The sequence below is a fragment of the Flavobacterium sp. N2270 genome (assembly GCF_025947225.1).
Taxonomy (GTDB): Bacteria; Bacteroidota; Bacteroidia; order Flavobacteriales; family Flavobacteriaceae; genus Flavobacterium.
In genome coordinates this window covers 1,845,484-1,960,826 of the sequence record NZ_CP110005.1, presented here as the reverse complement: position 1 = coordinate 1,960,826, position 115,343 = coordinate 1,845,484, and the positions used below count along the sequence as shown (strand labels likewise).

96 protein-coding genes, 2 tRNA genes, 3 rRNA genes and 1 other RNA gene (2 of these 102 only partly in view) are annotated in these 115,343 nt (G+C 30.3%); 40 read left to right on the top strand and 62 right to left on the bottom strand.

Annotated features, from left to right (window positions below; all coding sequences use genetic code 11):
- The 5 genes from tilS to OLM55_RS09115 form a co-directional block, all read right to left on the bottom strand.
- Positions 1–530, bottom strand: partial view of a tRNA lysidine(34) synthetase TilS gene (gene tilS / locus OLM55_RS09135; protein WP_264558597.1) — the beginning only. The gene continues 775 nt to the left of window position 1, outside the view; the window shows 530 of its 1,305 coding nt (coding positions 1–530); its start codon is at positions 528–530; the stop codon falls past the left edge of the window.
- A gap of 17 nt (positions 531–547) precedes the next feature.
- Positions 548–1,840, bottom strand: coding sequence for an anthranilate synthase component I family protein (locus tag OLM55_RS09130; protein WP_264558596.1), 1,293 nt, complete (start codon positions 1,838–1,840; stop codon positions 548–550).
- 44 nt (positions 1,841–1,884) lie between these two features.
- Positions 1,885–3,363, bottom strand: coding sequence for a hypothetical protein (locus tag OLM55_RS09125; protein WP_264558595.1), 1,479 nt, complete (start codon positions 3,361–3,363; stop codon positions 1,885–1,887).
- 255 nt (positions 3,364–3,618) lie between these two features.
- Positions 3,619–5,022, bottom strand: a complete 1,404-nt coding sequence (gene lpdA, locus OLM55_RS09120) for a dihydrolipoyl dehydrogenase (protein ID WP_264558594.1) — start codon at positions 5,020–5,022, stop codon at positions 3,619–3,621.
- 90 nt (positions 5,023–5,112) lie between these two features.
- Entirely contained in the window at positions 5,113–5,574 is a 462-nt protein-coding gene (locus OLM55_RS09115; protein ID WP_264558593.1) for an Lrp/AsnC family transcriptional regulator, read from the bottom strand.
- Positions 5,575–5,742: 168 nt separating this feature from the next.
- On the opposite strand from OLM55_RS09115, the gene OLM55_RS09110 reads away from it, so the two are divergent.
- From OLM55_RS09110 to OLM55_RS09080, 7 genes are all read left to right on the top strand, one after another.
- Positions 5,743–6,945, top strand: coding sequence for an aminotransferase class I/II-fold pyridoxal phosphate-dependent enzyme (locus OLM55_RS09110; protein WP_264558592.1), 1,203 nt, complete (start codon positions 5,743–5,745; stop codon positions 6,943–6,945).
- Between the two features lie 82 nt (positions 6,946–7,027).
- Positions 7,028–8,485, top strand: a complete 1,458-nt coding sequence (gene nhaC, locus OLM55_RS09105; RefSeq protein ID WP_264558591.1) for a Na+/H+ antiporter NhaC — start codon at positions 7,028–7,030, stop codon at positions 8,483–8,485.
- A 119-nt stretch (positions 8,486–8,604) separates the two neighbouring features.
- Positions 8,605–10,791, top strand: coding sequence for a catalase/peroxidase HPI (gene katG / locus OLM55_RS09100; protein WP_264558590.1), 2,187 nt, complete (start codon positions 8,605–8,607; stop codon positions 10,789–10,791).
- A 229-nt stretch (positions 10,792–11,020) separates the two neighbouring features.
- Positions 11,021–11,656, top strand: coding sequence for a peroxiredoxin (locus OLM55_RS09095; RefSeq protein ID WP_264558589.1), 636 nt, complete (start codon positions 11,021–11,023; stop codon positions 11,654–11,656).
- Between the two features lie 90 nt (positions 11,657–11,746).
- Positions 11,747–12,055 carry a thioredoxin family protein gene (locus tag OLM55_RS09090; protein WP_264558588.1) on the top strand — a complete coding sequence of 103 codons (309 nt, stop codon included), beginning with the start codon at positions 11,747–11,749 and terminating at the stop codon, positions 12,053–12,055.
- Between the two features lie 87 nt (positions 12,056–12,142).
- Positions 12,143–12,400: a DUF6952 family protein gene (locus OLM55_RS09085; protein ID WP_264558587.1), complete on the top strand. Its 258-nt coding sequence runs from the start codon at positions 12,143–12,145 to the stop codon at positions 12,398–12,400.
- 95 nt (positions 12,401–12,495) lie between these two features.
- On the top strand, positions 12,496–14,229 hold the full coding sequence (locus OLM55_RS09080; RefSeq protein WP_264558586.1) for an alpha/beta fold hydrolase: 1,734 nt from the start codon (positions 12,496–12,498) through the stop codon (positions 14,227–14,229).
- Positions 14,230–14,277: 48 nt separating this feature from the next.
- On the opposite strand, the gene arsB is transcribed toward OLM55_RS09080, so the two are convergent.
- The 18 genes from arsB to OLM55_RS08990 form a co-directional block, all read right to left on the bottom strand.
- Positions 14,278–15,309 carry an ACR3 family arsenite efflux transporter gene (gene arsB / locus OLM55_RS09075; RefSeq protein WP_264558585.1) on the bottom strand — a complete coding sequence of 344 codons (1,032 nt, stop codon included), beginning with the start codon at positions 15,307–15,309 and terminating at the stop codon, positions 14,278–14,280.
- A 4-nt stretch (positions 15,310–15,313) separates the two neighbouring features.
- Positions 15,314–16,021 (bottom strand): aromatic aminobenezylarsenical efflux permease ArsG family transporter, encoded by a 708-nt coding sequence (locus tag OLM55_RS09070; RefSeq protein WP_264558584.1) that lies wholly within the window; start codon positions 16,019–16,021, stop codon positions 15,314–15,316.
- Positions 16,022–16,023: 2 nt separating this feature from the next.
- A complete protein-coding gene (locus OLM55_RS09065; RefSeq protein ID WP_264558583.1) occupies positions 16,024–16,428 on the bottom strand; it encodes a nitrophenyl compound nitroreductase subunit ArsF family protein in 405 nt (134 codons plus the stop codon).
- 4 nt (positions 16,429–16,432) lie between these two features.
- A complete protein-coding gene (locus tag OLM55_RS09060; protein WP_264558582.1) occupies positions 16,433–16,891 on the bottom strand; it encodes a DinB family protein in 459 nt (152 codons plus the stop codon).
- Positions 16,892–16,893: 2 nt separating this feature from the next.
- Positions 16,894–17,868 carry a permease gene (locus OLM55_RS09055; protein ID WP_264558581.1) on the bottom strand — a complete coding sequence of 325 codons (975 nt, stop codon included), beginning with the start codon at positions 17,866–17,868 and terminating at the stop codon, positions 16,894–16,896.
- A gap of 2 nt (positions 17,869–17,870) precedes the next feature.
- Positions 17,871–18,104 (bottom strand): thioredoxin family protein, encoded by a 234-nt coding sequence (locus OLM55_RS09050; RefSeq protein ID WP_264558580.1) that lies wholly within the window; start codon positions 18,102–18,104, stop codon positions 17,871–17,873.
- A gap of 2 nt (positions 18,105–18,106) precedes the next feature.
- Positions 18,107–18,718 (bottom strand): low molecular weight phosphatase family protein, encoded by a 612-nt coding sequence (locus tag OLM55_RS09045; protein ID WP_264558579.1) that lies wholly within the window; start codon positions 18,716–18,718, stop codon positions 18,107–18,109.
- Position 18,719: 1 nt separating this feature from the next.
- Complete coding sequence (locus OLM55_RS09040) at positions 18,720–19,337, bottom strand: class I SAM-dependent methyltransferase (protein WP_264558578.1); 618 nt, start codon at positions 19,335–19,337, stop codon at positions 18,720–18,722.
- A gap of 1 nt (position 19,338) precedes the next feature.
- The gene (locus OLM55_RS09035) at positions 19,339–19,812 is read right to left on the bottom strand and encodes a DUF6428 family protein (protein WP_264558577.1); all 474 of its coding nucleotides are present in this window, start codon (positions 19,810–19,812) and stop codon (positions 19,339–19,341) included.
- Between the two features lie 32 nt (positions 19,813–19,844).
- Entirely contained in the window at positions 19,845–20,168 is a 324-nt protein-coding gene (locus OLM55_RS09030; RefSeq protein ID WP_264558576.1) for an ArsR/SmtB family transcription factor, read from the bottom strand.
- 111 nt (positions 20,169–20,279) lie between these two features.
- Positions 20,280–23,012, bottom strand: a complete 2,733-nt coding sequence (locus OLM55_RS09025) for a T9SS type A sorting domain-containing protein (RefSeq protein WP_264558575.1) — start codon at positions 23,010–23,012, stop codon at positions 20,280–20,282.
- 137 nt (positions 23,013–23,149) lie between these two features.
- Positions 23,150–24,919, bottom strand: coding sequence for a 30S ribosomal protein S1 (rpsA, locus tag OLM55_RS09020; protein WP_264558574.1), 1,770 nt, complete (start codon positions 24,917–24,919; stop codon positions 23,150–23,152).
- A gap of 182 nt (positions 24,920–25,101) precedes the next feature.
- Positions 25,102–25,791, bottom strand: a complete 690-nt coding sequence (gene cmk, locus OLM55_RS09015; protein WP_264558573.1) for a (d)CMP kinase — start codon at positions 25,789–25,791, stop codon at positions 25,102–25,104.
- A 2-nt stretch (positions 25,792–25,793) separates the two neighbouring features.
- Complete coding sequence (porQ, locus tag OLM55_RS09010; protein WP_264558572.1) at positions 25,794–26,813, bottom strand: type IX secretion system protein PorQ; 1,020 nt, start codon at positions 26,811–26,813, stop codon at positions 25,794–25,796.
- A 119-nt stretch (positions 26,814–26,932) separates the two neighbouring features.
- The gene (lon, locus tag OLM55_RS09005) at positions 26,933–29,386 is read right to left on the bottom strand and encodes an endopeptidase La (protein ID WP_264558571.1); all 2,454 of its coding nucleotides are present in this window, start codon (positions 29,384–29,386) and stop codon (positions 26,933–26,935) included.
- A gap of 195 nt (positions 29,387–29,581) precedes the next feature.
- Entirely contained in the window at positions 29,582–30,139 is a 558-nt protein-coding gene (locus tag OLM55_RS09000; RefSeq protein WP_264558570.1) for a DUF6252 family protein, read from the bottom strand.
- A 38-nt stretch (positions 30,140–30,177) separates the two neighbouring features.
- On the bottom strand, positions 30,178–31,491 hold the full coding sequence (locus OLM55_RS08995) for an MFS transporter (RefSeq protein ID WP_264558569.1): 1,314 nt from the start codon (positions 31,489–31,491) through the stop codon (positions 30,178–30,180).
- 63 nt (positions 31,492–31,554) lie between these two features.
- Positions 31,555–32,373 (bottom strand): M48 family metallopeptidase, encoded by an 819-nt coding sequence (locus OLM55_RS08990; RefSeq protein ID WP_264558568.1) that lies wholly within the window; start codon positions 32,371–32,373, stop codon positions 31,555–31,557.
- 124 nt (positions 32,374–32,497) lie between these two features.
- Here OLM55_RS08990 and OLM55_RS08985 point away from each other — a divergent pair, with 124 nt between their 5' ends.
- A complete protein-coding gene (locus OLM55_RS08985) occupies positions 32,498–33,358 on the top strand; it encodes an alpha/beta hydrolase family protein (RefSeq protein ID WP_264558567.1) in 861 nt (286 codons plus the stop codon).
- Here OLM55_RS08985 and corA read toward each other — a convergent pair.
- Complete coding sequence (corA, locus tag OLM55_RS08980; RefSeq protein WP_264558566.1) at positions 33,355–34,425, bottom strand: magnesium/cobalt transporter CorA; 1,071 nt, start codon at positions 34,423–34,425, stop codon at positions 33,355–33,357. The two genes, OLM55_RS08985 and corA, sit on opposite strands and share 4 nt — an antisense overlap.
- A 73-nt stretch (positions 34,426–34,498) precedes the next feature.
- On the opposite strand from corA, the gene hutI reads away from it, so the two are divergent.
- Positions 34,499–35,737, top strand: coding sequence for an imidazolonepropionase (gene hutI, locus OLM55_RS08975; protein ID WP_264558565.1), 1,239 nt, complete (start codon positions 34,499–34,501; stop codon positions 35,735–35,737).
- A gap of 49 nt (positions 35,738–35,786) precedes the next feature.
- Here the strand turns inward: hutI and OLM55_RS08970 are convergent, their stop codons facing one another.
- Positions 35,787–36,668, bottom strand: a complete 882-nt coding sequence (locus OLM55_RS08970) for a hypothetical protein (RefSeq protein WP_264558564.1) — start codon at positions 36,666–36,668, stop codon at positions 35,787–35,789.
- A 114-nt stretch (positions 36,669–36,782) separates the two neighbouring features.
- Between OLM55_RS08970 and OLM55_RS08965 the strand changes: the two genes are divergently transcribed.
- From OLM55_RS08965 to OLM55_RS08950, 4 genes are all read left to right on the top strand, one after another.
- On the top strand, positions 36,783–37,805 hold the full coding sequence (locus OLM55_RS08965) for a formimidoylglutamase (protein WP_264558563.1): 1,023 nt from the start codon (positions 36,783–36,785) through the stop codon (positions 37,803–37,805).
- 97 nt (positions 37,806–37,902) lie between these two features.
- Entirely contained in the window at positions 37,903–39,147 is a 1,245-nt protein-coding gene (locus OLM55_RS08960) for a DEAD/DEAH box helicase (protein ID WP_264558562.1), read from the top strand.
- Between the two features lie 26 nt (positions 39,148–39,173).
- Complete coding sequence (locus OLM55_RS08955; RefSeq protein WP_264558561.1) at positions 39,174–39,761, top strand: hypothetical protein; 588 nt, start codon at positions 39,174–39,176, stop codon at positions 39,759–39,761.
- Positions 39,762–39,782: 21 nt separating this feature from the next.
- The gene (locus OLM55_RS08950) at positions 39,783–40,556 is read left to right on the top strand and encodes a sulfite exporter TauE/SafE family protein (RefSeq protein WP_264558560.1); all 774 of its coding nucleotides are present in this window, start codon (positions 39,783–39,785) and stop codon (positions 40,554–40,556) included.
- Here the strand turns inward: OLM55_RS08950 and OLM55_RS08945 are convergent.
- From OLM55_RS08945 to holA, 4 genes are all read right to left on the bottom strand, one after another.
- Positions 40,515–42,758, bottom strand: coding sequence for an ATP-binding protein (locus OLM55_RS08945; RefSeq protein WP_264558559.1), 2,244 nt, complete (start codon positions 42,756–42,758; stop codon positions 40,515–40,517). The genes OLM55_RS08950 and OLM55_RS08945 overlap by 42 nt on opposite strands.
- A gap of 78 nt (positions 42,759–42,836) precedes the next feature.
- Positions 42,837–44,531: an energy-dependent translational throttle protein EttA gene (gene ettA / locus OLM55_RS08940; protein ID WP_264558558.1), complete on the bottom strand. Its 1,695-nt coding sequence runs from the start codon at positions 44,529–44,531 to the stop codon at positions 42,837–42,839.
- Between the two features lie 56 nt (positions 44,532–44,587).
- Positions 44,588–44,770, bottom strand: a complete 183-nt coding sequence (locus tag OLM55_RS08935; RefSeq protein ID WP_264558557.1) for a CAL67264 family membrane protein — start codon at positions 44,768–44,770, stop codon at positions 44,588–44,590.
- Between the two features lie 66 nt (positions 44,771–44,836).
- The gene (gene holA, locus OLM55_RS08930) at positions 44,837–45,841 is read right to left on the bottom strand and encodes a DNA polymerase III subunit delta (RefSeq protein ID WP_264558556.1); all 1,005 of its coding nucleotides are present in this window, start codon (positions 45,839–45,841) and stop codon (positions 44,837–44,839) included.
- Positions 45,842–45,902: 61 nt separating this feature from the next.
- Here holA and OLM55_RS08925 point away from each other — a divergent pair, with 61 nt between their 5' ends.
- The 3 genes from OLM55_RS08925 (at position 45,903) to OLM55_RS08915 (ending at position 48,266) form a co-directional block, all read left to right on the top strand.
- On the top strand, positions 45,903–46,355 hold the full coding sequence (locus OLM55_RS08925) for a type I restriction enzyme HsdR N-terminal domain-containing protein (protein ID WP_264558555.1): 453 nt from the start codon (positions 45,903–45,905) through the stop codon (positions 46,353–46,355).
- A 7-nt stretch (positions 46,356–46,362) separates the two neighbouring features.
- Entirely contained in the window at positions 46,363–47,358 is a 996-nt protein-coding gene (locus OLM55_RS08920) for a glycosyltransferase family 2 protein (RefSeq protein WP_264558554.1), read from the top strand.
- 74 nt (positions 47,359–47,432) lie between these two features.
- Positions 47,433–48,266, top strand: a complete 834-nt coding sequence (locus OLM55_RS08915) for a flagellar motor protein MotB (protein ID WP_264558553.1) — start codon at positions 47,433–47,435, stop codon at positions 48,264–48,266.
- A gap of 68 nt (positions 48,267–48,334) precedes the next feature.
- Here OLM55_RS08915 and OLM55_RS08910 read toward each other — a convergent pair whose 3' ends face one another.
- Positions 48,335–49,954, bottom strand: a complete 1,620-nt coding sequence (locus OLM55_RS08910; RefSeq protein ID WP_264558552.1) for an ABC-F family ATP-binding cassette domain-containing protein — start codon at positions 49,952–49,954, stop codon at positions 48,335–48,337.
- 143 nt (positions 49,955–50,097) lie between these two features.
- Here OLM55_RS08910 and OLM55_RS08905 point away from each other — a divergent pair, with 143 nt between their 5' ends.
- Complete coding sequence (locus OLM55_RS08905; protein WP_264558551.1) at positions 50,098–51,495, top strand: TlpA family protein disulfide reductase; 1,398 nt, start codon at positions 50,098–50,100, stop codon at positions 51,493–51,495.
- 65 nt (positions 51,496–51,560) lie between these two features.
- On the opposite strand, the gene fsa is transcribed toward OLM55_RS08905, so the two are convergent.
- The 5 genes from fsa to ffs form a co-directional block, all read right to left on the bottom strand.
- Positions 51,561–52,217 carry a fructose-6-phosphate aldolase gene (gene fsa, locus OLM55_RS08900; protein WP_264558550.1) on the bottom strand — a complete coding sequence of 219 codons (657 nt, stop codon included), beginning with the start codon at positions 52,215–52,217 and terminating at the stop codon, positions 51,561–51,563.
- Positions 52,218–52,295: 78 nt separating this feature from the next.
- Positions 52,296–52,940, bottom strand: a complete 645-nt coding sequence (locus OLM55_RS08895; protein WP_264558549.1) for a hypothetical protein — start codon at positions 52,938–52,940, stop codon at positions 52,296–52,298.
- 4 nt (positions 52,941–52,944) lie between these two features.
- The gene (locus OLM55_RS08890) at positions 52,945–53,748 is read right to left on the bottom strand and encodes an SDR family oxidoreductase (protein WP_264558548.1); all 804 of its coding nucleotides are present in this window, start codon (positions 53,746–53,748) and stop codon (positions 52,945–52,947) included.
- A gap of 49 nt (positions 53,749–53,797) precedes the next feature.
- Positions 53,798–54,790 (bottom strand): enolase C-terminal domain-like protein, encoded by a 993-nt coding sequence (locus tag OLM55_RS08885; RefSeq protein ID WP_264558547.1) that lies wholly within the window; start codon positions 54,788–54,790, stop codon positions 53,798–53,800.
- Between the two features lie 60 nt (positions 54,791–54,850).
- Positions 54,851–54,949, bottom strand: an RNA gene (ffs, locus tag OLM55_RS08880) — signal recognition particle sRNA small type.
- Between the two features lie 88 nt (positions 54,950–55,037).
- Here ffs and OLM55_RS08875 point away from each other — a divergent pair.
- The gene (locus OLM55_RS08875; protein ID WP_264558546.1) at positions 55,038–56,111 is read left to right on the top strand and encodes a glutaminyl-peptide cyclotransferase; all 1,074 of its coding nucleotides are present in this window, start codon (positions 55,038–55,040) and stop codon (positions 56,109–56,111) included.
- Positions 56,112–56,114: 3 nt separating this feature from the next.
- Positions 56,115–56,819 carry a carboxypeptidase-like regulatory domain-containing protein gene (locus tag OLM55_RS08870; RefSeq protein WP_264558545.1) on the top strand — a complete coding sequence of 235 codons (705 nt, stop codon included), beginning with the start codon at positions 56,115–56,117 and terminating at the stop codon, positions 56,817–56,819.
- Between the two features lie 49 nt (positions 56,820–56,868).
- On the opposite strand, the gene OLM55_RS08865 is transcribed toward OLM55_RS08870, so the two are convergent.
- The 3 genes from OLM55_RS08865 to OLM55_RS08855 all read right to left on the bottom strand — a co-directional run bounded on the left by OLM55_RS08865 (position 56,869) and on the right by OLM55_RS08855 (position 61,180).
- Complete coding sequence (locus tag OLM55_RS08865) at positions 56,869–57,819, bottom strand: NAD(P)H-dependent flavin oxidoreductase (RefSeq protein WP_264558544.1); 951 nt, start codon at positions 57,817–57,819, stop codon at positions 56,869–56,871.
- Between the two features lie 109 nt (positions 57,820–57,928).
- The gene (locus OLM55_RS08860) at positions 57,929–58,969 is read right to left on the bottom strand and encodes a PLP-dependent cysteine synthase family protein (RefSeq protein ID WP_264558543.1); all 1,041 of its coding nucleotides are present in this window, start codon (positions 58,967–58,969) and stop codon (positions 57,929–57,931) included.
- A gap of 78 nt (positions 58,970–59,047) precedes the next feature.
- Positions 59,048–61,180, bottom strand: a complete 2,133-nt coding sequence (locus OLM55_RS08855) for a S9 family peptidase (RefSeq protein WP_264558542.1) — start codon at positions 61,178–61,180, stop codon at positions 59,048–59,050.
- 66 nt (positions 61,181–61,246) lie between these two features.
- Between OLM55_RS08855 and OLM55_RS08850 the strand changes: the two genes are divergently transcribed.
- Positions 61,247–61,570, top strand: a complete 324-nt coding sequence (locus tag OLM55_RS08850) for a YbaB/EbfC family nucleoid-associated protein (protein WP_264560616.1) — start codon at positions 61,247–61,249, stop codon at positions 61,568–61,570.
- 27 nt (positions 61,571–61,597) lie between these two features.
- Here OLM55_RS08850 and OLM55_RS08845 read toward each other — a convergent pair whose 3' ends face one another.
- Positions 61,598–62,623 (bottom strand): threonine aldolase family protein, encoded by a 1,026-nt coding sequence (locus OLM55_RS08845; protein ID WP_264558541.1) that lies wholly within the window; start codon positions 62,621–62,623, stop codon positions 61,598–61,600.
- Between the two features lie 49 nt (positions 62,624–62,672).
- On the opposite strand from OLM55_RS08845, the gene prfB reads away from it, so the two are divergent.
- The 5 genes from prfB (at position 62,673) to OLM55_RS08820 (ending at position 69,270) form a co-directional block, all read left to right on the top strand.
- Positions 62,673–63,771, top strand: a protein-coding gene (gene prfB, locus OLM55_RS08840) for a peptide chain release factor 2 (protein ID WP_264558540.1) whose coding sequence is annotated in 2 segments (ribosomal slippage) — positions 62,673–62,735 and positions 62,737–63,771 — 1,098 coding nt in all. Because the reading frame shifts where the segments join, the coding sequence is not laid out codon by codon here.
- A 67-nt stretch (positions 63,772–63,838) separates the two neighbouring features.
- Entirely contained in the window at positions 63,839–65,482 is a 1,644-nt protein-coding gene (locus tag OLM55_RS08835; RefSeq protein ID WP_264558539.1) for an acyl-CoA carboxylase subunit beta, read from the top strand.
- Between the two features lie 42 nt (positions 65,483–65,524).
- On the top strand, positions 65,525–65,869 hold the full coding sequence (locus OLM55_RS08830; protein WP_264558538.1) for a hypothetical protein: 345 nt from the start codon (positions 65,525–65,527) through the stop codon (positions 65,867–65,869).
- Positions 65,870–65,913: 44 nt separating this feature from the next.
- Positions 65,914–67,575, top strand: a complete 1,662-nt coding sequence (locus tag OLM55_RS08825) for an RluA family pseudouridine synthase (protein ID WP_264558537.1) — start codon at positions 65,914–65,916, stop codon at positions 67,573–67,575.
- Between the two features lie 66 nt (positions 67,576–67,641).
- Complete coding sequence (locus OLM55_RS08820; protein WP_264558536.1) at positions 67,642–69,270, top strand: M1 family metallopeptidase; 1,629 nt, start codon at positions 67,642–67,644, stop codon at positions 69,268–69,270.
- A 184-nt stretch (positions 69,271–69,454) separates the two neighbouring features.
- Here OLM55_RS08820 and OLM55_RS08815 read toward each other — a convergent pair whose 3' ends face one another.
- Both OLM55_RS08815 and OLM55_RS08810 read right to left on the bottom strand, forming a co-directional pair.
- Positions 69,455–70,519 (bottom strand): AMP-binding protein, encoded by a 1,065-nt coding sequence (locus OLM55_RS08815; RefSeq protein WP_264558535.1) that lies wholly within the window; start codon positions 70,517–70,519, stop codon positions 69,455–69,457.
- Positions 70,494–71,450: a CPBP family intramembrane glutamic endopeptidase gene (locus OLM55_RS08810; protein WP_319800091.1), complete on the bottom strand. Its 957-nt coding sequence runs from the start codon at positions 71,448–71,450 to the stop codon at positions 70,494–70,496. Before OLM55_RS08810 ends, OLM55_RS08815 begins: the two co-directional genes overlap by 26 nt.
- A 37-nt stretch (positions 71,451–71,487) precedes the next feature.
- On the opposite strand from OLM55_RS08810, the gene arsC reads away from it, so the two are divergent.
- Both arsC and OLM55_RS08800 read left to right on the top strand, forming a co-directional pair.
- Positions 71,488–71,829, top strand: a complete 342-nt coding sequence (gene arsC / locus OLM55_RS08805; protein ID WP_264558534.1) for an arsenate reductase (glutaredoxin) — start codon at positions 71,488–71,490, stop codon at positions 71,827–71,829.
- 83 nt (positions 71,830–71,912) lie between these two features.
- Entirely contained in the window at positions 71,913–74,357 is a 2,445-nt protein-coding gene (locus OLM55_RS08800) for a TonB-dependent receptor domain-containing protein (RefSeq protein WP_264558533.1), read from the top strand.
- A 52-nt stretch (positions 74,358–74,409) separates the two neighbouring features.
- Here the strand turns inward: OLM55_RS08800 and OLM55_RS08795 are convergent, their stop codons facing one another.
- Complete coding sequence (locus tag OLM55_RS08795) at positions 74,410–74,580, bottom strand: hypothetical protein (protein ID WP_264558532.1); 171 nt, start codon at positions 74,578–74,580, stop codon at positions 74,410–74,412.
- A 234-nt stretch (positions 74,581–74,814) separates the two neighbouring features.
- On the opposite strand from OLM55_RS08795, the gene OLM55_RS08790 reads away from it, so the two are divergent.
- Positions 74,815–75,705, top strand: coding sequence for a M91 family zinc metallopeptidase (locus tag OLM55_RS08790; RefSeq protein ID WP_264558531.1), 891 nt, complete (start codon positions 74,815–74,817; stop codon positions 75,703–75,705).
- A 2-nt stretch (positions 75,706–75,707) separates the two neighbouring features.
- Complete coding sequence (locus OLM55_RS08785) at positions 75,708–76,181, top strand: hypothetical protein (RefSeq protein ID WP_264558530.1); 474 nt, start codon at positions 75,708–75,710, stop codon at positions 76,179–76,181.
- A gap of 344 nt (positions 76,182–76,525) precedes the next feature.
- Here the strand turns inward: OLM55_RS08785 and rrf are convergent.
- From rrf to OLM55_RS08755, 6 genes are all read right to left on the bottom strand, one after another.
- Positions 76,526–76,635 (bottom strand): 5S ribosomal RNA (gene rrf / locus OLM55_RS08780).
- 149 nt (positions 76,636–76,784) lie between these two features.
- Positions 76,785–79,667, bottom strand: a 23S ribosomal RNA gene (locus OLM55_RS08775).
- Positions 79,668–79,815: 148 nt separating this feature from the next.
- A tRNA-Ala gene (locus OLM55_RS08770) sits at positions 79,816–79,889 on the bottom strand.
- An 80-nt stretch (positions 79,890–79,969) separates the two neighbouring features.
- Positions 79,970–80,043 (bottom strand) — tRNA-Ile (locus OLM55_RS08765).
- Between the two features lie 86 nt (positions 80,044–80,129).
- Positions 80,130–81,645: ribosomal RNA gene (locus OLM55_RS08760) — 16S ribosomal RNA — on the bottom strand.
- The 16S, 23S and 5S rRNA genes sit together here with 2 tRNA genes alongside, the layout of an rRNA operon.
- Positions 81,646–82,451: 806 nt before the next feature.
- Positions 82,452–83,129 (bottom strand): DUF4294 domain-containing protein, encoded by a 678-nt coding sequence (locus tag OLM55_RS08755; protein WP_264558529.1) that lies wholly within the window; start codon positions 83,127–83,129, stop codon positions 82,452–82,454.
- Between the two features lie 95 nt (positions 83,130–83,224).
- On the opposite strand from OLM55_RS08755, the gene OLM55_RS08750 reads away from it, so the two are divergent.
- Positions 83,225–84,313 carry a M42 family metallopeptidase gene (locus tag OLM55_RS08750; protein ID WP_264558528.1) on the top strand — a complete coding sequence of 363 codons (1,089 nt, stop codon included), beginning with the start codon at positions 83,225–83,227 and terminating at the stop codon, positions 84,311–84,313.
- Between the two features lie 57 nt (positions 84,314–84,370).
- On the opposite strand, the gene OLM55_RS08745 is transcribed toward OLM55_RS08750, so the two are convergent.
- Positions 84,371–86,368, bottom strand: a complete 1,998-nt coding sequence (locus OLM55_RS08745) for an endonuclease (RefSeq protein WP_264558527.1) — start codon at positions 86,366–86,368, stop codon at positions 84,371–84,373.
- 248 nt (positions 86,369–86,616) lie between these two features.
- Here OLM55_RS08745 and OLM55_RS08740 point away from each other — a divergent pair, with 248 nt between their 5' ends.
- Positions 86,617–89,361, top strand: a complete 2,745-nt coding sequence (locus OLM55_RS08740; RefSeq protein ID WP_264558526.1) for an aminopeptidase — start codon at positions 86,617–86,619, stop codon at positions 89,359–89,361.
- Positions 89,362–89,540: 179 nt separating this feature from the next.
- Positions 89,541–91,946 carry a thiamine pyrophosphate-dependent enzyme gene (locus OLM55_RS08735; protein WP_264558525.1) on the top strand — a complete coding sequence of 802 codons (2,406 nt, stop codon included), beginning with the start codon at positions 89,541–89,543 and terminating at the stop codon, positions 91,944–91,946.
- 50 nt (positions 91,947–91,996) lie between these two features.
- Here OLM55_RS08735 and OLM55_RS08730 read toward each other — a convergent pair whose 3' ends face one another.
- Both OLM55_RS08730 and OLM55_RS08725 read right to left on the bottom strand, forming a co-directional pair.
- Positions 91,997–93,118, bottom strand: coding sequence for a cysteine desulfurase family protein (locus tag OLM55_RS08730; RefSeq protein WP_264558524.1), 1,122 nt, complete (start codon positions 93,116–93,118; stop codon positions 91,997–91,999).
- A gap of 114 nt (positions 93,119–93,232) precedes the next feature.
- Entirely contained in the window at positions 93,233–95,023 is a 1,791-nt protein-coding gene (locus OLM55_RS08725) for an MFS transporter (RefSeq protein ID WP_264558523.1), read from the bottom strand.
- A 128-nt stretch (positions 95,024–95,151) separates the two neighbouring features.
- On the opposite strand from OLM55_RS08725, the gene OLM55_RS08720 reads away from it, so the two are divergent.
- Positions 95,152–95,655 carry a hypothetical protein gene (locus OLM55_RS08720; protein ID WP_264558522.1) on the top strand — a complete coding sequence of 168 codons (504 nt, stop codon included), beginning with the start codon at positions 95,152–95,154 and terminating at the stop codon, positions 95,653–95,655.
- A 50-nt stretch (positions 95,656–95,705) separates the two neighbouring features.
- Here the strand turns inward: OLM55_RS08720 and OLM55_RS08715 are convergent, their stop codons facing one another.
- Positions 95,706–96,266, bottom strand: a complete 561-nt coding sequence (locus OLM55_RS08715; protein WP_264558521.1) for a Smr/MutS family protein — start codon at positions 96,264–96,266, stop codon at positions 95,706–95,708.
- Positions 96,267–96,528: 262 nt separating this feature from the next.
- On the opposite strand from OLM55_RS08715, the gene OLM55_RS08710 reads away from it, so the two are divergent.
- Positions 96,529–97,200 (top strand): hypothetical protein, encoded by a 672-nt coding sequence (locus tag OLM55_RS08710; protein ID WP_264558520.1) that lies wholly within the window; start codon positions 96,529–96,531, stop codon positions 97,198–97,200.
- 78 nt (positions 97,201–97,278) lie between these two features.
- Here OLM55_RS08710 and OLM55_RS08705 read toward each other — a convergent pair whose 3' ends face one another.
- From OLM55_RS08705 to OLM55_RS08695, 3 genes are all read right to left on the bottom strand, one after another.
- Entirely contained in the window at positions 97,279–98,421 is a 1,143-nt protein-coding gene (locus OLM55_RS08705; RefSeq protein ID WP_264558519.1) for a glycosyltransferase, read from the bottom strand.
- Positions 98,422–98,576: 155 nt separating this feature from the next.
- Positions 98,577–101,054 carry a YfhO family protein gene (locus OLM55_RS08700; protein WP_264558518.1) on the bottom strand — a complete coding sequence of 826 codons (2,478 nt, stop codon included), beginning with the start codon at positions 101,052–101,054 and terminating at the stop codon, positions 98,577–98,579.
- Between the two features lie 85 nt (positions 101,055–101,139).
- On the bottom strand, positions 101,140–101,406 hold the full coding sequence (locus OLM55_RS08695; RefSeq protein ID WP_264558517.1) for a DUF4834 family protein: 267 nt from the start codon (positions 101,404–101,406) through the stop codon (positions 101,140–101,142).
- A gap of 107 nt (positions 101,407–101,513) precedes the next feature.
- On the opposite strand from OLM55_RS08695, the gene OLM55_RS08690 reads away from it, so the two are divergent.
- Together OLM55_RS08690 and OLM55_RS08685 are read left to right on the top strand one after the other, a co-directional pair.
- Positions 101,514–102,482: a transporter gene (locus OLM55_RS08690; protein WP_264558516.1), complete on the top strand. Its 969-nt coding sequence runs from the start codon at positions 101,514–101,516 to the stop codon at positions 102,480–102,482.
- Position 102,483: 1 nt separating this feature from the next.
- Complete coding sequence (locus tag OLM55_RS08685; RefSeq protein ID WP_264558515.1) at positions 102,484–103,605, top strand: GTP cyclohydrolase; 1,122 nt, start codon at positions 102,484–102,486, stop codon at positions 103,603–103,605.
- 57 nt (positions 103,606–103,662) lie between these two features.
- On the opposite strand, the gene OLM55_RS08680 is transcribed toward OLM55_RS08685, so the two are convergent.
- On the bottom strand, positions 103,663–104,922 hold the full coding sequence (locus OLM55_RS08680; RefSeq protein WP_264558514.1) for an aminotransferase class I/II-fold pyridoxal phosphate-dependent enzyme: 1,260 nt from the start codon (positions 104,920–104,922) through the stop codon (positions 103,663–103,665).
- Positions 104,923–105,249: 327 nt separating this feature from the next.
- Between OLM55_RS08680 and OLM55_RS08675 the strand changes: the two genes are divergently transcribed.
- Positions 105,250–105,825 carry a non-canonical purine NTP diphosphatase gene (locus OLM55_RS08675; RefSeq protein ID WP_264558513.1) on the top strand — a complete coding sequence of 192 codons (576 nt, stop codon included), beginning with the start codon at positions 105,250–105,252 and terminating at the stop codon, positions 105,823–105,825.
- A gap of 3 nt (positions 105,826–105,828) precedes the next feature.
- Here OLM55_RS08675 and OLM55_RS08670 read toward each other — a convergent pair whose 3' ends face one another.
- Positions 105,829–106,431 (bottom strand): trimeric intracellular cation channel family protein, encoded by a 603-nt coding sequence (locus OLM55_RS08670; protein ID WP_264558512.1) that lies wholly within the window; start codon positions 106,429–106,431, stop codon positions 105,829–105,831.
- A 168-nt stretch (positions 106,432–106,599) separates the two neighbouring features.
- Here OLM55_RS08670 and OLM55_RS08665 point away from each other — a divergent pair, with 168 nt between their 5' ends.
- From OLM55_RS08665 to OLM55_RS08655, 3 genes are all read left to right on the top strand, one after another.
- Positions 106,600–108,528, top strand: coding sequence for a DEAD/DEAH box helicase (locus OLM55_RS08665; protein ID WP_264558511.1), 1,929 nt, complete (start codon positions 106,600–106,602; stop codon positions 108,526–108,528).
- Between the two features lie 86 nt (positions 108,529–108,614).
- Positions 108,615–109,388 (top strand): carboxypeptidase-like regulatory domain-containing protein, encoded by a 774-nt coding sequence (locus OLM55_RS08660; RefSeq protein WP_264558510.1) that lies wholly within the window; start codon positions 108,615–108,617, stop codon positions 109,386–109,388.
- A gap of 44 nt (positions 109,389–109,432) precedes the next feature.
- Entirely contained in the window at positions 109,433–110,245 is an 813-nt protein-coding gene (locus tag OLM55_RS08655; RefSeq protein ID WP_264558509.1) for an alpha/beta hydrolase, read from the top strand.
- 11 nt (positions 110,246–110,256) lie between these two features.
- Here the strand turns inward: OLM55_RS08655 and OLM55_RS08650 are convergent, their stop codons facing one another.
- The 5 genes from OLM55_RS08650 to OLM55_RS08630 all read right to left on the bottom strand — a co-directional run.
- Positions 110,257–110,910 (bottom strand): TrmH family RNA methyltransferase, encoded by a 654-nt coding sequence (locus OLM55_RS08650; protein WP_264558508.1) that lies wholly within the window; start codon positions 110,908–110,910, stop codon positions 110,257–110,259.
- 28 nt (positions 110,911–110,938) lie between these two features.
- Positions 110,939–113,158, bottom strand: coding sequence for a TonB-dependent receptor (locus OLM55_RS08645; protein WP_264558507.1), 2,220 nt, complete (start codon positions 113,156–113,158; stop codon positions 110,939–110,941).
- A gap of 4 nt (positions 113,159–113,162) precedes the next feature.
- The gene (locus OLM55_RS08640) at positions 113,163–114,464 is read right to left on the bottom strand and encodes a tetratricopeptide repeat protein (RefSeq protein WP_264558506.1); all 1,302 of its coding nucleotides are present in this window, start codon (positions 114,462–114,464) and stop codon (positions 113,163–113,165) included.
- A 76-nt stretch (positions 114,465–114,540) separates the two neighbouring features.
- Positions 114,541–115,086 carry a DUF4331 domain-containing protein gene (locus tag OLM55_RS08635; RefSeq protein ID WP_264558505.1) on the bottom strand — a complete coding sequence of 182 codons (546 nt, stop codon included), beginning with the start codon at positions 115,084–115,086 and terminating at the stop codon, positions 114,541–114,543.
- A gap of 23 nt (positions 115,087–115,109) precedes the next feature.
- Positions 115,110–115,343: the end of a DUF4331 domain-containing protein gene (locus tag OLM55_RS08630; protein WP_264558504.1), read on the bottom strand. 414 nt of this gene lie beyond the right edge of the window; 234 of the gene's 648 nt are visible here — the last part of the coding sequence; the start codon falls outside the window, past its right edge; its stop codon occupies positions 115,110–115,112.

Sequence of the window (115,343 nt, the reverse complement as noted above, 5' to 3'; positions counted from 1 at the left end):
TTGATATGGTTTTCTTTCGCAAAAGTTTCAATTTGTTCTCTAGAAAATTGTAACAAAGGACGAATTATTTTATCATTTTGAAATGGAATTCCGGTTAAACCTTCTAAACCAGTTCCACGAGTTAGATTAATTAAAAACGTCTCAATTTCGTCATCCAAATGATGAGCCGTTAAAACATAATCTAATTTTTTATCGGTTAAAAGTTCAGAAAACCAATCATAACGTAATTTTCGAGCCGCTAATTGAATGGAAAGTTTATGATCTAATGCGTATTGATTTGTATCAAATTTTTGAATATAGTAAGGAATTTCTAATGCTTCACAAGTTGCTTTTACGAATGCTTCATCGGCATCACTTTCGGTATCACGCAAACTAAAGTTGCAATGTGCAACAGTAATATCCAATTTTAATTTATGAAATAAAGACAATAAAACCATACTATCAATTCCTCCGCTTGTTGCCAACAGTAATTTCTTTCCTTTTAAATGGGGAAAATTGATATTAATATGATTTTGTAATTTTTGTAGCATTTTCAAAAGTAAAATAATTATTTAGATTGCAGCACTTCAAACATCGCTTTAGCTTTCAACAAACATTCATCATATTCCATTTCTGGGTTTGATAATGATGTAATAGCACTTCCAACAGAAAATGATAAATATTGATTCTTTTCATTATATAAAATACTACGAATTACTACATTGAAATCGAAATCACCTTCTGGTGTAAAATAACCTACAGCTCCACTATATAGACCTCTTTTGGTTTCTTCTAGTTTTTCGATGATTTTCATTGCCGAAATCTTTGGTGCTCCTGTCATGCTTCCCATTGGAAAAGTGCTTCGCAAAATTTCAATTGGTGCTGTTGTAAAATCTACTTCAGAAACCACTGTAGAAATCATTTGATGAACCTGCTTAAAAGTATATAAACCGCAAAGCTCTTCTACTTTTACACTTCCTTTAGTTGCTGTTTGTGATAAATCATTTCGAACTAAATCTACAATCATAATGTTTTCTGAACGTTCTTTTTCATTCAAACCAAGTTCTTCTTTCAGTTTTTCATCTTCAATTGCATTTAAACTTCTTTTTGCAGTTCCTTTTATAGGTTGAGAAATCACTTTTGCGCTTTCTTTGCGCAAATAACGTTCTGGCGAAGCCGATAGCAAATACTGCTTATCATTTTTAAAATAAACAGCAAATGGTGGTTCTGAAATATTATTTAATTTAATGTACGTTTCTAATGGATTAATTTGTGTTTTGTTTGCAAAAAATTCCATGCAAAAATTAGCTTCATAAATATCACCTTTATGAATATGTTCTAACATTTTTGAAACTTTAGAAATATAGTTTTCTTTAGAAATACGTTGTTCTATTTTGATTTCTTGCAAAGTTGAAAAAGGTGAAAATTCTATTGAAGTAATCTCTTCAAAATCTTCATCAACCTCATCATCAACCATATTTAAGTATTGAATTTCTAATTGGTTTCCTTTTAAAAGAAATAGTTTTTTGGGCTGAAAAAAATATAAATCTGGAAATTCTAAACTATCAGAATTTTGAGATTTTAAATCTTCTATATCGTTTTTTAAATCATATGATAAATAGCCAAACAGCCAATCTTTTGCATTCGATTGATATTGCTTTAAATCTTCAAAAGCATTTATATAATCGGTTTTAATAGATGTAAAAGCATCTACAGCAACAATTAAATCATAGTTAGAATAATCTTGTTTGTAATTATTTGAATCTAAAAAAACAACTTCTCTAAATTGGTTAGACCAATGGAGAAGTTGTTTTTTAAATTTTTCTGTTGTATGAATATGCTTAATTATAGATGTTCTCAAAGAATTATAATTTTGAAATTCAAAAATACAATATTTAAAAGAATCTATTTTATGAACTCTACAACTAAATTACAACCAGATAATAAATTTGTATTTGAATCAGCTAGTGAAGAGTAAACCGAAACTGCCTGATATGCATTTAAATTAACCAATTTTACCATTGAAACAGTTCTTGTATCTCCATTAGTAAGTGTTGCATAAGTTCTTGTTCCAGGAATTTCCGTTCCATAATTAGTTAAGTAGAATTCAGGATTTATAGCAGTACCACCAGAAGTTTTCTTAATTGAAATTGTGTAAGAAACCCTATATAAACCTGTAGTTTTAACTTGAATATTTGGTGTACTCATACTGTTCATCTCATAATTTGCCCCTGTTGAATTAAAAGCTATTGCTCCAGATGTAAGGGCTGTACTAGAATTTCTATAAAGTTCTCCATAAGATTTTGTTGTATTACTATCTGCCCAACTTGCTTTACCATTAGCATCTGAAGTTAAAACTTTACCTACGCCTTGCGTTCCATCTACAATTTTTATAGAACCTGCAATATGCAATCTTTCGTCTGGAGTGTTTGTTCCAATTCCAACTTTATTATTGCTATTTGAAGAATTTCCTAATATAATTGAATTTGATTGTGTAGCAGTTGCTTGATAACCAATTGCAGTTGCATTTTGTCCTGAAGCAGTTGATTCTGTTCCTAAAGCAGTTGATTGTTGTCCGGTAGCAGTTGAATTGTTACCAACAGCTAGAGCATTATTGTTTGTAGAATTTGCCCCTGTACCAATACTAAATGATAAATAACCAGAAGACTTTGCGTCATTACCTATAGAAACATTACTATTATTAGTTGATGAAGCCTGGAAACCTAAAGCCATTGATTGATATCCAGAAGACTTTGAATCTTTTCCAATAGAAACAGTACTATTATTACTTGCTAATGCATTATAACCTAATGCAACCGATTGATAACCAGAAGAGTTAGCTGAATAACCTAGTGCAATAGCCTCATTACTTGTTAATGCAGAAGCATTACGACCTATTGCAATTGAACTATTATCATTTGCAACTGCACCTTGTCCTAATGAAATTCCTCCATTTGGATGAAATTTGCCAACTTGAATATTATTAACTTTAAATACTAAAGAATTAAAATTATTTGTACCTAAATATTCATTTCCCGTAGATAATGTATTTCCAGTTAAATTCCAGCTATTTGATGAATCAAACGAAGGAGCATTTTCTTTAAATGCTTTCCAATATGTATCCCAATAATAAAAACCAGGAGTTACATCTGAAACACTTGAGGTATTATAAACTAATAAACTCGTCGCTGGATTTGCAATTGTAATAACATCAGTAGTTGATCTTAGACTAACTCTTGGTATTAATAAACCAGCATTTGCGCTTTTTATATCTAGTATTGAAGAAGCATCAGGGCTTGTTGTACCAATACCAACTTGTGAGTACAATGAAGCAAAACTAAAAGCTACAATAACCGTAAATATATTTTTCTTTTTTAAATACATTTTTCTTTTTTTTGCAAAATTAAGAACTATTACAGAAAAAATGTATAGTGTGTTGTTTTTATGCTTTTTTTAACTTTAGTTAATAGCTTTTTAAAAAACAAAAAAGTGAAATTAATAATAAAATATAATCATAAAGTTAAATTTAAATGTTATTTTTTTATGTACTACATAGAAAATTTAAAAAAATAACTAGAATTAAATAAAAATAAAAAATCCCACCTAAGTGAGATTTTTTTTATACTATTTATCAAGTTTTTATACGTGTAAAGCTCTATTATCGGTTGCTGCTAAAGCCGCTTCTTTAATTGCTTCTGCAAACGTAGGGTGTGCGTGTGACATTCTTGAAATATCTTCAGCGCTAGCTCTAAATTCCATTGCTACGACAGCTTCTGCAATTAAATCGGCACAACGAGCACCAATCATATGCACTCCTAAAACTTCATCAGTCTTAGCATCTGCTAATATTTTTACAAAACCATCAATATCTCCACCTGCTCTTGCTCTACCTAAAGCTTTGAAAGGGAAACTTCCTGCTTTATATGCAACACCCGATTCTTTTAATTGCTCTTCTGTTTGCCCTACTGCAGCAACTTCTGGCCAAGTATACACAACACCTGGAATTAAATTATAATCGATATGAGGTTTTTGTCCAGCTATAATTTCAGCAACCATTGCTCCTTCTTCCTCCGCTTTGTGTGCTAACATCGCTCCACGAACAACATCTCCAATTGCATAAATATTTGGAATATTTGTTTGTAAATGATCGTTAACTTCAACCATTCCTCTATCAGTAATTTTAACTCCAGCTTTATCAGCATTTAATCCTGCAGTATAAGGACGACGACCAACAGAAACTAAAGCATAATCACCTTCTAAAGTAACTAACTCACCTTTTTTATCTTCTGCCTGAACAGTTACTGTGTTTCCTTTTCTTTCTACAGATTGTACTTTATGAGAAACATAGAATTTCATTCCTTGTTTCTTCAATACTTTTGTTAATTCTTTAGATAATGAACTATCCATTCCTGGAATAATTCTATCCATATATTCTACTACAGAAACTTGTGCTCCTAAACGTAAATAAACTTGTCCAAGTTCAATACCAATAACTCCGCCACCAATAATTACTAAATGCTTAGGGATTTCTGGTAATTTTAATGCTTCAGTAGAGGTAATTACTCTTTCTTTATCTAAAGTTATAAAAGGTAAATTAGAAGGTTTTGAACCTGTAGCTATAATGATGTTTTTAGATTCAATAATTTCAGATGAACCATCCTTTTTTGTTACTTTAACAGAAGTAGTGCTTTCAAATGAACCAACACCTTCAAAAACAGTAATTTTATTTTTATCCATTAAATATTTAACACCACCAGAAGTTTGATCAACAACAGTTTGTTTTCTATCAATCATTTTTTGAAGATTCACTTTTACATCACCAGAAACTTCAATTCCGTGATCTGCAAAATGTTTCATTTCATCATAATGATGAGAAGAAGCTAACATAGCTTTTGAAGGAATACATCCAACATTTAGACATGTTCCACCTAAAGTGGAATATTTTTCAATAATGGCAGTTTTTAATCCTAATTGTGCACAACGAATAGCTGAAACATATCCACCAGGACCAGAACCTATAATAGTAACATCAAATTGACTCATAATATATATTTTGTGTGTTTATTTTGCAGTTGCAAAAATAATGATTTTTGTTTAAACGAATTAGTAATATTTGTAAAAAAACAATTTGTACTAACTTAATTTAAATGCTGTTGTATTTTTCACTTCACCTATCATAAAAGTACTGTGTGTACTGCCTATGTCTTTAATAGTTGTTAATTTAGTCACCATAAATTCTCTGTAAGCTTCCATGTCTTCTACAAAGATTTTTAAAATATAGTCATAATCACCACTAACATGAAAACATTCTAAAACTTCATCTAACTTCATTATTTGCTTTTCAAAATGCTTGATTAAGTCAATATTGTGTTGCGAAAGCTTAACATGACAAAAAACAACAAAGTTTTTACTTACCTTTGACCTATCCAATAAAGCAATGTAATTTTTAATAACACCTTCTCGTTCTAATTTTTTCACCCTTTCATATACTGCTGTAACAGAAAGATTTAACTTATCAGAAAGTTCTTTTGTGGTTTTTTTAGTATCCTTTTGAAGCATTTCCAAAAGTTTCTTATCAATTGCATCTAATTTCATCTTGCAAATTTTTTTATTGAAGATCAAATTTAACAAATTACACAGACAAAAAAACTATTTTTATAATTTAATTTAGTTTTAAAAACTATAATACACAAATAAGATTGAAACTTAATTTAAATTTATTGATATTTGATGTAATTTAAACATTAAATAATACAACTTATTATGAGTAAATTCAATCCAGCTGACAATATCCAAGATTTACAATACTTTGGTGAATTTGGGGGAGTTAACCCTTCTATTTCAGATTCTTCAACTTACACATTTCTTTCTGCAAAAACAATGTTTGACACATTTGAAGGTAATGCAGAAGGTTGTTATTTATATTCACGTCATTCTTCACCAAGTAATTTATATTTAGATAAAGCACTTGCTGCAATGGAAGGAACAGAATCTGCAAATGTTGCCGCTTCAGGAATGGGAGCTATTACTCCTACTCTATTACAATTATGTGGAAATGGTGATCATATTGTTTCTAGTAGAACTATTTATGGAGGAACTTATGCTTTCTTGAAGAATTTTGCACCTAGAATGGGAGTTAAAACTACTTTTGTTGATATTACAAAGTTAGATATTGTTGAAGCTGCTATTACTCCTAACACTAAAGTTTTATATTGTGAAACTGTAAGTAATCCTCTTCTAGAAGTTGCTGATATCTCTAACCTTTCTAAAATTGCAAAAAAACACAATCTTAAATTAGTAGTTGACAATACATTCTCTCCATTATCAGTTTCTCCAATTAAATTAGGTGCAGATATCGTAATTCATTCCCTTACAAAATACATTAACGGAAGTAGTGATACTGTTGGAGGTGTAGTTTGTGCTTCTCAAGAATTTATTAACGATTTAAAAAATGTAAATTCAGGGGCAAGTATGTTATTAGGGCCAACTATGGACAGTATGCGTTCAGCTTCAGTAATGAAAAATTTAAGAACGTTACATTTACGTATCAAACAACACAGTAATAATGCAGCTTATTTAGCTGAAAAATTTGAAAAAGATGGCCTTAAAACAGTTTATCCTGGTTTAAAAAGTCATCCAAGTCATCAATTATATAAAAACATGATTAATCCAGAGTATGGTTTTGGAGGAATGATGACAATTGATGTAGGTTCGTTAGACAAAGCAAATGCATTAATGGAATTAATGCAAGAACGTAATTTAGGATACTTAGCAGTAAGCTTAGGTTTTTATAAAACATTGTTTAGTGCGCCAGGATCATCTACGTCATCTGAAATTCCAATGGAAGAACAAGCCGAAATGGGATTAACAGATGGTTTAATTCGTTTTTCAATTGGTTTAGATAATGATATTGAAAGAACCTATCAAATGATGAATCAATGCATGAAAGAATTAAATATTCTTTAATAAATAGTATAGTTATAAAGTCCGTTTAAGAAATTCTTAAGCGGATTTTTTTTTCTATATTGCATCTTCAAAAAAAAAATAAATGGATACTAAAATAAATTCAAATAAAGAGTTAAATATTTGGGAAGCATTAATTCCTGTTTTCGCGTTAATAACAATGTTAGGCTACAATGTTTACATCTTTGGCGACAGTGCGCTGGGCGGAAGTAACCAGTTCATTTTATTACTTGGCGCTGCTGTTGCTGCAATTATTGGCTTTTTTAACAAAGTTTCTTTTCAGAAAATGATGGATGAAGTCGCAGAAAACATTAAGTCTACAACTGGTGCAATTTTAATACTACTAATGGTAGGTGCACTTGCTGGTACCTGGTTAATTAGTGGTATAATTCCTTCTATGATTTATTACGGTTTACAAATTTTGAGTCCTGCAGTATTCTTACCAGCAACTTTAATTATTTGTGCAGTAATTTCAATTGCAACAGGTAGTTCTTGGACTACTTCAGCAACTGTTGGTATTGCATTAATTGGAATTGGAGGAGCCCTAGGATTTCCTCTTGGTATGGTAGCTGGTGCTGTAATATCAGGAGCTTATTTTGGAGATAAATTATCACCTATGTCTGACACAACAAATTTAGCCCCCGCAATGGCTGGTACTGATTTGTTTACTCATATCAAATATATGGCTCTAACAACAACTCCTACTTTTATTATTTCATTTATATTATTTATCATTTTAGGTTTAACTGTTGAAACTAAAGGTATAGCAGATTCTTCGAGCTTACTTATAGATATTGAAAAATCATTCAATATAACACCTTGGTTATTTTTAGTACCTATAATAGTTATAGGAATGATTGTTAAAAAAACAGAACCTTTAGTTGCTTTACTGATAGGAACTTTATTAGCTGGTATTTTTGCAATTATTTTTCAACCTGAAATTGTACTAATGCTATCAGGTGGTAAAAGTTTAAATTTTGCAAATGCATACAAAGGAGTTTTAAATGCCATTACAATAGATTCAGTAATACCAACTGAAAATGAAACTCTAAAAGAATTATTCAAATCTGGAGGAATGCAAAAAATGCTGGGTACAATTTGGTTAATTCTTTGTGCAATGGTTTTTGGAGGAATTATGGATGCAATTGGCGCATTGGCAAGGATTAGTCAAACTTTATTAAAAATGGCGAAATCAGTATTTGGTTTATTTGCAGCAACAGTAGGTAGCTGTCTAGCCTTAAATATTACTGCTTCTGATCAATATTTAGCAATTGTAGTTCCTGGAAAAATGTTTGCTAAAGCATATAAAGATAAAGGACTTGCCCCTGAAAATTTAAGTAGAACTTTAGAAGACTCAGGAACTGTAACATCAGTATTAATTCCATGGAATACTTGTGGTGCCTACCAATCAGGAACATTAGGTGTAGACACTTTTGACTACCTTCCATATGCATTCTTTAATTTATTAAGTCCAGTTATGACATTAATTTTTGCTGCATTTAATATTAAAATAAAACAATTAGTTTCAGGTATTGAAAATTAAAAAATAATAGATATTATCTATTTCAAGATAAAAATTAACCATTACTTAAATTAAGTAGTGGTTTTTTTTATTGTATTTTTGTATAACAATAAATTGATAATCAACAAAATACATAAATCATGGAACATTCTAACAGTAACGGAAAATGCCCTTTTCATCAAAAAGAAGATAATGTAAAACCAACTACAGTTAATCAGGATTGGTGGCCTGAAGCTTTAAATTTAGATATACTTCATCAACACGACACAAAAACAAATCCTTTAGGAGAAAAATTCAATTATGCTGAGGAATTTAAAAAATTAGATTTAGAAGCTTTAAAAGCAGACTTAAAAAAACTTATGACGGATAGTCAAGAATGGTGGCCAGCAGATTGGGGTCATTATGGTGGATTAATGATTCGTATGGCATGGCATTCAGCAGGAACATATAGAGTCTCTGATGGTCGTGGAGGAAGCAATACAGGCAATCAACGTTTTGCTCCTTTAAACAGTTGGCCTGACAATGTAAGTTTAGATAAAGCTAGAAGACTTTTATGGCCAATTAAAAAGAAATATGGTAATAAAATTTCATGGGCTGATTTAATGATTTTAGCTGGAAATATGGCTTATGAATCAATGGGTTTAAAAACATTTGGTTTTGCAGGTGGTCGTGAAGATATTTGGCATCCAGAAAAAGACATTTATTGGGGCTCAGAAAAAGAGTGGTTAGCGGAAACAAAAAACAGATACGATAGTGAAGAAAATAGAGAGTCTTTAGATAATCCATTAGCTGCTGTACAAATGGGATTAATTTATGTAAATCCTGAAGGAGTAGACGGAAAACCAGATCCATTAAAAACAGCTATTGATGTACGCACAACTTTTAAGCGTATGGCAATGAATGATGAAGAAACCGTTGCTTTAACAGCTGGTGGACACACGGTAGGAAAAGCGCATGGTAATGGTGATGCTTCAAAATTAGGTAAAGAACCAGAAGCTGCAAATGTTGAAGAGCAAGGTTTAGGTTGGCACAACCCAAAAGGAAACGGAAATGGACCTGATACTATTACTAGTGGAATAGAAGGTGCTTGGACAACAAATCCAACACGTTGGGATAACGAATACTTTTATTTATTGTTCACTTACGAATGGGAATTAAAGAAAAGTCCTGCTGGTGCTTGGCAATGGGAACCAATTAACATTAAAGAAGAAGATAAACCTATTGATGCATTTGATTCTAATAAAAGAAATAATCCAATCATGACCGATGCAGATATGGCTATGAAAATGGACCCTATCTACAGAGAAATTTCTGAAAAATTTTATAAAAATCCAGATTACTTTACAGAAGTTTTTGCAAAAGCTTGGTTTAAGTTAACACATCGTGATTTAGGTCCCAAAGAAAGGTATTTAGGAGCTGATGTACCTAAAGAAAATTTAATTTGGCAAGATCCAATTCCTAAAGTTGATTATAGTTTATCAGAGGCTGAAATTGAAGAATTAAAATCAAAATTATTAAATAGTGGCTTAACTAGTGCTGAATTAATAAACACAGCTTGGGATAGTGCTAGAACTTTTAGAGGTTCAGATTTTAGAGGTGGTGCAAATGGTGCTAGAATAAGATTAGCTCCTCAAAAAGACTGGACAGGTAATGAACCTGAACGTTTACAAAAAGTTTTAAATAAATTAACCGAAATTCAATCTCAATTAACTACAAAAGTTAGCTTGGCCGATTTGATTGTTCTTGGAGGAACTGCTGCGGTAGAAAAAGCAGCTCATAATGCTGGTATAAATATAAAAGTACCATTTTTACAAGGTCGTGGTGATGCAACTGAGGAAATGACAGATGCTGAATCATTTGCAGAATTAGAACCAACTAACGATGCTTTTAGAAACTTCATGAAAAAAGAATATGCTGTTAAACCAGAAGAGTTAATGCTTGACAAAGCTCAATTATTAGGATTAACTGCTCCTGAAATGACTGTTTTACTTGGTGGAATGAGAGTTTTAGGTACAAATTATAGTGGAACAAAGCATGGTGTTTTTACAGACAAAATTGGAACTCTAACAAACGATTTTTTTGTAAATTTAACTGACATGAATAACGTTTGGAAACCAATAGGACAAAACCTATACAATATCAATGATAGAAAGACAGGACAAACAAAATGGACAGCTACGCGTGTAGATTTAGTTTTTGGTTCAAATTCTATTTTGAGAGCTTATGCTGAAGTTTATGCGCAAGATGATTCTAAAGAAAAATTTGTAAAAGACTTTATAAAGGTTTGGACAAAAATTATGAATGCCGATCGATTTGATAAAAAATAATAAAACAAATATTTTTTTATATACAAAACCACCTTTTTGGTGGTTTTGTCGTTTTAGCACTAATATAAATGTATAAAATACAACACTACATTATATTCTTTTAACAAGAAATTTTATCATAACTATTATCTATATCTTAATAAAAAGAAAACATAACAGTATCTTTTTATTAATACTTGATTTTGTAATTTTGTAGTAGAACTTTAATAATTAATAAAAAATAAACACAATGGCATTAGTAGGAAAAAAATTCCCAAACATTACAGTTGACGCAATCTCTTCAATGGGAGATAATTTAAGAATTAACGTATTAGAAGAAGCAGTAAATAACAAAAAGAAAGTTGTTTTATTTTGGTATCCAAAAGATTTTACTTTTGTTTGTCCAACAGAATTACATGCTTTTCAAGCTGCTTTAGGTGAATTTGAAAAAAGAAATACTATGGTAATAGGTGCTTCTTGTGACACAAACGAAGTTCACTTTGCTTGGTTAAATACTGCAAAAGATAATGGTGGTATTGAAGGTGTAACATATCCTTTAATTGCTGATACAACTCGTAACTTAGCTGCTAACTTAGATATTTTAGAAGCTGAATGGGTTTTTGATGAAGAATTAAACGATGAAATTTTAGAAGGTTCAAATGTAACTTTTAGAGCTACTTATTTAATTGATGAAGAAGGAAAAATTTTCCACGAAAGTGTAAACGATATGCCATTAGGTAGAAATGTAAACGAATATTTACGTTTAATAGATGCTTATACACACGTTCAAACCAAAGGTGAAGTTTGTCCAGCAAACTGGGAAGAAGGAAAAGATGCAATGAGTGCTGACAGAAATAGTACTGCTGCTTATTTAGCTTCTCACTAATCAATAACAGAAATTAATATTAATTTCAATGGCAATTATAAATTTAAAATTGCCATTGATTTTTGATATTGAAATTGAAATTTTAAAACTATGTTTACAGAAATAGAACAAGATAATTTAGCAGAGGTTGTTGCTTCAAATGATACAGTAGTAGTACAATTTTCTGCAACTTGGTGTGGAAATTGTCGTATTATGAAACCAAAATTCAAAATGTTGGCTTCTCAAAACGAAAGTATTCCATTCTTAATGGTTGATGCTGAAAAATTTCCTGAATCAAGAAAGCTAGCAACAGTTGATAATTTACCAACTTTTGCAACATTCAAAAACGGAAAATTAGTAAATCAAACGCAAACTAATAAGTTAGAAATATTAACTGAATTAGTAAACGAAGTAATATAATAAAAGGGGTAAAAGTTTAAAAGGTTATGAGGTTAAATGTAACTCAAGCCTTTTAATCTTTTAAATGCATAAACTAATAACCTAAAAATGAAATTACCTGTAATAAAACAACTAACTCAATTTATTGAAGACAACGATCAAGATTATTTGATTGAAACCATAGAAGTTTTAGAAAACTTAACTGAAGTATCTTCTTTGAAAGATGAAGAATTAGATGTAATTGGTGAATTAATATCTAACATGTACGGAGCTCTTGAAGTACATAAAATGATAAAAGAAGGGAAAGATAAAAAAACAGCATTAAATGATTTTATGAAAAGAGTTTTAGGTTCTATAGATAAATAATCAATAAACGTCAATTTTATCTTCCATAATTAAGAAAATGTAAAAAAATTAACAATTTATTTATATATTGCGTAGTAATTTATAAATAAATTTTTATGAAAAAAACTACTTTTTACATTTTATCTTTTTTATTAGCCATAACTTTTGCAAATGCGCAAAATGATCAATTTAAACCTAGGAATCCTGTATTAGAGTTTTTAAATTTTTCAAATGATACGCTTATTGTAGCAATGAAAACTCCATTTAAAAACCAGAACGAAAGAGTAGTTTCTAGTAAAATACCCTATCCTATAATTTTTATTCATGGATTAAATTCAAGTTCAGAAACTTGGAATTCAACATCTAATTATTTGGATTCTCAATATGGCTTTACTTTTGGTGGAAGATTTGATTTTTGTTTAAGTGCAGACGGAAATCATAATTTAGCAAATAAAAACTTTTATCCAACTTCTGGTGCAGATATTGCAGCATTTGAAACCACTACATTACAGAATGGCGATTATTACTATGTAAATTTTGATGTAAATATTAATGGCTCAATAGGAACTTCAGTTTACAGTAATCAATCTGCTGTAACAAAACAAGGAGTAGCTGTTAAAAAAGCTGTAGAACGCGTTTTAGCACTAACAGGAAAAGATAAAGTAATTCTTGTTGGTCACAGTATGGGTGGCTTAGCTTCAAGAGAATATATTCAAAACTCAAATAATTGGCAACCTGACGGAATGCACCATGTTGCTAAATTTTTAACACTTGGAACACCACATGGAGGAAGTAACGCAAGTGATATTGGATTGGGTTGGATTATTGGAATGGAAACTCACGCAGAAGCTTTAAGAGATTTAAAAATTACCTATTACTATAGTGGTGAACCTAGTAGATATTTATTTGGAGGAATTGAAATAAATAACTCTAGTAATATGAATGAACACTTATTTGGTCAAGATTATTGGAATATAGATGTTAACTGCAATGGAACAATCGGAGATAATATTATTGGATTAAATCAAAAAACAATAGACCATTTAATTGATTTTTCAAGTGTCATAGGAAGAGTTAACGGTTCCTCATCTGATGGAGTTGTAACTGAAGCTGCTGCGAAAATGGATAATTATTTTACCGGAACAGGATTAACTTACCCTATAAAATATTTTTATTACACCTCGATTGGTGTTGAAAATCATACGGCGCTTCCAAGTCAATATTACTATGTAATGCAAGGTTTAGATGAACCAAATGTAAAAGAATTAGCTTATTCTATTGATACAAATACTGAATATAGAGGATTTACAACTGTACAAGCTACCGGAACAACTATAGATGATGATTTTTATAAATTTACTATAACTGATAACATGAATGCTGTAGTTTCTGTTAGTAATATTGTTACAGGCTCAATGAATACTACTATTTTAAATAGTTCAGGAACTCCTATTGGTACTTCTCAAAATAATACAGGATCTACATTAAATTTAACTAGATTACTTACACCTGGTGATTACTTTTTAAAAATTTCAAGTACAACACCTACAAATACAAACTACCAAACTCCTTATGTTTTTAATATTACAACTACATTGGGAACAAATGAAAATGTATTTAACTCTATTAGTTACTATCCTAATCCGGTTAGAGACATATTAACTATTGATAATTACAACTATTCTAAAATAAGTATTTATTCTGTTTTAGGTCAATTATTAGACGTAAAATTAAATGACAATAGTTCTAATACATCTCAAATTAACATGGAAAACTATTCTAATGGTTTGTATATTTTAGTTTTAGAAAATGAAAATGGGGCAAAAACAATAAAAGTAATTAAAGAGTAATTATTTACTAAATATGAAATAAAAAAGGCTCTTTTAAAAGAGCCTTTTTTATTTATAAAACTTTTTCTTCAACCAAAAAGCTACATTTACTAGTATAATCAAAGCAGGAACTTCTACTAACGGACCAACAACTCCAGCAAAAGCTTGTCCGCTATTAATTCCGAAAACACCAATTGCAACAGCAATCGCTAATTCGAAATTATTACCAGAAGCTGTGAATGATAACGCTACAGCATCACGATAATTTGCTCCATTTTTTTTCGCTACAAAAAACATTAAGAAAAACATTATTGTAAAGAAAATTACTAATGGAATTGCTATTCTAATAACATCAAAAGGTAAATCAACAATCATTTCTCCTTTTAAACTAAACATCACTACAATTGTAAACAATAAAGCAATCAATGTAATTGGAGAAACAAACGGAATAAATTTGTGATTAAACCATTTATCACCAACATATTTTTTAATAAAATAACGACTAGCAACAGCTAACGCAAACGGGAATCCTAAATAAATACCAACCGTTTTTGCTATTTCAGCTACTGTAATGTCTAATTCTAAACCTTGTATTCCAAATAAAGGCAACATTACTTCCAAATAAAAATAAGCGTAAATACTAAAAAAAAAAACTTGAAACAAACTGTTTAATCCAATTAACCCTGCTGTTAATTCACGGTTTCCTTCTGCTAATTCATTCCAAACAATAACCATGGCAATACAAGGAGCAATTCCGATGATGATTAAACCAGTCATGTATTCTGGATAATCTTTCAAGAAAAAAGTCGCCAATAAAAACATTAAAAACGGACCAACTATCCAAGTAATTATAAATGAAATCCCAAGTAACTTCGGTTTTTCGAACATCAATGGAACTTTTGAAAAATCAATTTTTGTTAATGGCGGATACATCATTAAAATTAATCCAATCGCTAGAGGAATATTGGTAGTTTCAGAAGAAAATGAATTAATAAAATTTGCTGAATTTGGAATAAAATAACCGATTCCTACACCAATTAACATGGCTAAAAATATCCAAAGCGTTAAATATTTATCTAAAAATCCTAATCTTTTTTTCATTCTTTTAAATTAATTTTAAGTAAATATTGATATAATATAATCCTGTAATGATAAATGTTAAAGCTGCAATAACTCGCATTATTTTTTCAATTTTGGTAATCATTTTAAAATAATTCCCTAGTTTTTCCATGCTGAATGCAATTACAAATGCAAAGAAAATTACCGGCAAACCTGTCCCGATAGAAAAAAATACCGGCAATAATAAACCTTCGCTTGAAGCTAATGTCATAGGAATTAACATTGCAAAAAACAAGGCTCCACTATAAGGACAAAATGCCATAGCAAACAAAGCTCCCAACAAAAACGAACCCAATAATCCTTTTGTTTTAAAGGTTTCTGATAATTTTTCAGTAAAATTAAATCCTTTTATAAAATTCAATTTAATTACATCTAATATTATCAAACCAATAATTATCAACACATAGCCAATGTATTTTTCACCATTTCCTTGAAATATTTTGGCCACTTGAAATTTACTTGCTCCAAAATAAATTAAAGCACCAATTGAAGTGTACGAAAACATTCTTCCTAATGTGTAAAGCAAACCACTCAAGACCACTTTTTTCTTTTTATTGATGGTTTTTGCAATAAAAGCAGTTGCAGTAATATTAGTTGCTAACGGACAAGGAGCAATGGCTGTGAGTAATCCCAAAGCAAAAGCGGCAAGAATTGGAAAATCTTTATTTTCGGCAAATGTTTGAATAAAATCCATACTTATTTAAACGCTATAATTTCTTTTTCAAGTTCACTTTTAAACTTGTTACCTTCATTTTTAGCATACATAAAAGCCATTTCGGTTAAGTCTTTCGTGTTTTTTGTAGTCGAATTATACAAGTATAAAGAAGTTCCTGTTGCTTGAAATTGTTCAGAAATTGCAACATTCTTTTCATCATCCAAATTATAAATCACGAAAGAAATTTTATCGTTTCCTTGAATCGTTTCCTTACTTAATTTTTCAATATTATTACAAGTTACACAACGATGTTCTGTGTGAAACTGAATCAATTGAATTTCTGTCGTTGCAGCATTTTCAGTTACCGTTTGAACTACTTCTGATGCTTCTTTTTTACAAGAAAATAAAGTAATTATTAATAAAAATAGTAATACATTTTTTTTCATTTATTTAATTTTTTCCATATTTAGTAATAATTGCCATTTGCCCAGCATGATAGGCTGTATGAGAAACAATTCTTCCAAAAGCTTCTGCTTTAGTTTTTGTTCCAAATTCATTTGTAGAAATAGTTGTTTCCCAATCTTTATCATTCTGCATTTCAACAATTGATTTTAAAGATTCAAAAGAATGAGCAACATAGTCTTTCAACTCTTGAAGATTAATCCATTCACCTGTATCTTTTTTATCGATAACTGTTTTTGCAATAACTTTAACTTCTTTTGCTCCAAAAACATTTTTAGCAAAAAGTAATTCTACATCACCAATATGACGAATAAGAAAACCAACACTATTTACTGAAGGATCTAACTTTTTGATTAAATCTTCTTGTTTTAAAGTTGCCAATTGATTCGTAAATCTAGTTCTAGATTCAATCCAAAGTTCTAAGAAAAGTTGTGTTTTTGAATTCATAACTATAAAATAATATTAAATAAATAACCCGAGATAATAATAAAAAACGCAATCACAGAAAAGAAAATAGCAATTAACTTCCAAGTCATTACTTTCTTAAGTAAAGTCGCTTCTGGTATTGATAAACCTACAACTGCCATCATAAACGCAATTGCAGTTCCAATAGGAATTCCTTTTTGTACAAACACTTGAATAATTGGTAAAACTCCTGCTGCATTACTATACATTGGAACTCCAAATAGTACAGCTAACGGAACAGCAAAAGGATTTTCTTTACTAATATAGTTTTCAAAAAAGCCTGTTGGTATAAATCCATGCATTAAAGCACCAATTCCGATTCCGATTACAACGTAAAGTAAAACGCTTCTTATGATTCCCATAGATTCTCTAAAAATCAATGGCAATCGTTGAACAAAAGATTGTTTTTCTATTTCTAAATCACTTTCTTTTTCAGCATTAAGCAAAACCTGTTGTACCCAAGGTGACAAATGTTTTTCGAGATTTAATTTCCCTAAAACAAAACCACCTATCGTTCCTAAAATAATTCCACTTGAAACATATAAAATTGTGGCTTTTAGTCCAAACATTCCAATAAAAAGTGCAATTGCCACTTCATTAACTAATGGAGAAGTGATTAAAAAAGCAAACGTGACTCCTAATGGAATTCCACCTTTTACAAATCCTATAAATAAAGGAACTGAGCTACAAGAACAAAAAGGAGTTATAGCCCCAAATGTAGAGGCAAAAAGATATTCTAATCCAAAAAGTTTATTTCGAGAAAGGTAATTTCTGATTTTATCCACTGGAAAATAAGAATTTACAATTCCCATTATAAAGGTAATAAGAAACAATAAGATTAAAATCTTAATCGTGTCATACACAAAAAAATTGAGTGCATCACCTAATTTACTTCCTTGAGCAATGTCAAAAAACGAATAAATTAACCAATCGGAAAAATTTTGCAACCAGTCAAACATAATTACTTAAGTGCTTCTAAAATTTCGGTTTCACTTGGAACTCTTCCTTTAATTTTAACAATTTCATCCACTACTACAGCTGGAGTTGACATGATGTTATATTCCATTATTTTTTGAATATCTTCCACTTTTTCAACGGTTGCATCAATATTATTTATTGCAATTACATTTCTTACAGCTTGTTCAGTTGCTTTACATTTTGCACAACCTGTTCCTAAAATTTTAATAGTTTTCATATTTATTTTTTTATTTGAGAAAAAACATAGAACATTTCTGAAGCAATTTCTAAACTTCTTTCAGCATATTTTTCATCCATTAAATTGGTTCCGTCAAAAGCTTTTGGATCTTCATAAGTAATAGGAATTCTTTTTTCTGCTCCAGCAATAAATGGACAACCACCATCTGCTTGCGAACAAGTCATGATAGCAGCAAAATTTGATTCTGGATTAAATACATCATCATATTTTTTTGAAAAACAGATGATAGGATGAGCGTTTTCGTTGTATTTTACAGCATAAACTGGATTTCCAGATTCACTCAACTTTTGAATTTGAAACCCTTGATTTTGTAATGTCTCAGCAACTTTTGGAAACATTGCAGTAGCTTCTGTTCCTCCGGAAAAGCAGAAAACATTTTTAATATTAAAATGCAAAGCCATTGCTTGCGCCCAAACTTGCGTTAAATGACTTCTTCTAGAATTATGAGTGCAAATAAAATTTAGTCGAATAGTAGCATTCTCTTTACTTTTTTGCTCTATAAAATCAACTAAAGGTTGTAAAACATCTTTTCGTTCTTGAGAAACTTCTATATTACTAATTTCTTCAATTGTTTCTTTTAATTTTGAATACATATTATATTTTTTTAAAGTGACTAAAAATAAAGTTTTGCGTAGTTTCAAAAGGAGTTTTATGATCTTCTGTAAAGCAGTTTTCCATTTCAAAAGTATCTTCAAAAAGATCTAATATTTTTTCAACAGAATATTGAGAAATATCTAATCCACTACATTTTAAAGGTCCTTCTGTAGAAAACGTTCCTAAAACAAAATTTGCATTAGAGTTTAAAGCATTAAAAACTATAGATTTATATTTCAAAATATCTTCTTTATTTGTTAAAAAATGAAACGAAGCTCTATCGTGCCAAGCATCAAATTTTTCTATTGGTTTGAAGTCTAAAACGTCTGACACAATAAAAGTTACTTTATCTTTATTAGCTCCTAGCCTTTTTTGAATGCGGTTAATTGCACTTTGAGAAATATCCAATAAATATAAATTAGTATAACCTAAAGCAATTAAATTGTCAATTAAATAACTATCACCTCCTCCAATATCAATTATTTTAGCCGTTTTTGGCAATTTACAAGCTTGAATTAATTGAATTGAAGTTTCTGGATTTTCTTGAAACCAGCTTACCTCGTTTTCAAGCTTTGTTGAAAAGACTTTTTCCCAATGCTCTTTTTTTATATTTTCCATATTAACAACAACCTGAGTTTGGATTACATGAAGTCTCTTTTTGTTTCCACTCACCTATTTTAACTTTTGTTTTTTCTGCTGGAATTCCGCATTTATCTTTTGCCAAACAATCGGTTAATTTTGAAATTAATAGAAAATTTGTTCCGTCAAAATCTAAATTAAATTTACCAATGGTATCTTTCATTTGGTATTCAACCTCAATTTCTAAATCTGGTATTTGTAGTTTTTCTTCTGACAATTTAATAATAGAAGCTAATTTCTCTGGATGTAGTCTGTGGTCATAATCATTTGCTTCCCACAATTGAAAATTAGCAACTTCTTCATTGCGAATCGTTCCACCACAATCGATAAAGTTTTTAGCTACTTTACCCACTTCGGTAACATGAAAATGATTGGAAACTAATTCGCCATTTGGTAATTGAAAAGCGATTGTTTCTAGCTTTTGCAGAGCTTTTTTTATTTCTGATAATTTCATTTTTTTAGTAATTAGTGATTATTAAAAAGTAATTAGCAACATTTATTTTGTAATTGTGATGAAATACTACCAAAATAGCTTTCAAACATAGAAATAGTTTCGGGATTTAAGCAATAACAAATAGCTGTCCCTTCAATAGTACCTTTTATAATGTTTGCGTTTTTTAATTCTTTTAAATGTTGGGAAATTGTAGGCTGAGCCAATGGCAATTCGTTTACAATATCACCACAAATGCATGAATCTACTTTTAAAAGATATTGAATAATAGCAATACGCGCAGGATGAGACAACGCTTTAAAGACATTTGCCATTGTATTTTGCTCATCTGTAAAAAAATCTGATTTTGAAGCTCCCATAATTAAATTATTATATTGCAATATTACGATATAATAATTAAACAACAAAATTTGGTATAAAAAAAGTCCTGATTTTCATCAGGACTTTTAAAATATTTTATAAAAATAAGTCTATTCTTTTACAAATCTCGTGTTTAAAGAACCATTTTCAGTATTAACCTTTATAAAGTAAGTACCAGATGTTAAACTAGAAACATCAATAGCATTTGTATTATTTGAAACAGCTAAAACAATTTGACCTAATATATTATAAATTTCAACTGATTGAATTTCTAAATTATTTTTAGATTGAATATTTAAAATAGAACTTGCTGGATTTGGGTAGATAGTAAATTCATTTTCACTAAAAGATTGATTTGCTAAAGCAGCTACAATTGTAGTTGTATAAGTATTTGTAATTATTGCAGGATTAGCATCAAAATAAATATTAGAACTGTTTGAAAAAGTATCACCAATAGTTAATGTTGGTAATAATTTAATTTTAAAAGCTATATAACCACCATTATTTGGAGCATTGTAATCTAGATTAATATTGTCAAAAACAAACTCAACAAGGTTTCCATTTATTTTTGTATAAAATGAATGACTTGCCTGTAACGGAATTAAAGTTGAAATATCAAACTTAGAAGTATCAATAATATCTTCGATACGAACAGTTTGAGCAGCAAAAGTACCTGTATTTTCAAAACGAATCATATAATGCACATATTCACCTACTATACTAACTTCTTCTGTTTCTCCTTGTAAACACGTTTTATCGTTTGGATCATAAGAACCTACAACAGTTTGATCTAATGTAAATGTATTGTCAGCCGGAGTATAATCAGTCCAATCATGAATTACATTTGCAGTAAAATGTAGTTCATCATCAATATTAACGGCTGGACTATCTGATGGGCTATTTAAATTAAAAACAACATCAAATTCTAAGGTTAAAAAAGGTAAGGAATAAAAATCCCAACTAATAGTATTTGTATTTGATGAATTAAAAACTGGAGCAGAAGAAACATAAGTTAAAATAGAATTATCATATGATAGTGTAACTGTACCATTTGTTTCATCAAAACCTTTATTTCTAACAATAACTTTATATTTTGCCTCAAACCCTGGTCTTGCTGGAGTTGTAGGCAAAATTGTAACTTCTAAATCATCGTAATATTCTAAACCATTCCAAGTTAAACATACATTTTGCTCAAAAGGACTTGCGTCTGTAGGAAAATTTACTGTAAAATTAGTTGGTGAAATAGTAAAGTAATTTGGGTTTTCTATTACCGGAGTAATAGTGTAATTTCCTGTTCCTAATGGTATATAATAATTTCCTAATTGATTACCTGAAGTTATAACAGTACTTGTACCATCAAATATTTCATACTTAACATTTGGAACAATTAAATCGTCAATATCACCATTACATCCATTTTCAAAATAATCATACTGAACATTACCCGAAACTTCATATAAAGTAGGATAATCACAACTTAAATTTGAAACTTGACATGTTGTATAACTATAATCTATAATTTTTTGTTGTACAATTGCTAAATCATCATCATCACAACAAACAAATTCTAAATTAGGATTGCCTGAAAAATTTAAATATGTCCAAGCTATTGCGTTATTATTTTTCATAAACAAAGTCTCCATTGGTGTGTTATCCATACAATTTAATGTTATTAAAGCACTATTAGCTGTTACATCTAATGTTGTTAATTCATTCTCGTTACACCACAAGTATTGTAAATTAGAATTTTGCGAAAAATCTAAATTTGAAAACTGATTAGTATTCCCTGAAAATGCTATTAAATTAAGGTTTTGTGTTAAGTTTATATTAGTTAATAAATTTTCAATTATAGAAAATTCTTCTAAAATAGTGTTTTGTGTAACATCAATATTTGCTATTTGATTAAATGATAAATACAAAAATCTTAATGCTACATTTTGAGTTACATCAATATTTGTTATTTGATTGCTATTTGCAGCTAAGTAATAAATATTAGTATTTTGTGATGTATTTAAACTTGTTAAGTTATTATCATTTACATATAAATATTCCAAATTTATATTTTGTGTTAAGTTTAGACTTGAAAGCTGATTCTGTTCTAAATCTAATCCTTTAAGCGCAGGTAGTTGAGTTAAGTCTATAAACGTTAACTGATTATAACCAAGACCCAATACTTCTAAAATATTATTAGAACCCAAGGTTACATTTACTAGTAGGTTATTCTGAGCTCTTAAATCTTTAAGACCCGTATTAAAACTAACATCTAAACTTGTTAAGTTATTATCATTTATATAAAATTTAAACAATAAAGGGTTTTGACTCAAATTTATAATTGACAATTGATTATTTCCCAAATCTAAATTTCTTAAATTAGAATAAAAACTTAAATCAATACTAGTTAATTGATTATCACTACAATAAAACGACTCTAAATTTGTTAAACTTGAAATATTTAAAGAATTAATATTATTAACCTTACAGTTTAAATATTTAGTATTAGAATTATTCAATAAATTTAAACTTGTCAATTGATTATAACCACACCATAATGCTTCAAGATTAACAAAAGCTTCAATTCCTGTTAAGTCTGAAATTGATAAAAACTCTACTTTTAACAATTTAATCACCTGTGCTTCAGTAACTTGAATTTCTCCATCACCATTTGTATCAATAGTATTAAATGAAGTTACTAATCCATTACTATTAGGAGTTTCTGTTGAAGCAATATTATTTGTATTTGCACTCAACAAAGCGGCTTTAAAATTAGCATCAGGTATATTAATAATCTGCGCATTAGCTATAAAACTAAAAACAAAAAGGAATAAAAAGTAAAGTTTTTTCATATCTAAAAAATTTATGTAAAGAAAAAAAAAAAACGTTTTAACAATTTTTTTTGCAATAAAAAATCCCGTTTCAATTAAGAAACAGGATTTTTTAGTATAGATTCTGAAACGAGTTCAAAATGAAAAGAATCTAGTGATTATTTTTCACCTTTTTCCATTTTCGCTTTTAATTCAGCTAATGCATCGATATCTCCTAAAGTAGATTTCTCTACATTATTGTTTGATGATGAAGAAGATTCAACAGCAGCTTTTACATGTTTTTCTTCTTCTTCACGGAAGATAGCAGTATGAGAAGCAACTACTCTTTTGAATTCTTTATTGAATTCAATAACTTTAAAGTCAGCAGACTCTCCTTTTTTCAATTTCTTACCATCTTCTTTTTCAAGGTGACGAGTAGGAATGAAAGCAACGATATCATCTCCAAATTCAACTGTAGCACCTTTGTCTACAATTTCAGAAATTTCTCCGTTATGAATAGTACCTTCAGCAAATGCATCTTCATACTTATCCCATGGGTTAGCAGTAGTTTGTTTGTGACCTAAAGATAATTTACGTCCTTCAACATCTAATTCTAATACCACAACATCCATTTTGTCTCCAACGTTTACAAATTCAGATGGATGCTTGATTTTCTTAGTCCAAGATAAATCAGAAATATAAACTAATCCGTCAATTCCTTCTTCTAATTCAACAAATACACCAAAGTTTGTAAAGTTTCTTACAATACCATTATGGTTAGAACCAACTGGGTATTTAGCTGTAATATCAGTCCAAGGATCTTGAGTTAATTGTTTGATACCTAATGACATTTTACGGTCATCTCTATCTAAAGTTAAAACAACTGCTTCAACCTCATCTCCAATTTTCATGAAATCTTGAGCTGAACGTAAATGAGTAGACCATGACATTTCAGAAACGTGAATTAAACCTTCAACACCTTCTGCAACTTCGATAAACGCACCATAATCAGCTAAAACAACTACTTTACCTTTTACTTTATCACCAATAGCTAAATTAGTATCTAAAGCATCCCATGGATGAGCATTTAATTGTTTTAAACCTAATTGAATTCTTGTTTTCTCATCATCGAAATCAAGGATTACTACGTTTAATTTTTGATCTAATTCAAGAACCTCACTTGGGTGATTGATTCTTGACCAAGATAAGTCTGTAATATGGATTAATCCATCTACACCACCTAAGTCAATAAACACACCATAAGAAGTAATGTTTTTAACAACACCTTCTAATACTTGTCCTTTTTCTAATTGACCAATGATTTCTTTTTTCTGGATTTCAATATCCGCTTCAATAAGCGCTTTATGAGAAACTACTACGTTTTTGAATTCGTGGTTGATTTTAACAACTTTAAACTCCATAGTTTTGTTTACATATTGATCGTAATCTCTAATTGGTTTAACGTCAATTTGAGAACCTGGTAAGAAAGCTTCAATACCAAATACATCAACGATCATTCCACCTTTAGTTCTACATTTAACGAAACCATTAACGATTTCTCCAGACTCATGAGCAGCAATAACTCTATCCCAAGCTTTAATAGTTCTCGCTTTTCTGTGAGATAATACTAATTGACCTGTTTTGTCTTCACGAACATCGATAAGCACTTCTACCTTATCTCCAACTTTTAAGTTTGGATTGTAACGGAATTCGTTTAAAGAAATTACACCTTCAGATTTAGCATTGATATCAACGATAGCATCTCTATCAGTGATTCTTACTACTACACCTTCTACTACTTCTGCATCATCAGTAGAGATAAAAGTTTTTGTTACTAAATCTTCAAATTCTTGTAAGTTTTTGTCATCTACAACATCAATACCTTCTTGGTAATTATGCCAGTTAAAATTTGCTAAAAACTCTTCTTGTTCTTTATTAATTTCAGACATGCTGATAAAAAATTTGTATTCTGTGTTATTCAATAGGTTTATATCGGTTTTGACAACAACAGAAGCGTTAAATTATATAGTTTAAACCTTATTGGAAACCCAATACCGCCAAAAGGTGCGCAAAGGTACTACTATATTTTTGATTTACAAAAACTTAAGTAAAGAAAAATTAGATGAAATTATTATAGGTTTAATTTCTCGTTTACCATTAATAAAACTAGGTTAAACTGTTCGTCTTTAGACATTGAAGAATTATCTATTTCTATTGCATCTGAAGCTTTAACTAATGGAGAATCGTCTCTGTGCGTATCTATATAATCTCTTTCTTGAACATTTTGCAAAACATCTTCGAAAGTAATCATTTGTCCCTTTTCTACTAATTCATCAAAACGGCGTTGCGCTCTTGTTTGTGCTGAAGCGGTCATGAATAATTTAAGTTCAGCATCTGGAAAAACAACGGTTCCAATATCTCTTCCGTCCATTACTACCGCTTTATTTTTACCCATTTGTTGTTGTTGCTTAACCAAGATTGTCCTAACTTCGGAAATTTCAGCTATTTTACTTACACATCTTGAAACTTCAATTGTACGGATTTCGTTTTCTACATTTACATTATTTAAAAACATCTCAGCAAAACCTAATTGCTCATTAAAACGAAATTCTAAATTTATATTTGATAAATTTTTAATTACTTCAATAGTATTTAGGTTAGTTTCAGAAACCCAATTATTTTTCATTGCAAAATAGGTTACAGCACGATACATTGCTCCTGTATCGACATATGCATAACCTAATTCCTTTGCCAACTGTTTAGCTAAAGTACTTTTTCCTGTTGACGAAAATCCGTCTATTGCAATTGTAATTTTTTTCAATTTTAATCTAAATTAATCATTATACCAAACAAACTTGTGTTTGCCGCAACTGTATATTTTGAATAAGAATAATCTATTCGTATTTTATTAAATCTTAATCCGAAACCAGCTGATATTCCAGAAAAATTTCTTTGATCTACTATTCTAAGCTCTTCGCCTCTTCTAAAATTATATCCAAGTCGAATATTAAACCCTTTTTCAGGGAAAAGCTCTGCTCCAACAATTACATGGCGTAATGCATTATTAAAAAAAGATACTTTCTCTTCTTTAGTTTCTCCATCTAAAGTAGATTCTCCTCTATTAGGGTTTGAAAAAGCAATATTCCATTGTTGTAAATTTTCTAATGTTAAGTGCCAACGAATAGGAACATTTTCCATTAACTGAGAAATTCCTGCATCAATAGATAAAGGTAATTTTTCATTTGTATCTGCATATGGTTTTATTTGAAATCCTAAATTTCGAACTGATAATCCATAATTAATATCATTTTTATAATCTACATAAAGAAAACCTAAGTCTACTGCAGTTCCCCATGAATTATACGTTTCTAAAGTTGAAGAAATTAGTTTTACATTAGCACCTATAAACATATCTGTCCAAGGAATATTATAAGCATAACCTAAAGAAAGAGCAGCTTCACTACCAGTAAAGTCAGAAGTTAAGTTACCTAATTCATCTCTTCCTTCAAAAGTTCCATAGTTTACATAACTAACACCTGCGTGAAAAGTTTGAAGATGTCTGTCCCAGGTATAAGCATAAGCAGCAGTACCGTAAGTTACTTCCCCATAGTAATTACTATAATTAACAGCTAATCTATTATGCATTTTACCATTAATAGTTGCTGGGTTATAGAATACTTGATTCACATCATAGTCTACCACTGTAACTGTTTTTCCTCCTAAAGCCGCTTGACGTGGAGATTGAACTAAATTTAAAAACTGATATACATACTTACCACCTATTTGCCCCATAATTGTGGAAGAAATAAGCAAAAGAGTAAACAGCAACAGTTTTTTGTTCATTTAAATGTAATTCTAAAAGCTATAACGCATGTGCGAAGATAAAATTATAAAGCAATATATAAAAAACAAATTCCAACTAAATATTTTAGTTGGAATTTTGAATATTATAAGTTTAATAATTAACTAAGTTTTTTAGCATTTTTTACTTTTTGATCTGTGATAGCAATATCAATAACTTCGCTCATTCTATTTACATAATGAAACGTAAGTCCTTTTAAATAATCGGGATTAATTTCCTCAATATCGCTTTTATTTTCTTCACAAAGAATAATTTCTTTAATGTTTGCTCTTTTTGCTGCTAGAATTTTTTCTTTAATTCCACCTACAGGCAATACTTTGCCTCTTAAAGTAATCTCACCAGTCATTGCCAACCCTTTTTTTACTTTTTTCTGAGTGAATGTAGATACCATAGAAGTTAACATTGCAATACCAGCACTTGGTCCGTCTTTTGGTGTAGCACCAGATGGAACGTGAATATGTATATTATTTGATGTTAAAACTTCTGGAGCTATTGAAAGTGAATCAGCATTCGAACGAATATATTCTAAAGCAATTGTAACCGATTCCTTCATTACAGTTCCTAAATTACCTGTCATACTCATTGTACCTTTACCTTTAGAAACAGAAGATTCTATAAATAAAATATCACCTCCTACAGAAGTCCATGCTAAACCAGTTACTACACCAGCAACATCATTATTCTCATACTTATCTCTTTCTAGTCGCGGAGCTTTAAGAACATTGATAATATCTTCATTTGTAACTTTTACATTATACTCCTCCTCCATTGCAATAGATTTAGCAGCGTGTCGAACCATTTGAGCAATTTTCTTTTCTAATCCTCTCACTCCAGATTCACGTGTATATCCTACTACAATTTTTTCTAATTGTTTTTTGTCAATTTGTAAGTCCGTAGGTTTTAAACCATGTTCTTTTAATTGCTTTGGTAACAAATGTTTTTTAGCAATTTCTACTTTTTCTTCAATAGTATAACCAGACATGTTAATAATTTCCATTCTGTCGCGTAAAGCAGGCTGAATGGTTGATAAACTATTTGATGTAGCAATAAACATTACTTTAGATAAATCATAACCCATTTCTAGGAAATTATCGTGAAAATCAGCATTTTGTTCTGGATCTAAAACTTCTAATAATGCAGAAGATGGATCTCCATTATGACTGGTTGATAATTTATCAATTTCATCTAAAACAAAAACCGGATTTGAAGTTTTTGCTTTCTTAATAGATTGAATAATTCTTCCTGGCATTGCACCAATGTATGTTTTTCTATGTCCTCTTATTTCTGCTTCATCACGTAAACCACCTAATGAAATTCTAACATATTCTCTACCTAATGCTTCTGCAATTGATTTTCCAATAGATGTTTTACCAACTCCTGGAGGACCATATAAACAAATAATAGGCGATTTCATATCGTTACGCAATTTAAGAACTGCTAAATGTTCTATAATACGTTTTTTAACATCATCTAAACCGTGATGATCTCTATCTAATATTTTTTGAGCGCGTTTTAAGTCAAAATTATCTTTTGAAAATTCATTCCAAGGTAATTCCAAGAACAATTCAAGATAATTACGTTGAATCCCAAAATCAGGCGAATTTGGGTTTGTTCGTTGTAATTTTGACAATTCTTTATTAAAATGTTCCCCCGTTTTTTTATCCCATTTTTTAGACTTTGCTTTCTCACGCATTTCATCTATTTCTGCATCATGAGAAACACCACCCAACTCTTCTTGGATAGTTTTCATTTGCTGTTGCAAGAAATATTCACGTTGTTGTTGATCTAAATCAAAACGAACTTTAGACTGAATATCGTTTTTAAGTTCTAATTTTTGTAATTCTAAATTCATGAAGCGCAACGTTTCCAATGCTCTTTCTTTTAAATTATGAATTGATAACAGATTTTGTTTATCAATAACAGAAAGGTTCATGTTTGAAGAAACAAAATTGATTAAAAACGGATTTGATTCGATATTTTTAATCGCAAATGTAGCTTCTGATGGGATATTTGGACTTTCCTTTATTATTTCTATTGCTAACTCTTTAATAGAATCGACAATAGAATTAAACTCAATATCATTATTTTCTGGTCTATCTTCGGCAACTTCTTTTATTGTTGCTTTCATATAAGGTTCTTCTTGGGTAAAAGTATCTATTTCAAACCTTTTTTTACCTTGAAGTATAACTGTTGTATTACCATCTGGCATTTTTAAAACACGAATAATACGTGCAACCGTTCCTATTTTATGAACATCGTTTGGTGTAGGCTCTTCAACACTTTCATCAATTTGAGCAACAACACCTATAACTTTACCACTTGCATTAGCGTCGTTTATTAATTTTATTGATTTATCTCTTCCAGCAGTAATAGGTATTACAACTCCAGGAAATAAAACCATATTTCTTAACGAAAGTATTGGTAAATCTAAAGGCAATTCTTCTTTATTCATTTCTTCCTCATCCTCTGGTGTTAAAAGAGGAATTAATTCAGCTTCTGAATTTATTTCTTGCAGTGACAAATTGTCAAGCGTAAGTATTTTTTGATTAGACATATCTATTTTAAAGTCATTTTGTCATTAAACATAATTTTTGTGAGAAATAAAATTTTTAATTGATTTACATAAATAACTGTCTATCAATGTCAAAACACATAAAAACATCAATTTCTACACATTATAAGGTCAAGTTTTATGCCATAAAAAATCCCGATATAAATATCGGGATATGATTTTAACATTAACTTAAAACTAGTTAACAGAATTATCAAATGAAATGTTGTTAAAAACACCATTAGTTATTGATCTAGTACTTGTATCTGTTGAATTATAAGCTGTAAAGCTAAATGTACCTGAAACTTTATTATTTACGGTATCAAAGTGAGTTATAGTTACTGTTCCTGTAGAAACATCGGTTGTTTGATTATACGAAGTAAAACCACCATTTGTACCCAAAGAAGAATCTAAATATTGTAATAAAGTTAAATTGTTAACATTAAAACTCGCAGGAAAAGTAGCTACAGCTGGATTAATAACAGTAATACTAATGTTTTTCCCAGTAGAAGTAGAACCAGATATTACTAGCTCATTACCAAAAGAAGAAGGTGAATAATCTCCAATGATTGATTCTGAACTTGCAACAAAATCAGCTCCATTTACTTTTGCAGTAAAACTTGTTACAACAGTTCCTGAACCACCTCCATTGTTAACATCTATTGCATTATCTAAAGGTTCAACATCACAAGAAGTAAGTATTGTAAAAGACAATGTTAAAACTAGTACTGAAAAAATTGATTTTATAGTTTTCATAAAGAAGTATTTTATTAGATTTCAAATATATAAATTATTTATATTTTATTTAATGTTTTTTGAACATTGAACAATAAAAATACACCCGCAATAAAAAACAAGGCTAAAAATACAATTGCATTTCTCATCGAACCAGATATTTGATCTATAGTTGCAAAAATTCCCATACCTATAACTATCCCAATTTTTTCGGCAACATCATAAAAACTAAAAAATGAAGTTGAATCTTTTGTTTCAGGCAATAATTTTGAATAAGTAGAGCGTGAAAGTGATTGAATTCCACCCATTACTAAACCAACAAAACCTGCGGTTATATAAAAATGAACAGGAAGAGTTACAAAGAATGCGCAAATACAAATTATAACCCAAATTGAATTAATAATTATTAGAGTTTTGATATTTCCTATTTTTTCAGATAATTTTGAAGTTAGTACAGCGCCAAGAACAGCAACTAATTGAATTACCAAAATACTAATTATTAACCCTGATGTTCGCTGACTATCAGACTCCCATAGAATTTCTTGTTCACCAAAATAAGTTGCAACCAACATAACCGTTTGAACAGCCATAGAATAAACAAAGAAACTCTTTAAATATTTTTTTAAAATAATATTCTCTTCTAATTGATGCCAAACTTTCTTTAACTCCTTATATCCATTAAAAACAACATTTTTAGTAACTTTATTTTTGACTGTGTTTTTAGGTAAATAATAGAATGTATATTGACTAAAAACTATCCACCAAATTCCAACAGAAACAAATGAATATTGCATAGCTTTCATTGCAGCATCTTCTCCTGTTATTCCAAACCATTCTGGTTTCATAACCATAGCTAAATTAAATAATAGTAAAATAACACTACCAATATAACCTAATGAATATCCTTTTGCACTTAATCTATCTTGATCATCAGTAAAAGCGATATCAGGTAAATAAGAATTATAAAACACTAAACTCCCCCAAAAACCTATTAAACCAAAAAAGAAACATAAAATTCCAAAATATAAATTCTCTAATGTAAAAAAGGACAATCCAATACATGATAATGCGCCCAAATAACAAAAAAACTGCATAAATCGCTTCTTATTTCCTGCAAAATCAGCAATTCCAGAAAGCAACGGAGACATGAAGGCTACAATTAAAAAAGCAAAAGCAGTAACAAAACTAATTAATGCCGTGTTTTTCACTTCAAAACCTAAAAAATGTACAGATGATATTCCTTTTATTTTGAATAAAGCTCCATAATAAATTGGAAAAATAGCTGATGAAATGACCAAGTTATATACTGAATTTGCCCAATCATAAAACGCCCATGCGTTACCTAATTTTTTATTTCCTTTTTCTAAATTCATAGTGTATTTAAATTAAAAAATCCCGCCATAGCGGGATTCAAATATAATATTTTAATATAAAACCTATTTAAAAGTTACACCAAATTTTGCAGCTTCAACTTTAGCCTGAGGAATTAAAGCAGTTAATTCTTTAATTCTTGTTTGATTACTTGGATGAGTACTTAAAATTTCTGGCGTAGATTGACCATTAGAAAGTGCCGACATTCTCTCCCATACTTTTACAGCATTAATTGGATCGTAACCTGCAATTGCCATTAACGTCAAACCTATTCTATCTGCTTCACTTTCATGACTTCTGCTAAATGGCAACATACCTCCTACTTGAGAACCAACACCATAGGCTTGCATAATTAAAGCTTGTGTTTGCGGATCCTTATTACCTACAGCAACTTGAGTACCAACAGCACCTAATTGTTGTAACATACCTGCACTCATTCTTTGCTGACCATGATTTGCTAATGCATGAGCAACTTCATGCCCCATTACAGCGGCAATACCAGCATCATCTTTACAAACTGGTAAAATTCCTGTATAAAAAACAATTTTCCCACCTGGCATACACCATGCATTTAATTCATCACTTTGAACTAAATTATATTCCCACTCATAACCGTCTAAATAATCAGCATGACCATTAGCATTTAACCATCTTTCTGAAGCTGTTTTGATTTTCATACCAATAAGCTCTATTCTTTTAGCATCTGAAGTTCCTTTTAATACTTTATTTTCAGATAAAAATTCTCCATATTGCTGAAAAGAGGAAGGAAAAATTTGACTATTAGGAACAAGTGCCATAGTACTTTTACCAGTAAAAGGGTTCTTAGCACACGAAAATACAATGGCTAAAAGAAATACAAGTAAAAATTTTAATTTAAGATTCATAGTTTAATGTTTTTTACAAAGTTAATTATATTTAAATTTATTGCAATAATGTTGCCAATATAAATTTAAGATAAGTTTAATAAACACAAGCAAATCATTTTATAAATTTGCAAAAAAAAAAGAAATGTCAAAAAGACAAAAGAATATTTCAAGTGATTCAATTCCTTCAATAGTATTATTTATTGCTCAATCTTTACAAAAAATTTCTACTTCATTAACTGTAAAGTTTGCAAAAAAATTGTTTGCCACTCCTATAAAATATAAAATTCCAAAAAGAGAATTTGAAATGGATACTAATTCCGAACAAGAGCTATTATTTATTCCTGAAATTTCTAAAAAAATAATGGTTTATAAATATGGAACTGGTAACAAAAAAGCATTACTAGTTCATGGTTGGTCAGGTAGAGGAACACAATTGGTAAAAATAGCAGATCAACTAACTGAAATGGGCTATACAACCATTAGTTTTGATGCTCCAGCACATGGAAAATCTCCTGGTTCAACAACTTTAATGATTGAATTTATTGCAAGTATATTAGAACTAGAAAGGATACACGGAAAATTTGATGTTGCAATAGGTCATTCACTTGGAGGAATGTCGGTTTTAAACTCTATCAAACAAGGTTTAAAAGTAGATAAAGCAATAGTTATAGGGAGTGGAGATAGTATTGATGATATTTTACACGATTTTGTTAATAAATTAGGTATAAAACCAAAAGTTGCAGAATTAATGAAAACTTCTTTTGAAGAAAATTTTCAAGAAAAAATGGAAGATTACTCAGGAAGTAATGCTGCAAAAGATGTTGATGTTCCTGTACTTGTAATTCATGACAAAGACGATGAAGATGTTCCTTATACAGCATCTGTAAATATTGATAAAACATTAAAAAACAGTGAATTACTACTTACTACTTCTTTAGGACATAGAAAAGTATTAGGAGATGAAAAAGTAATTTCAAAAATAAAAGATTTTATATTAAACTAAAACCAGTTCTTTTTTTTGAAATAATAAAGCATAGATAAAACAATAAAAAACATAACTCCTAACACAACAAAATAACCGTTTTTAGCATGGAGTTCAGGAATTCTATCAAAGTTCATTCCGTATATTCCTGCTATAAATGTAATAGGCATAAAAACTGCTGATACTATTGTTAAAGTTTTCATTACCTCATTCATTTTATGGCTTTGAGTAGTATAGAAAAAATTACTCGCACTGTCTAAAGTGTGTAAATCATAATCTACTTGATCTAATAATTCAATTGTCTTTTGGTGTAAACGTCCAAAAAACACAAAATTAGACGATTCTATACTATTAAACTCATCATCTTCATTTATAGTTTTTATAGTAAATAAAGCATCTCTTAGTGGTACAATTGCTCTTTTAAGAAAATGAAAAACTTCTCTATTTTTTTCAATTTCTTCCATTATAGAAGGATTAGAAGTTGTCTTTGATAATGCAACTAACTTTTCTATTTCAATTTCTTTATTATCAATAGTTATGTAGAAATTTTCAATAATTGCATCAAGCATAAGGTATAATAGATAATCTGTCTTTTTTTTACGAACCAAACCAGAATTTGTTCTTAAACGTTCTCGTATATGTGTAAAAAAATCACCTCTTTTTTCTTGAAATGAAACAATTAATCCTTCTTGTAAAACAAAACTAATTTGTTCTATAGAAATATTCGCTTTATCTTCAGTAGGAAGTATTGATTTAATACTAAAAAAAAGAGTATCATCTAGTTCTTCTAAGCGTGTTCCTCTTGAAATATTTAGAACATCAGATACAATAATACTATTGATATTTAAATGTTCTGACAAATCTCTAATTAACTCAACATCCTTTAAACCGTGTATATTTAACCAATTATTAGCTGTTGAAGATTTATTATTTAAAATATCTTCAATTGAAACATCCTGAAATTCTTCTACTTCATTTTCAGTATACACAAACAATTGCATTTCTGTATCTTTGTCCGTATATATACCCGTATATTCTAATGGAGTGGGCTGAACTCTTCTTCCTTTTTTATATTTTAATCGTCTCAAATCTGTAAAATTTACTATAAAGATAGGAGTTTTTAAAAATGGAACTTATTTTTACCAAAATATTTTATAAAATATGAAAACATTATTCACCAACATAAAAGAATTACTTCAAGTTAGAGAAACTTCAATTGATAAGGTTTCTGGAAAAGAAATGGCAACATTACCAATCATAAAAGATGCTTTTTTATTGGTTGAGAATGATATTATAATTGATTTTGGTTCAATGGATGTTTGTCCGAAAATTGAAAACGCTTCAATTATTGACGCTACTGGAAAAGTTATTTTACCCACTTGGATAGACAGTCACACTCATATTGTGTATGCTGGAAACAGAATTCAAGAATTTGTAGACCGAATTAACGGGTTATCCTATGAAGAAATATTTAATAGAGGTGGCGGGATTTTAAATTCGGCTAAGAAATTAAATGAAGCTTCTGAAGACGAAATTTACGAGCAATCTAAAATTCGTTTAGAAGAAGTAATGCAACAAGGAACTGGTGCTGTTGAAATAAAATCGGGTTACGGATTAACAGTTGAAGGTGAATTAAAAATGCTTCGCGTAATAAAACGTTTAAAAGAAAACTATACTTTACCTATAAAAGCTACTTTTCTTGGAGCTCATGCATTTCCTAGTGAGTACAAAGATAATCATGCTGCATATATTGATTTAATTATTAATGAAATGCTACCAAAAATAGCAGAAGAAAATCTTGCCGATTATATTGATGCATTTTTAGAAACTGGATATTTTTCTGTTGAAGAAACTATAAAAATTATGAAAGCTGGAAAAAAATACGGTTTAATTCCAAAAATACACGTTAATCAATTTACAGCAATTGAAGGTATTAAAGCTTGTGTAGAAAATGGAGCACTAAGTGTAGACCATTTAGAAATTGTTAACGATGAAGATATTGAAGTTTTAAAAAACAGCAACACCATGCCTGTTGCATTACCAAGTTGTTCTTATTTTATTAGCATTCCTTATACCCCAGCTAGAAAAATGATGAATGCAGGTTTACCCATTGCTTTAGCTACCGATTATAATCCGGGTACTACTCCATCTGGTAACATGAATTTTGTAGTAGCAACAGCTTGTATTAAAATGAAAATGACTCCTGAAGAAGCTATAAACGCAGCAACAATTAATGGTGCATACGCAATGGGAATTTCTAACACTCATGGAAGTATTACTAAAGGTAAAAAAGCCAATATTATTATCACAAAACCAATTACTACTTATTATCAACTACCTTATGAATTTGGTAGCAATTTAATTGAAAAAGTAATGATAAACGGAAAGTTAATATCATAAAAAAAGAGCGACAAATGTCGCTCTTTTTTATTCAATTATTTGTGAATTATTATCTTAAAGAAAAACTTGTTTTAGAAACCATTTCTCCTTTTGCATTAAATACATTTACAAAATAAGAACCCGGCTGAAAATCTTTTCCTGCAACTTCTTGTTTTACTTGCACTGTTTTGTTTTCATACTTAACTTTAGCAATAAAAGTATATGTTAAAGTTAAATCATCACTCATAGCAATTGTTTCTTTATCTCCTAAAATATTATTTTTAGCATCAATTACTTGAACATAGTACGTTCTATCTCCTGATTTAGCAATTTGATTTTCTGCAATTAAAAAACTAATTTTTAATTTATCTGCTCTACTTGCTTTGTCAGTTTCAATTTGTTTACCAGAACTTCTCTCCTTAACTGCTAAAACATTTAAGTTTAAAACAGAAAGTTTAGACCCTTTTTCAACAGTTTTAGATAAATTATCATTTTGAGAAACTAAAGTATCGTTGAATTTTTTAGCATCTGATAAAACAACATTAGTACTGTCTAAACTAGATGTTAAAACAACATTTTGTTCTTTTAACAACTTATTTTCAGCAACCAAGTTATCCATATCTCTTTTTAAACGAAAATATTCATTTTTATATTTAGCCATTGCTGCAGCATCTCCTTTAGACTTTTCTAAAGAAACCAAAAGTTTTTCCATTTCTTCTTTTTGAGCTTCAAAATCAGCTTTTAACGCATTATCTTCAGCAATCAAAGTTTCATATTCTGCAATTTTAGCTTTTAAATCATTTGCTAAAGTTTCTTTTTCTGAGGTTAAAGTTGTTACCGTTTCTTTATTATCTGAAGTCATTTTATAAATATAAGCTCCACTTCCTAATAATAATAATCCTAGAACTACTACTGCTGCTTTTAATCCTGAATTGTTTTGCTTGTTTTCCATTGAAAATATAGATATTTGGTTAAATTGATAACAAAAATACAATAAAAAACTATTTTTCCCATTTTGAACTAAAGTTATTTTAAAATAGTATTTTTGATTGCAATTTTTTAATCAATGGAAAGTATAAAATTATTCACAGCAAAAGAGCTTGCAAAAATAACTCAACACCGAAGCGGGGAAATAAAATTTGGCGAAAAAATTCAACTTATTCCACCAGATGTTGATGCTTTTAACTTCATTAAAGATTCTTCAGCTCAATATGTTTTATTAGGAATTCCTGAAGATATTGGCGTAAGAGCTAACAGAGGAAGAGCAGGAACATCAACTGCATTTGATTCAACTTTAAAAAGTTTAGTAAACATTCAACATAATAAATTTTGTAAAGGAAGTAATCTTATACTACTTGGCGAACTAAATGTTGAGAATGAAATGACTTTAGCTGAAAACTTAGATGCCTCAAATAAAGAGGAAAGAAAACAATTATTCAGTTTAGTTGAAAAAATTGACAAAGAAGTATCTCATGTCATTCATCAAATCATTAAAGCGGGAAAAAAACCAATAATTATAGGAGGCGGACATAATAATGCTTACGGAAATATTAAAGGCCTTGCTCTTGCAAAAGGAAAACCTGTAAATGCTGTAAATTTTGATCCTCATACCGATTTTAGAATTCTTGAAGGAAGACATTCTGGTAATGGATTTAGCTATGCGTATGAAGAAGGTTTTTTAAAGAAATATTTCATATTTGGATTACATGAAAGTTATATTTCTAAAGGAGTTCAGCATACAATTAAAGAAATTGCTTCAAGAGTTAAGTTTGCAACCTATGAAGAAATTGAAATTCGTAAAGAAAAAACATATGAAAACCAATTAGATGAAGCTTTACAGTTTGTTAAAAACGATCCATTTGGAATTGAAATAGACTTAGATGCAATTCCTGGAATTCATACCAGTGCTATGACTTTAAGCGGATTTAGCGTGCAACAAGCAAGACAATTTATTCATCATTTTGCTTCAAATAAAAATGCTTCATACATTCATATTTGTGAAGGTGCACCAACATTAGACGAAAGTAATAACAACCATTTAACAGGAAAACTGATAGCTTATATGATTACTGATTTTATGAAATCGTAATTAATATAAAGTCAACAAAACATCAATAAATAAAAAATACAAATATGAAAAGTTAATTTAAATTACTAACTTTCATTACTTTACAAAAATATACAAAATGACTTTTAACGAATTAAATTTAATAAACCCAATACAAGAAGCTTTAAATGATTTAGGTTATGCTGCTCCTACTTCAATACAGGAACAAGCCATTCCGGAAGTATTAAAAGGTCAGGATTTAGTTGCTTGTGCACAAACAGGAACTGGTAAAACAGGTGCTTTTGCTATTCCTATTATTAATTATATTCATAAAGTTGTAGGTTCTGCAAAAAAAGCGAAAAGAATTAGAACGCTTGTTGTTACTCCCACAAGAGAATTAGCCCATCAAATTTGCGATAGTTTTAATGATTACGGAAAATATACCAATATTAAATCGATGGTTATTTATGGAGGCGTTAATCAAAATCCACAAGTGGACCAATTAAAAAAAGGTGTTGATGTATTAATTGCTACACCGGGAAGATTATTAGATTTACACAAGCAAGGATTTGTAGATTTAAACCATTTACACCATTTGGTTTTAGACGAAGCAGATCAAATGCTAGATATGGGTTTTATTAATGATGTAAAGAAAATTATTAAATTAACTCCCGAAAACAGACAAACACTTATGTTTTCTGCAACTATGCCAATTGCAGTTAGAGAGCTTGCCGATGCATTTTTAACAAGACCAAAATATATTATAACTGATCCTGTTTCGAGTACAGCTGATAATGTAACTCAAAAAGTTTATTTTGTTGAAAAAGGAGATAAACGAAAGTTATTATACCACATTATTAGAAATGATGGAATTAAAAATGCACTTGTTTTTACCAGAACAAAACATGGTGCTGATAATGTTGTAAAAACATTAACAAAACAAGGTGTTACTTGCGCCGCAATTCATGGCGATAAATCTCAAACTTCTAGACAAGACGTTTTAGATCAATTTAAAAATCAAGAAATTTCTATATTAGTAGCTACTGATATTGCAGCAAGAGGAATTGATATTGATAATTTACCTTATGTGATTAATTTTGATTTACCTAATATATCTGAAACCTATGTTCATAGAATTGGAAGAACCGGTAGAGCTGGAAACTCAGGCATTGCACTTACTTTTTGCGGAAAAGACGAAAGAGTTTATCTAACAGAAATTGAGCGATTAATTAGAATGAAGGTTAAGGAAGTTAAAGATCATCCTTATCCATGGAACAATGAAGCTGCAAAAGAAGGTTCTAAACCTGATTTAAGAAATAAAAAGAAAAATAATAATTCAAGAAAATCAGAAGCTTCAAAGAAGAATAAAAAGCGTTGGTATTAGATAATTAGTTAGATTTTTAAAACTCAATGAAAAATATATTAATTTATTTTTTAATTATTAGTAATTCAATAATTGCACAAAAAGAGTCTAATTTTCGAAATCAGGGTGAGGTTGAAAACTACCAATCTATAAAGTTTTTTGACACAGCTTATGTGAAGAATACAATTCCACGATACAAAAAATCAATTGAAGTTTTGAATAAAAACAATTTTAAGTTTAACGACAAAATATTGACTATTTGGGGTACAAATTTAAACTTATATGGAATTTTCAGTGAAGGAATTGTATATCCTCAACTTTTTGTTGGTACAGAAAAATCCAATCCAAAGAAAACTAAAGAAGAAATAGTTAGTATGTCTGATATTGAAAGAATTAATTACAGAATGAACCAAAAGGACACTGTTAAAATATCAGACTTAGAAGAGTTAAAATTTTTATCGAAATCACATAAAATAAAAAGATTTAGGTTTTGGTATTATCTACCAGGGTTTATTAATCCTCAAGTCTATTTTATTGAGTTAACAAACAAAAAAGCAACACGAAAAATGAAAATTGATGATTTTATAAAAGGGTCAAAATTGACATTTATTAAAGGAGCTTGGTTAATAATTTAAACTAATATAATACTTCATTATATGGACTATTTAATCATTTGCTTTGTCTCATTATTAGCTTCAGGATTAACCTTATTTTCAGGATTTGGCCTTGGAACTATTTTACTTCCTTTTTTTGCTCTTTTTTTTCCTGTTGAAATTGCAATTACATTAACTGCAATTGTTCATTTTTTAAACAATTTATTCAAGTTGGCTTTACTAGGAAAATATGCCAATTATAAAGTTATTGTTTCATTCGGTATTCCAGCAATTCTGTTCGCTTTTTTAGGAGCTTATACTTTAAAACACTTAACTGGCCTTACTCCTCTTTTTGATTACATATTATTTGGTAAACAATTTTATATTGAACCTTTAAAAGTAGTTATTGGTTTATTGTTAATTTTCTTTGCCTTACTAGACATTATACCAAAATTAAAAAACTTACAATTCGACAGTAAATATTTGCCTTTTGGTGGCGTTTTAAGCGGTTATTTTGGTGGGCTTTCCGGACATCAAGGTGCTTTGAGAAGTGCATTCTTAATTAGAGCAAACCTTTCAAAAGAAGCTTTTATAGCAACTGGAGTTGTTATTGCGTGCATTATAGATATTTCAAGACTAAGTGTTTATGCAGATACTATTATTGAGCAAAAAGATATGTTAAATTATTTTCTTGTATTTGTAGCGACAATTTCAGCCTTTCTAGGAGCGTATTTTGGAAATAAATTAGTTAAAAAAGTAACGATTGATTCATTACAAAAATTGGTTGCTTTTTTATTAATCGTTTTCTCTATTTTTTTTATCCTTGGAATTATTTAAAGATTTATCATTGATAAGTCTATAAATCATTTGGAATAACTTAGCTGGCTCAAATGGTTTTACGATTACATCATTTATATCTGCATCTATCATTTTTTCTTCAATTTCCTGTCTATCAAATGCTGTAACGGCAATAATAGGAATTTTAATACCATTACTTCTAATAATTTTTGAAGTTTCGAATCCATTAATTTTTGGCATATTAATATCCATTAAAATGGCATCAAATTCTTCGGTTTTTAAAACTTCAATAGCACTAAAACCGTCTTCGACAATGGTACAAATAAATTTATGATTTTCAAGTAAGCGCTTTGTAACAACTTGATTGATTTTATTATCTTCAACAATTAATATCTTATAATTAGAATAATTAGACAAATCTACTTCTTGAGAATTTATCATCTCAATTGTTTTGTCTACTCCAGATTGAAATGGAAGGTTTAAGGTAAAAGTTGTACCAATACCTATTTCACTTTTAAGCTGAATTGTACCATTAAATAAATCTACCAGTTTTTTTACAATAGTTAAACCTAGTCCTGTACCTTGATAATCATCATTTCTTCGGTCAATTTGAACAAATTTTTCAAAAATTGTTTCATGAAACTCTTTTGGAATACCTATACCATTATCAATTACTTCTAAAATTAAATTTAAATTACTCTCATTATAATTTTCGGCTTTAGCTATAACTTTAATCTCGCCATTATTTGTAAACTTTAAAGAATTACTTAATAAGTTTATTAGAATTTGAGAAAGTCTAATTTTATCACCAAATAAAAATTCAGGAATACTTTTATCAATTTCAATCGTAATTTTGTTATTATTTGTTTTTGCGATAATATGTAATGAATTTACTATAGTTTCTAATTCATCTTCTAAATTAAACAAGGTGTTTTCTAATACTATTTTTTGTTCTTCAATTTTATATACTTTTAAAATATCATTTACTAAAGCTAGTAAATATTTTGCTGAAAACTTAAGTGATTTTAAATGCTGACTTTCTCTTAATTCTTTATGTTCTTCTTCAATAATTTCTGTCATTCCAATAACACCATATAAAGGTGTTCTTAACTCATGACTAATGTTAGAAATAAATTGGGTTTTAATATTTGAAGCTTCTTCAGCTCTTTCTTTTGCAAGTTTTAGTTCTTCATTAGCAAGTTTTAATCTTAAATTTGAATCTCTCTTATTCTTATTATTTTTGATTAAAATAAAAAGTAATAAAAAAAGAATGGTAAAAATGATGAAAAACAAAAAAAGTATAACTTTAGTGTTGAATAACTTTTCTTCTTGAATAACTTTTTCTGCTTCAATTTTTTCAATTATTCTTTTTGCTTCGTTTTTTTCTATTTCTTGTCCGGCTATTTTAACTTCTTTAGTTCTTTCTTCGCTATAAATAAGATCCTGCAGTGAATCATGTTTATGAAGAAAGTCATATGCTTTAACAAAGTCTTTTTTCTTAAAATAAAAATTAGAAATATCTTTAAAAGTATTTGAAACATGAGAATTAATAAACCCAACTTTATTTTGAAAGCAATATTCTAATGCTTTTAAATAGTATTGCTCTGCTTTAATGTCTTGGTTTAATTGATTGTAATAATCTGCATAAAGAGAGTTTAAAGTAATTTTAGCCTCTATATCTCCTTTGTTATCTACATATTTTTTTACTTCATTTAAATATACAATTCCGCTTTGATAATCACCCATTGAGAAATAAGCGGTTACCATATTTAACTTATTAAAAGTTATTTCATAAACATCATTCAACTTAACAGAATAATCAAGTCCTATTTTATAATACTTTATACTTTCTTTAAAATCAATTTTATGATAACTGTATAAATTAGCAATATTATTAGACAACCAACATTTTATAGTATCATTACTAGTTTTATTGGCATAATCTAAACCTTTTTTATAATATTCAATTGCTTTTTTTTCATCTGAAAAATCTGCAAAATTTAAACCTATTAGGTTATAAGATTTAGCGATTAATTCGTTTTCGTTTATTTGTATTGAATATTCTAGTGCTTTATTGGCATATTGTAATGACTTATCACTTTCCAGATTTAGAAAATGATTTCCAGATTTGGATAATAGTTCTTTAATATCTTTTGAAGTAAATTCTATTTCTTGTGAAAAAGAATTTATAGAAAAAATTAAACTTAAAATGAATAGTGTAAATAGCTTAGTTCTTGTCATTACTTATTCTCAAATATGATGTTTTTTTGAGAGAATTAAAAATAAAAAAAATCCTGATAAAATCAGGATTTTTTTTATTTAATTTCTAATTAATTTCTTGTATTTAATTCTTGTAGGAGTTACGTCTTTACCAAGTCTTTTTTTCTTATTTTCTTCATACTCAGAGAAACTTCCTTCAAAACAATAAACTTGAGAATCTCCTTCAAAGGCTAAAATATGAGTACAAACTCTATCTAAAAACCATCTATCATGGGAAATAATAACTGCACATCCTGCAAAATTTTCCAATCCTTCTTCTAAAGCTCTTAACGTATTAATATCTAAATCATTTGTTGGCTCATCTAGCAAAAGAACATTTCCTTCTTCTTTAAGTGTCATTGCCAAATGAAGTCGATTTCTTTCTCCACCTGATAAAGTAGATACTTTTTTATTTTGATCACTTCCACCAAAATTAAAACGTGAAAGATAAGCACGAGAATTTACTTGTCTTCCTCCCATCATCATTAATTCTTGTCCATCACAAAAATTATCATAAATTGATTTTTCAGGATCAATATTTGAATGCGTTTGGTCTACATAAGCTATTTTAACTGTTTCTCCAATAGAAAAAGTTCCACCATCTGGTTGTTGCTCGCCCATAATCATTTTAAAAATAGTTGATTTACCAGCACCATTAGGTCCAATAATTCCAACTATTCCTGCTTGTGGCAAAGTGAAATTCAAGTCATCATATAATAATTTATCTCCAAATGCTTTTGCAACATTTTTAGCTTCTATTACATTTGTACCTAAACGAGGCCCGTTTGGAATATAAATTTCTAATTTTTCGTCTAATGCCTTTTGATCTTCATTTAGAAGCTTGTCATAATTTTGAAGACGTGCTTTTTGTTTTGTTTGTCTACCTTTTGCTCCTTGACGAACCCAATCCAACTCACGTTCAAGTGTTTTTCTACGTTTTGAAGCCGTTTTTTCTTCTTGCTCCATTCGTTTAGATTTTTGGTCTAACCAAGAAGAATAATTTCCTTTCCAAGGAATACCTTCACCTCTATCTAACTCAAGAATCCAACCTGCTACATTATCTAAGAAATATCTATCGTGTGTTACAGCAATTACTGTTCCTGCGTATTGTTGTAAATGTTGTTCTAACCAAAGTACTGATTCTGCATCCAAGTGATTGGTTGGCTCATCAAGTAATAAAACATCAGGCTGTTGTAAAAGTAAACGACATAAGGCTACTCTACGTTTTTCTCCACCAGAAAGTACATTTATTGGAGTATCTGCTTCTGGAGTACGAAGTGCATCCATAGCAACTTCCAATTTATTATCTATTTCCCAAGCACCAGCTGCATCAATTTTATCTTGCAGTTCTGCTTGACGGTCCATAAGTTTTTGCATTTTATCTGCATCTTCATAAACTTCTGGAAGTCCAAAACTGTCATTAATTTTATTGAATTCGTCTAAAAGTGCATAAATTTCTGCAGCTCCTTCTTTTACAATGTCAATAACTGTTTTTGTTTCGTCTAATTGTGGTTCTTGTTCTAAATATCCTACGGTATAATTTGGTGCAAAAACAACATCTCCTTGATAGTTTTTATCTAAGCCAGCAATAATTTTTAATAATGAAGATTTACCAGAACCGTTTAAACCTAGAATACCAATTTTTGCTCCATAAAAAAAGCTTAAATAGATATCTTTTAAAACTTGTTTGTTTGTACTAGAGTAAATCTTGTTTACTTTAGACATTGAAAATATTACTTTTTTATCGTCTGACATTATTTTTTGTTGATTTGTTAAACTTATTATTTGTTAAAATATAATTGTTAATTTATTTAAACTCTTCCTTTTAATGCATTGAAAACCCATGCAATAGCAAAGAAACCAACTCCTACGGCCGAGAATCCCCAACCTGCCACATCTGCATATCTATATATTCCAAGTCCAATTAATAAAAATCCCATTAAAATCATTATAAAAGTAGCCCAAGCTAACACTGTATTTTTATTCATTCCCATTGTTTAAAAATTAAAATTTGAGGACAACAAATATACAAAAAGAATATCTTTTGTATTACAGAAGATTTAATTAAAAATCTTAACTAACATTTCCTGTAGTAAATCTCTCTGCGGGATAGAGTTAGAATTAACACCTTTACTTTTTAAGTCTACATCTCGTAAAGTGGTTATTATTGCGCTTACTTTTTTCATAGGATAATTACGAAAACCAACTTCAAAATCTTTTACAAAAAAAGGATTTACTCTTAAAACAGAAGCAACGTTTTGTTTAGATTTATCTTTTAATCCATGATATTGCAATAATTGAGAAAAGAATCCAAAAACCATTCCTGTAGTAACAACAATAGGATTGTCTTTTGGATTTTGAGAAAAATATTCAGCAATTTTATATGCTTTTATTTGGTCTTTCTCGCCTATAGCTTTTCGGAGTTCAAAATTATTATAATCTTTACTAATTCCTATATTTTCTTCAATATCATGCGGTGTAAACGTATGACCTTTGGGAAGGATAATTTTTAATTTATCTAATTCATTACTTATCTTTGACAAATCATTTCCTAAGAATTCTACCAACATCGCAGCTGCCTTTGGCTCAATACTATAACCTTTACCAGATAATGTTCTTTTAATCCAATCACCCACTTGATTTTCATAAAGTTTTTTACTTTCATAAACAACTCCTGCCTTAGCAAGTGTTTTAGTTATTTTTTTACGTTTATCTAATGTTTTGTATTTATATGCAAAAACTAAAACGGTAGTAGGTTGCGGATTTTCAATATATGAATCAATTTTATCAATAGTTCGAGATAATTCTTGAGCTTCTTTAACAATTACAACTTGTCTATCGGCCATCATTGGAAAACGCTTTGCTGTTGAAACTATATCTTCAATACTTGTGTCTCTTCCATAAATAACAGTCTGATTAAAATCGCGTTCATGCTCTTGCAATACATTATCTTCAATAAACTCTGTCAACTTATCTATATAATAAGGTTCTTCACCCATAAAAAAATAGATAGGCTTAATGTTTCCAGATTTTATATCTTTTGTAATTTGAATGACTTCGTCCATGATCAGTTTGCAGTGTTCAGTAATTAGTTGGCAGTTTGTAAATTTTGAGTAATTTTGGCTTATGCAACCATTAAATTTTCCAAAATATTCTTTCCGATTCAAAAATAGTGAAAATAAAGTGTCTATTTTTGATAAGATTAGAAAAAAATTTATTCTTCTTACTCCAGAAGAATGGGTTAGACAACATGTAGTTGAATTTTTAATTGATGAAAAAAAATATCCAAAATCATTAATAAACGTTGAAAAAATAGTCAAAGTTAGTGGAATGAATAAACGATATGATATTGTTGTGTTCAATTCTGATGGTTCTATTTTTTTATTAATTGAATGTAAAGCTCCAGAAATTAAAATTGACCAAAAAACTTTTGATCAAATTGCGCGTTATAATTTAATTTTAAATGCTCAATATTTAATGGTTACCAACGGACTAAATCATTACTTTTGCGAAATGGATTTTGAAAATGAAAAATATTCGTTTTTGAAAGAATTACCAGAAATTAGCATTAAGAATTAAAAGAAAAATGAAAAAAATAGCTGTAGTCATTTTAAATTGGAACGGAGAAAAACTTTTAAGAGAATTTCTTCCTTCAGTTATTCAATTTTCTGCTGAAGCAACCGTTTATGTTGCAGACAATGCTTCTACAGATGGCTCTATTGAAGTGCTTCAAAATGAATTTCCATCTGTGAAAATTATTCAGAACACAGGTAATTTTGGTTTTGCTAAAGGATATAATATTGCTCTTGAAAATGTAGAAGAACCTTATTATGCATTAGTAAATTCAGATATTGAAGTTACCGAAAATTGGTTACAACCTATTCTTTCTACTTTTAATAATGATTCTAAAGTGGGGATTATTCAACCAAAAATCTTAGCATATAACAATAAAGATTATTTTGAATATGCCGGAGCAGCAGGAGGATTTATTGATAAATACGGATTTCCGTTTTGTAGAGGACGAATTTTTGAAACAATTGAAAAAGACAACAGTCAATACAATGATACTACCGAAATATTTTGGGCAAGTGGTGCTTGCTTTTTCATTAGAAAAGAAGTGTTTCATAAATTAAATGGTTTTGATGCCGATTTTTTTGCCCATCAAGAAGAAATAGATTTGTGTTGGAGAGCTTTTAACGAAGGTTACAGAATAATATATAATTATAAATCAGTAGTTTATCACGTTGGTGGTGCAACTTTAAACGTAGGAAGTCCACAAAAGACCTTTTTAAATTTTAGGAATTCTTTATGGATGTTAACAAAAAACCTTCCAACAAATAAATTATTCCCTATTTTATTTTTTAGACTTATCTTGGACGGTATTGCTGGTATTCGATTTTTAATTCAAGGAAACTTTAAACACATATTTTCAATATTAAAAGCCCATTTTTACTTCTATAAACGTTTATTTTATTTCCTTAACAAAAGAAAAAACACTCAAAAAGAAAATTATTTTAAAACGAAATCAATTATTTTTCAGTACTTTATAAAAAAAAGAACACATTTTGATAAAATAATTTAACAATAGTTTGTGTTTTTATATTTTTTAGGCACGAATCTTGTTATTAATTTTGCTTAAAATAATAATTTTGATTTATGAAAAAAATCGTCCTATCCCTTTTGGTATTATCGTTTTCAATGACGTCTTGTGTTTCTAAGAAGAAATTTACAGATTTAGAAGCAAAACAAAAAGCTACTCAAGATTTATTAAACACTGCAACCGTTAAGTTAAACACTTGTTTAACCGAAAGAGAAGCTTTAGCCAATCAAATTGATTTCTTGAAAAAGAACAATTCTGATTTAATTAACAACATGGGGAATTTAACTACTCTTACTACTAAGGGTGCTGAAAACCTAGAAAAATCATTAGAAAGTCTTAAAGAAAAAGATCTTAAAATTTCAAGATTACAAGATGCTTTAACTAAAAAAGACAGTGTAACTTTAGCTTTAGTTACCAGTTTAAAGAAAGATGTTGGTATGGATGATCCAGACATTAACATTAATGTAGAAAAAGGAGTTATTATGATTTCTATTGCTGATAACTTATTATTTAAATCGGGAAGTTATGACGTTAGTGATAAAGCTAAAGGAGTTTTAGCTAAAGTTGCAAAAGTAATTAACAGTAAGCCTGATTTTGAATGTATGGTAGAAAGTCACACTGACAACGTACCATATAAAGGAGGGGTATTATTAGACAACTGGGATTTATCTGTTAAAAGAGCAACTTCAATTGTAAGAGTTTTACAATCTGATTTAGGTGTAAGCCCAAAACAATTAATTCCTGCAGGTAGAAGTTCTTATATTCCATTAGTAGACAATGATTCTCCAGCTAATAGAGCTAAAAACAGAAGAACAAAAATTATCATTATGCCTAAAATCGATCAGTTTTATGATATGATTGAAAAGGAAATGAAAAATATGAGCAAATAATTGTGAATAATAAATAAAAAAATCCCTGCAATGCAGGGATTTTTTTTATTTGTATTGTTTAGTATGATTTATACTGTATACATTTTCTTTCTTAATTCTTTTATTTTATCATCTTCTAGATATTCATCAAAAGTAGTATACCTATCAATAACACCATTTGGAGTAATTTCTAAAACTCTATTTGCAACAGTTTGAGCAAATTCATGGTCATGAGTTGTAAACAAAACAGATCCTTTAAAATTTTTCAAAGAATTATTAAATGCTGTAATTGACTCTAAGTCTAAGTGATTTGTTGGTTCGTCTAACATTAAAACATTAGCACGCATCATCATCATTCTAGATAACATGCAACGTACTTTTTCTCCACCAGATAAAACATTACACTTTTTTAATGCTTCTTCACCAGAAAATATCATCTTACCTAAAAATCCACGTACATAAACCTCATCACGCTCTTCTTCAGTTTTTACCCATTGGCGTAACCAATCTACTAGGTTTAAGTCCGATTTAAAGAAATCGTGATTTTCACTAGGCAAATAAGACTGTGTAGTTGTAATTCCCCAATCAAAAGTACCAGAATCTGCTTTCATGTTATTATTTAAAATTTCATAAAATGCAGTTGTAGCTCTTGAGTCTTTAGAAAAAACAACAACCTTATCACCTTTTGCCATATTTAGGTCTACATTTTTAAACAATGTTTCTCCTTCAATACTAGCACTTAAATTTTGTACATTTAAAATTTGATCACCCGCTTCTCTTTCAGTTTCAAAAATAATTGCAGGATATCTTCTACTTGATGGCTTAATTTCATCAAGATTTAGTTTTTCAATCATTTTTTTACGAGATGTTGCTTGTTTAGACTTTGCAACATTGGCACTAAAACGACGAATAAATTCTTCAAGTTCAGCTTTCTTTTCTTCCGCTTTCTTATTTTGTTGTGCTTTTTGTTTTGCAGCTAATTGACTAGATTCATACCAAAAAGTATAATTACCAGAGTAATGATTAATTTTACCAAAGTCAATATCTGAAACGTGTGTACAAACTGAATCTAAAAAGTGACGGTCATGAGAAACTACTAAAACCGTATTTTCATAATTTGCTAAGAAATTTTCTAACCAAGTAATTGTTTCAAAATCCAAATCATTGGTCGGCTCATCCATAATAAGAACATCTGGATTACCAAATAAAGCTTGTGCAAGTAAAACACGAACCTTCATTTTTCCTTCTAAATCTCCCATTAAAGTATAATGCATGTCTGCTGAAATACCTAAATTGGATAACATTGAACCCGCATCACTTTCTGCATTCCATCCGTTCATTTCATCAAACTGAAGTTGAAGCTCTCCAATTCTGTCTGCATTTTCATCAGTATAATCTAAATATAAAGCATCCATTTCTGTTTTAATAGCATGTAATACTTTGTTTCCCATTAAAACTGTGTCTAAAACTGTATGCTCATCAAACATATTATGGTTTTGATTTAAAACCGACATACGTTTTCCTGGTTCTAAGATTACTCTACCCGAAGTAGGATCAATATCTCCAGAAAGGATTTTTAAAAAAGTTGATTTTCCTGCACCATTTGCGCCAATTATTCCGTAGCAATTTCCTTGAGTAAAAGTAACATTTACTTCATCAAACAAAATTCGCTTACCAAACTGAACAGATAAATTTGAAACTGTTAACATTAATTTAGAATTTATTTTTAAATTGTTGCAAAAGTAGAAAAAATAGTGCAGTTTTGGGATTATTATTTACAATTAATTTAACGCTCCATTAACAAGCACTCTCATTATAAACTAATATTTTTGTTTTAGAAAAATAGCCCTACATGTTTAAAAAATACTTTTTAATTTCTTTACCGGTTTTCTTTTTATCATTAACGTCTTGTGAAAGAACTTTTGATGGAGATAATTTTGAGGCCTATTTTGGCGGTGAAATTATTAACCCTCAAAATAATTTTGTCTTATTTTTAAAAGATGATAAAGTCATAGACACAATTTTCTTAGATAAGGATAATCGTTTTTTACATAAATTTGATTCGCTTACACCAGGTCTATACACTTTTAAACATCTACCTGAATATCAATATGTTTATTTTGATAAGAATGATAGCATTATGGTTCGCTTAAACTCATTAGATTTTGATAATTCTATAGCTTTTTGCGGAAGAGGAGATGAAAAAAATAATTTTTTAATTGATTTATATTTAAAAAATGAACAAGAAAGATCTGAATTATATGATGTTTTAGATAGAGATTATAAATCTTTTACAAAAAATGTTGATTCTACATATAGAATTAGAAAGTCTAATTATTTAAAAAGAAAAACAGAAATTGGCTGGAGTGAAGGTTTTGACGTAATTGCAGAAGCGGGTATCGATTTTAATCATTATTACAAGAAAGAATTATATCCTTACGCTCATAAATTTAAAACTGGCGATGATGTTTCAAGTCTTTTACCAAAAGAATTTTATGATTACAGAAAAAAAATTGATTATAATAATATTCAGTTTACCAATTTTTCTCCTTTTATAAAATATGTAAACATAATGTTGAGTAATGTATCTTATGATAAAAACAAAGGTGCTTTTGATGAGATGTCTTTAGAGAATAATATCATTAAATTAAGCATTGCTGACACGCTTATAAAAAATCAAAAAACTAAAAATGCTGTTTTAAATAATATTGCATACATGTATTTATTAGAAGATCAAAACATGTACAATAACAAAACCTTTATTGATAAATATTTAAAATTATCTACCGATAAAGAGCAACAAAAAGAAGTTACAGAAATATATAACTCCGTTAAAAATTTAAATATTGGTAAAAAACTTCCGAATGTTGAATTAATTGATAAAGATTTAAAACCAATATTACTTGATGACTTAACTTCAAATAAAGAAACAGTCATTTTCTTTTGGACTTCGCATGCTGACTCCCATTTAAAGTCTGCTCACAAGCGAGTTAGAGAGTTTAAAAAGAAATTTCCTGAAGTAAATTTCATAGCTATAAATGTTGATGATACAAATGAAAATTGGAAGAAAACTTTAAAAAACAATAATTTAACTGATATTACTGAATTAAAATCAACAAATTTTCAAGATATTAAAAAACTTTGGGTTATAACAAAAATTCATAGAACTATCATTCTTGATAAAAATGGAACCATTAAAAAAGGTTTTTCAAATTTATTTGACGTAAATTTTGAAAATGATTTAAAATAATTATAAAGCATATAAAAAAAGAGCCATTTCAATGAAATGGCTCTTTTTTTATATGTAATTTGAAATTACTTATTTCCTTTTTCAAAATCAGCAATAAACTGAGCAATACCAATGTCTGTTAAAGGGTGTTTTAATAACCCTTGAATAGACGATAATGGGCCAGTCATAACATCTGCTCCAATTTTAGCACAATTAACTACGTGCATTGTATGACGAACAGAAGCAGCTAATATTTGAGTTTCAAAAGCATAGTTATCATAAATTTGACGAATTTCATCAATTAAGTTTAAACCATCAGTTGAAATATCATCTAACCTTCCTAAGAATGGTGAACAATAAGTTGCTCCTGCTTTTGCCGCTAATAAAGCTTGTCCTGCAGAAAAAATCAAGGTAACATTTGTTTTAATTCCTTTATCAGAAAAATATTTACAAGCCTTAATACCTTCAGCAGTCATTGGTAATTTTACTACAATTTGCTCGTGTAAATCTGCCAACTCCTCACCTTCTCTAATCATTCCTTCAAGATCCATAGCATTAACCTCAGCACTAACATCTCCATCTACAATGTTACAAATATCGACATAATGTTTTAATATGTTATTTTTACCTGTAATACCTTCTTTAGCCATTAATGATGGATTTGTAGTAACTCCGTCTAATACTCCTAAAGCTTGCGCTTCTTTAATTTGCTCTAAATTAGCTGTGTCAATAAAAAATTTCATTTTCTTTTATTTAAGTTTATGTGTGTTGTTTGTTTTGCAAAAATACAATTTCAAAAGTAATATTAATAATAAAAAGAATTATAAACTTATTCTTAATACCAATCCGAAATCAAAGTTAGAAACACTTTCTGAAACACCTTTAAGGTTTATAGATTGTGAACTATTTGTTTTATTCTCTACAGTAAAATCTTTAATACTACCAAATTGCAAACCTAATTTTGGACCAGAATATACACCTTCAGTAATTTTTAAAAGATAAGAAACACTTGATCTAACTCCAATATTTCCACCTTTTATCGTATATCCATCAAAAAAATATTCTTTATCTCTATAAGAAATGTAACCCAATGAGAAATCTAAATTAAAATTGTCTTTTGATTTAAATTCTTTAGAATACAAATAAGAAACTCCATAAAAAGAAATAGACAACTTATTTTGATTTATATAATCAAAAAAATTATTGTATTTAAAACCAAAATAATGTTCGGAATTTGGAGCTATTTGAAATAATAAAGAAGACTCTATAAAATAAGCATTTCTAGAAGCGTTAATCTTATTATCCAAAATAAAATCATTAGTCTTTTCAGCCTTTCCAATTCTACTAGAAAGACCTCCCGCAAAATCAAAAATAACTTTAGATTTAGAAATAGAATCATTTGGAGCTTCTTGAGCAAAAATGATACTTGAAATAAAAAACAAGGAATAAAGTAATCTTTTTTTCATTTTCTTACAACTTATAATGGTTCATTAGCATCTTTTCATAAACAGTATCAGGTAAAATTCTTTTTAATACAATAGAAAACTTTTGCATAAAAGCTCCTACTTTATAATGTATTTTAGGATTTTGAGCATTAATCACTTTAAAAATAGCTTCTGCCATGTCATTTGGATTACTTCCGCCATCTACATGTTCATCCATCATTTGTAAAGTAGTTCCATATGATTTTTCATAATCAGATCCTTTTACAAGTGGTGCATGATATCTTCCCGCAGCAATATTTGTTGCAAAATCTCCTGGAGCAACGTTTGTAATGTTTATTCCAAATTCTTTTACTTCCATGCTTAGTGCTTCTGTAATTAACTCTAAAGCTCCTTTTGAAGCAGAATAAACACTTCTATAAGGTAATCCCATATAGCCTGCAATAGAAGTAATATTAATAATTAAACCTTTTTTTTGCTTGCGCATTTGTGGTAAAACAGCTTTCATTACTTCAATAGGTCCAAAAAGATTGGTTTCGAAGTTATTTTTAATTTCTTCAGTTGGAATTTCTTCTAATGGTCCGGTTATCCCAACACCAGCATTATTAATCACAACGTCAATTCTATCTTCTTTAGATAAAATTTCGGCAACAGCCAATTGAATAGATTCAACATTTCGAACATCAAGCTTAACTAATGGAAAGAGTGAGTTTTCAATTCGTTCAGGGTTTCTACTCGTTCCATATACTTTAAAGTTCTTATGATGTAAAAACTCGCCAATTGCTTTTCCTATTCCAGAAGAAGCGCCTGTTATAAATATTACTTTGCTCATTAAAAAAAATTATGATGTAAAAATACAGTCTTTTAAAGACTTTATAAAACTATTTAATAGAAATTCCTAAGCCCGGTTTTTCTGAAATAATAACTTTTCCATTATTTATAAAACTTCCAAAAGCAATATCGTTAGAAATTAAATTAGCGCCATCTAAATCAACATAATCAACAAATGGAGTTAAAGCAATTCCAGCTGAAATTCCAACTGTAGATTCGGTCATACAGCCTATCATAATTTTAAAATCATTTACTTTGGCTGTCTTAATAAATTGTAATGCTGGAGTTAATCCGCCAATTTTAACCAATTTCAAATTTAAAGTACTGTAATGGTTTTTTAATTTTGAAATGGAAGTTTCGTCTTGACAATCTTCATCGGCCATCCAATTTGGATATGTATTCGCATTAAGAGTATTAAAACTATTGATTTCCAATGGTTGTTCTATATAAGTAAATTGACTTGAAAATTCACTCTTTTCAATAAAATGACAATCTTCAATTGAAAAACTACAATTTGCATCTAATGCAATGTTTTTGTCTAAACCAAGTAATGAACTTAATTCCAATTCATTAAAATGATTGCATTTTACTTTAAAATTGTTCCAGGTCGATTTTTCTATCTTTTTAATTTGATTTTCAATCGAATCTATACTTATTGTTATAGACGATTCAGGTAATTTATGATAAGAAATAGAATTCAGTTCTAAAAAACTTTTCTTTTCTAGTTTTCCAAATAAATCCCAATAGGCACAATCTAAAGCCGAACGCAAAAAAGAATGCAAGTTTAAAGATTCTAAGAAAAGATAAAATTCAGTAGGATGATTAATCGATTCTTGTTCTATTTTAGTTTGAATTTGTGTTAGCTTTTGAACAAAATCAGTAAGATTAATATTATAATAATCTATAGATGAACATTCACCATAACCTTTTTCATTATGAGAACTTAAGGAAACAATTAATGCTTCTCTAAAAGAATAATCTCCATAACTAATTGAAAATGTTTCTTTTAATTCTAAACGAACAATTTGCCAATGTAATTTCATAGAAAAGGAATTGGTATAAAAATAAAAAATCTCCGCAAAGGGAGATCAAATATTTAAAAAAAATGGCAAGCGACCTACATCGCACCGCTACAACCGCTTACCCTTGCTGCGTTCCCACCCTGGGGGATTCTGCAGGAGCTGGTCGTGTAGGACTTGCCGGTGCAAATATACAAACATTTTATATTTTTGCAAGGCAATTGTTTGTTTTAAAATTCGTTGTATATTGTGTTATCAAATTATAAAAAACATGTTACATATTAAGTCACTAACTATCATAACATTAAGTTTACTAATCGGTTCTTGTGAGGGCGATAAAAATGAAAAAAATAATTTATTTTCTATTGATACTTCTGTTTTAAAACAAGTTTATCAGCCAAATGAGTCAGCCGATTTTGTTTTAAAAAACGAAAAAGCAAAGAAAATAGATTCGGTAAACTATATTTTAAATAATAAATCTATTGGAACAAGCGTTGGAAACAACAAATTGCATTATAGTTTTGAAAACGAAAAATTAGGCTGGCATCTTATAAAAGCCAAAGTGTATTTTGAAAACGATACTGCTGAAATTGAAACAAATTTTACGGTTGTGGCTCAAGATGCTCCTAAATTATTGACTTATAAAATAATCAATACCTATCCTCACGATATTGCAGCCTACACACAAGGATTTGAATTTTATAGAGATACTTTAATTGAAGGAACAGGAAACGGTGCTGGAAGCGGAACTGGAAAAAGAGGAATTTCTAGTTTGCGTAAAACCAATTATAAAACAGGTGAAGTTTATAAAAAAGTAGAACTTGGTATGCAATATTTTGGTGAAGGAATTACTATTTTGAATAATAAAGTGTATCAGCTGACTTATAAAAACAACGAAGGTTATGTGTATAACGCTGATACTTTTGAAAAAACAAAGACATTCAAGTATTTTAAAAATATGGAAGGTTGGGGTTTAACTAATGATGGTAAAAACCTTTACATGAGTAATGGAACAGAAAAAATATACATTTTAGATCCAGAAACCTTAGAAGAAATTGATTATATAAATATTTATACCAATGCTAGTAAAATTGAAGCCGTAAACGAACTTGAATGGATTGACGGTAAAATATGGGCTAATGTTTACGGTCGTGATGCAATTGCAATAATCAATCCTAAAAATGGAGCTGTTGAAAACATCATCAACTTAAGTGATTTAAAAAGTAAAGTTACACAACATCCAGATATTGATGTTTTAAATGGAATAGCGTATAATCCTAAAACAAAAACGGTTTTTGTTACAGGTAAAAATTGGGATAAAGTTTTTGAAATAACTGTTGAGTAATTAATGTCTAAAAAAGTAAATATTTATATTCCAGAACCTTGCCATGAAAATTGGGAAGCAATGACTCCTGAAGAAAAAGGAAGATTTTGCGGTTCTTGTAAAAAAATTGTTTTTGACTTTACAAAAGCAACCGATAAAGAAATTATTCTGCATTTAAATAAAGAGAAAAATACATGCGGACGCTTTTTAAACACCCAATTAAATAGAAATTTAATTGTTCAAAATAAAAAATCATCTTATTGGTCTGTTATTTTCACAACTGCAATTAGTTTTATTGGAATAGGAACTCAAAATGCTTTTGCTCAAATCAAACAAGATACTATTCAAACTGATACTAAAAGTATTTCAGTTAACGATACAATCATAAAATCAAACTTACCACATAAAATAAAAGGTGTTGTTTATGATAAACTTGGTACATTACCTGGTGTTAATATTGTTTTAAAAGAAACTACTATCCGAACGACAAGTGATTTTGATGGAAATTTTGAAATAGAAATAGAAAACAACTTTACCTTGCAATTTCAATATGTTGGCTATGAAACTATTGAGAAAAAAATTACTCTTTCTGAAATTAAAAAAAATAATTTCAAAATTGAAATGATAGAAGCTGATTTAGGCGATTTATTATTTGGAATTGTTGTCTATGAAAAAAAACGTACTTTCTTTGGAAGACAAATTCAAAAAGTAAGAAACTGGTTTAGATAAATTTTTAAAGAAAAAGCCTCAATAAATATTGAGGCTTTTTTTGTGTCATTTATTTCACAAATTTCTCTACAATACTTTTTACAGTACCTATTTCTGTAGAATGTTGAATACTTGGTCCAGCAACCCAAACCGTTTTATAAGTGGCTTGCGTAGCAGCTTTTGTTACTGCACTAGTCCCAATCATAAAACGGATCATTTTAACCCATTTTTTTAAACTTTTATTCTTATTCAAAAGATTCTCTAACCATGTTTGTTTTGTTCCAATTTTTTGCACATAAGGTGTATTAATAACTGTACATGGTGTTCCCGAAATACGTTCGGTCATAACAATGTCTTTTGCACCATAATCAACACAAGCTTGTTTGTATTCGTCAGAAACTCCTGCCTCAACAGATGCTATGAATGGACTTCCAATAGAAACTCCAATTGCTCCATATGATAACATTTTTTCTAATTCTTGCTTATTTCCTACTCCACCTGCAGATATGACAGGTAAAGAGGTTCCTTCATTAAGTTGTTTAATTAATACTTCTGGAGCAATATTTCCTCTATGACCACCTGCTTCATTATTAACAGCAATAATTGCATCAGCACCTAATTCTTCCACTTTTTTAGCAAACTTTAAGTCGGTAACGTCACAAAACACTTTTATACCTGCTTTATGAGCTTCATTTATTGTTTCTTCAGGACTACCTAAGGAAGTAATGATAAAGTCAACACCTTCTTCACATAGAATTCGTAATTGTTCTTTATACTTAATATTTGATTTATTCACGATTAAATTAAAACCAAAACTTCCACCTGGAACCTTTGCTGCTTTTAGCTCATATATAGCTTCTTTTAGTTCTTCAAGAGTTCTATAATTCAATGCAGGAATACAAGCCGCAACACCACTTTTCATTCCTTCAATAACCATTTTAGTATTGGATACTAAAAACATAGGTGCAATTATTATTGGATAGGTTGTATTTAGCAGAGAATTTAAAGTTGGCTTTTCCATAATTTAAAATTTTGTTTGTCAAATATAGTAAAGAATTATCAAATAGTATGCGTGCATATAATTATTTTCCTATATAAAAAAAGGGATATTTTAAATATCCCTTTTTTTATTATTTTATAATTTCAATTTTTTGAGCTTCTTCTTTATTCTTAGTATCAAAGAATCCTTGTTCACTCATCCAATCGTCGCTGTAAATTTTACTCATGTATCTAGAACCATGATCAGGAAAAATAACAACAACATTACTATTTTCATTAAATGTACCTGCTTCTTCATATTGCTTTATAGCTTGGAAAGCTGCTCCAGATGTATAACCCACAAACAAGCCTTCTTTTTTTGCTAATTCTCTTGCAGTATGTGCACTATCTTCATCTGAGACTTTCATAAAGTTATCGATAATATCAAAATCAGTAGCAGTTGGAATTAAATTTTTACCTAATCCTTCAATACGATAAGGATAAATTTCTTCATTATCAAATTCCTTTGTTTCATGATATTTTTTCAAAACAGAACCAAATGCATCAACTCCCAAAATTTGAATATCTGGATTTTGTTCTTTTAAAAATCTAGCAGTCCCAGAAATAGTTCCTCCAGTTCCACTACAAGCTACTAAATGAGTAATTTTTCCATTTGTTTGTTCCCAAATTTCAGGACCTGTAGAGTTGTAATGAGCATCTACATTTAAATCGTTAAAGTATTGATTTATATATACTGATCCTTTAGTTTCTTCGTGCAATCTTTTAGCAACATTGTAGTATGAACGCTCATCATCTGCTGAAACATTAGCTGGGCAAACATAAACTTTAGCTCCCATTGTGCGAAGCATATCTATTTTATCTGCAGATGATTTTGAACTTACTGCTAAAATACAGTCATAACCTTTTATAATACTTACCATAGCTAAACTAAAACCAGTATTTCCTGATGTAGTTTCTATAATTGTATCTCCTGGTTTAAGAATTCCTCTTTTTTCAGCTTCTTCAATAATATATAATGCAATTCTATCTTTTGTTGAATGACCTGGATTAAAAGCTTCTACTTTTGCATAAAAATTACCAGATAAGCCTTGAGTAATATTATTAAGTTTAATAAGTGGTGTATTTCCTATTAACTCTAAAACATTATTGTAGGCTTTTATTTCTTCTTTCATAAAAACAATATTAATATGAGGCTTAGTGTTGGTTTTATTTTACCCCAAAACCTTGCAAATTTAACAAAAAAACTTTAACTATTTCTTAATTTTTTCTAAATCTAATAAAAAAGAAAATTCTTTAGCTACTTCTTTAAGTGCTTCAAACCTTCCAGAAGCACCACCATGACCAGCTTCCATGTTCGTATCTAAAAACAATAAATTTTTATCTGTTTTTTTTGCACGAAGTTTTGCAACCCATTTTGCTGGTTCCCAATATTGTACTTGAGAATCATGCAAACCAGTTGAAACGTACATGTTTGGATAAGCTTGTGCTTTTACATTATCATATGGTGAATAAGACAACATATAATCATAATATTCTTTATCATTAGGATTTCCCCATTCGTCATATTCTCCTGTTGTTAATGGAATTGAATCGTCCAACATAGTTGTAACAACATCAACAAAAGGAACTTGCGCAATAACTCCGTTATATAACTCTGGTGCCATATTAACTATTGCCCCCATTAATAAACCTCCAGCAGATCCTCCTTCGGCATATAAATGATTTTTTGAAGTATATTCTTTCCTAATTACATATTTTGAACAATCAATAAAATCAGTAAATGTATTTTTCTTTTTTAATAATTTTCCGTTTTCATACCATTCTCTTCCTAAATACTCTCCTCCTCTTACATGAGCAATCGCAAATATAAAACCTCTATCTAAAAGACTTAATCTTGTTGTTGAAAAATATGGGTCAATTGTTGATCCGTATGAGCCATAAGCATAAAGTAAAAATGGATTTGAACCGTTTTTCTTCATACCTTTTCTGTACACCATTGAAATTGGAATTTTTGTTCCATCTTCGGCTGTAGCCCAAATTCTTTCTTCTTTGTAATTGCTTTTATCAAATTTACCTCCTAAAACCTCTTGTTCTTTTAAAACAGTTTTTTCTTTAGTGACCATATTAAAATCAATTACAGAAGAAGGTGTCGCTAAAGATTGATAACCATATCGAAGAACATCTGTATCAAAATCAACATTCGAAGTTGTATAAGCTGTATAAGTTTCGCTTTCGAAAGGTAAATAGTAGGTTTCTGAATTATCCCATGGTCGAATTTGAATTTTATTTAAACCGTTTGAACGTTCTTCAACCACTAAGAATTTTTTAAAAATATCTATCCCTTCTAATAATACATCTTTTCTGTGCGGAATTAACTCAACCCAATTTTCCATTGATGTTGTCTTTTCAGACGTTTTCATCAATTTAAAATTAGTTGCTTTATCTTTATTTGTAACTACATAAAAACTGTCATTATAATGACTAATTGAGTACTCTAAACCTCTAACTCTTTTTTGAAAATACCTAAATTCTCCGTCTGGTTTATTTGATTCAAGAATTTGATATTCTGAAGTTAAGGTACTTGTAGATCCAATTACTAAATATTTTCTTGATTTTTCTTTATAAACAAAGGTGTAAAAAGTATCGTCTTTTTCATGATAAATTAATTTATCTTTAGAAGTTGAATCACCTAATTTATGTTTGTATATTTTATCAGATCGTAATGTTTTTGCATCTTTTAGCGTGTAAAACAATGTTTTATTATCACTCGCCCAAGTTGAACCTCCAGTTGTATTTTCAATTTTTTCAGATAAAATTTCACCAGTTTGAAGGTTTTTTATTTGAATTGTATATTGTCTTCTTGAAACTAAATCGACACCAAAAGCAGCATACTTATTATCTTCACTAACATTTATTCCGCTTAAATTAAAATACGATTGTCCTTTTGCCATTTCATTACAATCGAACATAATTTCTTCTTTTGCTTCTAAAGAACCTTTCTTTCTCGAATAAATAGGATAATCTTTCCCTGTTTCGAATCTCGTTATATAATAATACCCATTATAAAAATAAGGCACAGATGAATCATCTTCTTTAATACGAGCTTTCATTTCTTTAAACAAATCGTCTTGAAATTGTTTAGTATGAGCCGTCATTTTTTGATAATACTCATTCTCTTTATTCAAATAATCAATTACTTCTTTGTTTTCTCTATCATTTAACCAGTAGTAGTCGTCAACTCTAACTTCTCCGTGTTTTTCTAAATTATGAGGTTTTATTTGAGCAATTGGAGCTTTAATTTCTTCGTTCATTTTTACTTTTTTTTCTTTACAAGAGCTTGCAAAAATAAGAGAAATTAATGCGAAATAGGTATATTTTTTCATGAAGTTATCATTTGTATTTAAAAGCTAATTTAATATTTTTGCATGAATAAAAAAATTAAACAAAATATGTTTGGAGATATTATGGGTATGATGGGTAAAATTAAAGAAACCCAACAAAAAGTGGAAGAAACTAAAAAACGTTTAGATTCGGTACTTATAGATGAAAAAAGTAGCGATAATCTTATTGAAGTAACTTTAACGGCGAATAGAAAAATCACAAATATTTCAATTGATGATAGTTTATTAGAGGATAAAGAAATGTTGGAAGACTATTTAATTAACATCTTAAATAAAGCAATTGAAAAAGCGACTAATGTAAATGAGACAGAACTAGCGGCTGTTGCCAAAGAAGGTATGCCGAATATTCCTGGAATGGATATGTTTAAATAAAAAAAGCAACTCTATGAGTTGCTTTTTTTATATTTCAATTTTAGACAGAGCCTCTAGAACATAAGTATGCATCACTTCTTTATAATCTAAATGAGTTACCATCCTTAATTTACCTTGCCCCATTGAACTTATTAAAATATTTTTTTGCTTTAATAATTCCATGAATTTAGATTCGTCAACATTTTTTTTTAACTGAAAAATCAAAATATTCGTTTCAACATCTTCTACTTTATCAACCCATGATAAAGTTTTTAACAAGTCTCCAAGTTCTTTTGCTTTTCTATGGTCTTGTTCAAGTCGTTGAATATTATTGTCAAGTGCATAAATTCCGGCTGCAGCCAAATATCCAGCTTGACGCATATTTCCTCCAAAAAGTTTTCTAACTCTAATTGCTCTATTTATATGTGCTTTTGTACCAATTAATACCGAACCAACTGGTGCTCCTAGTCCTTTTGACAAACAAACCGAAATAGTATCAAAAATTTGTCCGTATTCTTTTGGATCTTGATTTTTAGCTACTAAAGCATTCCATAATCGAGCTCCATCTAAATGATAAATTAAGTTATTTTGAATACAAACTTCTTTAATTGCTTTTAAATTCTCCATTTCATAACAAGCACCTCCACCTTTATTAGTAGTATTTTCTATACTTACCATTTTTGTTAAAGGAGCATGATAAAAACCAGGATCGCTAATTACACTTTTTACTAATTCGGGCGTAATCATCCCTCTATCTCCATCAACTAAATGGCAAGAAACGCCACTATTTGCGGCTACTCCTCCACCTTCATATAAAAATATATGCGACCATTTATCACAAATTACTTCATCTCCAGGTCGTGTATGAACTCTAATTGCTGTTTGATTTGCCATGGTTCCCGAAGGGAAAAAAAGTGCTGCTTCCATACCAAACATTTCAGCAACTTTTGCTTCAAGTTCATTTACAGTTGGATCTTGCTTAAATACATCATCTCCTACTTTTGCATTAAACATTGTAGTAAGCATTTCTGGAGTTGGCTTTGTAACCGTATCACTTATTAAATTAATTTCCATAATATTAAAAGGAATGTCTATTTTTGTGGTGTAAAACTACAAAAATAATATGATTACTACAGAACAAGTAAAGGATATTATAGAGCGCCTTGGTGCGTTAAGGAGGTATCTTTGACATCGATAAAAAACTTATAGAAATATCAAACGAAGAAGAAAAAACGTTTGCACCTGACTTTTGGGATAATGCAAAAGAGGCAGAAATAATTATTAGGAATTTACGATCAAAGAAAAAATGGGTCGAAGATTTCAATAAAGCTAATGAATATGTTGAAGAACTTCAAATAATGATGGACTTTCTAAAAGAAGGTGAAATTAGTGAAGAAGAAGTTGAAGAGTTATTCAATAAAACTACTTTACATATTGAAGATATTGAGTTTCGTAACATGCTTTCTGATGAAGGAGACAGTTTAAGTGCTGTACTTCAAATTACTGCTGGTGCTGGCGGAACAGAAAGTTGTGATTGGGCTTCAATGCTAATGCGCATGTATTTAATGTGGGCTGAAAAACAAGGTTACAAAATCAAAGAATTGAATTACCAAGAAGGTGATGTTGCCGGAATTAAAACCGTTACTTTAGAAATAGAAGGCGATTTTGCTTTTGGATACCTAAAAGGCGAAAACGGTGTGCATCGATTGGTAAGAATTTCCCCTTTTGACAGTAATGCTAAACGTCATACTTCATTTGCTTCAGTTTATGTTTATCCTTTGGTTGATGATACTATTGAAATTGAAATTAATCCTGCCGATATTGAAATAACAACTGCACGATCAAGTGGTGCTGGTGGGCAAAATGTAAATAAGGTGGAAACCAAAGTGCAATTAGTTCACAAACCAACTGGAATTCAAATTCAATGCTCTGAAACCCGTTCACAACACGATAATCGTAACAGAGCTATGCAAATGCTAAAATCGCAATTGTATGAAATTGAATTAAAAAAACAATTAGCTCAAAGAGCAGATATTGAAGCAGGAAAAATGAAAATTGAATGGGGTTCTCAAATTCGTAATTATGTAATGCATCCTTATAAATTAATCAAAGATGTTCGTTCAGGCTATGAAACAAGTGATGTTGATGGAGTCATGAATGGAGAAATCGATCAATTTTTAAAAGCATATTTAATGCTCATGGGACAACGAGAAGAAGAATAAACTTCAACTTGAATATTGCAATTGAATATTGTATTTTAGCGAACAAAATTAATGACACAAACAACATATGGACTTAGAATTTAATAAAAACGAAGATTATAATAAATTATTAGTTTCCGATTTAAAACGTCGTTTTGCTCAAGTAAAATTGGGTGGCGGACAAAAACGTATCGATAAATTACATGCAGAAGGTAAAATGACGGCTCGTGAACGTATCGATTATTTATTAGATGAAAAATCTAAAAGTATAGAAATTGGTGCATTTGTTGGAGAAGGAATGTATAAAGAACATGGTGGTTGTCCGTCAGGAGGTGTTGTTGTTAAAATTGGATATGTTTCTGGAAAACAATGCATTGTAGTTGCTAATGATGCAACTGTTAAAGCGGGTGCTTGGTTTCCAATTACAGGAAAAAAAAATTTAAGAGCGCAAGAAATTGCTATTGAAAATAGATTACCAATCATTTATTTGGTAGATTCTGCAGGTGTTTATTTACCATTACAAGATGAAATTTTTCCAGATAAAGAACATTTCGGACGTATTTTTAGAAATAACGCTGTAATGAGTAGTATGGGAATTACCCAAATTGCTGCTGTAATGGGTAGTTGTGTTGCTGGTGGTGCTTATTTACCTATCATGAGTGATGAAGCAATGATTGTTGATAAAACTGGAAGTATTTTCCTTGCCGGAAGTTATTTAGTTAAAGCTGCCATTGGTGAAAGTATAGATAATGAAACTCTTGGTGGAGCAACTACGCATTGCGAAATTTCTGGAGTTACCGACTTTAAGGCGAAAGACGATGCAGCAGCTTTAGACCGAATTAAAAGTGTTGTAGGTAAAATTGGTGATTTCGATAAAGCAGGTTATAATCGAGTGAAAGCGGTGAAACCAAAATTAGATCCAAAAGAAATTTACGGAATTCTTCCAAAAGCGCGTAATGAACAATATGACATGATGGAAATCATTCATCGAATGGTTGACAATTCTGAATTTGAAGAATATAAAGCGGGTTACGGACAAACAATTATTACGGGTTACGCTCGTATAGACGGTTGGGCGGTTGGAATTGTAGCTAATCAAAGAAAAATCGTAAAAACAACGGCTGCAAAAACAAAACCAAGCGAAATGCAATTTGGTGGTGTTATTTATTCTGATTCTGCTGATAAAGCGACTCGTTTTATTGCCAATTGTAACCAAAAGAAAATTCCCTTGGTCTTTTTACAAGATGTAACTGGTTTTATGGTAGGTAGTAAATCAGAACATGGCGGAATCATAAAAGATGGTGCTAAAATGGTAAATGCTGTTTCTAATTCTGTTGTACCAAAATTCACAGTAATTATTGGAAATTCATACGGAGCAGGAAACTATGCAATGTGCGGAAAAGCATACGATCCAAGATTAATATTTGCTTGGCCAAGTGCAGAATTAGCAGTTATGAGTGGAAACTCAGCGGCTAAAGTACTGGTTCAAATTGAGGCTGCAACCTTAAAAAAACAAGGAAAAGTAGTTGATGAGCAAGTTGAAAAAGAATTATTTGACAAAATTAAAGCTCGTTATGATGAACAAGTTTCACCTTATTATGCAGCTTCGCGTTTATGGACGGATGGAATTATTGATCCGTTAGAAACAAGGACTTGGCTTTCAATGGGAATTGAAGCGGCCAACCACGCTCCTATTGAAAAGCCTTTTAATCTTGGGGTTATTCAAGTTTAAAATAATAAAAAACAAAATTTTTAAATCTTAAAATATCAAATTATGAAACTATTAAAAGGAATTTTAGCAATTGTATTATTTAGCATTTTTACAATTTCATGTAATGATGCAAAATCTACTCCATCTGAAGAAGTTGCAACAGAAATTGTTAAAGATTCAACTGAAAGTAAAAAAGCATGTTGTGCTGAAAAAGGTAAAGAGGCTAAAGAGTGCTCTGGAGAAAATAAAAAAGCATGTTCTGCTGATACTAAATCTTGCAAAGGAGATTGCAAAAAAGAAAATTGTACAGATAAAGAGGCGAAATCATGTGGAGCAGATTGCAAAAAAGAAGCTAAAAAAGCATGTTGCTCAGATAAAAAATCAGAAACAACTGAAAAAACAGAATAAATTAAATAGTATTTTATAAAAGATAAATAAGCTGTTCTATTAGAATGGCTTATTTTATTTATAATTCCATGAATGATTTTTTTCAACATTTTAAAACCAATATTTCAGGTATTAATTTACCAGAAAAATTTACATTTCCATTCTATTACGAACCCAATGAATTGAGTAAAATTGCTTCTCAAGAATTGCAAAATTACCTTGAAAATCAAACCGATTTTGAACATAATTTCGGGTTAGATGAAACTCAAAAAGGATTAGTAATTGGAAAAATGTTTGGTGTTTTAGTGTGCGAAAATTCAAAAGGAGAATTAGGTTATTTAGCTGCGTTTTCTGGAAAATTAGCAGATTCCAATCATCATAAAAAATTTGTTCCAACAGTTTATGACATGTTGGATGAAAACGGATTTTATAAAATTGGGGAAAATAAATTAAATCAAATTACCAAAGAAATTGAGGTTTTAGAACAAGATTTAAAATATTTAGAAGCACTTGAAACACTAAAAAACATTCAAAACGAAGCTGAAATTGACTTAAATCGTCAAAAAAAGGTGATGAAATTGCAAAAGGAACTTCGAACAGAAAAACGAACAAATCCGAATTGTAATATTGAAGAACTCAATAAAGAAAGCCAGTTAGAAAAGATTCTGTTTAAAAAAATGACAAAATATTGGGAATACAAAATTGCTGATGCTGAGAAAGAAGTAAACTTATTTACCAATGAAATAAATGCTAAAAAAGAAACTAGAAGAATCAAATCTGCTCAATTACAACAACAATTATTTGATAATTATGCTTTTTTGAATCAATATAAAAACTCAAAAAGTTTAGGTGAAATATTCGAGAACAATCCGCCAGCTGGTGCAGGAGAATGCGCTGCTCCTAAATTATTGCATTATGCGTTTCAAAATAATTTAAAACCAGTTGCAATGGCTGAATTTTGGTGGGGAGAATCTCCAAAATCAGAAATTAGAAAACATAAACAATTTTACCCTGCTTGTACTGGCAAATGTGAACCAATTTTGAAACACATGCTCTTGGATATTGAAATGGATGAAAATCCGTTTTTAAATAATACTGCAGAGCATCAAAATATAGAAATTGTATTTGAAGATAATTATTTAGCAGTAATTCATAAACCACATGAATTTTTATCTGTTCCTGGGAAAAATGTAAAAGATTCAGTTTACCAAAGAGTTAAAGAACTATATCCTAATGCAACCGGACCGTTAATTGTTCACCGATTAGACATGTCTACTTCAGGATTAATGCTCATTGCAAAATCGGAAGAAGTGTATAAAAACCTACAAAGTCAGTTTATAAAACGAACCGTTCAAAAAAGATATGTGGCAATTTTAGATGGAATTGTTCTTCAAAATGAAGGTTTTATTGATTTACCTTTACGAGTAGATTTAGACAATCGTCCTAATCAATTGGTTTGTTACGAACACGGAAAATCGGCAAGAACAAAATTTGAAGTAATTAGTAGAGAAAACAACAAAACACGCATTCACTTCTTTCCTATTACCGGCAGAACGCATCAATTACGAGTACATGCTTCACATAAATTAGGCTTAAATTGTCCAATAATTGGTGATGATTTGTACGGAACTAAAGCAGATAGATTACATCTTCATGCTGAAGAAATTACGTTTGAACATCCTATAAATAAAGAAAGAATTACTATTTTAAAAAAAGCTGAATTTTAGTTTTTTAACGAAATAGTAACAAAACATATAAATCAACTACTTATATTTACTTTAGAAAATATAAAAATGAAAAAACTACTTATTATCGGATTCCTTTTTTTGGGTATCGTCGAAATTACAGCACAAAAATTCACACGTAGAGATTCTCTTCAAGGTGGAATGCGTTTTGAGCGTACTTGCTTTGACGTACTTCGCTACGATTTAAATATCAAAATAAACCCAGAAGAAAGAACTATTGTTGGTTATAACGATATTAGTTTCAAAGTTGTAGAAAATACTTCAAAAATTCAATTGGATTTATTTGACAATATGAAAATAGATTCTATTATTTGGAACAAGCAAAAACTTACTTATAAAAGAGACTTTGATGCTGTATTTATCAGTTTTCCAAATGAATTAAAGCAAAATACTTCTGAAAAAGTGCGTTTTTATTATTCTGGTAAACCAAAAGTGGCTAAAAATGCACCTTGGGATGGCGGATTTGTATTTAAAAAAGACAGTAATAAAAACCATCATATTGCAGTTGCGGTTCAAGGAACTGGTGCTAGTTTGTGGTTTCCTGTTAAAGATTCTCAAACAGACGAACCAAATAATGGTGCTTCAGTAAGAGTTGCTGTACCAAACGGCTTAATGAATGTTTCTAACGGAAGATTTAAAGGTTCAGAAGATTTAGGAAACGGTTTTACACGTTGGGATTGGGAGGTTATTAATCCAATTAACAACTATACAATTACTGTAAATATTGCTGATTATGTACATATTCATGACAAACTAGACGATTTAGATTTAGATTATTATGTGCTTCGTGAAAATGAGGAAAAAGCACGTAAACATTTTGAGGAAGATGTAAAACCAATGATGAATTGCTTTCAAACAAAATTTGGAAAATATCCATTTTGGGAAGATGGTTATAAGCTTGTAGAAACACCTTATTTAGGTATGGAACACCAAAGTGCAGTTGCCTATGGTAATAAATATAAGAAAGGTTATATGGGCTTCGATTTATCAGGAACTGGAGTTGGAATGTTCTTCGATTATATAACGATTCATGAAACGGGTCACGAATGGTTTGGAAATAGTATTACAAGTAAAGATATTGCCGATATGTGGATTCATGAAGGATTTACAACTTATAGTGAAACTGTTTTTATTGAATGTATGAAAGGGTACGAACCTGCAATGAAATATATTAATGGTCAAGCCAAAAACGTAGCAAATGACCGACCAATTATTGGTCAATTTGGTGTTAATAATGAAGGAAGTGGCGATATGTATTACAAAGGTTCTCTTTTACTAAATACATTGCGTCATGTTGTAAACGATGATGAAAAATGGTGGAAAATAATTTTAAAGTATTCTGAAACTTTTAAAAAGCAAATTATCGATACCGATATGGTTATTGCTTTTTTTAATGAAGAAACAGGAATGAACCTTAAACCCGTTTTTAATCAGTATTTAAAAACAACAAAAATTCCAGAATTAACATATAAAATTAACGGAGATAATTTAACTTATTATTGGACCAATGTAAATGAAGACTTTAATATGCCAATTGATTTTGAATATGATAAAAAAACAATTCGTTTATTTCCTACAACAAGTCCGCAAGAAGTAAAATTAAAAAAGCTGAAAAAATCTAAAAGCTACCAAATTTATGACAACAAGTTTTATATAAGTATTAAAGAAGACATGTAGTCTTCTTTTTTATTACAATTTAATGTTAAAAAAAACTTTAATTAATTTATTTTTAATAACTTAGAGTATCAATAATTGAGGTTGTCTAAAAAGAATTTATTTTGGAAATCAAAATAATAAACCTATTTAAATTGAATTCATAAATAGGTTTATTGCACGTTTAGTTTAAAAGTTTCTGCACTTTTTAGACAACCTTTATTTTTTGTAAAGTAGCTTTTCTATTAATTTTATTAGTTGATGTTTCTATAAACTTATCAATATAATACACGTTTTTAGGAGTTTCATATTTTGATAAGTGTTCAAATATATTTGCGCTTAAATTTAAGTCAATATCCGATTCGATAACTAAAATTACTTTTTGTCCTAACTTTTTATCTTCTTGTGAACCTATAAAAAAGCGGTTTTTAATTTTTTCTTGCAATTTAAATTCTATTTCTTCTGGTGAAAATTTTATTCCTCCACTATTTATAATATTATCAAATCTTCCTTTCCAAATAAATTTCTTATCAGAAATTAATTCAACTAAATCGTTTGTAATGATAGTTTTTTTAGCAACTTTAGGCGCATCAACAATTAAACAATTTCTGTCATCTATTGAAAAAACGACATTTGGTAACGCTTCAAAACAATTATTTTCAATGCGTTTCATTGCCACATGAGATACGGTTTCGGTCATTCCATACGTTTCAAAAATAGTTGTTGTTGCATTTTTTAGTTTGTCTATTAAAACAGAGTTTACTTGAGCACCGCCAATAATTAATGTTTTAATTTGATGTAATTGAGCAATAGAATCTTCTACTTGCATAGGAACCATTGCTACAAAGTCATAATTTTTAGTAATAGATTTTAACGGAGTACTTGAAAGTTCAACTGCATCTAATTCTAATCCTAAAATTAAAGCTCTAACCAGCATTAATTTTCCTGCAATATAATCCGCAGATAAACACAATAATGCGGAATCACCTGGTTTCAAATTTAAAAAATCGCCAGTTGAAAGTGCAGAAGCAACAACGAATTGTTTTTCAATTTTAATTATTTTAGGTTTTCCTGTTGTTCCTGATGTTTGTACTTCAATATATGGTTTTTCGTCTAACCAATTTAAAAGAAACTTAAAAATAACTTTTTCATATTCATCACCTTCTTTAATATAACTAACAGCTACTCTTTTAATTTGTTTAAAATTTAAATGAACTCCATTAAATTTAAAGCGATTGTGAACGTTTTTATACGTTAGTGTTTTCTGTAACATTATCTATATTTAAATTTCCGGTTAACTTTTTACTCCAATTATTCCATTTATACTTTTTAGCAAATAGTAAAATCAATATTGGAAAAACTATAAAAACAGGTAAAATTATATCAAAACCTGCAGCGGGTTCAGCTATATCCTTAAAAATTGAATGCGTTTGAAAAGCAGTCCAATCAGCCGTTACCAATAAAGCGCCAATTAAATTATTTGCAGCATGAAAACCAAGAGCCAACTCTAAACCTTCATCCATAAGTGTAATAAGACCTAAAAAAAATCCGGTTCCTATGTAATAAACCATTATAATGTAACCCATTTTACCAACTTCTGGATTAGCAATATGCATAAGTCCAAACAAAACTGAAGTTACAATTAAAGGAATTAATCGGTTATTAGTTGCTAAACCAATTCCTTGCATCATATGGCCTCTAAATAAATATTCTTCAAAACTTGTTTGTAAAGGAATGAATATAATAGCAATTACTAAAAAAACTAAAAATTTATTCAGCCTAAAATTCAATACAAAATTCTCAGGATTCAGATAATAAGATCCTAAAACCATTATAATGCTTATTAAACTCCAAAGCGAAAATGAAAAGAAAATTCTTTTCCAATCAATTTTTTTTCTAGAAGTGGTTAACATAGTAATAGATTGATTTTGAACATATTTAACCCAAAACAACAAAAACAAACACGCAATTGACAATGGAGTAATTATCATTAAAAAAGTTCCATTAACACCAATCATTTGTATGGTTTGTTGAATCATAATTGCAGTATCAACTCCGTCTGATTCTATATAATTCCAAACCATTAAACCAATAAATGATAAAGGTAATGGCAAATACAGCCAAAGGTTTGGTTTTTTATTTTTTAATTGTTCAATAAACATAATAGTATATTTAGTTAGTACAAAGTTAATTCTTTTCTTCAATCTACTATTTTTTCTTTCTTTGTAAAAAATAAAAATTATGATCACAATTTATCACAACCCAAGATGTTCTAAATCAAGAGAAGGAGTTTCATTTTTAGATAGTTTAAACTTAGAATTTAAAACCATAAAATACCTCGATGAAACATTAACTAAAGAAGAGTTACAATCAATACTTAAAAAGTTAAATTATAAACCAATTGAATTAGTTCGAACTAAAGAAAAAATTTGGATTGAAAATTACAAAAACAAGCAATTAACTGATGATGAAATTATTAACGCAATGATTGAAAACCCAAAATTAATTGAAAGACCAATAATTATAAATGGAAATAAAGCTGTAGTTGCTAGACCAACTGATAAGATGAAGGAAATTTTATAACTCTTTTAACAAAGTATTGTGATTTCGTCATTAAACCAAAGGGTATTTTTGCAATCTAAATTGAAATCATATAAATAAGAATCATGTCAAACATTAAAAATTTTATTGCGTTAAGCTTACTAATCTTTACAAGTTTAAGTTTTGCACAACAAAGACCAGAAGTAAAAAAAGTGACTATCTCTGGTACAATTTTAGAAAAAGGTACAAATATTCCTTTAGAATATGCAACGGTTGTACTTCAAAATGCTAAAAAACCTGAAATACTTACGGGAGGAATTACAGATATTGACGGTAAATTTAGTTTTGAAGTTAATGCAGGTGAATATAATGTTAGATATGAATTTATTTCATTTAAAACTGTATCAGTAAAAAACAAAAAAATAACTAGTGATACTAACTTAGGAACAGTATTTTTAGAAGAAGATATTGCACAATTAAATGATGTTGTTGTTGTAGCAGAAAGATCAACTGTAGAAATTAAGCTAGATAAAAGAGTTTATAATGTTGGTAAAGACATGACAGTTAAAGGAGGAACCGTAAGTGATGTTTTAGATAATGTACCTTCGGTAACAGTTGACCCAGATGGAACCATTGCTCTTAGAGGAAATGAAAATGTTAGAATTTTAATTGACGGCAAACCTTCTGGTTTAGCAGGAATAAATATTGCCGATGCATTAAAACTTTTACCAGCAGATGCTGTAGAAAAAGTAGAAGTAATTACAAATCCATCAGCTCGTTATGATGCTGAAGGAAGTGGAGGAATTATAAATATTGTTTTAAGAAAAGGAAAAGCACAAGGTATAAATGGCTCTGTAGTACTTTCTGTAAGTGATCCAGAATCATATGGTGCAAGTACAAACTTAAACTATAGATCAGATAATTTTAATTTATTCTCAAACTTTGGATATAATTATAGAAATTCTCCAGGAAACTCATTAACAGATTCTGAATATTTTAATAATGATGGTACAACAAGTGCTTTCATTAATGAAAGAAGAACTAACGAAAGATTAAACGAAGGTTACAATGCTAATTTCGGAATTGATTTATTCTTAAACAAATCTACAACTTGGACAAATTCCTTAACTTTTACAGAAGGAAGAAGTAAAAATCCAGACGATGTTTACTTCTATAATTATGACAATACCTTTACTCCTACATTTGTAAGAAATAGATTTAACGACGAAAGAGGAAACGATTTCAGCTTTGAATATGCTACTAACTTTACAAAAAACTTCAAAAAAGAAGACCATAAATTAACAGTAGATATCGCAATATCTCAAAACAGAGATAACGAAAGCTCAATTATTACAGACCAAATTGTGGGAGACAATAGTTCCCTATTTACAGAAACTACATTAAACAATCAAAAACAGCAACGTAATCTATTTCAAGCTGATTATGTATTACCAATTGGCGAAAATGGTCGTTTTGAAGCAGGTTATAGAGGTAGTTTCCAAAAAAACTTAACCGTATTTGAAATTGAACCAAATACAGCTTATTCAAATACTCTAGAGTACAATGAAGACATTAATGCTTTATATGCACAATATGGAAATAAAATAAACAAGTTTTCTTATTTCTTAGGAATGCGCTTTGAAGATAGTAACATCGATGTTAATTCTTTAACAGCAAATGATTATAATAATAAAAAATACAATAACTTTTTCCCTTCAGCTACTATTAATTATGAAATTTCAGAATCTAATAGCTTAAGTTTAAGTTACAGTAAAAGAATTAACAGACCAAGAGGAAGATTCCTGAATCCATTCTCTTCTTACTCTAGTAATATTAACATATTTCAAGGAAATCCCGATTTAGATCCATCATATACAAATGCAATAGACTTAGGTTACCTTAAAAGATGGAGTAAATTAACTTTAAACTCATCTGTATACGTAAACATAACAGATCAATCGTTTGAATTTATTAAAAAAGAATCAGGGTTAGAAGTAGATGGTATTCCAGTAATTCTAAGTACACCTATTAACCTTTCAAAAGAATATAGAGCAGGTTTCGAATTCAATGTAAACTACTCACCTTATAAATGGTGGAAATTAAACGGAAACTTAAATGTTTTTAGAGTTGAAAACGATGGAGATTATTCATACACTGATTATTTAGGAAATAATGTAGTTCAAAATTTTGACAACGTAGCAACAACATGGTTTACAAGAGCCTCGTCAAAAATAACACTACCTTATGAAATAGATTGGCAAACAAATGTAACTTATAGAGCTCCTCAAACAACAGCTCAAGGTAAGCGTTTAGACATGACATCTGTAAACCTTGCATTTAGTAAAGACATCTTAAAAGACAAAGGATCAATTTCATTAAACGTAAGCGATTTATTCAATACAAGAAAAAGAAGATTCAATTCAGAACTTGATGCTGTAAACTCATACACAGAATTTCAATGGAGACAACGTCAAATAACATTAGCCTTTACGTACCGTTTTAACAAAAAGAAAAACGAAAGAGAAAATCAAAAAAGAGAAGATGCCGGCGGAGATGCTGAATTCATGTAAAACAAAAAAAGTCCCAATTTAAATTGGGACTTTTTTATTATAAAGAAAAAAATTATTCTTCTTTATCCTGTTGTCTTTTAGCTTTCTTCTCTTTAATTAACTCAATAATAGAACCGCCCAACCAATATTGAACAAACCCTACTAAAAATATCATCAACCAAAAACCTATTGTTAAAATGGTTAAGAAAAGTAAAAAACCTAAATACTGTTGAAATTCAAACATGTTTTCCGGAATTTTTGAATGTAAGCCAAAGATAATAGGAAATATCAACATCAACAATAATATTACACAATTTCTTTAAAAAAATATAGTTTATGCGGCGTGCCCTCCATTCCATTACGGTCGGGCTATGCGCTATATCTTTTATTCCATTACCATTTCATAAAAGGATGCCGCTGCTATCCCTCACGCAAAATCATTGCATCAAACAAAATTTTATTATAAATTAGCAATATAATGTTTGATTACAAGTATAAATACCAAGGTCAAGAGTTTGAAGAGGAATTAGGAAAGAATACTTATGCTTATGAATGGAGAGATTATGACCCTACAATCGGTCGTTTTAACAAAATCGATAGATTCTCTGAGAAATACTTAGGCGTAAGTACTTATGCTTTTTCTGCTAATAGTCCAATCCAGTATAGAGAAATAGCTGGAGATAGTATTCATGTCGTTTTAAGAAGTAGGGGGGTTAATAATTCAACTAATATTCAAAAACTGTATTGGGGACAGAACAATAATGGTAATTACTCATTTTTTGATTCAAGCAATGGTTCAGCATATCAAGGAGGAGACCAATTTGTAGCAGATTTAACTAATGCATTAAATAGTTTAATGAGTGGCGGAATTGTAGGAAATAACTTAGTAACTTCATTAGCTGGTGACCTAAACAACAATGTTGAAATTTTGTCTTCTAATGAAAATAAAGCTGGTTTTGATGGAAGTTTTGTAAAGTGGAATTCAAGTAATACCAATGGAGCTCCTGACAACCAACCTGGAAACAATAATCAAAGACCTACTTTTATTAGTTTAGGTCATGAATTAGCTCATATTAAGGATTCATGGAGTGGTACTTTAGACCAAAGCCGATGGTTTAGTGTACCAAATGCGAATGGAGGTTTTACCCCAATCCCTAAAGCAGAGATTTATTCTACCCATGTTGAAAATCAATTACGATCAGAAAACAATCTTCCTTTAAGAACAAGTTATGCTGCAGACCCAAATGGCAACCCTGCTGGACCTAGCATATTGTTTCCAGGTACTCGTGAAAGTAGGTTTTATGATTCAAATGGAAATTCAAATGGAAATTCAATTAATAGAAGAAGACAAACGCCTTATAAATATTAAAAATGAAAAATAAAATTATAATGTTATTAACTATTTTATTATTTAGTTGTTCTGTTACACAAAAAGTAACCAGTAATAATGATATATTTTTAGTAATAAAAAATAGTTCTAAAAAAAACAAATGTGGTGCATATCCAGATTTATTTTATCAGAATAAGAATAAGTTAACAACAAAGATAGATTTTTTTGATTTTCAAAAAGATACAATTTATTTTATACAAGAGTATAATATTCAAACTGGTGAGTTAAAAGAGAGTTTTTGGAATAAAATAGATAAAGTTGAATATAGAAGTCATATGAGAAAAATTGAATTGTCAGATATAAAAATATTTGATGACGAAGTTTATAGTATAGTAAACACATGGGATATTAAGTCTATAAATAGTGTTTCAGATAGTTTTGGAGCAAATGCTAAAACTGCATTTAAGGTTATTTTAGAGAATAATAAAGCAAAAGTAGAATGTGTTTCATGGTAAATCTTATAAACCCTGATTGTGAGGATTTGCAATCTGCACCCACAAAGTAAATAAAAAATCACAGGCGAGCAATTAAAACGGTTCGCCTTTTTCAATCCAACAAAACAAATACTAAATCCAATTATTAAATCATAACACCAAACCACAACACATTTAAAGCCTCTTAGAACGCAATATCTATTTCGTTTGGTATAATAATTAATGTGTTTCTTTGTCACCCTGACGCAAGGAAGGGTCACACCAGTAGCTAAACAGAATAAATTCAAGTAATTTAATGAGATTCCTCATTTCTAAACCCCATATAAAACAAAAAACCCCATCCGGTTAGGATAGGGTTTTTAAAAGAAAGGCGGTGTCATACTCTCCCACAGGATTGCAGTACCATCTGCGCAAGCGGGCTTAACTTCTCTGTTCGGAATGGGAAGAGGTGAGCCCCGCTGCAATAACCACCTTAAGAGGTTAAATTGCTTTAGGCAATTTTTTCAAGTTTAATTATCAATTATTAATTGTTAATTATCCATTGAATAATATCTTAACATACTGAGACAAGAAAATCATGTTTGTATAGAAAGTTTCTCCCTCCCACCGAAGTGGGAGGAAAATGTACATAAGCTTACGGGTTATTAGTACTACTTGACTATGACATTACTGCCTTTACATCTATAGCCTATCAACCTAGTCATCTTCTAGGACCCTTAAAAGAAATCTCATCTTGTGGTGGGTTTCGCGCTTATATGCTTTCAGCGCTTATCCCTTCCAAACGTAGCTACTCTGCAGTGCTCCTGGCGGAACAACAGATACACCAGCGGTTTGTCCAATTCGGTCCTCTCGTACTAGAATCAGATCCACTCAAATTTCTTGCGCCCACAGTAGATAGAGACCGAACTGTCTCACGACGTTCTGAACCCAGCTCGCGTGCCACTTTAATGGGCGAACAGCCCAACCCTTGGGACCTTCTCCAGCCCCAGGATGTGACGAGCCGACATCGAGGTGCCAAACCCCCCCGTCGATATGAGCTCTTGGGGGAGATCAGCCTGTTATCCCCGGCGTACCTTTTATCCTTTGAGCGATGGCCCTTCCATGCGGAACCACCGGATCACTATGCTCTACTTTCGTACCTGATCGACCTGTATGTCTCTCAGTCAAGCTCCCTTATACCATTGCACTCTACGCACGGTTACCAAGCGTGCTGAGGGAACCTTTAGAAGCCTCCGTTACTCTTTTGGAGGCGACCACCCCAGTCAAACTACCCACCAAGCAATGTCCCCCGAAAAACGGGGTTAGGCCCTAGATAAGCAAAGGGTTGTATTTCAACAATGACTCCACAACGCCTAGCGACGCCACTTCACAGTCTCCAACCTATCCTACACATCACTTATCCAAGGTCAATACTAAGCTATAGTAAAGGTGCACAGGGTCTTTTCGTCCCACTGCGGGTAAGCGGCATCTTCACCGCTACTACAATTTCACCGAGCTCATGGCTGAGACAGTATCCAGATCGTTACACCATTCGTGCAGGTCGGAACTTACCCGACAAGGAATTTCGCTACCTTAGGACCGTTATAGTTACGGCCGCCGTTTACTTGGGCTTCATTTCAATGCTTCTCCGAAGATAACATCTCCACTTAACCTTCAAGCACCGGGCAGGTGTCAGGCCCTATACTTCATCTTACGATTTTGCAGAGCCCTGTGTTTTTGATAAACAGTCGCCTGGATCTTTTCACTGCGGCCACGCATTTGCGTGGCGACCCTTCTCCCGAAGTTACGGGTCTATTTTGCCTAATTCCTTAGCCATGAATCTCTCGAGCACCTTAGGATTCTCTCCCCAACTACCTGTGTCGGTTTACGGTACTGGTACTTATAATCTAAGTTTAGAAACTTTTCTTGGAAGCCCTTAGGCACACTATCCCTTTGTCCGAAGACTCCGAGTACTATCGATCTTTGCCAGAATCTGCGGATTTGCCTACAGTCTCTATAGCTACAATCTTCAACGAACTATTCCGTCAGTTCGCGGTGCTTTCATCACTCCGTCATTCCATCACAATTATAAGTAGTACGGGAATATTAACCCGTTGGCCATCCACTACCCCTTTCGGGTTCGCGTTAGGACCAGACTAACCCACAGCTGATTAGCATAGCTGTGGAAACCTTAGTTTTTCGGTGTGCGGGTTTCTCGCCCGCATTATCGTTACTTATGCCTACATTTTCTTTTCTAAACAGTCCAGCATGACTCACATCACACCTTCGACCCAGTTTAGAATGCTCCCCTACCACTTGTAATAAATTACAAATCCATAGCTTCGGTAGTATACTTATGCCCGATTATTATCCATGCTCGTCCGCTCGACTAGTGAGCTGTTACGCACTCTTTAAATGAATGGCTGCTTCCAAGCCAACATCCTAGCTGTCTAAGCAGACAAACCGCGTTATTTCAACTTAGCATACATTTGGGGACCTTAGCTGATGGTCTGGGTTCTTTCCCTCTCGGACATGGACCTTAGCACCCATGCCCTCACTGATGAGGACCATTATATAGCATTCGGAGTTTGTCAGGAATTGGTAGGTGGTGAAACCCCCGCATCCAATCAGTAGCTCTACCTCTATATAACTATATTTCATCGCTGCACCTAAATGCATTTCGGGGAGTACGAGCTATTTCCGAGTTTGATTGGCCTTTCACCCCTACCCACAGGTCATCCCAAGACTTTTCAACGTCAACGGGTTCGGTCCTCCACTTTGGGTTAACAAAGCTTCAACCTGCCCATGGGTAGATCACACGGTTTCGCGTCTAACACTACTGACTAAAGCGCCCTATTCAGACTCGCTTTCGCTACGGATCCATGGCTTAACCACTTATCCTTGCCAGCAACGTTAACTCGTAGGCTCATTATGCAAAAGGCACGCCGTCACCCCACTTAAGGGCTCCGACCGCTTGTAAGCGTATGGTTTCAGGATCTATTTCACTCCGTTATTCACGGTTCTTTTCACCTTTCCCTCACGGTACTGGTTCACTATCGGTCTCTCAGGAGTATTTAGCCTTAGCGGATGGTCCCGCCAGATTCATACAGGGTTTCACGTGCCCCGCACTACTCAGGATACCACTATTCATATCTTCTCTTACTTATACGGGACTATCACCCTCTATGGTTAACCTTTCCAGGTTATTCTAATTCAATCCGCATGAAATGTCGTGGTCCTACAACCCCAATATTGCCGTAACAACATTGGTTTGGGCTAATCCGCGTTCGCTCGCCACTACTTACGGAATCACTTTTGTTTTCTTCTCCTCCGCCTACTTAGATGTTTCAGTTCAGCGGGTTTACTCTCCTATCGGAGTGACATGTCTTCAACATGCCGGGTTGCCCCATTCGGATATCTACGGATCAATTCGTGTGTGCCGATCCCCGTAGCTTTTCGCAGCTTATCACGTCCTTCATCGCCTCTGAGAGCCTAGGCATTCCCCATACGCCCTTATTTTGCTTATTGTACTTGTTTTATTAAATATCCTACATAAGTAGAATACCCAAAAATTTGTGCTTTCTATATATTTAATATATTTTCTTTTCTCAATATGTCAATGAACTTGTGGCGCGTCGCCACTGACAATAATGCCAGTTTTAACGTATAGCCGTTGTGGAGAATATCGGAGTCGAACCGATGACCTCTTGCGTGCAAGGCAAGCGCTCTAGCCAGCTGAGCTAATCCCCCAATTTTAAATCCAAAATTATGAATTCAGAATTATGAATTGTGAATCCCAACTTCTAGAATTTCCTTATAAGTTAAAAAAGTAGTCCCGGGCAGACTCGAACTGCCGACCCCTACATTATCAGTGTAGTACTCTAACCAGCTGAGCTACGAGACTCTGTTTTTTACTTATATTGTATTATTTGAACTAACAGCGAGAGTAATCCCCAATCAATAAAGAACCTATTCTTTATCTTTCTCTAGAAAGGAGGTGTTCCAGCCGCACCTTCCGGTACGGCTACCTTGTTACGACTTAGCCCTAGTTACCAGTTTTACCCTAGGCAGCTCCTTGCGGTCACCGACTTCAGGTACCCCCAGCTTCCATGGCTTGACGGGCGGTGTGTACAAGGCCCGGGAACGTATTCACCGGATCATGGCTGATATCCGATTACTAGCGATTCCAGCTTCACGAAGTCGAGTTGCAGACTTCGATCCGAACTGAGAACGGTTTTGAAGATTCGCATCTGGTCACCCAGTAGCTGCTCTCTGTACCGTCCATTGTAGCACGTGTGTGGCCCAAGGCGTAAGGGCCGTGATGATTTGACGTCATCCCCACCTTCCTCACAGTTTACACTGGCAGTCTCGTTAGAGTTCCCGACATGACTCGCTGGCAACTAACGACAGGGGTTGCGCTCGTTATAGGACTTAACCTGACACCTCACGGCACGAGCTGACGACAACCATGCAGCACCTTGAAAAACGTCCGAAGAAAAATCTGTTTCCAAATCTGTCGTTTCCCATTTAAGCCTTGGTAAGGTTCCTCGCGTATCATCGAATTAAACCACATGCTCCACCGCTTGTGCGGGCCCCCGTCAATTCCTTTGAGTTTCAAACTTGCGTTCGTACTCCCCAGGTGGGATACTTATCACTTTCGCTTAGCCACTCAGATTGCTCCGAACAGCTAGTATCCATCGTTTACGGCGTGGACTACCAGGGTATCTAATCCTGTTCGCTACCCACGCTTTCGTCCATCAGCGTCAATCAATTAGTAGTAACCTGCCTTCGCAATTGGTATTCCATGTAATATCTAAGCATTTCACCGCTACACTACATATTCTAGTTACTTCCTAATAATTCAAGCCCTACAGTATCAATGGCAGTTTCCTAGTTGAGCTAGGAGATTTCACCACTGACTTATAAGGCCGCCTACGGACCCTTTAAACCCAATGATTCCGGATAACGCTTGGATCCTCCGTATTACCGCGGCTGCTGGCACGGAGTTAGCCGATCCTTATTCTTACAGTACCGTCAAGCCTCTACACGTAGAGGTGTTTCTTCCTGTATAAAAGCAGTTTACAATCCATAGGACCGTCTTCCTGCACGCGGCATGGCTGGATCAGGCTTGCGCCCATTGTCCAATATTCCTCACTGCTGCCTCCCGTAGGAGTCTGGTCCGTGTCTCAGTACCAGTGTGGGGGATCTCCCTCTCAGGACCCCTACCCATCATAGTCTTGGTAAGCCGTTACCTTACCAACTAACTAATGGGACGCATGCTCATCTTATACCGTTGGAACTTTAATTATCAAATGATGCCATTCAATAATACTATGGGGCATTAATCCAAATTTCTCTGGGCTATTCCCCTGTATAAGGTAGATTGCATACGCGTTACGCACCCGTGCGCCGGTCTCAAGTTAGCAAGCTAACTCTACCCCTCGACTTGCATGTGTTAGGCCTGCCGCTAGCGTTCATCCTGAGCCAGGATCAAACTCTTCATCGTAGTGTTTTTAATATTGTACGATAAAGGCTAGGTTTATTTCTTAATCTCTTAAGTCTTACTCTCTTATTTTTTACAATCTAAATCCGAAGATCTAAATCGTGCTGTCAATCCAATATGTCTATGAACGTGTCATTCTTTTTATTATCGCTTGTTTCTCAAAGCGGGTGCAAAAGTACAACTTCTTTTTAATCTCACAAGTGTTTTTGAAAAAAAAATTAAATTTTTTATTTCTTATCCACTTACTCAATAATTCTCAGAACGTCGCCACAATTGCGGGCTGCAAAGGTAAAACCTTTTTTGACTCTGGCAAACTTTTTTTGAAAAAAAATTTTCTTTTTTACCAGCCGTTAACCCTAAGTTAACTTATCAATAAATGTAATGAACTTGCCTTTGAATGCGGGTGCAAAAGTAGCACCTTTTCTCATTCCCGCAAACCTTTTTTAATCTATTTTTTAAAGTATTTTTCTATCCTTTGATTACAAGATACTTACAAATCAAAAAAATCAATTTTAAATTTTAAGTGCAAGAACAAATACAAGTTTTAAATGCTAATCTCTAGTTTTAAATACAAGTTCAAGAAACAGATTCAAGAAGAAAATTCATGTTTCAAACACAAAAATTAAATGAAATTGTTTTAAAAAACAACTTTAATACTTTATATATAGTATACAAATAAACAATTTACAACTCAAACAAACCCGCCATAGCCCCGAGTGTAGCGGCATCCTTTTATTAATTTTCCCTGAAAATAATAAAAGATACAGCGGAAAGCGGGAATAAGCTACTAAATTATTTAAATCAGAATTCTATAATTCTTCTTTTTTAAGTTTTGCTTTTTCATTTTTTGCTCTCCATGTTGCAGCTAATTTCTTTAAATCGATTTCTTTTGCTGAAGGTTGTGGCGCAAGATGTCTTTCTTTAAAAGCTGTTACTAATATAGATTCTATGTAAAAATCTTCTGAAACTTCGAATGGTTCATACTTTGTTTTCAAATTAATATTGAAAAGTTTTGCCGTATTACTTGACCAAAATGCTTTCCAGCCACTTTTGTAATCTTTAATTAAATCAAAAGTAGTTGAACCAGTTTGCCTATTGATTAATTTAACTAAAATTTGTCCGTCTTTTCGGGACAACTTTTTAAGTTTTGGTTCAAATTCTTCTTGTAAATAATTTTCAACTAGCTTAAAGTATTTCTTTTTTTCTTTATTGGTTTTAAGCTTAGCCATAGTTTCATTAATCTGCATTAACTTTTCTGCTGTTAATTTCGCATATGGATAGACCTTATATACTCTCCTTTTTAAAATTAATACTTTTTTTTGCTCATCACTTAAAACTTTAACTCCATTTTTTGTAACGACGATTTCTTTAAGTTCTATTGAATATAAAACAGCTGAATCTTGGGCTGTTACTTTTAAAGTGTCTTGAACTTGTCCTTTTATAGATAATGAAAAAAGTAGTATTAAATATAAGGTATAATTTCTCATTTAAATCTTTAGTTAGATTAATTATAACTCAAAAATACTTAATTATTATATAAGTATAAATGCATTTTCATAATTTAGCAAAAATTTAAAATATTATGAGTTCAAAAACTATACTGAAAAAAGATTCTTTAACTTTTTTAGAAAAATATTTAAACAATGCATCTCCGACTGGATATGAAGCAGAAGGGCAAAAATTATGGATGGATTATTTAAAACCATATGTTGATACATTTATTACAGATACATATGGGACTGCTGTAGGAGTGATAAATCCTGACGCTCCTTTTAAAGTTGTTATTGAAGGCCATGCTGATGAAATTGCATGGTATGTAAATTACATTTCTGATGATGGTTTTATTTATGTTATTAGAAATGGAGGAAGTGACCATATGATTGCTCCTTCTAAAAGAGTTCATATTCATACTAAAAAAGGAATTGTAAAAGGAGTTTTTGGTTGGCCTGCCATTCATACCAGAAATAAATCTAAAGAAGAACCAGCTAGAATAGACAACATCTTTATTGACTGTGGATGTAACACTAAAGAGGAAGTTGAAAAAATGGGAGTTCATGTAGGTTGTGTTATAACTTATCCTGATACTTTTGAAATTTTAAACGAAAATAAATTCATTTGTAGAGCGATTGACAATAGAATGGGTGGATTTATGATTGCTGAAGTTGCTCGTTTATTAAAAGAAAACAAAAAGAAATTACCATTTGGTTTATACATTGTAAACTCAGTACAAGAAGAAATTGGTTTAAGAGGCGCAGAAATGATTACTCAAACTATTAAACCAAATGTTGCTATTGTTACAGATGTTTGCCATGATACCACTACTCCAATGATTGATAAAAAAATTGAAGGCGATTTAAAAATGGGGAACGGTCCTGTTATTGCATATGCTCCGGCCACTCAAAATAAATTACGTGAAATGATTGTAGACACAGCAGAAGAAAACAAAATTCCGTTTCAACGTAACGCATCTTCAAGAGCTACTGGTACAGATACTGATGCTTTTGCTTATAGTAATGGCGGTGTTGCTTCTGCATTAATTTCTTTACCACTTCGTTATATGCACACTACTGTGGAAATGGTTCACAGAGATGATGTTGAAAATGTAATTAAATTGATTTATGAAAGTTTGTTAAAAATTGAAAACAACGAAACCTTTTCATATTTTAAATAAAAACAAAAAAGCCGAGAAACTTAATTCTCGGCTTTTTTGTTTAATATCCTATTTTAATTATCTCACTATAATTTTCTTAGTTGTTCTGTTAGTGTCATTTGAGATTTCTATCAAATACATTCCTGATTGAAGCTCTAAAGGAATTCTAACTTCATTTTCAAAGTTAACTTCTTTTACTTTTTGACCAGTAATTGTGTAAATTTCTGCTTTAGCAGTACCGTTTATACCTGATAAAATTACATAATCAGATGTTGGGTTTGGATAAACCAATACAGATGCAGTAAAAACATCTTGATTTGATAATGTATTACAAGGGAAAGTTTGTCCAAAATTTGATCCAAAAATGATATCCACAAGACATGGATTATCAATAAAAGGGTTTCGGTTATTTTGCCAAGTATAAATATAATTGTTTCTATTCATTTCAAAATCATCTGGAGGATCTTGTTGATGCCATGATAATAAAGTTGCTAAATCTCCAATATTTCCAGAAGGCGTAAAACCATCTGATAGGTATTCACTCGGACTTCCATTAACTACATTTAGACCATTAAATCTAACCGCCATATAAAACAAAGCTCTTGCAACATCTCCTTTCCAAGAACCTAAAGTTCCTGTTGGTCCATTATAATCCGTTGCACTTGCAACATTAGAATAGTTTTTATTATTTCGAGATGAGTTTTCTTGACCATTTGCAACACGTATATGGTGTGCGTCTGAAACTCCGTCAACAGTTGTTACTGCACTAGTATTTGTATAAACACTTATTCCATCAGCAGTATCTCCCATAGCGGTTTCAAAACCACCACGAGATTGAGCAAAAATATGTTCACGATTCCATTTTCCTATAATACTACTTGAGTTTTGTTGGTCTAACTTAGCCATTGGCTCTTCTCTGTATAAAGCCCAAACTTGATTATTATTCTCAGGATTTCTATCGGCTGTGTTTAATATTTCCCATATATCCGCATAACTATGTAATCTAACTACTCCAAACTCAGCAATAATATCTTGAACGGCTTGCTTTAATGTGGAACCAGATAATCCATTTAATGAATCATAATATCCAACGGGAGCAGTACTTGAAACTATTCCATAAGTAGGAGTTGTAGGTTTTCCAAAGTTTTGGAATTGAAAATCATTATCATAAATCCTAACAATTATATTGTCATTATTTATGACATATTCAGATGGAACCGATTGTAAATCAATTAACATTTCTTCATCTCCCTCATCAGTACTGTCATCATTAAGTACTATTAAGGCAGATGCAGAATCAAAACCAACTGGGATTACAGCTGTTAAATCAGTAGCTGATGTGTAATCATTAACCATAAAATTACCATTAACAATAGAAAAGTTAATTACAAGGTTTGATCCAGTTACAACAGAGCTAGTATTAAATGTTACATAAAAACTCTCCCCTTCATTATAGGATACTTGTGGAACAGATACCGAAATATAATTTAAAACCACACCTGAACCATCATTGTTTGCGCCTGGAGTTGGAGTTTTAGATTCCCATGTGCCATCATTTTTACGCTGAGAAGAACGAGGATGTGTTGTTGTTTCATTAGTGAATTTAGTTGCTGGAATTCCTAAAGCAGCCATTAAAGTTGTAGGTTGTGTTGAACTTGTTGAATAAGCAATAGCATCAATTAAATTTGAGGTTGTTGCTGGAGTGTTTACAGGGAAATCAGTGTCATTTCCTAAATAAATTGCTACAACATCAGGTCCATTTTGAATTGTACTATTAGTAAATATAGCTGCTGATGAAGGAGGGGGAGAAACTGCTGAGTTTCCAAAATGAATAATTCCATTGATATCTGTAGTAAACCCATCTAAATCAATAGCAAAATAACTTAAATTATTTGTTTCATTATAAAAAACTAAAACATAACCGTCTAAGGGTAAATTAGCCGAGGTAGACTTTAATTCGACAAATTCTGTTGTATCAAAACCTGAATTATCTGCATCAATTTCATTTATATAAACTTGTGAAAAAGAAAAATTAAATAAAAGTAATGTTAATACTGAAAGTAATTTTTGGAGCATAATTTTCTTTTTTTATTCAAAAATACATAATTCATACGGAAAACCTCATTATTTAAGAGTAATTAACAAAAAAGGGGGAAATCTTTATTTATTTTTAAAATTTAACTTACAATTATGAATGGATTGACGCAACTTTTTCATAAAATTGTACTCTTAAGTAAAAACCCCATTTGAAACCAAATTATTATATATATCTACTCATTCTTGTACCAATAATTTGTTTGGCTCAACATAGTTCTGATTTTAAAATGAGAATTAATGTAGAAGAACATAAAGTTGATGTTCAGCAAAATTTAATTTATTTTAATTCATCAAAAGACACGATTTATACAATTGTTTTAAATGATTGGAATCATTCATTTTCTTCTAAAAATTCATTGTTAGGAAATAGGTTTTCTGATGAGTTCATAAGATCTTTTCACTTAGCAAGTGATGAAGACAGAGGGTTTACAGATATAAAAAATATAATTGATAATAATTTTAATACTCTTTATTGGAAAAGAAACGAAAAGCAAATAGATATTATTGAAATTGAGCTTGAAACTCCTATCCTTCCTAATTCTAGCCAAAAATTAAATTTATTATACAGTATAAAATTACCTAATGAAAAATTTTCAAGATATGGATTTAATAATGAAGGTAAACTTTATTTTAAGAATTGTTTTTTAAACCCTGCTATATATCAAAACGGAAAGTTTGTTAAACAAAGTAACGTTAATTTAGAAGATATTTTCAACGCCTCGTCAAACATTAGTGTTAGTTTAGATATTCCGTTAAAATATTCATTTGCATCAAATTTAAACACTATTGAAGAAACAAAATCTGATAAATATGCAACTTATAATTTAGTAGGTGAAAACAAAAAAGATTTAATCCTTATAATAAGCCCTGAGTCAGAATCAACAATCTATAAAAATGAATATATTGAAGTAAGTTCGAGCATTAACAAAACAAGACTTAATGATATTCAAAAAACCCTAATAATTGATAGAATAACCCGATTTGTTCATGAAAAAATTGGTCCCTCAAATTCTTCAAAAATTTTAGTTTCTCAAGAAGATTACAATAAAGAACCATTTTATGGTTTAAGCCAATTGCCTGCATTTTTAAGCCCTTTTTCAGATGAAAACTTATTTGAATTAATGTTTTTAAAAACATATATTAATGCTTATTTAAATGAAAACTTAAACTTAAATCACAGAAAAGAAAACTGGATTTATGATGGAATTCAAACCTTTCTAATGATGCAATATATTGATGAATATAATGCCGATTTAAAAATGATGGGAAGCTTGTCTAGATTTAAAATTTTAAAATCTTATAATTTAATTAATTTAGATTTTAACCAGCAGTACAACTATTTATACATGCTAATGGCAAGAAAAAATTTAGACCAACCATTAGCAGAAAGAAAAGATCGCCTTATTAAGTTTAATGAAAGAATTGCAAACAAATATAAAGCTGGTCTGTCTTTTAAATATTTAGATAGTTATTTAGAAAATGAAATTGTCCTACAGTCAATTAAAGAATTTGTAGCGTTAAACAACCATATTCAAACTAGTAAATATGATTTTGAATATATCTTAAACCAAAATTCCACAAAAAAAATTGATTGGTTTTTCGAAACACTTATAAACTCTAGGAAACTTATAGATTATAAATTTGGAAAAGTTTCAAAAACAAATGAAAAACTAACGGTTAATATTGTAAATAAAACCAAAACTAATGTTCCTATTTCATTATATCAATTAAAAAATGACAGTATCGTAGGTAAATTTTGGTTAGATAATATAAAAACCGACTCAACATTTGTTTTTGAAAGAAATGGTGCTGACAAAATTGCTTTAAATTATTTAAATGAAGTTCCAGAATATAATTTAAGAAATAATTGGAAATCACTAAAAGGCTTCTTTTTTAACAATAGACCTATAAAATTTAATTTTTACAAGGATTTAGAAGAACCATATTATAATCAGGTTTTTTATGTTCCTGAATTTGAATTTAATATTTATGATGGTTTAGCTTTTGGAATGCGATTAAACAATAAATCAATGTTAAACAAACCATTTACATTTAGTGTTACACCTTTTTATTCTCCAAAAACAGGAACATTGGTAGGAAAATTTAATGGTATAGTTGAACAAAATGTTAGAGATGAAGGAAGGTTATACAGAATAAGATATATCGTTTCTGGTAGTCAGTTTCATTATGCAGAAAATGCAGCCTATACTAATTTAAATCCAACAGTTCAATTACTCTTCAGAGATAAAGATTTTAGGACAAATAAAACTGAATTTGTTCAATTAAAGCAATTATATATAAACAGAGAAAAAACTGATTTTTTACTTGATAAAAACACTGAAAATTATAATCTATTTAATTTTAAATATGGAAATTTTCAATCAGAAGCCACAAAACATTATAGCTTAACAACTGATTTACAGGTCGCTAACTCTTTTGGTAAAATTTCAACCGAAATTCATTATCGAAAATTATTTGATAATAACAGAAGATTAAGTTTAAGATTATATGTAGGAACTTTTCTTTACAGAAGTACAACTTCAGAATTTTTTAGTTTTGGTTTAGATCGCCCTACTGATTACATGTTTGAACACAGCTATTTAGGTAGAAGTGAATCAACTGGTATTTTTAGTCAAGAATATGTTTACGCTGAAGGTGGATTTAAATCTAAATTAGATACCCGCTATGCTAATCAATGGATGACCACTTTTAATGCATCATTTAATGTTTGGAATTGGATTCAGGTTTATGGAGACATGGGCTTATTAAAAAACAAATTCGCACCAACAAAATTCGTATACGACTCCGGAATTCACTTAAATTTAGTACCTGATTATTTCGAATTATTCTTACCGGTGTATTCATCAAATGGATATGAATTAAATACTAATAATTATGGTGAAAAAATTCGTTTTATAGTTACATTAACCCCAAAAACATTAATTTCTCTATTCACAAGACGTTGGTTTTAAACAAGTAATTCCTTAAATAATTATATTTTTATCAACAAAACAAACAATTACAATGATTTAATTATCATATTCTTAATGTATTTAATGAACAAATGATAATTATTAATTAACCCAATTGTTTGATATTGCTTTATATCTACTAATTAATTACATTTGTAAAATATCAAATATTTCATACTATGAGCAAAACTGCGACTAAAGAAGTTTTATCTTTTGAAGATTTTAAAAAAGAAGTATTAAACGATTACAAAATTGCTACAATTAGTAGAGAATGTAGTCTTTTAGGACGTAGAGAAGTTTTAACTGGTAAAGCAAAATTTGGAATCTTTGGTGATGGAAAAGAAGTTCCACAACTTGCTTTAGCTAAAGCTTTTCAAAATGGCGATTTCCGTTCTGGTTATTACCGCGATCAAACTTTTATGATGGCAATTGGAGCCATGAATATTGAGCAATTTTTCGCAGGATTGTATGGTCATACTGATATTAATTTTGATCCAATGAGTGCTGGTAGACAAATGGGAGGACATTTTGCAACTCATAGTTTAGATGAAAAAGGAAATTGGAACAATTTAACGGCTCAAAAAAATTCAAGTGCCGACATTTCACCTACTGCTGGTCAAATGCCACGTTTATTAGGCTTAGCACAAGCTTCAAAAATATTTAGAAACGTAAAAGGGTTAGAAAAGCACACTCAATTTTCAAATGAAGGAAATGAAGTAGCTTGGGGAACAATTGGTAATGCTTCAACTTCTGAAGGGTTATTTTTTGAAACCATTAATGCTGCTGGAGTTTTACAAGTACCAATGGTAATGAGTGTTTGGGATGATGAATATGGTATTTCGGTTCATGCGCGTCATCAAACTACAAAAGAAAACATTTCTGAAATTTTAAAAGGTTTTCAACGTGAAGAAGGTACAAATGGATATGAAATTTTACGTGTTAAAGGTTGGGATTATCCAGCATTAGTAGAAACATACCAAAAAGCTTCTAAAATAGCACGTACAGAACATGTACCAGTTTTAATTCATGTCAATGAGTTAACACAACCACAAGGGCATTCTACTTCTGGAAGTCATGAAAGATATAAAGATACTGACCGTTTAGCATGGGAAGCAGAATATGACTGTTTAGCACAAATGCGACTTTGGATGATTGCTAATAATATTGCAACTGAAGAAGAAATAATTGAAATTGACAACGCATCTAAAAAAGAAGTTTTAGAAGGTAAAAAAGCAGCTTGGATTTCTTTTACAGCTCCTTTTAAAGCAGAACAACAAGAATTAGTTAGTCTTTTAAACACAATTGCTGCTTCAAGTCCAAATAAAATATTTATCGAAAAATACTCAAACGATTTAGCTTCAATCAAAGAGCCCATTCGTAAAGAAATCTTAACAACTGCTCGAAAAGTATTGCGCTTAATTGTAAAAGAAAGCGGAAAGACTCAATTGGCAGCTTGGATTACTACTTATACCAATAAGATCCAACCAAAATTCAGTTCACATTTATTTTCTCAATCTGATAAAAATGTAGCTTCAGTAAAAGAAGTTCAACCAACTTATGACGCAAGTGCAGAAGATGTAGATGCTCGTTTAGTTTTACGTGATAACTTTGACGCTATTTTTGAGAAACATCCTGAAACTTTAATTTTTGGAGAAGATGCCGGAACTATTGGTGATGTTAACCAAGGTTTGGAAGGAATGCAAGAAAAATACGGAGAATATCGTGTAGCAGATGCTGGAATACGTGAAGCTACAATTTTAGGTCAAGGAATTGGAATGGCAATGAGAGGTTTACGACCAATTGCTGAAATTCAATACTTAGATTATTTGTTGTACGCTATTCAAATCATGAGTGATGATTTAGCTACGTTACAATATAGAACAAACGGAAGACAAAAAGCTCCATTAATTATAAGAACTCGAGGACATCGTTTAGAAGGAGTTTGGCATTCTGGTTCACCAATGGGAATGATCATTAATGCAATTCGTGGAATTCATGTTTTAGTTCCTAGAAATATGACTAAAGCCGCAGGTTTTTACAATGCTTTATTAGAAACTGACGAACCCGCATTAGTAGTTGAGTGTTTAAATGGGTATCGTTTAAAAGAAAAAATGCCAACTAATTTAGGCGAATTCAAAACACCAATTGGTGTGGTTGAAACTATTAAACAAGGAACTGACATTACTTTAGTATCTTACGGATCAACTCTTCGTTTAGTAGAACAAGCTGCGAACGAATTAGAAAGTGTAGGAATTAGTGCTGAAATTATAGATATTCAATCGTTATTACCTTTTGACATTAATCATGATATTGTAAAAAGTATTGCTAAAACAAATCGATTATTAGTTATTGACGAAGATGTTCCTGGTGGAGCAAGTGCTTATATTTTACAACAAATTATCGAAAACCAAAAAGGATACAAACATTTAGATAGTGAGCCGCAAACGTTAGCTTCTCAAGCACACAGACCCGCTTATGGTACTGATGGAGATTACTTCTCTAAACCAAGTACAGAAGATATTTTTGAAAAGGTTTATGCTATTATGAATGAAGCAAATCCTACAAAATATCCAAGTTTATACTAATATTAACTTTATAAAATAAAAAAAGAGGCTAAAAAGCCTCTTTTTTTATTTTATATCTCTTTTAAAACTTCAATAAAGAAATCAATTTCTTCTCTAGTATTAAAATGACTGAATGAAATCCTTAAATTAGGAAATTTTTGTTCTTCTAAAGTTAAAAATTCTGCTAAAACATGAGAAGGTTTTATGCTTCCACTTTGGCAAGCACTTCCTCTAGAAACTGCAATTCCTTTCATATCTAAGGCAAAAAGTAACATAGACGATTTTGAAGCATCAATTGGCAACATTACATTTAAAATATTATATAAAGTATTATTTCCGTTTACTTTTAAATTAGGAAAAAGAGTCCGTAATTTAGACAAACAATACGATTGCAAATCTAATATTGTCTTTTTATTTGCTTCCAAATTATCAATAGACAAATCAAGTGCCTTTGCCATTCCTACCACTTGATGCACAGCTTCAGTTCCTGCACGAAGGCCTTTTTCTTGCTCTCCTCCATAAATCATTGGCTGAATAGTCAACCCTTTTTTAATGTAAGCAAAACCAATTCCTTTTGGACCGTGAAACTTATGAGCTGTTGCTACTGCAAAATCAATTGGTAATTCATGTAAGTTTAAATCAATTTTTCCAATAGATTGAACAGTATCACAATGAAACAAAGCTTTAGCTGCAATACACAACTTCCCTACTCTTTCAACATCTAAAATAGTTCCTATTTCATTATTTACATGCATTAACGAAACAAGAGTTGGTTTTACTTCATGAAGTAATTTTGCCAAATGCAAATAATCAATTTCTCCAGTAGGAAGTATGTCAATAAATGTAACTTCAATATTGTTTGTTTTATGTAAATGCTGAATGGTATGTAAAGTAGCGTGGTGTTCAATTTTTGAAGTAATGATTCTTTTAATCCCTAAATCTTGAACTGCACCTTGTAAAATTAGATTAGTCGCTTCCGTAGCATTTGCCGTAAAAATAAGTTCAGCAGCTTGTATGTGTAATTGTTTTGCAATGCTTTTACGAGAAGTTTCAAGCAGGTTTTTAGCAGTTCTACCAAAACTATGAGTTGATGATGGATTTCCAAAATTATTTTGTAAAACAGACATCATAGATTCAATTACCTCAGGATAAAGAGGTGTCGTTGCAGCATTGTCTAAATATATTTTTTTCATGTTATCATTTTCGAAAAGCAAAGATAAGAAAGTATGCTTTATCAAAAATTTAAAATCTGTTAAACAAAAAAGCGAGAAATTACCTTTCTCGCTTTTTTGCTTTTTATTATTGCATTAATGAGAAACTTCTGCTTCAATTGTATCAACATCTATTCCTTGTTTTTTAAGAATTCCTTTAACCATAAAGGCAAATAAAGTAAGATATCCAAAACAAACAACCGCAATAATATATGATTGATGAATTCCAATAATATCAGCTAATTTTCCTTGTATTGGAGGAATAATTCCACCTCCTAAAATCATCATAATTAAAAACGCAGAACCTTGTGATGTGTATTTTCCTAATCCTAAAATAGATAAACTAAAAATAGATGGCCACATAATACTACATGCCAAACCTCCCGATAAAAAGGCATAAATTGCAACTGTTCCTGTTGAAAACAAACCTATCATCATTGCAGCAATACCAAATAATCCAAATATAATTAAAGTACGAGCTGGTTTATCTTTCGTTAAAAAGAAAGCAATTATTTGTAAAACCACACAAACTACATAATAATACAAAGGTTTCATCTCCTTACCTGAAACAATATTTACAGATAAAATTACCGCAAAAGCAATTAACGGAACAACAACAAGTGCTAAAGTCTTTTTCATACCTGATAAGTTAAAAACACTAATAGCACCAGCCCAACGACCAATCATTAAACTTCCCCAATACATTGAAACATAAGGAGCAATTTCTGAAGATTGCAATCCACCAAAACTTTCTAATTTTAATAATTCACCTAAATTACTTCCTATTGCTACTTCTACTCCTACATAAGTGAATATAGCTAACATTCCTAATACCAATTGTGGATATTGCATTGCTCCCCAGCCTTCAGATTTTTTTCTTGCTGAAAAATAAGAAAAGAAAATACCGCCTAGAACAACAATAAGCGCTCCAAAAAGCCAATACATTCTCTTCATTTCTATTTCAGTCTTTAAAACAGATAATTTTGCTTCTTTACTTTTTAAATCACTTAAATAAGCTGAAATTTCATCTCCAGTAAATTTTTTTAATTTTACTTGATTAACGGGCGTTTTAGCAGTTTTTAACTCATACTCAATAGTCTGAATTACTTTGGCATCGTTACTTTTATAACTTTGAAATACTGGAACAAACATAATTCCTAATAAAATAGTCATCACAACAAGTGTTTTTAATGCTTTATTTGCTTTTTCCATTGGTTCTTTAGAAATTCCGTCAGGTACTTTTTTAGAAAAGTAAAACAAAGCCGCAGAAGCCAAAAATAACAACCCTACTCCAACATATAAATAAATAACTTTATTTAATTCTAAATTAGCAATTTGTTCATCCGTAACTGAAACTGCAGATCCAAATAAAGCAAAACCTACCAAAATTGGTCCAATCATAGTTCCAAAAGAGTTAATTCCTCCTCCAAGATTTACTCTACTTGCTCCAGTTTTTGGATCACCTAATAAAATTGCAAATGGATTTGCAGCTGTTTGTTGTAACGAAAAACCTAATGCAACAATAAATAAACCGGATAACATTCCAATATATAAGTTAGCTTCAACAGCAATAATCATTGCCCCTGCTCCAAGCGCAGAAAATAATAATCCATATACGATACTTTTCTTATAACCCCACGAACTAACAATATCGCTACTTCTTGCTGTTCCCATTATAAACAATATCAATGCGCCTAAATAATAAGCTGTATAGAAAGCAAAATCAATCAACTGTGATTGAAACTGATCTAAACTGAAGTAATGTTTACAAAAAGGGATAAAAATACTATTACCTGCGGCAATAAAACCCCAGAAAAAGAAAACTGTTATTAAAGTATATAATGCAGAATAATTGGTCTGTATTGATTTGGTATTTACTGAATTCATAATTAAATTATAATAAATCTTATTTATATATTTTTGAAGACCTAAAGATAATATTTTTAGCTTTTAACAAACATTTTAGTCTAAATAAAATTATTCGATTAAATTTGCTTCAAATAAGAATAAAAAATATGAAAAAAATTTTTGCTTTATTATTAACAGGTATAATGATTTCATGTGATGACGGCGACATTACTCTACAATCTTTTGATTTTGAATCACAAACAATTCAAAAATGTTCAGAAAATAATTTAATTTTTAAAATTAAAGACGATGAATTATTACTAATTGATATTCCTGAAAGTAGTTTTGTTAATACTGTTACTCCTGATGGAGAGCCTAGAGAAATAACAATTAGCTCATCTAATCAAATCTACTACAGAAAATACTCAGGAAATTTAAGCTCTACTTCAATTTGTTCTACTATTCCACCAGCAAATCCTGTAGTACAAAATGAATGGATTGCAACCGGCGGAACCATTTTGATTGAAACAGACGAACTTTATGATACCGATGAAATAACCGTTATTGGATACACTCATAATATTACTTTTGAAAATGTTAGTTTTTCTAACTCCGACAATACTTTTAGTTTCACCACTTATATTTTTGGAGATTACGAAACTGATCTTTAATTACTATTTAAATTATTAAAAAAAGCTCCAAGATAATCTTGGAGCTTTTTTTATCTATCTACATTTTGTTTGATATAAACTTCAGTTGCGCCAATTCCATATTTTTGATAACTGGCTTCTTTAAAAGTTATACCATCATACTTAGAAAGTAAAAATTCCAACTCCGATTTTAAAACTCCTTCGCCAACTCCGTGTATAAAAACAAGTCTTGGCATACGCTTTCTAATTGCAAAATCTAACTGACCTTTTGCATTATCCATTTGGATATTTAAGATTTCAAAATTAGATAAACCACGGAAGTTTTTTACTAATTTTTCAATGTGTAAATCTACTTCTAAAACAAAATCATCCTTCTTGCTTTTCTTTTCTTTTACAAAAGAGCGCTTTTTTTCTTCCGTTTTATCTTGTAAAACAGAAGTTAAACTTTTAGAAGAGAATACATTATTTAACTCATTGATATTATTAGTTTTAATCAATTCGTTGACAAAATATGTCATCGTAAATCCATCACTTGTTTCAATGGTAATCGATGTGTTTTCAACCTTTACAACAACTCCATCAAAATCATCATCTAATACCGAAACCTTATCTCCTATTTCTAAATTTTGCATACTTCTATTTTTTACTAAAAAACATTATTATATAACTTTATCAAAGATAAAAAAGTTAAAATAAGAACTTGATTTTTGTTTCTTTATTTTAAAAATACTATCCTGTTTTTTACTTCTACTCTAACACTTTTTTACTGTATTTTTTAATCCAAAAAAAATATTTATTTGTTACTCATTTTATTTTTGGCACGCATATTGGATATATCAAAACAAAGAACTCTAAAATAATGGAGTTAATGTTTAACCTTTAAATTATTGTATCATGAAAAAAATTACATTTTTAGTTGCAGGAATATTATTCTTAGGAATCAATGTTGCAAAAGCATCAGATAAAAAGGTTTTAACTGATGACGAAGGAAAAAGTAGATACCATGTAGACTACAGAAATGCTGAACCAATTGTGTTCTTAGAAAGAGGAGTTGAATTTTATATTTTTCCAAACGGAGAGTTTGATTTTAATACAGCTTCAAATTATTATGGAACAAACCCAAGACCAAGAAGTGGAGGAATTAATACTACTTATGGAGCACCTGGAGTTCGTTCAAATTACGGACCTAGAGATAGAGGAATCATAATTGAACATGATTATATGGGAAGAGTAAGACGAGTAGGAAATACATTTATTAACTATGACGCTTATGGAAGAGTAAAAAGAATTGGTAACGTATATATGAAATACAACAGCTTTGCCTTGACTCAAGTTGGTGGATTAAGAATTATTTACGACAGAAGAGGTCGAATCATTGATATTGTAGGATATGTTAACTATAACAATTCTCATTATAACTACAATCCTGGAAACGGAAATGGTTATGGTAACAATGATCATGATTATGGAAATGACGATAATGACGACGATTACTACTACTATAAAAAAGACGGTACGAAAGCTAAAATGTCTAAAGACGATATAGTAGAAATAAAAAAGAAATAAAAATTACTACATAATGTTAGTAAAGTTGGTTGGTTAGTTTTAAAAGTCCTGTGGAACTGAAAAGTGAAACAGGATTTTTTATGCAATAGAATCTAGCAATTGAACCAAATCTTCTGTAAGCGATTTTCTACTGTATTTTTGTAAACCTACAGCATGAACATTTAAGTTTTTATTCAAAAAAGCTTCAAAATACATAGAAATTTGGCATTTTAAAGCTTCTTTTTCCTCATAAGTAAAGAAAGTCCCTGTATTTGTAGATTTAATAATTTGTTCAAAATCGGCACCAACCGGACCTAAAGCTAAAATTGGTCTATCAGAAACCATATATTCAAACAACTTTCCTGGAATAATACATTTGGTTTCGGGTGAATTTATTTCAATCAATACTAAAACTTGTGAAGATTTTTGTTCTTGTAAAGCTTTTTCGTGTGAAACATAACCTAATAAATTCATGTATTGTTCTAAATTATGCTCTTTTATTGCCAAAATAACTTCATTACTAACTGCTCCAATTAATTTAAGTTCGAAATAAGAAGCAAATAAGGCGTTTTCAGAGACTAACTCACTTAAAACTTCCCACAACACTATTGGATTTCTTTCGGAAAGCAGCGATCCTATATGCGCTAATGTGAATTTTTCATCTTTAGCTTTTGGAATTGATTTCTCAACATCATATCCATTTGTAATAACAGAAATAGGTTTTGAAGTAATTGCATCAAACTCTTTTTTAGTAGTTGGAGAAGTGACAATAATTGAATTGCATGAATTTAAAACCTCTTTTTCAAATGATTTATGCTTTTTTGCAGCCCAATTACTCAATTTTAATTCTTTATGATAACCAATTGTTGTCCACGGATCTCTAAAGTCAGTTATCCAATTAATTTGCATTTCTTTTTTTAGTTGTAAACCAATTAAATGCAAACTATGAGGCGGTCCAGTTGTAATTACAGTATCAATATTATTTTCAACTAAATACTTTTTCAAGTAATTTACCGATGGTTTTACCCAAAAAACTCTTGCATCAGGAATAAAAACGTTTCCACGAATCCAAAGCATTGCTTTTTCAACAAATGATTGTTTCTTTTTATTTGGAATAATCCCTGAACTGATGTCCTTTGTTTTCTTTTTTGAAAAAACAGAAGCAAAAGCGTAAGGTTCAAATATTTTATTTTTTACAATAATTGCATTTTCAGAAACTTCACTCAATAATTTTTCATCCATTAACGGATACGTTGGGTTTTCTGGAATATAAACATGTGGCTCGTAACCAAAATCAGGTAAATATTTTACAAATTTTAACCAACGCTGTACTCCTGGTCCACCTGCTGGCGGCCAATAATAGGAAACAATGAGTATTTTTTTTGAAGAACTAATGATTATTTGTTTTTCTTATTTTCAAAATACAATCCACCAATTATTATTAAAATCATTCCTATTGAACTTATTAAAGCAATTGTACTTCCTGTTTTCACTACTTCAGGCTCAAATTTAAATTCAATTGTATGTTTTCCGGCAGGAATTTGCAATGCTCTTAAAACATAATTTACATTTAAAATCTCTGCTTCATTACCATCAATTGTAGCTATCCATCCGTTTTTATAATACATCTCAGAAAACACAGCTAAACCTTCATTTGAATTATTAGAAGTATATTTTAAATGATTTGGTTTATTAACATTTAACTTTATAATTGCTGTAGTATCTTTCGCAAATGAAGTTTTTTCAATTTTAAAGTCTTTTTTATTTACAACTGCAACATTTTTAGAATCCAAACCATTCAAAGCTTTCATTTCTTCGTCTGGAGAATTTACCGTTATCACTTTTTCAACAAACCAAGCACTTCCGTTAGCAAAAGGATTAGTAACAGCTAAACTACCTTGACCTGTAGGAATTACTAAATACTTTACATTTAAGAAATCTAAAACCGGATTACTCTTCGTTATATTTAAAGTCGAATCTATAGAATTACCAACTTCATTTAAATTTTGCTCTACATTATATTCAAATAATTCATCCATTCTTCTTGGTCGAACCGCGCTATAACCTCCTACTGATTTATGAAAATAAGAAGTCTGTCCTTGTAAACGACCTTGCACATCGTACACTCTATAATTTGAAGTATCTTTTAATATTTGTGTGTCAATTTCTGAAGCTATGAATGGAACATCAACTTCTCTTGCATCTCTAAAATCTTTGGCTCCCACATAATTTTTATCAATAAAAAACAAATCGGAAATCATAAAAATACCAATTATAATCACAGCTGTTTGAGTGGCTAATTTATTTTTAAGATACATCCACATCGTCAAAGCAGCAACTGCAATAAAAAACGCAGATCGAAGTAAATCAGCAACGTACATGCTTTTTCTATCTTCTTTTAAAGCATCAATAAATCCAATACCGAATGAATTGTCTTGACTTTCGCTAAACATTCTTAGCAACTGCCCGTCAACCGAACCCGAAAAATCGAACAATCCTTTTGCCAAAAATAGAACAACTATCAACCCTAAACTTGTTGCAGTAGCTTTAATTAAACTGTCTTTTTGAAGCTCTTGATCTTTAGTAAAAAACGATTGTAAACCCATTATGGCTAATACTGGTAAACATAATTCTAGAACCACTTGTATAGATGAAACTGCTCTAAACTTATCGTACATAGGAACATAATCAATAAAAAAACGAGTTAAAACATCGAAATTTTTACCCCATGATAATAATAATGAAATAATTGCACTTATAAGAAATACATATTTTACTTTACGCTTATCGTGATACATTGCCAATACAGCCAAGAAAAAAACAATAGCACCAATATAAGCCGGAGCAGCAACAATAGGTTGTTCTCCCCAATACGTTCTTCCGTAATAATTTGCAGTTTGTAAAGCTTCATTTGGAGCCGCTCCATAACCAATTAAAAATTCATATACATTTGATTTTTCGCCTAATTCTTCACTATTTCCACCTCCAAAAAGTCTTGGAGCGATTAAGTTAAAACTTTCTGCAATTCCATAACTATATTCGGTTATATAGTCATATTTCATTGAAGAGCTTGTTTGGTTTTGAGAACCATCTGCATTAAAAGTTAGTTCACTTTTTCCTCTAATACTATGGTTTGCATATTCAGAAGTAGCCAATAAACCAGTAGCATTAGCACCAATTGATAAAATAGCCGCACCTAATAATACTCCAATAGTTTTAGCTAAAACATTATATTCTTTATTTTTTACAAAATTAAAACAGTAGTAAATTCCAAGTGAAATTAAAATAATCAATAAATAATAGGTCATTTGAAAGTGATTTGCCTGAATTTCTAAAGCAGCTGCAATCATCGTTAAAATTCCACCCACAATATATTTTCGTTGAAAAACCAACAAAACACCAGCCACAACCATTGGCATATAAGCTATAGCATGTGCTTTTGCATTATGTCCAACGCCCAAAATAATGATTAAATAGGTTGAAAAACCAAAAGCCACCGCGCCAAAAAAGGCTTTTAGCGGATCAACTTTTAAAACCATTAATAAAATATAAAAACCTAAAAAGTATAAAAACAAGTAATCAGCGGGTCTTGGTAAAAAACGCAAAACCGAATCTAGTTTTTTAATATAATTGTGAGGGTAATTTGCACCTAATTGATAAGTTGGCATTCCACCAAATGCGCTATTGGTCCAAAACGGTTCAGAATCGGTTTCTTGTCTAAAATCATTTTGCTCTTTTGCCATTCCGGTATATTGAGCAATATCTGACTGATATATTTTTTCTCCTTTTAAAACAGGATAAAAATAAAAAATAGAAACTAAAACAAATCCTATAATTGCAGCTAAATGCGGCAATAATGCTTGGAATTTTTTCATTAAAAAAGGTGTTTTTATTAAAATGCTAAGGTAAATAAAAAAAGGATATTGTTTCAATATCCTTTTTTTATGATAATTAAATTTTTTACTCTACTTCTTCATAATCCACATACTCTCCTACTTTTTTCTTTTCACGTGGCATTTCTGCTCTTTGAGTTTGTTGTTGAGATTGCTGGTTTGTATAATTTTGTTGCTGCTGTTGAGCTTGTTCTTGCATTTTCTGTTGCACTTTACTCATAGCTTTTTGCATTAATATTGGTGCAAAAATTCGAGCTAAGAACTTAAACAGATAATAGAATAATATTATGTAAACTAAGGTTTTAATAAAACCTGCAAATGATGCCATTTCCATATTTGTAATTTTAAAATTCAAATTTATACATATATGTCGAGATTTAAGTAGTAATGTTTCTTAAAATTATTATAAAAATGTATTTTTGGAAGATAAATTAGACACGTATGAAATATTCTAAATTAATTGCTTTCTTATTTTTATTAAGTTATCAAGTTCAATTTGCTCAATTTACAGATGAAATTAATTCAAACAGACCAGGTAGATCTATGATGGCTTTTTCTGTAGGTAAAAAAATTATTCAGGCTGAAACTGGATTCACTTATGTTTCTGAAAATCATAATAATTTAAACTATAGCGCAAAAGGTTTTATAGGAGAACTTGGTGTTCGTTATGGTGTTTGGAAAGAAGAGCTTGAAGCAATTTTAGAAGTTCAATATCAAAACGACAAGTTTAGCTCTTCTTATTTAAATGAAAACAGAAGTGGTATTAAACAATTAACCCTTGGTGCAAAATATTTAGTTTACGATCCTTTTAAAAATTATGAAGAAAAACCAAACTTATATAGTTGGAAAGCCAATCATAGTTTTAAATGGAGACAACTATATCCTGCTGTAGCAGTTTATGCAGGTGCAAACTTCAGTTTAGGGAAAAATCCTTTTAATTATGCTCCTTCAAATATTGAAGAACCATCATTTAGCCCTAAAGTTAGTGTTATTGCACAAAATCACTTTGGAAGCAGATGGGTTTTGGTAACTAATATTACTTATGATAAAATTACTTCAGATTTTAAAAGTTTGAATTATGTTTTAACTTTAACTAGAGGATTTAATGCTGAATGGTCTGGTTTTATTGAAAATCAAGGTTATAGTGGAGATTATTATTCAGACGGAATTGTTAGAGCTGGAGCAGCTTATCTAATTGGAAAAGACATGCAAGTTGATGCTTCATTAGGTAAAAACTTCAAAGGTACTCCTGAAATTTTAACTGTTGGAGTTGGTTTTTCTTGGCGATTTTCTGCTACTTATGAAGAGGTGAAGTTAGAAAAGGATAATGGTAGTAAAATGGATAAGAAAATGAAGAAAAAAGGAGAAAAAGAAGCTAAGAAAAGAAAAGACGCAGTAGATTTAGAATAAGATGATTACAATAAAAGAAGCTAAAACTAAAAAAGAATTAAAAGAATTCATCATGTTTTCTTTTGATTTATATAAAGACAACCCATATTGGGTTCCGCCCATAATTTCTGATGAACTGGAAACTTTTGATAAAAATAAAAACCCTGCATTTAAAAGCGCAGAAGTACATTTTTATATTGCTTATAAACAAAATAAAATTGTTGGAAAATTAGCTGCAATTGTAAACTGGGATGAAGTAAATATCCTTAAAAAAAACAAAGTCCGTTTTGGCTGGTTTGATGTTATTGATGATATCAAAGTAACTGAAGCTTTATTAGAAAAAGTATACGAGTTAGGTAAAAAACATCAACTAGAAATGGTTGAAGGACCAATAGGGTTTTCAAATTTAGACAAAGTAGGAATACTTACTGAAGGTTTTGATCAAATGGGAAATATGATTACTTGGTACAGTATGCCTTATTATATAGAACATTTTGAAAAATTAGGCCTAACTAAGGAAAAAGAGTATATAGAAAGTTACTTTCCTTTTTCAAATATTAACCCAGCTTCTTTTGAAAAAGCAAGTGGATTAATAAAACAACGTTATGGATTAAAATCTTTAAGTTTTACAAAAACAAAAGATGTTATGCCTTATGTTGACAAAATGTTTGATTTGTTTAATGATACATATTCGGTTCTTCAATCATTTGTTCCTATTAATGATATCCAAAAGGAATATTTTAAAAAGAAATACATAAGTTTTATAAACCCTGAATATATTAAGTTTGTACTTGATAAAGACAATAATATGGTTGCTTTTGCTATCATGATGCCTGGTTATGCTCAAGCACTACAAAAAGCAAAAGGAAAATTATTTCCATTTGGCTTTTATCATTTACTAAAAGCAAGAAATAATTCTAAAGAAGTTGTTTTTTACTTAATTGGAGTTTCCCCAGAATACCAAAGTAAAGGTGTAACTGCACTTATCTTTGAAGAATGCTACATTACTTGTGTTGCAAAAGGAATTGAAATGTGCATTAGAACTCCTGAATTAGATGAAAATCACGCCATCCATAATTTATGGAAAAACTTTAATCCAACAATAAATAAAAGAAGGCGAACTTATAGCAAAAAACTTATTTAATATTAAAAAAGCCTTCATAAAGAAGGCTTTTTTTATTTATATATTTGTTTCTTTCTTTTATGAAACATCTACTGTAGTTTCAGCAGCAATTTTCTTATAAGTTCCATTTACTAATTTTTCTCTAATAGCTTCAAAAGCTGAAAGAGTATCTTCAATATCTTTCATAGTATGAGATGCAGTAGGAATCATTCTTAATAAAATTATTCCTTTTGGAATTACAGGGTAAACAACAATTGACAAGAAAATACCATAATTTTCTCTTAAATCATTTACCATAATCATTGCCTCAGGAATTGAACCTTCTAAATAAACAGGTGTAATACAAGTATTTGTATCACCAATATTAAATCCTCTAGAAGTTAACCCTGATTGAAGTGCATTTACATTTTCCCAAAGTTTGTCCTTAATTTCAGAAGAATTACGCAACAATTCTAATCTTTTTAATGCTCCAATTGTCATTACCATAGGTAATGATTTAGCAAACATTTGAGAACGTAAATTATATTTTAAATAATCAATTATGTCTTTATCAGCAGCTACAAAAGCACCAATACTTGCCATTGATTTTGCAAAAGTTGAAAAGTAAACATCAATACCATCTTGACAACCTTGCTCCTCACCTGCTCCAGCTCCTGTTTTACCAAGAGTTCCAAAACCATGCGCATCATCAACTAACAAACGGAAATTGTATTTTTTCTTCATCTCAACAATTTCTTTTAACTTTCCTTGTTGACCTCGCATTCCAAAAACACCTTCAGTAATAAATAAAATACCTCCGCCAGTTTCTTGAGCTAATTTTGTAGCACGTTGAAGATTCTTCTCCATGCTCTCAATATCATTGTGTTTGTAAGTAAAGCGTTTTCCCATATGCAAACGAACTCCATCAATAATACAAGCATGACCATCTACATCATAAACAATAACATCATTTTTAGTTACTAAGGCATCAATAATTGACACCATTCCTTGATAACCAAAATTTAATAAATAAGCGGCATCTTTTTGTACAAAAGCCGCTAATTCTTTTTCTAATTGTTCGTGAATATCTGTATGACCACTCATCATACGTGCTCCCATAGGATAAGCAGCACCATATTGCGCAGCAGCCTCAGCATCAACCTTGCGTACTTCTGGGTGATTTGCTAAACCTAGATAATCATTAATACTCCAGTTTAAAACTTCTTTTCCATGAAATTTCATTCTAGGACCAAGTTCACCTTCTAGTTTTGGGAAAACAAAATATCCTTCTGCTTGTGAAGCCCATTTACCTAATGGACCTTTATTTTGTTGAATTCTTTCAAATAAATCTTTTACCATAATATAGAATATGTTTTAAAAAACTTGGCAAAAGTAAGAATAAAAAAGGGTTTTTAATAATTTATTTTTATATGAAATAAGCAAATGAACTTAACTCAAGGAATCTTTTTATACACATATTCAAGTAACAATTATTTATTTTTTAAAAATAAAAATAAAAAAACATAAAAATATAAATAGTTTAATTACTTTTGCATCGAACGACACAGAAATGTGGTTACACGTTCACCATAAAAGTCGACCGCTCCAGGTTGGCTTTTATATTTTTATAGTGTTTCTATTTCTAAAAAAACTTTGTATTTTTGACTTTCATTCTAAGTAAATAAAATGCAACTCGTTTTCGCTTCAAACAACAAAAATAAAATTCAAGAAATTCAGCAACTACTTCCAAGCTCAATAAAAATATTAAGCCTTGAAGATATTGGCTGTTTTGAAGATATTCCAGAGACTTCAACTACTATTGAAGGAAATGCAATTTTAAAAGCAAATTATGTAACTAAAAAATTCGGTTATAATTGTTTTGCAGATGATACAGGTTTAGAAGTTGAAGTTTTAAATGGTGAGCCAGGAGTTTATTCAGCACGTTATGCCGGAGAACAAAAAAATGCAGAAGATAACATGAACAAACTTTTGTTTGAGCTTAATGATAAGTCAAACAGAAATGCTCATTTTAAAACTGTAATTGCTTTAAATATAAACGGAGAACAGCACTTATTTGAAGGAATTGCAAAAGGAACAATTACTTTTGAAAAAAAAGGTGTTGATGGTTTTGGTTACGATCCTATATTTCAACCCCAAGGGCATTCTTCTACATTTGCACAAATTTCAATGATTGAAAAAGCAAAAATTAGCCATAGAGGAATTGCTACAAGATCTTTAATAGATTTTTTAAGTAAAGAATAATTTTTATTCTTTATATGGTGAAGGTAAATACCATTTGTTTTTTACTGCTAATAATCTAAAAACAATCATAAATGACGATGTTACAAGATACAATATATCTTTATTCAGTTGAAATTCATTTAAAGAAAAAAACAAAACTCCACCACTTATACTTATAGTTGCATAGATTTCTTTTCTAAATATAACCGGGATTTCATTACACAATATATCACGAATAACACCTCCAAAACTAGCAGTCATTGTCCCTAAAGCAATACAAATAATTGGATGTAATCCAATCTCAATTCCTTTCTCTAAACCTATTATAGTAAAAATCCCTAAACCAATTGTATCAAATAAAAACAAGGAAATTCTCAGTTTCTCTAATCTAGTTTTCAAAATAATTGTAGCTATAAAACCTAAAATTATCATGTAAACATAGGTTAAATCCAACATCCACCCTACTGGAGTCCGTCCAATTAATATATCACGTAAAGTTCCTCCGCCAAGAGCAGTCACAAAAGCAATAATAAAAACACCAAAAGGATCGAGCTTCTTATGCCAACCAGTTAATGCTCCAGAAATTGCAAAAGCCAATGTACCTATAATGTCTAAAAACTGAAACATTTTGTATTAATTTTTATTTTTTTGTGCAAAAGTAGCCATTATTACAGAACAATAAAATCAAAAATTGTGATTGTTTTTAGCATTAAAGCATCTGAAAGTGAACAATTTAGAAATAATTAGTATATCTCACTAATAATCAGTACTTTTGCACCCAATTTAAAAATACACATGAATAAATTTGAACAATTAGGATTAAACGAATCGCTACTGCTGGCGATTAAAGATCTAGGATTTGAAAATCCGTCAGAAGTACAGGAAAAAGCGATTCCCCTATTATTGGAAAAAGACACAGACATTGTAGCGTTAGCGCAGACCGGAACGGGTAAGACTGCAGCGTTTGGTTTTCCAGTTATCCAAAAAATTGATGCAGAAAACAGAGACACTCAAGCATTAATTTTATCGCCTACAAGAGAGTTATGTCTTCAAATTACTAACGAAATTAAGTTATACTCAAAATACGTAAAAGGACTGAACACAGTTGCGGTTTACGGTGGGGCAAGTATAACAGAACAAGCAAAAGACATACGTAGAGGAGCACAAATAATTGTGGCAACTCCTGGTAGAATGCAAGATATGATTAACCGCGGAATGGTTAACATAAAAAACATTGACTATTGTATATTAGATGAAGCGGATGAAATGTTAAACATGGGATTCTATGAAGACATTACAGCTATTTTATCTGATACACCAAAAGAAAAAAGCACTTGGTTATTTTCTGCAACAATGCCGCAAGAGGTAGCAAGAATAGCTAAAGAGTTTATGAACAGTCCGCAAGAAATTACTGTTGGACACAAAAATTCTGGAAATGAAAATGTATCACATGAGTTTTACTTAGTAAGTGCTCGTGATAGATATCCAGCTCTTAAAAGATTAGCAGATGCAAATCCGGATATTTTCTCAGTAATTTTCTGTAGAACAAAACGTGATACTCAAGCTGTTGCTGAAAAATTAATTGAAGATGGATATAATGCTGCTGCATTGCATGGAGATTTATCTCAAGCGCAACGTGACGGAGTTATGAAATCGTTTAGAGGAAGACAAATTCAAATGCTTGTTGCAACTGATGTTGCTGCTCGTGGAATTGATGTTGACGATATTACACACGTAATAAACTACCAATTACCTGATGAAATTGAAACTTATACGCACCGTTCTGGTAGAACTGGTCGTGCGGGTAAATCAGGTACTTCATTAGTAATTATTACAAAAAGTGAATTGCGTAAAATTTCTCAAATTGAGAGAATCATTAAAATGAAATTTGAAGAAAAGCCAATTCCTTCAGGAGAAGAAATTTGTCAAATTCAATTATTTCATTTAGCAAATAGAATCAAAGATGTTGAAATCGATCACGAAATCGACAAATATTTACCTGCTATTGAAGAGGTTTTACAAGATCTTCCAAAAGACGAACTAATTAAGAGAATGGTGTCTGTTGAATTTAATAGATTTATCGCATACTATAAAAAATCTAGAGATATTTCTCAAGGAACCAATGAACGTCGTGAACCTGGAGTTATTCCATCTAACGGTGCGGTTCGTTTCTTTATAAACATTGGATCAAGAGATAATTTTGATTGGATGACTTTAAAAGATTATTTAAGAGATACTCTAGAATTAGGTCAAGACGACTTATTTAAAGTAGATGTTAAAGAAGGATTCTCTTTCTTTAATACTGATGCTGAACATGCAACCAAAGTGATGGAAACATTAAATGCTGTTAACATTGATGGTAGAAAAATTAATGTTGAGATTTCTAATAACGACGGTGGAGGAAATAGCAGAAGAAGAGATCATGGTGGAAGAAATTCTGGTGGAAGAAGCGGAGGAAGAAGCAGCGGAAGAAATTCTGGTGGTTTTAGAGAACGTAATTCTAGTCCTAGAGGAGAAAGAAGTTCAAACTCTAGAAGCGGTAGCGACAGAAATTTTGCTCCAAGAGAAAGAAGTTCAAACAAAGACGATAGAGGTTTTTCATCAAGAAGTGAAAGGCCAAGAAGAGAATCTAGCTCTAATAGCGAAAGACCATCTAGAAGAAGTTCTTCTAATGATTCTAACGGTGGATTCTTTGATAAAGCAAAAAGATCTAGAAGAGATTAAGCGTTTTTCGTTAATTTTCTGATAAATATTTAAGAAACTATAAAATATCTCCAATTGATTTGTATTTTTGAATCAATAATTAAAAGATGAGATATTTTATAGTTTTTTTGTTTTCAATATTTACAATAAGTTCTTTTAGTCAAAAAGACACAATTGTAAGTAAACTTTCAGGTAGCGTTTATAACAGCGAAACGAGACTTCCTATGTCAAACGTGCATGTCATTAATACCACCAAAATTAAAGGAACCACAACAGACGGAAATGGTTTATTTGAAATTACAGCGAAAGTAAATGATACTTTACTAATCTCTTATTTAGGATTTGAGACTATTAAAGTTAAAGTTTCAAATGATTGGGTAAAAAATAAATCTTCTAAAATTTATCTTACCGAAAAAGCATATGCTCTTGAAGAAATAGTAGTAACTCAATACAATTTAACAGGCTATATACAAGTTGATACAGAATTAATATATGTAGATGAAAGCAACTACAGATATAGTATTTCTGGTTTAAATGAAGGCTACGAAGTAGGCGATAAATCTCCTGGGGCTGTTACTAAAGTATTAGGAGCTATTTTTAATCCGGCTGATTTCTTATATAGTGCTTTTGGAAAACGTCCAAAAGAAATGAAGAAACTAAAGGAAATGAAGAAAGATGATACTGTGCGTAATCTTTTAGCTTCAAAATACGATAGAGAAACACTAGCTGCATTACTTGAAATTGACAAAGATGATATTCCTTTAATTCTTCAAAACTGTAATTATTCTGAATATTTTATCAAAACGGCTAATGACCTTCAAATTATGGATGCCATTAATTCATGTTATGAAGAATATAAAATTCTAAATAAGAATAAGTAGTTTTTACTTTGTTAACTAACTGTAACTATCTAAAAACCTAACTAATGAAAAAAAATATTTTATTTCTATTCATTGTAACATTTCTATTTAGTTGTAAAAACGCAGCCGTTGTTTATAACGATCCTATTCCTAAACACGACAGTTTAAAAATAGCTTCAAAGTTTACAAATGATAATCGAGTAATTAACATTTGGACTCCAAAAAATTACGAACAATCAATTGATAGTTTACCTGTTTTATATATGCCTGATGGCGGAATTAAAGAAGATTTTCCGCATATTGCAAATACGTTAGAAAAATTAATTGCTGAAAACAAAGTTCCAGCTTGTATATTGGTAGGAATTGAAAATACTATACGCGGTAGAGATTTAACTGGACCAACAAAAATTGAGTACGATTTGGAATATATTCCTAAAGCTGGTGGTGCTGATAATTTTAGAAAGTTCATAAAAAATGAATTGTTTCCTGTAATAAATGAAAAATACAGAACAACTAACAAGAAATTTATCATTGGTGAATCGCTTGCTGGTTTATTTGTAGTTGAAACCTTTTTATTAGACAATGAAATGTTTGACAACTATATTGCAATTGATCCTTCATTATGGTTTAATGAGCAATATTTAGTGCAAAATTTTGAAAGCTTAGTAAAAACCAAAAACTACACAAATAAAAAGATTTGGTTTGCCGGGTCTGATGCGGAAGATATTTCTAAATATACTAAAGAATTAGAAAAAAAATTCAACAATTCTAAAGGCAACTTCACTTGGTTGTATTCAGACGAACCAAATGAACAACACAATACTATTTTTAGAGCGACTAAAGAAAAAGCGTTGATTTGGAGTTTAGGACAGAAATAAAAAACAATAATCTACTTCTCATAAAACTTACTTTCTACAAAAGCAGCATCTTTTATGGTTTTTCGTGTCCAATCTAATCTTTTTTCAAAAATTTCTTCTTCAGATAATTGCCAATCAATTTTTGAGTTTCTGAGTCGGTTTGTAATGTCTTGAATAATAATTGCTGCTGAAACCGATATGTTTAAACTTTCGGTAAAACCAACCATTGGAATTTTTAAATATCCATCGGCGTTATTCATTATTTCTTCTGAAAGTCCTTCTTTCTCCGTTCCAAAAAATAAAGCCGATGGTTTTGTAATATCAAATTCGTGAATTAAACACGATTCGTTATGTGGTGTGGTTGCAATAATTTGATAACCTTGAGCTCTTAAACTCTTTAAACAAGAAGCAGCATCTTCATGTTCTTTTATATCGACCCATTTTTGAGCACCCATGGCAATTTGCTTGTCAATAGATTTACCATACTTTTGCTCAATAACATTTAGTTCTTGAATACCAAAAACTTCACAACTGCGCATTACAGCACTTGTATTATGCATTTGATACACATCTTCCATAGCAATGGTAAAATGTTTGGTTCTGTTTTTTAAAACGTCTAAAAAGCGTTGTTTACGATTTTCCGAAATAAAACCTTCTAAATATTCTAGTAAAGCTTCTTGTCTCATGGTTTCAAAAATATAAAACCTTTTGAACTTAGAAACTATATGTCAATTTAATTTTTGCAAAAAACGGCGTTCCTGGCGTAAAATGAATTTCTTCTACACTTTGAGATTCGGTTTGTAATTGCGATTCGGTTAAAAATTGCGTTTCATTCCACTCTGTATTAAAAAGATTGTTTACCACTACTCCAACTTCAAAAGTTTTACTTAATTTATAGTTTACCGATAAATCAGATACCAAATAACCTTTTGCAATTACCGAATCATCTTCATTTGCCGCACGATCTCCCATAAAACGGTAATTTAAATTCCCTGAAAATCGTTTGAAATTTTTAAAACTAATTCCTCCTGTTGAAGTAAATTCTGGAGCTAAAGGAATATAATCTTGTCCACTCGGTTCGTCTACACTTCGTGCAAAAGCATAATTTGCATCAAAATCTAAAAATAAATAATCGTTTAATTGATATCTTACACCTAAATCTACACCTAAACGTTTAGATTTTCCAGAAGGTTCTACAATTCCAGCATCGCCAACATATACAAACTCTTGATTTGAAAATAAAGTCCAAAGTGCAGCGTTAACAATTAAATTTTTTGTTGGTTTTAAAGTTGTACCTAAATCGGCACCAAAAACAGTGGGTAAAATTTCTTTATCTTCTTGTAAAACAACTCTGGTATCGTTGGAATGAAACCCGAAACCAGATTTTAAAAAGTAAGCGACTTTATCGTTTTGAACATAATTAAAATTTAATTTGGGTAACACTTTAAATTTAGTATTTGAAAGCGTTTCATAACTCGCAGCCAATTTATCTTGGTAATTGAATTTAAAGTAATCCATTCGTAAAGAAGGATTTATAGTTAATTTATTAAACTGAAATTCAACATTTGTATAAGCTGAAAAGTTAGATTCATCAATATCACCAAGTTGAATATAATTTAGAACTGTATTTCTATTTAACGTGTGCGAAAGTTCAGAATCTTTAGTAGCATTTACTTTTAAACCAATTCCTGTTTGCCATTTTAATTTGAAAGTATCATATGTTTTTTTCGTGGTATATTCGGAATTAAAACCATACAATTTTCTATTTTCATATTGTCTAATTTGGTCGCCGTTTACAGGATCTTCTAAGAAAAAAGTAAAGTTTGAAAACAGCGTAAAGTCGTATTTTGAAAAATACACATTGGTTTTTAAATAACTGTTTTCATCAATGATTTTATCTATTGCTACAGCTAAATTAGTTCTAGAAGTAAATCCGCCTTCGGTATCATCTACAGCTCCAAAACGAGAAATAGTTCCGTTGTTCACTAATCGGTTTGGGATTTGGCCTGAAGCATCCCATTTACTTGTAAAATGAGAACCTATAAAACTCAACTTGGTTTGATTTTCTAAAATGGTTGAATATTTTCCAAAAATATTAAATCGATTGAAATTTTGAGGAGAATCAAAAGGTCCATCTGTTTCAATATATTCAGTTGCCAAATAAGCATTTGATTTTGTTTTATTTCCTAATAAATCGAATAAACCAACAGTTCTAACAGTGTTAAATTGGCCAACCTCAACACTTAACTTACTTTCTTCTAACTTATCTTTTGTTTTAAAATCTACATAACCTGCAGTAGCAAAATTACCTTTTGCAGCATTATAAGGACCTTTTCCAAAATCGATAATATTTATCGTTTCTGGAATAATAAAATGCAAATCGGAATAACCTTGTCCGTGCGCATGAGAAACCATATTTACTGGAATTCCGTCGGCAGTTATTGCAACATCGGTTCCATGATCGATATCAAAACCTCTTAAAAAGAGTTGTTCTGCTTTACCTCCACCAGCATGCTGACCAATAAATAAACCTGGAACTTTTCTAAGAATTTCTTGAGAAGAATTTACTGGATTTGTATTTAAATCCAATTTCATGATTGTTGAGTTTATATTTACATTTGGAGAAATAGTAACTTCAGAAAGTTTAAAAACTTCTTCTTCTAAAATAATTTTTACTCTTTCATTTAGTTGATTTACTTTAAATTCAATAGCTATATAACCAAGTTTTGAAATTTTATAGCTTTCATTTAATTTAACCTTAGTTAATACAAAATTTCCAAACTCATTTGTATGCGTGTGTACATCGCTACTTTCATTATAGACATAAACATCTGCAATTGGGTTTCCATATACATCTTCAACTTTTCCATTTAAATTTTGTCCATAGGAAGTTAAAGACAGTAATGAAACTATCAATAAATAAAAATATTTCATTGGATTATAATCTTTTAATTGAAGCCTCTAAATTAGGACCTAATTCGTAAATACTGGCTAATAAATCGGTTTTATTTGTGTTTTCTTTGGTCAACTTATTATTTGCTTTCAAAATAGTTTCATTATGAAAAACAATTAAAGGTTCGTGAGATTTTCCAATTGTGTGATTCTCAATTATTTTTAAAGCTTTATCAAAATCGCCGTTATTATAATACGCCCAAGCCAATAAATCATACGATTCTGGTGTTGGTCTATTTTCAATTTCTTTTTTTGCAATTTCAATCGCTTTGTTTGCTTCACCAGAAGTTTCAGCATAAAGTAAAGCATTGTATTTGTTATACATATCTCCATAATTATTCTTTTCTAAAGAAGCATAATATTCATTCATTGCATTTCTCTTTTCAGATACATTTCCCGTAAAATCATGAATATCTGCTTTAAGAAGATGCAAATCAGGAACTGGATGATGATTTGAAATATAATCTACAATTTGTAATGCTTCTTGAGGATTTCTTTCGTGAGAGAAAACAATCCAAGCAATTCCTTTTAGAGCGTACATATTATTAGAATCTATTTCTAATGTTTTTAAATAGAAGCTGTATGAATCTTCAATTCTTCCGGCGTGACCGTAAAAATCGGCAATATTAGAATAAACCCATATTTTTAAATCTTTGTTTTTAGATTGTTCTGCAATTGTTTTAGCATTTTCCATTAATTGAATTGCTTTATCTAAATCGCCAATATGATCATTCCATTTTGCAGCTCTAATTAAATAATCAAAATCTTTGAAATCTAAAATAGTGGTTAATTTTTGTTTTGCTTCTTCATAATTTCCTAATTCCATTTGAACATCAAAAAGCATTTTATTGGTAGCAATCTTATTTTCGCCAAGTTCAAAAGCTTGGTTTAAATGACTTAAAGCTTCTTTAAAACGATGCTGAGAAATATAGTTTTTTGCAATTGCTCTATGAATTCCGGCTTTTTCGCCTTTTACTCTATTATTACAGTCTATTAATAACTTTTCAGCCAAATATAGTTCTTGAATATTGCCAGTAATTTCAAATTTCTGACTGTATAATGAAGCTAGAGAAATTAAATAAGTATATTGATTAGGAGCATTATCGTATTTCTTTTGCCAAAAATCAATTTCATTATTTATCTTTTTTAAAGATGTATTTTCTTTTTCAATAAGAAACGATTGGTAATCTTCTTTGTTCGTTATTTGTTTTTCAGATTTTGAAGAACAGCTAAGTACAACAAAGGAAATTAACAAAAGTATAATTGGTTTTATAAAATAGTTTTTCATAATTTGTTTGTTTAGTATAAAAGAAATTAAAACAATGAGCATCAAATTGATACTCATTGTTTTAAAAGCTATATTTCTACCAAGGAGAAGCTAAATAAGGAAAAGATGATAAAAATGCTTTATCATTTGCACTTACATTATCTGAAGTTAATGCTGCATTATCTCCACCAGTTGGTCCTCCAAAAATTAAAAGTAATTCTACATCAATTACATCATCAGCAAGAGCTCTTCCAGTTAACACATTTGTACCGTCAAAAAAAGTTGTAGTACCAGTTGTAGAAACGCCTAAAACATCGGTAGCTAAAACACTTGTAAAAGTTGCCGCATCTAAACCTAATGCATTAGTAGTGTAACCAGGGTTTAAAGCTAATAATTGGGTTTGAAATGCCGATTGAAAATTTGATCCCATAACTGATGGAATAGTTGTATTGAAACGATCTTTATTTCCTGAAGTTACAAAAACCGTATTTATAGCTGGTCTTCCCATTTGATCTTGTTGTACATAAGTTCCGCTAAAATCTGATGTATTTCCATTATCATTAGAATCATCATTACTACATCCTACCGCAAATAAAGCAATAACTAAGGATGCAAATAAACTTTTATATTGAATTGATTTCATAATATTTCTTTTTTAAAATTTAATTATTTTCTTTTTGTTTCTACCCAAGTATTCAATGTACCAGAACCACCAAGCATAGTTTTTGGTAATTCAACCACTACTGACATTACATTTGTTCCAGCAAAAGTATCTGTTCCTGGATTGTTAAAACTTCCTGCATTACCAGCTATAATTTCAGAATATTGTCCAAAGTCAAAAAAGAAAGGATCATCTCTTGGTCCTGCAAATAAACTAACACCATCGTTTGAATAAATAAC

Bases quoted from the DNA above. Each gene is read 5' to 3' on its own strand.
- OLM55_RS09085 (WP_264558587.1), top strand. From the start codon at position 12,143: ATGAAATTACCTGTAATAAAACAACTAACTCAATTTATTGAAGACAAC.
- OLM55_RS08745 (WP_264558527.1), bottom strand. From the start codon at position 86,368: ATGCTCCAAAAATTACTTTCAGTATTAACATTACTTTTATTTAATTTT.
- lon (WP_264558571.1), bottom strand. From the start codon at position 29,386: ATGTCTAATCAAAAAATACTTACGCTTGACAATTTGTCACTGCAAGAA.
- porQ (WP_264558572.1), bottom strand. From the start codon at position 26,813: ATGAACAAAAAACTGTTGCTGTTTACTCTTTTGCTTATTTCTTCCACA.
- OLM55_RS08725 (WP_264558523.1), bottom strand. From the start codon at position 95,023: ATGAATTCAGTAAATACCAAATCAATACAGACCAATTATTCTGCATTA.
- OLM55_RS08820 (WP_264558536.1), top strand. From the start codon at position 67,642: ATGAAAAAACTACTTATTATCGGATTCCTTTTTTTGGGTATCGTCGAA.
- OLM55_RS08960 (WP_264558562.1), top strand. From the start codon at position 37,903: ATGACTTTTAACGAATTAAATTTAATAAACCCAATACAAGAAGCTTTA.
- OLM55_RS08990 (WP_264558568.1), bottom strand. From the start codon at position 32,373: ATGAATCTTAAATTAAAATTTTTACTTGTATTTCTTTTAGCCATTGTA.
- OLM55_RS08815 (WP_264558535.1), bottom strand. From the start codon at position 70,519: ATGTTACAGAAAACACTAACGTATAAAAACGTTCACAATCGCTTTAAA.
- OLM55_RS08875 (WP_264558546.1), top strand. From the start codon at position 55,038: ATGTTACATATTAAGTCACTAACTATCATAACATTAAGTTTACTAATC.
- OLM55_RS08705 (WP_264558519.1), bottom strand. From the start codon at position 98,421: ATGGATGAAAAATTATTGAGTGAAGTTTCTGAAAATGCAATTATTGTA.
- OLM55_RS08920 (WP_264558554.1), top strand. From the start codon at position 46,363: ATGAAAAAAATAGCTGTAGTCATTTTAAATTGGAACGGAGAAAAACTT.
- OLM55_RS08755 (WP_264558529.1), bottom strand. From the start codon at position 83,129: ATGAGAAATTATACCTTATATTTAATACTACTTTTTTCATTATCTATA.
- OLM55_RS08970 (WP_264558564.1), bottom strand. From the start codon at position 36,668: ATGGAAAACAAGCAAAACAATTCAGGATTAAAAGCAGCAGTAGTAGTT.
- fsa (WP_264558550.1), bottom strand. From the start codon at position 52,217: ATGAAATTTTTTATTGACACAGCTAATTTAGAGCAAATTAAAGAAGCG.
- OLM55_RS08665 (WP_264558511.1), top strand. From the start codon at position 106,600: ATGAATAAATTTGAACAATTAGGATTAAACGAATCGCTACTGCTGGCG.
- OLM55_RS08635 (WP_264558505.1), bottom strand. From the start codon at position 115,086: ATGAAATCAATTCAATATAAAAGTTTATTTGCATCCTTAGTTATTGCT.
- OLM55_RS08905 (WP_264558551.1), top strand. From the start codon at position 50,098: ATGTTTAAAAAATACTTTTTAATTTCTTTACCGGTTTTCTTTTTATCA.
- OLM55_RS08750 (WP_264558528.1), top strand. From the start codon at position 83,225: ATGAGTTCAAAAACTATACTGAAAAAAGATTCTTTAACTTTTTTAGAA.
- arsC (WP_264558534.1), top strand. From the start codon at position 71,488: ATGATCACAATTTATCACAACCCAAGATGTTCTAAATCAAGAGAAGGA.
- OLM55_RS08935 (WP_264558557.1), bottom strand. From the start codon at position 44,770: ATGGGAATGAATAAAAATACAGTGTTAGCTTGGGCTACTTTTATAATG.
- OLM55_RS09080 (WP_264558586.1), top strand. From the start codon at position 12,496: ATGAAAAAAACTACTTTTTACATTTTATCTTTTTTATTAGCCATAACT.
- katG (WP_264558590.1), top strand. From the start codon at position 8,605: ATGGAACATTCTAACAGTAACGGAAAATGCCCTTTTCATCAAAAAGAA.
- OLM55_RS08685 (WP_264558515.1), top strand. From the start codon at position 102,484: ATGATTACAATAAAAGAAGCTAAAACTAAAAAAGAATTAAAAGAATTC.
- OLM55_RS09000 (WP_264558570.1), bottom strand. From the start codon at position 30,139: ATGAAAACTATAAAATCAATTTTTTCAGTACTAGTTTTAACATTGTCT.
- OLM55_RS08675 (WP_264558513.1), top strand. From the start codon at position 105,250: ATGCAACTCGTTTTCGCTTCAAACAACAAAAATAAAATTCAAGAAATT.
- OLM55_RS09115 (WP_264558593.1), bottom strand. From the start codon at position 5,574: ATGAAATTAGATGCAATTGATAAGAAACTTTTGGAAATGCTTCAAAAG.
- OLM55_RS08915 (WP_264558553.1), top strand. From the start codon at position 47,433: ATGAAAAAAATCGTCCTATCCCTTTTGGTATTATCGTTTTCAATGACG.
- ettA (WP_264558558.1), bottom strand. From the start codon at position 44,531: ATGTCAGACGATAAAAAAGTAATATTTTCAATGTCTAAAGTAAACAAG.
- OLM55_RS08650 (WP_264558508.1), bottom strand. From the start codon at position 110,910: ATGAGACAAGAAGCTTTACTAGAATATTTAGAAGGTTTTATTTCGGAA.
- OLM55_RS08910 (WP_264558552.1), bottom strand. From the start codon at position 49,954: ATGTTAACAGTTTCAAATTTATCTGTTCAGTTTGGTAAGCGAATTTTG.
- OLM55_RS08995 (WP_264558569.1), bottom strand. From the start codon at position 31,491: ATGAATTTAGAAAAAGGAAATAAAAAATTAGGTAACGCATGGGCGTTT.
- OLM55_RS08855 (WP_264558542.1), bottom strand. From the start codon at position 61,180: ATGAAAAAATATACCTATTTCGCATTAATTTCTCTTATTTTTGCAAGC.
- OLM55_RS08690 (WP_264558516.1), top strand. From the start codon at position 101,514: ATGAAATATTCTAAATTAATTGCTTTCTTATTTTTATTAAGTTATCAA.
- OLM55_RS08655 (WP_264558509.1), top strand. From the start codon at position 109,433: ATGAAAAAAAATATTTTATTTCTATTCATTGTAACATTTCTATTTAGT.
- OLM55_RS09025 (WP_264558575.1), bottom strand. From the start codon at position 23,012: ATGAAAAAACTTTACTTTTTATTCCTTTTTGTTTTTAGTTTTATAGCT.
- hutI (WP_264558565.1), top strand. From the start codon at position 34,499: ATGAAAACATTATTCACCAACATAAAAGAATTACTTCAAGTTAGAGAA.
- OLM55_RS09110 (WP_264558592.1), top strand. From the start codon at position 5,743: ATGAGTAAATTCAATCCAGCTGACAATATCCAAGATTTACAATACTTT.
- OLM55_RS08885 (WP_264558547.1), bottom strand. From the start codon at position 54,790: ATGAAATTACATTGGCAAATTGTTCGTTTAGAATTAAAAGAAACATTT.
- OLM55_RS09090 (WP_264558588.1), top strand. From the start codon at position 11,747: ATGTTTACAGAAATAGAACAAGATAATTTAGCAGAGGTTGTTGCTTCA.
- OLM55_RS08835 (WP_264558539.1), top strand. From the start codon at position 63,839: ATGGACTTAGAATTTAATAAAAACGAAGATTATAATAAATTATTAGTT.
- OLM55_RS08965 (WP_264558563.1), top strand. From the start codon at position 36,783: ATGGAAAGTATAAAATTATTCACAGCAAAAGAGCTTGCAAAAATAACT.
- OLM55_RS08660 (WP_264558510.1), top strand. From the start codon at position 108,615: ATGAGATATTTTATAGTTTTTTTGTTTTCAATATTTACAATAAGTTCT.
- arsB (WP_264558585.1), bottom strand. From the start codon at position 15,309: ATGAAAAAAAGATTAGGATTTTTAGATAAATATTTAACGCTTTGGATA.
- OLM55_RS08645 (WP_264558507.1), bottom strand. From the start codon at position 113,158: ATGAAATATTTTTATTTATTGATAGTTTCATTACTGTCTTTAACTTCC.
- OLM55_RS08955 (WP_264558561.1), top strand. From the start codon at position 39,174: ATGAAAAATATATTAATTTATTTTTTAATTATTAGTAATTCAATAATT.
- OLM55_RS08795 (WP_264558532.1), bottom strand. From the start codon at position 74,580: ATGTTTGAATTTCAACAGTATTTAGGTTTTTTACTTTTCTTAACCATT.
- OLM55_RS08950 (WP_264558560.1), top strand. From the start codon at position 39,783: ATGGACTATTTAATCATTTGCTTTGTCTCATTATTAGCTTCAGGATTA.
- OLM55_RS09065 (WP_264558583.1), bottom strand. From the start codon at position 16,428: ATGAAAAAAAATGTATTACTATTTTTATTAATAATTACTTTATTTTCT.
- OLM55_RS09035 (WP_264558577.1), bottom strand. From the start codon at position 19,812: ATGAAATTATCAGAAATAAAAAAAGCTCTGCAAAAGCTAGAAACAATC.
- OLM55_RS09095 (WP_264558589.1), top strand. From the start codon at position 11,021: ATGGCATTAGTAGGAAAAAAATTCCCAAACATTACAGTTGACGCAATC.
- OLM55_RS09070 (WP_264558584.1), bottom strand. From the start codon at position 16,021: ATGGATTTTATTCAAACATTTGCCGAAAATAAAGATTTTCCAATTCTT.
- OLM55_RS08985 (WP_264558567.1), top strand. From the start codon at position 32,498: ATGTCAAAAAGACAAAAGAATATTTCAAGTGATTCAATTCCTTCAATA.
- OLM55_RS09030 (WP_264558576.1), bottom strand. From the start codon at position 20,168: ATGGGAGCTTCAAAATCAGATTTTTTTACAGATGAGCAAAATACAATG.
- OLM55_RS08740 (WP_264558526.1), top strand. From the start codon at position 86,617: ATGAGAATTAATGTAGAAGAACATAAAGTTGATGTTCAGCAAAATTTA.
- OLM55_RS09045 (WP_264558579.1), bottom strand. From the start codon at position 18,718: ATGTATTCAAAATTAAAAGAAACAATTGAAGAAATTAGTAATATAGAA.
- OLM55_RS08850 (WP_264560616.1), top strand. From the start codon at position 61,247: ATGTTTGGAGATATTATGGGTATGATGGGTAAAATTAAAGAAACCCAA.
- lpdA (WP_264558594.1), bottom strand. From the start codon at position 5,022: ATGAGTCAATTTGATGTTACTATTATAGGTTCTGGTCCTGGTGGATAT.
- OLM55_RS08800 (WP_264558533.1), top strand. From the start codon at position 71,913: ATGTCAAACATTAAAAATTTTATTGCGTTAAGCTTACTAATCTTTACA.
- OLM55_RS08735 (WP_264558525.1), top strand. From the start codon at position 89,541: ATGAGCAAAACTGCGACTAAAGAAGTTTTATCTTTTGAAGATTTTAAA.
- OLM55_RS08710 (WP_264558520.1), top strand. From the start codon at position 96,529: ATGAAAAAAATTACATTTTTAGTTGCAGGAATATTATTCTTAGGAATC.
- nhaC (WP_264558591.1), top strand. From the start codon at position 7,028: ATGGATACTAAAATAAATTCAAATAAAGAGTTAAATATTTGGGAAGCA.
- OLM55_RS08695 (WP_264558517.1), bottom strand. From the start codon at position 101,406: ATGGAAATGGCATCATTTGCAGGTTTTATTAAAACCTTAGTTTACATA.
- OLM55_RS08790 (WP_264558531.1), top strand. From the start codon at position 74,815: ATGTTTGATTACAAGTATAAATACCAAGGTCAAGAGTTTGAAGAGGAA.
- OLM55_RS08830 (WP_264558538.1), top strand. From the start codon at position 65,525: ATGAAACTATTAAAAGGAATTTTAGCAATTGTATTATTTAGCATTTTT.
- OLM55_RS08845 (WP_264558541.1), bottom strand. From the start codon at position 62,623: ATGGAAATTAATTTAATAAGTGATACGGTTACAAAGCCAACTCCAGAA.
- OLM55_RS09060 (WP_264558582.1), bottom strand. From the start codon at position 16,891: ATGAATTCAAAAACACAACTTTTCTTAGAACTTTGGATTGAATCTAGA.
- OLM55_RS08895 (WP_264558549.1), bottom strand. From the start codon at position 52,940: ATGAAAAAAAGATTACTTTATTCCTTGTTTTTTATTTCAAGTATCATT.
- OLM55_RS08860 (WP_264558543.1), bottom strand. From the start codon at position 58,969: ATGAAAGAAGAAATAAAAGCCTACAATAATGTTTTAGAGTTAATAGGA.
- OLM55_RS09040 (WP_264558578.1), bottom strand. From the start codon at position 19,337: ATGGAAAATATAAAAAAAGAGCATTGGGAAAAAGTCTTTTCAACAAAG.
- OLM55_RS08785 (WP_264558530.1), top strand. From the start codon at position 75,708: ATGAAAAATAAAATTATAATGTTATTAACTATTTTATTATTTAGTTGT.
- rpsA (WP_264558574.1), bottom strand. From the start codon at position 24,919: ATGTCTGAAATTAATAAAGAACAAGAAGAGTTTTTAGCAAATTTTAAC.
- OLM55_RS08730 (WP_264558524.1), bottom strand. From the start codon at position 93,118: ATGAAAAAAATATATTTAGACAATGCTGCAACGACACCTCTTTATCCT.
- OLM55_RS08715 (WP_264558521.1), bottom strand. From the start codon at position 96,266: ATGCAAAATTTAGAAATAGGAGATAAGGTTTCGGTATTAGATGATGAT.
- OLM55_RS08640 (WP_264558506.1), bottom strand. From the start codon at position 114,464: ATGAAAAACTATTTTATAAAACCAATTATACTTTTGTTAATTTCCTTT.
- OLM55_RS09055 (WP_264558581.1), bottom strand. From the start codon at position 17,868: ATGTTTGACTGGTTGCAAAATTTTTCCGATTGGTTAATTTATTCGTTT.
- OLM55_RS08825 (WP_264558537.1), top strand. From the start codon at position 65,914: ATGGCTTATTTTATTTATAATTCCATGAATGATTTTTTTCAACATTTT.
- OLM55_RS08720 (WP_264558522.1), top strand. From the start codon at position 95,152: ATGAAAAAAATTTTTGCTTTATTATTAACAGGTATAATGATTTCATGT.
- OLM55_RS09050 (WP_264558580.1), bottom strand. From the start codon at position 18,104: ATGAAAACTATTAAAATTTTAGGAACAGGTTGTGCAAAATGTAAAGCA.
- OLM55_RS08945 (WP_264558559.1), bottom strand. From the start codon at position 42,758: ATGACAAGAACTAAGCTATTTACACTATTCATTTTAAGTTTAATTTTT.
- OLM55_RS08870 (WP_264558545.1), top strand. From the start codon at position 56,115: ATGTCTAAAAAAGTAAATATTTATATTCCAGAACCTTGCCATGAAAAT.
- OLM55_RS08670 (WP_264558512.1), bottom strand. From the start codon at position 106,431: ATGTTTCAGTTTTTAGACATTATAGGTACATTGGCTTTTGCAATTTCT.
- OLM55_RS09125 (WP_264558595.1), bottom strand. From the start codon at position 3,363: ATGTATTTAAAAAAGAAAAATATATTTACGGTTATTGTAGCTTTTAGT.
- holA (WP_264558556.1), bottom strand. From the start codon at position 45,841: ATGGACGAAGTCATTCAAATTACAAAAGATATAAAATCTGGAAACATT.
- OLM55_RS08700 (WP_264558518.1), bottom strand. From the start codon at position 101,054: ATGAAAAAATTCCAAGCATTATTGCCGCATTTAGCTGCAATTATAGGA.
- OLM55_RS08680 (WP_264558514.1), bottom strand. From the start codon at position 104,922: ATGGTAAAAGATTTATTTGAAAGAATTCAACAAAATAAAGGTCCATTA.
- OLM55_RS08925 (WP_264558555.1), top strand. From the start codon at position 45,903: ATGCAACCATTAAATTTTCCAAAATATTCTTTCCGATTCAAAAATAGT.
- OLM55_RS08865 (WP_264558544.1), bottom strand. From the start codon at position 57,819: ATGGAAAAGCCAACTTTAAATTCTCTGCTAAATACAACCTATCCAATA.
- OLM55_RS08890 (WP_264558548.1), bottom strand. From the start codon at position 53,748: ATGAGCAAAGTAATATTTATAACAGGCGCTTCTTCTGGAATAGGAAAA.